The organism is Sphingobacterium sp. ML3W (assembly GCF_029542085.1).
Lineage (GTDB): Bacteria > Bacteroidota > Bacteroidia > Sphingobacteriales > Sphingobacteriaceae > Sphingobacterium.
Map to the genome: position 1 here is coordinate 1,325,713 of NZ_CP107036.1, position 115,343 is coordinate 1,441,055.

Annotated in this window: 75 protein-coding genes (3 of these 75 cut by a window edge); 24 read left to right on the forward strand and 51 right to left on the reverse strand. The window is 43.9% G+C overall.

Going from position 1 to position 115,343, the window contains the following annotated elements:
• Window positions 1–335 carry the final stretch of an acyl-CoA desaturase gene (locus OGI71_RS05670; protein WP_282254405.1) on the forward strand. 727 nt of this gene lie to the left of the window's left edge, so only the last 335 of its 1,062 coding nucleotides appear in the window; its start codon lies beyond the left edge, outside the window; it ends in the stop codon at window positions 333–335.
• Between the two features lie 112 nt (window positions 336–447).
• Here OGI71_RS05670 and OGI71_RS05675 read toward each other — a convergent pair whose 3' ends face one another.
• Window positions 448–894, reverse strand: coding sequence for a hypothetical protein (locus tag OGI71_RS05675; RefSeq protein ID WP_282254406.1), 447 nt, complete (start codon window positions 892–894; stop codon window positions 448–450).
• Window positions 895–999: 105 nt separating this feature from the next.
• Window positions 1,000–1,746 carry a YoaK family protein gene (locus OGI71_RS05680; RefSeq protein ID WP_282254407.1) on the reverse strand — a complete coding sequence of 249 codons (747 nt, stop codon included), beginning with the start codon at window positions 1,744–1,746 and terminating at the stop codon, window positions 1,000–1,002.
• Between the two features lie 207 nt (window positions 1,747–1,953).
• On the opposite strand from OGI71_RS05680, the gene OGI71_RS05685 reads away from it, so the two are divergent.
• Window positions 1,954–4,293 (forward strand): GAF domain-containing protein, encoded by a 2,340-nt coding sequence (locus OGI71_RS05685; protein WP_282254408.1) that lies wholly within the window; start codon window positions 1,954–1,956, stop codon window positions 4,291–4,293.
• Between the two features lie 14 nt (window positions 4,294–4,307).
• Here OGI71_RS05685 and OGI71_RS05690 read toward each other — a convergent pair whose 3' ends face one another.
• The gene (locus tag OGI71_RS05690) at window positions 4,308–4,625 is read right to left on the reverse strand and encodes a helix-turn-helix domain-containing protein (protein ID WP_282254409.1); all 318 of its coding nucleotides are present in this window, start codon (window positions 4,623–4,625) and stop codon (window positions 4,308–4,310) included.
• 127 nt (window positions 4,626–4,752) lie between these two features.
• Between OGI71_RS05690 and OGI71_RS05695 the strand changes: the two genes are divergently transcribed.
• On the forward strand, window positions 4,753–5,157 hold the full coding sequence (locus tag OGI71_RS05695; RefSeq protein WP_282254410.1) for a nuclear transport factor 2 family protein: 405 nt from the start codon (window positions 4,753–4,755) through the stop codon (window positions 5,155–5,157).
• A gap of 53 nt (window positions 5,158–5,210) precedes the next feature.
• Here the strand turns inward: OGI71_RS05695 and OGI71_RS05700 are convergent, their stop codons facing one another.
• Window positions 5,211–5,573: a response regulator gene (locus tag OGI71_RS05700; protein ID WP_282254411.1), complete on the reverse strand. Its 363-nt coding sequence runs from the start codon at window positions 5,571–5,573 to the stop codon at window positions 5,211–5,213.
• Window positions 5,574–5,916: 343 nt separating this feature from the next.
• Here OGI71_RS05700 and OGI71_RS05705 point away from each other — a divergent pair, with 343 nt between their 5' ends.
• The 4 genes from OGI71_RS05705 to OGI71_RS05720 all read left to right on the forward strand — a co-directional run bounded on the left by OGI71_RS05705 (window position 5,917) and on the right by OGI71_RS05720 (window position 12,817).
• Entirely contained in the window at window positions 5,917–6,312 is a 396-nt protein-coding gene (locus tag OGI71_RS05705) for a hypothetical protein (RefSeq protein WP_282254412.1), read from the forward strand.
• A gap of 159 nt (window positions 6,313–6,471) precedes the next feature.
• Window positions 6,472–10,815, forward strand: a complete 4,344-nt coding sequence (locus OGI71_RS05710) for a CusA/CzcA family heavy metal efflux RND transporter (RefSeq protein ID WP_282254413.1) — start codon at window positions 6,472–6,474, stop codon at window positions 10,813–10,815.
• Between the two features lie 2 nt (window positions 10,816–10,817).
• Window positions 10,818–11,987 (forward strand): efflux RND transporter periplasmic adaptor subunit, encoded by a 1,170-nt coding sequence (locus OGI71_RS05715; RefSeq protein ID WP_282254414.1) that lies wholly within the window; start codon window positions 10,818–10,820, stop codon window positions 11,985–11,987.
• 47 nt (window positions 11,988–12,034) lie between these two features.
• Entirely contained in the window at window positions 12,035–12,817 is a 783-nt protein-coding gene (locus tag OGI71_RS05720) for a phosphatase PAP2 family protein (RefSeq protein ID WP_282254415.1), read from the forward strand.
• A 147-nt stretch (window positions 12,818–12,964) separates the two neighbouring features.
• Here the strand turns inward: OGI71_RS05720 and OGI71_RS05725 are convergent, their stop codons facing one another.
• From OGI71_RS05725 to OGI71_RS05835, 23 genes are all read right to left on the reverse strand, one after another.
• Window positions 12,965–14,077, reverse strand: a complete 1,113-nt coding sequence (locus tag OGI71_RS05725) for a glycoside hydrolase 100 family protein (protein WP_282254416.1) — start codon at window positions 14,075–14,077, stop codon at window positions 12,965–12,967.
• Window positions 14,078–14,098: 21 nt separating this feature from the next.
• Window positions 14,099–15,232 carry a glycosyltransferase family 4 protein gene (locus tag OGI71_RS05730; RefSeq protein WP_282254417.1) on the reverse strand — a complete coding sequence of 378 codons (1,134 nt, stop codon included), beginning with the start codon at window positions 15,230–15,232 and terminating at the stop codon, window positions 14,099–14,101.
• Window positions 15,229–15,903, reverse strand: coding sequence for a PIG-L family deacetylase (locus tag OGI71_RS05735; RefSeq protein WP_282254418.1), 675 nt, complete (start codon window positions 15,901–15,903; stop codon window positions 15,229–15,231). Before OGI71_RS05735 ends, OGI71_RS05730 begins: the two co-directional genes overlap by 4 nt.
• An 11-nt stretch (window positions 15,904–15,914) precedes the next feature.
• Window positions 15,915–16,127 (reverse strand): SHOCT domain-containing protein, encoded by a 213-nt coding sequence (locus tag OGI71_RS05740; protein WP_282254419.1) that lies wholly within the window; start codon window positions 16,125–16,127, stop codon window positions 15,915–15,917.
• Window positions 16,128–16,476: 349 nt separating this feature from the next.
• Window positions 16,477–17,142, reverse strand: a complete 666-nt coding sequence (locus OGI71_RS05745; protein ID WP_282254420.1) for a BON domain-containing protein — start codon at window positions 17,140–17,142, stop codon at window positions 16,477–16,479.
• A gap of 121 nt (window positions 17,143–17,263) precedes the next feature.
• Complete coding sequence (locus tag OGI71_RS05750; RefSeq protein WP_282254421.1) at window positions 17,264–17,824, reverse strand: AraC family transcriptional regulator; 561 nt, start codon at window positions 17,822–17,824, stop codon at window positions 17,264–17,266.
• Between the two features lie 189 nt (window positions 17,825–18,013).
• Complete coding sequence (locus OGI71_RS05755) at window positions 18,014–20,509, reverse strand: cation-translocating P-type ATPase (protein ID WP_282254422.1); 2,496 nt, start codon at window positions 20,507–20,509, stop codon at window positions 18,014–18,016.
• A 129-nt stretch (window positions 20,510–20,638) separates the two neighbouring features.
• Window positions 20,639–22,009 carry an MBL fold metallo-hydrolase gene (locus tag OGI71_RS05760; protein WP_282254424.1) on the reverse strand — a complete coding sequence of 457 codons (1,371 nt, stop codon included), beginning with the start codon at window positions 22,007–22,009 and terminating at the stop codon, window positions 20,639–20,641.
• 102 nt (window positions 22,010–22,111) lie between these two features.
• Window positions 22,112–22,540, reverse strand: coding sequence for an Hsp20/alpha crystallin family protein (locus OGI71_RS05765; RefSeq protein WP_282254425.1), 429 nt, complete (start codon window positions 22,538–22,540; stop codon window positions 22,112–22,114).
• A gap of 168 nt (window positions 22,541–22,708) precedes the next feature.
• A complete protein-coding gene (locus OGI71_RS05770) occupies window positions 22,709–24,088 on the reverse strand; it encodes a L,D-transpeptidase family protein (protein WP_282254426.1) in 1,380 nt (459 codons plus the stop codon).
• Window positions 24,089–24,817: 729 nt separating this feature from the next.
• A complete protein-coding gene (locus OGI71_RS05775) occupies window positions 24,818–26,731 on the reverse strand; it encodes an alpha-glucuronidase (RefSeq protein ID WP_282254427.1) in 1,914 nt (637 codons plus the stop codon).
• A gap of 161 nt (window positions 26,732–26,892) precedes the next feature.
• A complete protein-coding gene (locus OGI71_RS05780; RefSeq protein WP_282254428.1) occupies window positions 26,893–27,864 on the reverse strand; it encodes a glycoside hydrolase family 43 protein in 972 nt (323 codons plus the stop codon).
• 8 nt (window positions 27,865–27,872) lie between these two features.
• Entirely contained in the window at window positions 27,873–29,015 is a 1,143-nt protein-coding gene (locus tag OGI71_RS05785; RefSeq protein WP_282254429.1) for an endo-1,4-beta-xylanase, read from the reverse strand.
• Between the two features lie 19 nt (window positions 29,016–29,034).
• Window positions 29,035–30,447, reverse strand: a complete 1,413-nt coding sequence (locus tag OGI71_RS05790; RefSeq protein ID WP_282254430.1) for an MFS transporter — start codon at window positions 30,445–30,447, stop codon at window positions 29,035–29,037.
• 239 nt (window positions 30,448–30,686) lie between these two features.
• A complete protein-coding gene (locus OGI71_RS05795; protein WP_282254431.1) occupies window positions 30,687–32,753 on the reverse strand; it encodes a hypothetical protein in 2,067 nt (688 codons plus the stop codon).
• A gap of 127 nt (window positions 32,754–32,880) precedes the next feature.
• Complete coding sequence (locus OGI71_RS05800) at window positions 32,881–34,785, reverse strand: sialate O-acetylesterase (RefSeq protein ID WP_282254432.1); 1,905 nt, start codon at window positions 34,783–34,785, stop codon at window positions 32,881–32,883.
• Between the two features lie 6 nt (window positions 34,786–34,791).
• Window positions 34,792–36,174 carry a glycoside hydrolase family 43 protein gene (locus OGI71_RS05805; protein ID WP_282254433.1) on the reverse strand — a complete coding sequence of 461 codons (1,383 nt, stop codon included), beginning with the start codon at window positions 36,172–36,174 and terminating at the stop codon, window positions 34,792–34,794.
• 6 nt (window positions 36,175–36,180) lie between these two features.
• Window positions 36,181–37,731, reverse strand: coding sequence for a glycoside hydrolase 43 family protein (locus OGI71_RS05810; RefSeq protein ID WP_282254435.1), 1,551 nt, complete (start codon window positions 37,729–37,731; stop codon window positions 36,181–36,183).
• A gap of 210 nt (window positions 37,732–37,941) precedes the next feature.
• The gene (locus OGI71_RS05815) at window positions 37,942–38,775 is read right to left on the reverse strand and encodes an alpha/beta hydrolase-fold protein (RefSeq protein ID WP_282254436.1); all 834 of its coding nucleotides are present in this window, start codon (window positions 38,773–38,775) and stop codon (window positions 37,942–37,944) included.
• A gap of 48 nt (window positions 38,776–38,823) precedes the next feature.
• A complete protein-coding gene (locus OGI71_RS05820; RefSeq protein ID WP_282254437.1) occupies window positions 38,824–39,789 on the reverse strand; it encodes a transketolase C-terminal domain-containing protein in 966 nt (321 codons plus the stop codon).
• A gap of 29 nt (window positions 39,790–39,818) precedes the next feature.
• Window positions 39,819–40,673 carry a transketolase gene (locus OGI71_RS05825; RefSeq protein WP_282256130.1) on the reverse strand — a complete coding sequence of 285 codons (855 nt, stop codon included), beginning with the start codon at window positions 40,671–40,673 and terminating at the stop codon, window positions 39,819–39,821.
• A 10-nt stretch (window positions 40,674–40,683) separates the two neighbouring features.
• On the reverse strand, window positions 40,684–41,352 hold the full coding sequence (fsa, locus tag OGI71_RS05830) for a fructose-6-phosphate aldolase (RefSeq protein WP_282254438.1): 669 nt from the start codon (window positions 41,350–41,352) through the stop codon (window positions 40,684–40,686).
• 183 nt (window positions 41,353–41,535) lie between these two features.
• Window positions 41,536–45,612: a hybrid sensor histidine kinase/response regulator transcription factor gene (locus OGI71_RS05835; RefSeq protein ID WP_282254439.1), complete on the reverse strand. Its 4,077-nt coding sequence runs from the start codon at window positions 45,610–45,612 to the stop codon at window positions 41,536–41,538.
• A 428-nt stretch (window positions 45,613–46,040) separates the two neighbouring features.
• Between OGI71_RS05835 and OGI71_RS05840 the strand changes: the two genes are divergently transcribed.
• The 8 genes from OGI71_RS05840 to OGI71_RS05875 all read left to right on the forward strand — a co-directional run bounded on the left by OGI71_RS05840 (window position 46,041) and on the right by OGI71_RS05875 (window position 61,287).
• Window positions 46,041–49,223 (forward strand): SusC/RagA family TonB-linked outer membrane protein, encoded by a 3,183-nt coding sequence (locus OGI71_RS05840; RefSeq protein WP_282254440.1) that lies wholly within the window; start codon window positions 46,041–46,043, stop codon window positions 49,221–49,223.
• Window positions 49,224–49,236: 13 nt separating this feature from the next.
• A complete protein-coding gene (locus OGI71_RS05845) occupies window positions 49,237–51,135 on the forward strand; it encodes a RagB/SusD family nutrient uptake outer membrane protein (RefSeq protein WP_282254441.1) in 1,899 nt (632 codons plus the stop codon).
• A 27-nt stretch (window positions 51,136–51,162) separates the two neighbouring features.
• Window positions 51,163–54,063 carry a SusC/RagA family TonB-linked outer membrane protein gene (locus OGI71_RS05850; RefSeq protein ID WP_282254442.1) on the forward strand — a complete coding sequence of 967 codons (2,901 nt, stop codon included), beginning with the start codon at window positions 51,163–51,165 and terminating at the stop codon, window positions 54,061–54,063.
• Between the two features lie 21 nt (window positions 54,064–54,084).
• Window positions 54,085–55,848: a RagB/SusD family nutrient uptake outer membrane protein gene (locus OGI71_RS05855; RefSeq protein WP_282254443.1), complete on the forward strand. Its 1,764-nt coding sequence runs from the start codon at window positions 54,085–54,087 to the stop codon at window positions 55,846–55,848.
• Window positions 55,849–55,864: 16 nt separating this feature from the next.
• Window positions 55,865–56,890, forward strand: coding sequence for a DUF5627 domain-containing protein (locus tag OGI71_RS05860; RefSeq protein ID WP_282254444.1), 1,026 nt, complete (start codon window positions 55,865–55,867; stop codon window positions 56,888–56,890).
• A 23-nt stretch (window positions 56,891–56,913) separates the two neighbouring features.
• Window positions 56,914–58,599 (forward strand): endo-1,4-beta-xylanase, encoded by a 1,686-nt coding sequence (locus OGI71_RS05865; protein ID WP_282254445.1) that lies wholly within the window; start codon window positions 56,914–56,916, stop codon window positions 58,597–58,599.
• Between the two features lie 30 nt (window positions 58,600–58,629).
• Window positions 58,630–60,360: an RICIN domain-containing protein gene (locus OGI71_RS05870; RefSeq protein ID WP_282254446.1), complete on the forward strand. Its 1,731-nt coding sequence runs from the start codon at window positions 58,630–58,632 to the stop codon at window positions 60,358–60,360.
• Window positions 60,361–60,426: 66 nt separating this feature from the next.
• Entirely contained in the window at window positions 60,427–61,287 is an 861-nt protein-coding gene (locus OGI71_RS05875) for a sialate O-acetylesterase (RefSeq protein WP_282254447.1), read from the forward strand.
• A gap of 76 nt (window positions 61,288–61,363) precedes the next feature.
• On the opposite strand, the gene OGI71_RS05880 is transcribed toward OGI71_RS05875, so the two are convergent.
• The 3 genes from OGI71_RS05880 to OGI71_RS05890 all read right to left on the reverse strand — a co-directional run bounded on the left by OGI71_RS05880 (window position 61,364) and on the right by OGI71_RS05890 (window position 67,880).
• On the reverse strand, window positions 61,364–62,998 hold the full coding sequence (locus tag OGI71_RS05880; protein WP_282254448.1) for an alpha-L-fucosidase: 1,635 nt from the start codon (window positions 62,996–62,998) through the stop codon (window positions 61,364–61,366).
• Between the two features lie 153 nt (window positions 62,999–63,151).
• On the reverse strand, window positions 63,152–64,756 hold the full coding sequence (locus OGI71_RS05885; protein WP_282254449.1) for a RagB/SusD family nutrient uptake outer membrane protein: 1,605 nt from the start codon (window positions 64,754–64,756) through the stop codon (window positions 63,152–63,154).
• Window positions 64,757–64,772: 16 nt separating this feature from the next.
• Window positions 64,773–67,880 (reverse strand): TonB-dependent receptor, encoded by a 3,108-nt coding sequence (locus OGI71_RS05890; protein WP_282254450.1) that lies wholly within the window; start codon window positions 67,878–67,880, stop codon window positions 64,773–64,775.
• Window positions 67,881–68,447: 567 nt separating this feature from the next.
• On the opposite strand from OGI71_RS05890, the gene OGI71_RS05895 reads away from it, so the two are divergent.
• Entirely contained in the window at window positions 68,448–70,811 is a 2,364-nt protein-coding gene (locus OGI71_RS05895) for a glycoside hydrolase family 127 protein (RefSeq protein ID WP_282254451.1), read from the forward strand.
• Window positions 70,812–70,816: 5 nt separating this feature from the next.
• On the opposite strand, the gene OGI71_RS05900 is transcribed toward OGI71_RS05895, so the two are convergent.
• From OGI71_RS05900 to OGI71_RS05965, 14 genes are all read right to left on the reverse strand, one after another.
• Window positions 70,817–73,318 (reverse strand): sugar-binding domain-containing protein, encoded by a 2,502-nt coding sequence (locus tag OGI71_RS05900; protein WP_282254452.1) that lies wholly within the window; start codon window positions 73,316–73,318, stop codon window positions 70,817–70,819.
• Window positions 73,319–73,351: 33 nt separating this feature from the next.
• On the reverse strand, window positions 73,352–75,253 hold the full coding sequence (locus OGI71_RS05905) for a family 43 glycosylhydrolase (RefSeq protein ID WP_282254453.1): 1,902 nt from the start codon (window positions 75,251–75,253) through the stop codon (window positions 73,352–73,354).
• A gap of 101 nt (window positions 75,254–75,354) precedes the next feature.
• Window positions 75,355–77,070: a RagB/SusD family nutrient uptake outer membrane protein gene (locus OGI71_RS05910; protein ID WP_282254454.1), complete on the reverse strand. Its 1,716-nt coding sequence runs from the start codon at window positions 77,068–77,070 to the stop codon at window positions 75,355–75,357.
• A 15-nt stretch (window positions 77,071–77,085) separates the two neighbouring features.
• Window positions 77,086–80,175, reverse strand: coding sequence for a TonB-dependent receptor (locus OGI71_RS05915; protein WP_282254455.1), 3,090 nt, complete (start codon window positions 80,173–80,175; stop codon window positions 77,086–77,088).
• 348 nt (window positions 80,176–80,523) lie between these two features.
• Complete coding sequence (locus OGI71_RS05920) at window positions 80,524–84,540, reverse strand: hybrid sensor histidine kinase/response regulator transcription factor (protein ID WP_282254456.1); 4,017 nt, start codon at window positions 84,538–84,540, stop codon at window positions 80,524–80,526.
• A gap of 39 nt (window positions 84,541–84,579) precedes the next feature.
• Window positions 84,580–86,553, reverse strand: a complete 1,974-nt coding sequence (locus OGI71_RS05925; protein WP_282254457.1) for a glycoside hydrolase family 97 protein — start codon at window positions 86,551–86,553, stop codon at window positions 84,580–84,582.
• Window positions 86,554–86,561: 8 nt separating this feature from the next.
• Entirely contained in the window at window positions 86,562–87,575 is a 1,014-nt protein-coding gene (locus OGI71_RS05930) for a glycoside hydrolase family 43 protein (protein WP_282254458.1), read from the reverse strand.
• An 18-nt stretch (window positions 87,576–87,593) separates the two neighbouring features.
• Window positions 87,594–89,558: an alpha-L-arabinofuranosidase C-terminal domain-containing protein gene (locus OGI71_RS05935; protein ID WP_282254459.1), complete on the reverse strand. Its 1,965-nt coding sequence runs from the start codon at window positions 89,556–89,558 to the stop codon at window positions 87,594–87,596.
• Between the two features lie 25 nt (window positions 89,559–89,583).
• Window positions 89,584–91,128: an alpha-L-arabinofuranosidase C-terminal domain-containing protein gene (locus OGI71_RS05940; RefSeq protein WP_282254460.1), complete on the reverse strand. Its 1,545-nt coding sequence runs from the start codon at window positions 91,126–91,128 to the stop codon at window positions 89,584–89,586.
• 10 nt (window positions 91,129–91,138) lie between these two features.
• On the reverse strand, window positions 91,139–92,287 hold the full coding sequence (locus OGI71_RS05945; protein WP_282254461.1) for an aldose epimerase family protein: 1,149 nt from the start codon (window positions 92,285–92,287) through the stop codon (window positions 91,139–91,141).
• A gap of 101 nt (window positions 92,288–92,388) precedes the next feature.
• Window positions 92,389–94,074, reverse strand: a complete 1,686-nt coding sequence (locus tag OGI71_RS05950; protein WP_282254462.1) for a sodium/solute symporter — start codon at window positions 94,072–94,074, stop codon at window positions 92,389–92,391.
• Between the two features lie 88 nt (window positions 94,075–94,162).
• Window positions 94,163–95,665, reverse strand: coding sequence for an L-arabinose isomerase (gene araA, locus OGI71_RS05955; RefSeq protein ID WP_282254463.1), 1,503 nt, complete (start codon window positions 95,663–95,665; stop codon window positions 94,163–94,165).
• A 42-nt stretch (window positions 95,666–95,707) separates the two neighbouring features.
• Complete coding sequence (locus OGI71_RS05960) at window positions 95,708–96,409, reverse strand: L-ribulose-5-phosphate 4-epimerase (protein ID WP_282254464.1); 702 nt, start codon at window positions 96,407–96,409, stop codon at window positions 95,708–95,710.
• 7 nt (window positions 96,410–96,416) lie between these two features.
• A complete protein-coding gene (locus OGI71_RS05965) occupies window positions 96,417–98,105 on the reverse strand; it encodes a ribulokinase (protein ID WP_282254465.1) in 1,689 nt (562 codons plus the stop codon).
• Window positions 98,106–98,418: 313 nt separating this feature from the next.
• Between OGI71_RS05965 and OGI71_RS05970 the strand changes: the two genes are divergently transcribed.
• Window positions 98,419–99,123 carry an NUDIX domain-containing protein gene (locus OGI71_RS05970; protein ID WP_282254466.1) on the forward strand — a complete coding sequence of 235 codons (705 nt, stop codon included), beginning with the start codon at window positions 98,419–98,421 and terminating at the stop codon, window positions 99,121–99,123.
• Here the strand turns inward: OGI71_RS05970 and OGI71_RS05975 are convergent.
• Window positions 99,120–99,509, reverse strand: coding sequence for a hypothetical protein (locus OGI71_RS05975; protein ID WP_282254467.1), 390 nt, complete (start codon window positions 99,507–99,509; stop codon window positions 99,120–99,122). The genes OGI71_RS05970 and OGI71_RS05975 overlap by 4 nt on opposite strands.
• Before the next feature lie 256 nt (window positions 99,510–99,765).
• Here OGI71_RS05975 and OGI71_RS05980 point away from each other — a divergent pair, with 256 nt between their 5' ends.
• On the forward strand, window positions 99,766–100,569 hold the full coding sequence (locus OGI71_RS05980; protein WP_282254468.1) for an SDR family oxidoreductase: 804 nt from the start codon (window positions 99,766–99,768) through the stop codon (window positions 100,567–100,569).
• A gap of 64 nt (window positions 100,570–100,633) precedes the next feature.
• Window positions 100,634–101,545 carry a response regulator transcription factor gene (locus OGI71_RS05985; protein ID WP_282254469.1) on the forward strand — a complete coding sequence of 304 codons (912 nt, stop codon included), beginning with the start codon at window positions 100,634–100,636 and terminating at the stop codon, window positions 101,543–101,545.
• An 85-nt stretch (window positions 101,546–101,630) separates the two neighbouring features.
• Here OGI71_RS05985 and OGI71_RS05990 read toward each other — a convergent pair whose 3' ends face one another.
• Window positions 101,631–104,150, reverse strand: a complete 2,520-nt coding sequence (locus OGI71_RS05990) for a phospholipase C, phosphocholine-specific (protein WP_282254470.1) — start codon at window positions 104,148–104,150, stop codon at window positions 101,631–101,633.
• 415 nt (window positions 104,151–104,565) lie between these two features.
• On the opposite strand from OGI71_RS05990, the gene OGI71_RS05995 reads away from it, so the two are divergent.
• Genes OGI71_RS05995 through OGI71_RS06005 form a run of 3 tightly spaced genes read left to right on the forward strand, consistent with a single transcriptional unit; the run spans window position 104,566 to window position 105,960 of the window.
• Entirely contained in the window at window positions 104,566–105,111 is a 546-nt protein-coding gene (locus OGI71_RS05995) for a Crp/Fnr family transcriptional regulator (protein ID WP_282254471.1), read from the forward strand.
• Between the two features lie 43 nt (window positions 105,112–105,154).
• Window positions 105,155–105,544 (forward strand): tautomerase family protein, encoded by a 390-nt coding sequence (locus OGI71_RS06000; RefSeq protein WP_282254472.1) that lies wholly within the window; start codon window positions 105,155–105,157, stop codon window positions 105,542–105,544.
• A gap of 2 nt (window positions 105,545–105,546) precedes the next feature.
• Window positions 105,547–105,960: a cupin domain-containing protein gene (locus OGI71_RS06005; protein WP_282254473.1), complete on the forward strand. Its 414-nt coding sequence runs from the start codon at window positions 105,547–105,549 to the stop codon at window positions 105,958–105,960.
• 146 nt (window positions 105,961–106,106) lie between these two features.
• On the opposite strand, the gene OGI71_RS06010 is transcribed toward OGI71_RS06005, so the two are convergent.
• Window positions 106,107–109,046: a M16 family metallopeptidase gene (locus tag OGI71_RS06010; RefSeq protein ID WP_282254474.1), complete on the reverse strand. Its 2,940-nt coding sequence runs from the start codon at window positions 109,044–109,046 to the stop codon at window positions 106,107–106,109.
• Window positions 109,047–109,754: 708 nt separating this feature from the next.
• Here OGI71_RS06010 and OGI71_RS06015 point away from each other — a divergent pair.
• Window positions 109,755–110,657 carry a cyclase family protein gene (locus OGI71_RS06015; protein WP_282254475.1) on the forward strand — a complete coding sequence of 301 codons (903 nt, stop codon included), beginning with the start codon at window positions 109,755–109,757 and terminating at the stop codon, window positions 110,655–110,657.
• 55 nt (window positions 110,658–110,712) lie between these two features.
• The gene (locus OGI71_RS06020) at window positions 110,713–111,279 is read left to right on the forward strand and encodes a hypothetical protein (protein ID WP_282254476.1); all 567 of its coding nucleotides are present in this window, start codon (window positions 110,713–110,715) and stop codon (window positions 111,277–111,279) included.
• 123 nt (window positions 111,280–111,402) lie between these two features.
• On the opposite strand, the gene OGI71_RS06025 is transcribed toward OGI71_RS06020, so the two are convergent.
• Window positions 111,403–112,815 (reverse strand): sialate O-acetylesterase, encoded by a 1,413-nt coding sequence (locus OGI71_RS06025; protein WP_282254477.1) that lies wholly within the window; start codon window positions 112,813–112,815, stop codon window positions 111,403–111,405.
• A 105-nt stretch (window positions 112,816–112,920) separates the two neighbouring features.
• A complete protein-coding gene (locus OGI71_RS06030) occupies window positions 112,921–114,153 on the reverse strand; it encodes an MFS transporter (RefSeq protein ID WP_282254478.1) in 1,233 nt (410 codons plus the stop codon).
• 96 nt (window positions 114,154–114,249) lie between these two features.
• Window positions 114,250–115,343, reverse strand: the 3' portion of a protein-coding gene (locus OGI71_RS06035) for a galactose oxidase (RefSeq protein WP_282254480.1). The gene runs 4 nt beyond the window's last position; the window shows 1,094 of its 1,098 coding nt (coding positions 5–1,098); its start codon lies beyond the right edge, outside the window; its stop codon occupies window positions 114,250–114,252.
• Window positions 115,328–115,343, reverse strand: the 3' portion of a protein-coding gene (locus OGI71_RS06040; protein WP_282254481.1) for a dihydrodipicolinate synthase family protein. It continues 908 nt past the right edge of the window; 16 of the gene's 924 nt are visible here — the last part of the coding sequence; its start codon lies off the right edge, out of view; its stop codon occupies window positions 115,328–115,330. Before OGI71_RS06040 ends, OGI71_RS06035 begins: the two co-directional genes overlap by 20 nt.

Here is a 115,343-nt window from a genome sequence, read left to right on the forward strand (position 1 = left end):
GCTTAGCAACTGTATTCCAATTGGCCCATGTCGTTTCGGGAACGGAATTCAAGACCATAGAAGCCTCACGGGTGGATGAAGAATGGATGATTCATCAGATCCAGTCAACTGCTAACTTTGCTACCAAGAGCAAAGTATTGACCTGGTTGCTTGGAGGCCTTAATTTTCAGGTTGAGCATCACTTATTTCCAAAAATTAGCCATGTACACTATCCGGCGCTTAATCGCATTGTGAAACAAACATGCGAGGAGTATAAATTACAATATAACGAATTTAAAACATTCTGGGCTGCTTTCAGGTCGCATATAGGTGTTATTCATGCGATGTCCAGGTAAGCTGAACGGCATTTTATGATAAAGCTCCATTAGGAATAGGCAATAATTAAAGCTCCTTTTTCTGCACAGATACATTGTGCCAGAAAAGGAGCTTTGATACTATATCGAGATATTAATGATGTCTTCGCATCGCTTTTATGGCCAGCCCGGCGGCCATTCCACCGATGACATACCAGGATACGGTCATTATTTTTGTCCGTTCGGTCTTTTTTATCGGCTGGGTATCTAGTCCAGCCTGCTCCGGGATTGTCAATGTTGCCAGGCCCACCACTGTACCGAGCAAGGCTCCTCTGAGAATGATATGTTTGTCGCCGCCATATCCGATCATGGTATACAACATTGCGTTTGAGGCGATATCAGCACCAAAGGTAGCAGCCACCAGGGCATTTCCCTTTGGCGGTTCAAATCCTGCAGCACTTACCGTCTTTTTCATCGCTTCCTCGCCGACTTCATCAATTGCCGGCGCTTCTGTGTCAAATCTTTTTGCAACGCTATGGATTACATTGAGGATTACCGCTCCGATCAAGCCACCCAGCATATTTTTATTAAATACATTCATTGTTTTATGTGTTAATTTCTCTATGCCCTGCAAATTTGCTTACAGATTACATGGAGAACATCGGGCATCACAAAATAGTTCAGCTTGTTGCGATCTTTTTAACTGCTAAAAGTTTCTCGTTGATCTATCCGAATGATCTTGCTGCCTCCGCCTGAGCCTGTAAAATCCGAGTAGTAAGCGGTCATAAAAAAGTGCAACCAGTAATATGATCACAGGCAATAAAAGTGTCTTCCTCTCAAACCAGCCATATATAAATGCCCCCATTATACCGCCTAGGAAAAAACCAGCAATGATGATGATCTTGAGCAGGATACCTCTTTTTAAACGCTTTCGTTCATTTACTTTCTTATAGAAAATCGTTTGGGACAACTCAATTCCTAAGTCTGTAAACAATCCCGTTAAATGCGTCGTGCGAACAACCGACCCTGATATTTTGGTTACCAGCGCATTTTGCAATCCCATAGCAAGCAAAAGCGTACAGGATAGCCAAACAGAGGTGTTGGAACTGGGGATATTAAAAAGTGATACGAATGCAAGTAAAATAATTTCAATGCCGATGGGTATACTATACGAAAAATGCGCCGTTCCCCTGGATGTAAGTTCCATCGTCGTATTGGCTAAAAATGCACCTAATAGAAAGGAAATGACGTAAAGTATGCTCAGCAGGGCAAACAGGTAATTATTTCGATAAAGCTCCTCCGAAAAAAAAGCAAAGTGGCCAGTTACATTTGTTGTCAATGTTTTAAAGGAAAGTACTCCCACGATATTCACTATTCCGGCTACTATGGACAATAATGCAGCTAATTGCACATTATGGATATAATTTCGCCCCTTATCTCGATGCCTAAACATTATGCTGCTTTCACCTACTATTTTATTGTACTACCTTATTATATAAGGAATAAGTCCAATTTACCTTTTTTAATAACGAAATGCAATAAATAAGCAATCATATATTGAGAACGATACGTTTACTTAAGATTTTGCTATTCAATCCCTGATTATTTTATACTTTTGTGTGTATCCAATAATTAGCTAATTTTTTCAGAAACAAGCGCTATGCAGTTTAACTTCACCTTTGATTCCAGTCCTTTTAAGACCCTGATTGCTTTTCATAAGATTATCAAATCTTTTGAGGAAACGGCATTGTCCGAAGTTGAATTCCAGGCTACTTATGCTAAATCTTTGCTCAAAGAAATCGAAAAATATCCGGCACTTGTCGACGGTATCGAAAATAAAGCGGATTTACATCCCTATGAGCCTATTATCAAAGTACTTTTGGCGGATCTATTTCCAAGATCACTGACGAAAAATGAAATCAAGGCCATTACAATTCCGTTCTATTTATATACCTTCAATCATAGCGAACGTTTAGACAAGATCCTTCATGATGCCGGCGATCATTATGATTTTAGCTACCGCGATATCTCGCCGGATACCTATTATATTCTAAATTGCTGTATGATCATCAGCCAGTACTATGGTGTTAAAGTTGATGCGATGGATACGCCGATATTCCTGGATATTCCAGATAAAAATAACATTATGCATCATTACAGGGTGCTGTTCAATGCAGATTTTATGGATATTATTCCTACAGATCGCGCAGTGAAACTTTCCGAAGAAGACATCATTCAGCTGATTGACAATTTTTCGGATATCGCCCTCTGGAAATCTAAATTTCCTGAGCAGAGCTGGATACTGAAAGGATTTTCCATTATGACCCTTTTTGATGCGACGACGGAGAATGCTGTGTCAAGCTTCAAAAGTAACTTATTGCTCGAAGACAAGACGGTCCAGATGGAAGAAATTCAGGGTATTTTCAGATCTATTTACAAAATAGACGATCTGCGGATCGGATTGACCTCCTTTGAAAAAGTCAGGGAGGAGTTTAATTTGAGAATTGTCGAAAAACAGCTGTACAGCCATCTCCTCTACGATTCCACTATAGCCGAATGTGAGGAAATGCTCTGTAATGAAACATTGGAAAGCCTGCTAAGCAAAGAAGAACTTCTGGTTGTTCCAGACATTGATAAATTACCTACGACGGATCCAAAAAAAGCGTTTTTTATCAACAAACTGAAACAGCAGCATGTGAAGAGCTTTATCTTTGCCCCCCTGATACAGGACAACAAAGTGCTTGGCATATTGGAAATGTCCTCATCCAGGGTGCGCGCACTGAATTCGGTCAATGCGAATAAGCTCGATGTTGTCTTACCTTTTATCAAAGACAAAGTATCCAAGGCATTTTCTGAAACGGAAAATCAGATTGAGGCGATTATCCAAAAAGAATATACCTCAATTCATCCCAGTGTCAAATGGCGCTTTCAGGAAGAGGCGATCCATTACCTAAACGATAAAGCTTTTGGAAAGGATTATACGCTACAGGAAATCGTTTTTGAACATGTTTATCCACTCTATGGCCAGATTGATGTACAGGGCTCTTCAGAATCCAGAAATCAGGCGATTAAGCAGGATCTGATTCATCAGGCGACTGAATTGATCACGCTGTTTACCGCTATCAATCAGGAATACAAATTACCGCTGTTTGAGCAGAAAATCTTTGATCTGGAGCGAAACCTCGAGACACTTGACAAATCCTTATCAAACGATACCGAACAGGTTATTCTGGATCATTTTAATCTCGACGTACATCCCATTCTGGACAACTTTCGGAAAAACAATAAAAATAGTTCCATTGTCAAGGCAATCGATACCTATTTCGACCGGATAAATCAGGCTATTGGCGGACTTTATGAGGCACGGCAGGATTACGACAACTCGATCACGCTGATCAATAAGAAGTTGGTGACTATCCTTGACGAAAAGCAACTAGAGGCCCAGGAATACTTCCCGCATTATTACGAGCGTTATAAGACCGACGGTATTGAGCACAACATGTTTATTGGCGCTTCCATCGCACCGGACAAAATTTTTGAGCTCTATTACCTCAAAAATTTACGTTTATGGCAATTGCAGGTCATGTGTGAAATGGAAAGCCAGTTTAGGGTACTCCAACCCGAACTACCCCACCAGTTGGAGGTGACCTCCCTGATTCTGGTCTTTGCAACGCCGATTTCCATCCGTTTCAAGATGGATGAAAAGCAGTTTGATATCGATGGCTCCTACAATGTACGTTATGAAATCGCTAAAAAACGTATTGACAAGGCGAAGATCAAAGGCTCTACAGAGCGTATCACCCAAAAAGGCAAACTGGTCATTGTCTATTCCTATGGACATGAAGAGACCGAATACTTAGGCTATATCAATTTACTGCAGCACAAAGGCTTATTAAATGACGATATCGAAAAATTTGAGGTCGAGGATCTACAAGGACTGATCGGTCTTAAAGCCATTCGCGTTGGATTTCGTGTGCAAGACAATCTTCTAACGGACTAAGGTAACAATTAGTATTAAAACTTATGATTGATACCAAATTGTATGATTTGATTGATCACTGGAAGCAGTTCTTTTCCGATATCTGTCAGCATATATTCCACTTTTGGAGGTATTTCAGCATAGGATTTTTTATGAACGAATCCCTTATCGCATAAAAACTTAAGTTGACTGATCAGCATTTTTTCACTGATCCCTACGATGCAGCGTTTCAGTTCGCCATAGCGGACAGTGCGTTCATTGATCTGGAAAATTATCAGCATGGTCCATTTTCCACCTATGATTTCAAGCGTTTTTCGTAGTGGACAGTTCTCGTCAGAAATATTTATATTCATTTTATCTAATTGACAGTCAGCTATTCTTAATCTGAGGTAAGTACCCTACTTATAGGTAGGTACTTGTGTATAAGAATGCTAAATTAGACATTTGTACAATATTAATACAGTTTAAAATTAAGATGATATGTCAAAAAATGTAATGATTGTTCAATCCTATTTTGATGCCGTAGCCAATGGAGACTTTGCTACAGTAGGAAGCTTATTTGCAGATGATATCCTCTGGCATCAGCCTGGCGATGGGATCCAATCCGGAACCTATAGCGGAAAAGAGGCAGTATTTGCCCATTTAGGCAATTTTATGAAATGGAGCAACGGTAAATTTGCCATTGATGCAATTGATTACCTGAGTAGCAATGCCAACCTTGTCACAGCTTCAATCCATTTCAAAGCAACCGGGAAAGATCAACAACTTGCCATGAAAGGTGTAGACCTATTGCGTATCGAAGAAGGCAAGATCAAAGAAGTCTGGTTGTTTTCGGAGAAAATTGAAGACGAAGATGCATTCTGGAACAATGCTGCAAAAAAATAGTCAATTTAAAGCGGGAACGCAGTTGACCATTCCCGCTTTAAATTGACTATTTTTCACGCCCGCAACAGTTTGTCTACCAAAAAATATAGATCATCCAGATCAAAAGGCTTTGCCAAGAACCCATCTGCTCCACAGTCCCTGGCTGCCTGTTCACCCAATGAGCTTGCCGACATTATGATCACGGGCAACTGGCTGAATTTTTCCGAATTGCGAATTTCCCGTACGATCGTATCACCAGAAACCTTTGGCATCTGGAGATCCGTAAGCAACAGATCAGGCCTAACGGCATCTATAAGGGGCATTATTTCCATATTTTTTGTTGTTGCGATAACATCGGTTTTATCATTTGTCAAGGCTAGAGCTAATACATCTAAGATTAGGGCCTCATCATCGCAAATAATTATTTTTTTGCTCATCTTTGATTTTTTAGTGCCACTGCAATGATTGATAAAATATAGTTTATATCATCTCACTTTGAGATTTCATAAGATAGACAATAGGTTAATCTAAATAGTTCTAATAAAATAGCTATATTTTTTTGCCACCAGCAGAAACGAAACGCTGTCGACTATAGAGCAGACTACAGATCTGTTCGTTTGGAAGAGGAAAAAACTACTGACCAAACCTAACAGCAACATGATGAAAGAGTCGACATACAAATATGACTTTCATGATGTAGCTTTCTCTTGCGAAGGAAAAACAAAAAACTTCAGACAGTACCGATACAATGAATTATTATTTTTAATAACTTTGTTTAGGATGAAAAGATTGCTTGCTATATGCTTTTTGACGATTTATATCGCGTCCGCAACTGAAATTTCGCAACTGCTGAGATTTCCGCTGCTGATAGAGCATTATTTTGAGCATAAGGAGAAGAACCCAGCGCTGTCTGTAGTTGATTTTTTAAAAGTGCACTACAATGGTGATCATCTGCAGAACCATCCACATGATGATGATTATGACGAAGACCAACGACTTCCCTTTATGATGCACACAACATCTTATAGTGTTGTTTTTGTGTGCCCGCCAATTGTCAAGATCGAAATTGAAAACAGGTCCCTACCTGAAGAAATTGATAATACACCAGTCCGGAATGATCAGTTTGTAGATGATACATTCCTCAATTCAATATGGCAGCCGCCAAAATTCTGTTAATCAGACCCTCTTCTTATTATTTCGGATGAAGAATCCGCTATACGACGTTTTGTTATCGGTAAGAGCGCAATTCCCTTTATTGGTTGATCGCCCCTGCTCCATCGTTGTATAGGCATTTATCTTCATCAAGGATTTACGATTTAACAGAATCTATTTATTATGCTTACGAAAATCATTGAGTTTTCTGTCAAGAACAAACTCATCGTTGCATTATTGATTTTGGCCTTAATCGGTGTCGGTGCTTACCAGGTGACTAAATTGCCTATTGATGCCGTTCCCGATATTACCAACAATCAAGTGCAGGTCATTACCATTGCGCCCTCTTTTGGAGCGACAGATATCGAACGGCTGGTTACCTTCCCGATTGAACAGGCCAACAGCAATATTGCTGGATTACAGGAAATCCGGAGTTTTTCCAGATTTGGGCTATCCCTTGTAACCATTGTATTCGAAGATAATATTGATATCTATTGGGCCCGGCAGCAGGTCGCCGAACGGCTCCAACAGGTACAGCAGGAAATTCCACAGGGCATAGGCCAACCTCAGCTAGGGCCTATTTCTACGGGTCTCGGCGAAATCTACCAATACGTCGTTCGCCCCCAACAGGGGTACGAACGGAAATATAATGTGACAGCGCTGCGTACCATCCAGGACTGGATTGTCAGACGGCAACTACTCGGTGTCAAGGGAGTTGCTGAGGTCAGTAGTTTCGGAGGAAAACTCAAACAATATGAGATTGCGGTAAATCCTGACCGGCTAAATGCCTATGGGGTTACAATTAACGATGTCTTTGATGCACTTAATACCAATAATCAGAATACTGGTGGTGCGTACATTGAAAAGGGACCGACAGTCCTCTACATTCGGAGCGAAGGACTTGTCGGCACCATAGCGGATATCCAAAATATTGCCATCACAAGTAAACAAAACGACCTCCCTATTTTTATCCGCGACATTGCTGAGGTAAAGACTGGCTATGCAACGCGATACGGCGCAATGACCTATAACGACAATGGTGAAGTTGCCGGTGCGATCGTGATGATGCTCAAAGGGGCCAATAGCAGCCAGGTCATTGCTGATGTAAAAGCCAAAGTGGAAGAAATTCGAAAAACACTGCCCAAAGGAGTCATCATAGAGCCATTTCTTGACCGCACCAAGATGGTCAACAATGCCATCAATACCGTGCAGACAAATCTTTTGGAAGGCGCGCTAATTGTCGTTTTTGTGCTCGTGCTATTTCTGGGCAATATACGGGCTGGACTGCTCGTCGCTTCCGTCATTCCTTTGGCCATGCTCTTTGCCATCTGCATGATGAACCTGTTTGGTGTCAGTGGCAACCTGATGAGTCTGGGAGCACTGGATTTTGGGTTGATCATTGACGGAGCGGTAATCATAGTCGAATCAGTGATGCATCAGCTCCTGCAACAGCAGCGATTTAAAAGCCTACTCAGAGTGTCGGCTGCAGAAATGGATAATATGGTCACAGTATCTGCCGGCCGGATGATGAACAGTGCAGTATTTGGACAGATCATCATTCTGGTCGTGTACCTTCCGATCCTGACGCTGGAGGGAATCGAAGGTAAGATGTTCAAACCCATGGCCGAAACGGTCGCGTTTGCTTTATTGGGCGCGTTCCTCCTATCTCTCACCTATATTCCGATGATGAGCGCAATATTACTACGGGCCAGAAGTAGCAAGCCTTCCCTTTCGGACAGGCTGATGAAAAGGCTGGAAAAGATCTATGTTCATGTACTGCTCAAAGTACTTCGGTTTCCAAGAGTTATTTTTGCAGTTGTCATTTCATTTTTCATTCTGGCTATCATCATTCTTAGCCGTTTGGGAGGCGAATTTATTCCGTCACTGGAGGAAGGAGATTTTGCGGTAGATACACGTGTCCTTCCCGGGAGTAATCTAACGACAACGATTGAAAGTACCCAGAAGGCCGCCCATATTTTAAAAAGCCGTTTTCCAGAGGTAGAAAAAGTAGTGACTAAAATAGGTAGCGGTGAGGTTCCGACTGACCCCATGCCCATGGAAGCCTCAGATATGATGGTTATCCTAAAGGACAAGAAAGAATGGACCTCGGCCCATACATTTCCTGAACTCGCCAAAAAAATGGGCAAAGCATTGACGGATGTTCCCGGTATTACGGCCGGTTTTCAGTACCCCGTACAAATGCGGTTCAATGAACTGATGACAGGTGCCCGCCAAGATGTCGTCCTCAAAATATTTGGTGACAATCTGGATTCACTGGCGCTACATGCCCAGAAGATAGGCAAAATTATAGAAACGGTTCAAGGTACTCAAAATCTCTATATTGAGCCTATTGCCGGACTTCCACAAGTCGTGATACAATACAATCGTCCCATGATCGCACAACATCATCTTTCCATCGCTGAAGTCAACAAGACGATCAATACAGCCTTCGCAGGACAGCCTACAGGTTTGGTTTTTGAAGATGAAAAACGCTTTGATATGGTGGTGCGTATGGACACCAGTGACAGGAAGAATATGACCGATGTCCGCAATCTCCTGATCCCTACGCCTGCTGGCAATCAGATTCCACTCTCGCAGTTGGCTAGTGTAGCGATCGTTCAGGGACCTAATCAGATCCAACGCGAAAACGCGCAACGTAGGATTGTAGTGGGGTTTAACATCAAAGATCGAGATGTGCAGAGTATTGTACACGACCTGCAAGCTAAGATCGATCAAGAGATCAAACTGCCGGCAGGCTATTCCATCAAATATGGGGGCTCTTTTGAAAACCTCAACAATGCCAAACAGCGCTTACTTATTGCTGTTCCTATCGCATTGGCACTGATCTTTATCCTATTATTCCTTGCTTTTAAATCAGTTAAGGAAAGTTTGCTTATTTACAGTGCTATTCCACTTTCCATTATTGGTGGAGTCTTTCTGTTGGCACTACGCGGAATGCCTTTTAGTATCAGTGCCGGAGTTGGATTTATTGCGCTATTTGGAGTTGCTGTCCTGAATGGCATTGTACTGATATCGGAATTCAATAGACTTCAAAAAAGTGGCATACATAATATTGTACGCATAGTGGTGGACGGAGGCGAAAATCGTTTACGCCCCGTTTTGATGACTGCATCAGTGGCTTCTTTGGGATTTATACCGATGGCATTGAGCGATGGTGCAGGAGCAGAAGTACAACGTCCATTGGCGACAGTGGTCATCGGCGGTCTGCTCATCGCTACGTTATTAACGCTGTTCGTACTTCCGCTGCTCTATGTAGTGATAGAAAAGGGATTTAGAGGTACTAAGCTAAAACCGAAGGTTATTGCTCCAATATTATTTGTCATTGCCTTGTTAAGCATTGAAAACTCAAATGCACAGACTGTTGTCACGTTGGATCAATCCATTGTCCTCGCCCTGCAAAACAACCGTAGTTTAAAAAGTGAAAAATTGCGAGCTGCCTACGCCAAAGCACTAATCGGTACATCCACAGCAGATATTCCACAGACAGAGATCGGCTTGGATTACGGTCAGATCAATAGTGCCTACCAGGACGCTAAGCTCAGCGTGGTACAACGTTTTGCTTTTCCGGCTGTCTACCGTAAGCTACGCGCCCGGTATACCGAAGAGTGGAAAAAGAGCCAGCTGAATGTAGCGCTCAAAGAGTTTGAACTGAAAAAAGCCGTCAGTCTTACCTATTACAATATACTGTATTGGCAACAAAAAAAGGAGCTATTGAACGAAGCACTGTCACTATATAGCAGCTTTCTTGATAAAACTATTCTTCGACAGAAAGCGGGCGAAAGTGATGCACTGGAAAGCGCTACAGCCACAAATCAAAATACCGCCATTGTAATCCAATTGAGACAGGTAGATGCTGAGATAAAGGTGCTTCAATCCCAGTTTCAATGGCTTCTGAATACCGACCTCATGTATACTCCAGCCTCAACTGGGAAAGTAGCTTTCAACCCACCCTCGATAGAAAATCATCCTTTGCTCAAGGTATTGAAACATGGGAAAATAGTCGCCGACCAGGCTACAGCAGTTGAAAAATCCAAGCTCCTCCCCCAACTGCAATTAGGCTATAATCTGAACAGTTTTAAGGGTGTAGGTCCGGATAACAGAACATACGATGCAAACCCAAGATTCCATTCAGTGCAGGTAGGCCTTGCTATACCCGTATTTTCCAAAGGACAAAAGGCCCGGGTAGAGGCATCGCGCCTGGCCGAAGCAATAGCAGAAGATGAATATCAAAATGCAGAGTTTGCACTCGAGAGACGAAAACAAGAGTTTTCGCAGCGCTACAAGAGCAGCTTCGATATTATCGACCAATATGAGACATCCGAACTCAAAAATGCAGATACGATCTTTGAAATGGCGCAGAAACAATTTTCCAACGGTGCCATCAACTACCTCGAACTTGTCACCTTAGTCAATCAGGCAATCTCGCTAAAAAGCAACTATGCAGATGCGTTGTGGCAGCTCAACGAAAGTGCCATTCAGCTTCATTACATCATGCTAAATCAATAAAAATGAAAACGAAAAATCTTTTATCTCAATATATGGTTTATCTACTGGCAATTGGAGTCATGCTCTGTGTCAGTATTTCCTGTCGTGGAAATAAGGAAAACAAACCAATGACGGCCAATAATCCAAAGGACGAAAATCTCGTTTCCTTAACGGATGCCCAGCGCCGGAATGTTCAAATCGAAACAGTGGCACTTTCGGACCAAGCTGTTGTAAGCTTCCTAAAACTGAATGGCAAAATAGATGTCCCACCGCAGAATATGGTGTCTGTAAGTATCCCCCTAGGCGGATATCTCAAGCGTACACAATTACTTCCAGGAATGAAGGTGTCCAAAGGCGAAGTAATTGCAATCGTAGAAAATCCACAGTTTGTACAGCTCCAACAGGATTATCTTGCTGCACAATCAAGACTACACTTTGCCGAGCTCGACTACATACGCCAAAAAGAGCTTAACCATAACCAAGCGAGTAGTGATAAGGTAATGCAACAGGCCCGAGCTGAGATGAACAGCCAGCAAATCATTATGAATGCACTTGCCAGACAGCTTGAGCTCGTTAATATCCCACCTGGTACAATTGCTGCTGGCAATATTCGTAAAAGTGCACCTGTATACAGCAGTATAGATGGCTATGTGAGCAAAGTCAATGTCAATATCGGAAAATATGTAAACCCGTCGGATATACTCTTCGAACTGATCAATCCGAATGACATTCATCTTAACCTCAAGGTCTACGAAAAAGACCTTGAGCGGATGCTTCCCGGGCAGCCGCTATTGGCCTACTCCAATACCAACCCCAATAAAAAATACAATGGAAAGATCCATCTGATCAGTAAGGATATTGATCCAAATGGTATGGCCGATGTTCACTGTCATCTGGATAGATATGATCCGGATCTAATTCCCGGGCTGTATATGAATGCCGAGGTTCAAACGACTGCGACATTTGGGCATTCCCTCCCTGAAGAAAGTATCGTGGACTTTGAAGGCAAAAGTTTTGTATTTGTCTCAGAAGGAAATAGGAATTACCGGATGACAGGTATATCCATAGAGGAACCTCAAAAAGGCCTGGTTAGGGTATTGAACTTTCAGGATTTCCGGGGCAAGCAAATCGTGAGCAAAAATGCCTACACCCTTTTGATGCAGCTCAAAAATACAGCAGAAGATGAAGAGTAATTGGAATGACCTCCGATATTGTATCATTGAATATTAAATTTAAGTAGATGAAAATAGCAACCGTAATTGTACCAATATTTTCACTTTTCGTGAATTTAGCTTTTGGAAGTTCCGATAATCCGAATCGAGATACGCTATTTAGGAACAACTTTATCCAGGAAGATTCTGTGGATGAAATTTATCAGGTTAGTTACAAAAAGCTGATTATTCCAGCGATAGGTATTGGATATGGTGTTCTTAGCCTCACCAATGACCGATTAAAAGAACTGAATAATTCCACACGTTTTGAAATTGGCGAACATAGTCCTTCACGTATTAAAGCTGATAATTATACGCAGTTTATTCCCGGAGCATTAGTCTATGGATTAAATGCCTTCGGTGTAGAGGGTAAACATGGCTTTAAAGATCGAAGCATAATTTTGGCAACCTCACTGCTGATTTCAACAGCCATTGTGACACCTACCAAACACCTGGTCAAAGAGCAGCGACCCGATGGTTCCAATAACCTGTCGTTTCCGTCCGGTCATACCGCCACCGCCTTCGCTACAGCGCATTTCATGTTTCGCGAATATCGTGGCAATAATCTCTGGTTAAGTTTGCTTGGCTATCCTTTTGCAATATTCACGGGTACCTATCGTACGTTCAATGATAAACATTGGGTCGGCGACGTGGTCGCTGGCGCAGGAATAGGGATATTGTCAACTGAAGTTGCCTACTGGTCTTTTCCCGCAATGTCAAAATTGTTAGGAAATAACATGGGCAAGAAGATACTCATCATGCCTTATTGTCAATCAAATAAGGTAGGCTTTAACGGCATTTTTACATTTTAAAAAATAAGAAAACTTCGCCAAAAATCACAAACTATGCGGGAAGGTGTCGAAATGGGCACCTTCTTTTTCGATACTAAATAGTGTCGCAAATGACAATCGTCCAAGGCATAAGATCTTTGATATCAGTCTAATTGACACCTCTCAATGCTACAGGAATGGCACGGTCCGGGTCTGAACGCATTGTGCAGCATATAAATATAAGGCCGCGCTCCAGGTCTGCCAGTCCTGCCCATAAGGTGTTCCTTCCTGGCTTTTGAGCCATTCATTAAACCCATATTCCAAACGATGATTTACCGCCTTCGTGACAAGTGCGGTGAGGACCACAAGCTTTGCCTCAGCGAGGTCAAATCGCTGAGCTTTCACGAGGGCTGCGATATAAAACCCACAAATAAATGGCCATATACCGCCGTTATGATAATCACCGGGCTGATTAAACTGCCTGTACCGTTCATGCCATTCGCGATCTTCGGGATAAATAAATGGAAAAAAATTGGGCGGAAGGTCCACCGCCAAAATCCCGTCCTTCCGCATGAGTTCACAGGAGGATTCGATCCAGTCTATGATTGTATCTGCTTTTTTCGCAGATGCTATTCCACCAATTATGGCAAGGCTATTACCTAACAGATCAAACCTGTCGCTATGGTATAGTTTAAATGTCCATAAGGCATAATACGGATATTGTCCTACAAACAGGATATTCACTCCTTTGGCGAGCTTATCTGCCCGCTCCTGATTGCCTAATAGCTGGAGCGCACTGTGATATATGGCGTTAACATAGAGTCCATATCCCAGTACCCATTGCTCATCACGCCAGTCGCTGGTAGGCTGTTGGGCGACCATTCCGTCATCCGTGGGGCTCTGATACCTCATCCAATTTAGCGATTTGTTAACAGCCTGCTCAAGAAAATTAGCATTTCCGGTCATTTTACGATATATCCCCACCGCCATCAGAAACAGTGGTGTTGTATCGCTGGCACCCAAATTATTAGGGTCGCACACGATGGATGGGATATGGCCATGTACGGTCTGGGTGACGGCTAAGACTTCCAAAACACTCTTGATGCTGTCATAAAGCTGTATGTTATGCGTACTAGCAATACCGAGGATAGAGAATAAAAGATCGCGGCTGTAGGGCTCCGGATATCCCCAGGCGGCAGTACGCGGGAGATGATGAAATGGCCCATTGCTATTATTTAACAATACGCCTTCAGCCGCTATCTTTGCGGCATCTATCGCCTCAAGTTGGTTTTCTGTAAGCATCTGCTCTTTAATTTAGTTGAACTAGAAATATTGTTCTATTATTTTAACAAAGCGCCGGGCTACCTCCCTGTAGTCAAACCGCTCTTCGACCCTTTTCCGTCCTGCTGCGCCCATTGCCGTACGGAGCGAAGTATCTCGCATCAAGGCCAGCAAGCAATCTGCTATATCATTGACATCTGCTCTATAGTCCACTGTACGAGGCACATCAAATTGGATCACGTGATTATCTTCATAACCGGATTCAGCACCCAAAGTGACTTTGTCGACGACAATCTCCTTGGCCACTCCCGCCAATAAGGCAGTCTCACCATGCACGAGTGTATCGAGCATGCCCATAGCCCGGATACCAATCACCGGCTTACCACATGCACCAGCCTCTACCTGAGGCATCCCAAAGCCTTCCAGTCTGGAAGGTGCAGCATAGATATCGCAAGCGCCGAGCAGATAAGGCATAAAATCCCGTGATATGGTATTGGTGGCATAGATTACTTTTTTACTGATGTCCAGCCTTTCGGCGAGATCGTGATCATATTGATTTTGAAAAGAAGTGCGGGGTTGTGGCCATACTTTGCATACATACTTCCATGGAGGCACATCTTTGTCGATTAAGGCTAGTGCCTCCATGACTTCATTTGATCCTTTTGAAGCCGCATCCCCACCAACGGTCAGAATCATAATCTCATCTGGAGACACCCCAAGTTGTTGCCGTACCGCAAGGATCTTGGGGTCGTTGCTTGGATGAGGAACGAAGGAATCCGTATGACAACCTACGGGGAGCACCTCGATCTTATCCTCTGCGATACCATCTCTCACATACATTTGCTTTACCCAATTGGAGGTGACCAAGATAAGTGGCAACTGGTTGAGAGTATCTCTGTAATTGGCGATGTATCCGTCGGCGACAAGCCAAGGTACAGCTCGTTGTCCAAAAAGTTGTGGATGCACAACTATGGCCGGTACATGTCCCCAATAACCGATACCGACAACGACATCGGGTCTGAACCAGTCATAATACCATTCTTTCTCCTGATCAGACTGCCAATGTGCCGCATGGACATCAACACCGATGTCGAGCAAGCCCCTATAGAGTAGATCCCCCTGCGTGGACAAGCCACCCGGTGAGGGTGGATAATCATATAATAATAAGACTCTCATGCCAGCACTCCTCCCTTGGATAGCCAAGCCATGGCCTTGCCCGTATCTGTAAACGACCAAAACGCCTCTGTGCTCGGCGTTGTAATCACCTCCCAGCCCTCTTTTGGATAACCGTAGACCCTATTCATGATCTCATACTTGATATCATAAGTTGCGAGGTCGAGCTGATTTTTTATTGGGGCGGTTTTATTTGGTCGTGGATAAAACTGACGATTTCCATCATGATAGGCAAATGTCCACAGTTCCTTACATTTTATTTTGCGCTTTTTCCAGAGTTTTATGACAGCTTCGCTGACTTCTACATGCCTTCGATGATAAGTATATTCGCCCGAAGGATTATGGGTGATCACCAGATCATATACTATAGGTGGCAACAGTGCGAGAATGGTATGTTGAATTTCGGATGCGCTCAATGGTATCTGTCGGACCCCATCGTCCAGACAGCCCATTGCTCCTTCTGCGCGTAGCACCCTAAGTGCCGCATTGAATTTTGAGGCCCGATCAGGATCATCGCCTCGACACACGCTGATCACATATACCTGCCAATCCAAGTGACCAAGGATGGTTCCCCCGGCCCAGAGGGTTTCATCGTCCGGGTGTGCTACGATTACAGCTATTTTTTTCTTTGCCGAAGCTGTATCGGCAACGATGGGTGGAACAACATTTTTCATCTCCTTTATCATTAGCCCTCAAGCATTTTCTTTGCCTCCCGATATTCGTTAATGCTGATCTGCCCGGAAGCCAATCGCTTTTTTAAAAGGTTCAACGGAGAATCTTTCTTTTTTCTCTCCCCCGGGATATCATAAGGGATAAAGAAGATCCAAAAGATGAAACATAACCAGACCACCCACCAAATAAGGTGCATCCCAAAAAACATATAATTATCGTTTGACATAATCATGCTCTTTTAACTGTAAGACTTACTATTACAAAGGATTCTATAAATTCAAAAACTTTCGTCCTCCGTCCAGTAAGCAGTTCTAATGACAAAAAGAACATGATACCATTAGAAATCTGGACTTTAACGGTTAGAAATAATCGTAGACAAGAAATAGGATGAGTCTCGCATTTTAGTAAAGCAATTGAAAACGCCAGTGGACAACATGAAAGTTAAAGTAATCACTGTTAAATAAAAATACTTAAAAGCATTTCGTTTGAGAATGCTCCTAAGTATAGTTGTTTTTATTATTATTTATATATGGTGGCTCTTGTCTGTTGGATTATTATATAAACAATCTCTCTTATTAACTAAAGGCATATTCATAATCAATGGAAAGCTCGTTATTAACTTCCCATATACCGGGCGTGTTCCATGCGATCCGTTCTGCCTCTTCTTTTTGATACCAGGAATTGACTTTTCCACTTAAGGTAACTATACTGCCCGATACCATCACAAGGAGATTGCTATCATCAATAGCGCTTCTTTTTAGGGCGTCTTCAATATCTTTTTTCTCAATTACATTACTCGTATCCGATTTAACCTTTATATTATTGGTTACACCTTTGATACCAATTAGGTAATTTACAGCATTTCTGGCTGCTTCACGTTGATAATTCCATTGCAGGTCACCGTCCAATGTAACCCATCCATTTTCAATTTTTATCCCGATTTTGTCTATCGGAACTAACCAGGCAGCACGCAAAGTATCCAAAACCTCATTTGCAATTTCAGCATCGGTCTTTGCCCAGTTACTTGGAAATTGAACTTCAATATTTTCAACCAGTGCCCGCACCCCATGCACTCTCTTTGCGGCATTTTCAGCTTCCAGCTTTTTTGCATAACTGTCCACATAACCAGCGAGAGAAACAACTCCCCCATCAACCGTAACAGCGATTTCCGCCAAATGCAACTGGGGCTCCCATTGGATTGCCCGCTCGACATCACTCTGCAATTCTGCATCTGTTTTCATCAGCTTAAAATTTACGAAGCAACCGGATTGTCCCTTCCTAATAAAGATCTGATTTATAAAACGGATTACGTTATACAATTCGCATGGATTGTTGTATAATTGGTAGGTAGTCTTATGGGTATTAGAGGTCTTCGAGATTTGTTCGCTTTCTTAATGGCAGCTTTTTAAAAAATGTGGGTGTCAGTCCAGTGACCTGTTTAAACTGCTTGGAGAGATGTGATACACTTGAATAATGCAGTAAATACGAAATTTCTGTGAGGTTCAATTCGCCGTAAAGGATCAATTCCTTGATTTTCTCTACTTTATGCTGTATGATAAAATGTTCGATTGTGACCCCTTTTGTTTTGGAAAATATCTCGGCCAGGTAATGATAGTTTTTTTTTAGTCTGTCACTTAATAAAGTCGAAAAATTAACCTCAGGAATTTCTTTTGAATAATGGATCATTTCGACAATAATACTGATTATCTTTTCGATCAATTCGGCTCTCTTATCGTAGAGCAGTTCCAGTCCCGATTGATGCAAGGCTTCCTGGAGTTTTAGTTTAATATGCTCAGAAATAGGCTGTGCTAATCTGACTTCGCCTAATTCGATAGATGTATAGGCTATCCCCAGTTTATCGAGTTCAGATTTTACCATCATTTTGCAACGGCGGCTCACCATATTTTGGATGATTAATTTCATGTCAGATGGTCCAATAGGACAAATAATAAATGGGCTAAATTATCTATCACAAAAACAACGTAGCTATATATTAAACATGTTTGCCTAACAATTTGTTTTTAAATAATTATTGGACAATCGACCACCAACATTTTGCACCCTCTTCCCTTACTTTTTTCGATAGGCTAAATAATGTCAGTCTGATATGGTCTACGCCCTCCTCATGAGCTTGTAAATTTCAAACCACAGTACAGATACACTTGCGACAGCCAGCGCTATAGCCAATTCAGATCCACTCAGGGCTGTTACCTCAAAGAAAGCAGCAACCGGCCTACAGTACACTATGACAAATAGCAGGATAAGCACTACACAAGAGATACCTACCAGTAAAAAATTACGGTTCTTAAAGCTTTCGACTATGCTATAATAGAAAGAACGGTTGGCATAGCTCAACAATATATTCGCAAAGATCAAGGTACAGAAAACCATCGCCCTTGTTTTTTCTTCGCTCCCGCCATGCTGGGCAGTAAACTGATAGCTAAATAAGACTCCAAGTGTGATCACTATCCCTTGGATAATGCTTATCCCCAATTCACTGATACTCAAAAAGGTCTTCCCCATTGCTCTCGGAGGTTGTTTCATCGTATTTCTTTCGATAGGTTCATTCTCGTAAACAATAGAACAGGTAGGCCCCATGACAAGTTCCAGAAAGATCACATGGACGGGTGTAAATATCTGTGGATAGATCCATCCCAAAAACAAGGGTAAGGATACCGTCAGAATAATGGGAATATGAATGGAAATAATATACTGCACAGCCTTTTTGATATTGGTATAGATCCGGCGACCGGCAGCGATGCCAACAATAAGTTTCTGCAAATCATCATTTGTAATGACCAATGCCGCCGCTGATTTGGCGATTTCGGTTCCCTTATTTCCCATAGCGACACCGATATGTGCTGCTTTCAATGCTGGACCGTCATTTACACCGTCTCCGAGCATGGCCACAACTTCACCACTCTTTTTCAGCGCATTGACGACCGCAAGTTTGGCGTCGGGAAACATTCTGGTAAATAGTGTTGTCCGCTCAGCTAGCTTTATGATATCATCTTCGGTATTCCCAACGATTTCGCTACCATTTGCAGCCGGCGTGTCATTGACAATTCCTGCTTGCAATGCAATTGCCTTTGTTGTTTCGGCGTTATCGCCCGTAATGACCTTTACCTTGATCCCCGCAGCATAGATTTGCTGAAAAACCTCCCTTATCCCCTCTTTGGGCGGATCATAGAATACCGTGAGTCCTAAAAACTCAAACTTAAAATCCTGCTGTTTTGCAGGGAAGTCATTTCCTTCAAAATTTGCTTTGGCAACACCCAGAATTCGATAACCTTGCTGAGCAAAAGTGTTAATCACCTCTCTTATCCTGCCTCGATCGGCTTCGGAGAGCTGGGAAACACTGAGTATCGCCTCGGGTGCCCCCTTGGCCGCAATGATCCGCTCATGCTCACTATTTTCAAAAAGGTGGGTCATCATGGGCGGCCTGCCTTCCAGCGGATATTCATGAAACAGTTGATAATTCCTTCTTAAATCATTTTTTTGCGTTTTTTCGTATATTTTATGCAAGGTGATCTCCATGGGATCAAAAGGCACGGGCTCGCTGCTCCACATTGCATAGTCAATAAGCTCATGAAGTGCTTCATGCTCAAATTCACCTTCAGCATACACCGTATCTGAATGATAATCATACAGGTTTTTTAATTGCATGATGTTGGCCGTAATGGTACCTGTTTTGTCGGTACAGATTACTGTGGTACTCCCCAAGGTCTCTACAATACTGCTCCTTTTGATGATAATACCCTCGCGCATGAGTTTCCATGCCCCCAGTGCCATAAATGTTGTAAATGCGACAGGAATCTCCTCGGGTAGTACAGACATCGCCAATGTCAGCCCATTGAGCAGGCTCTCTACGATATTGTGCGTATCCAGATAACTAAAGAGGCAGACCAGCAGGAAAATAGCGAGTCCAACGATTGCCATTGCCTTGACAAATTTTTGGATGTGGACCTGCAAAGGCGAGATCTCTTCTTTTATCGTTCGTATGGATTCGCCAATTTTGCCGACGCGCGTCTCTTTGCCTATCTTTTGTACTTGAAAAACAGCAAGTCCCGACACTGTTATTGTGCCGCTATAAACGAAATTATCGGTTGTCGTACTATCCTTGAACACGGAGAAACTCTCTCCTGTGAGGGACGATTCATTCACCGAAAAATCGTTGCTGTGCACTATAATTCCATCTGCATTTATCATGCGCCCTTCTTCTGTGATACAAAGGTCGCCTACAACAATTTCCCGTGTAGGAATCTTGACCACCTGTGCATCTCGGATGACCACACTCAGGGGTTCATTGAGTTTTTCAAGCTCTTCCAACGCTTTCTTGCTACGGTTGTCCTGATAGAATGAGATCGCAGTGACCGCCACAATCGCTACCAACATAAAAGCTGCTTCAGCATAGTCGCCCACAATCACATAGATCAGTGAAATAACGATCAGTAAGATCAGCATGGGCTCCTTTAAAACTCCCAAAAGCAATTCCAGCCCGGTACTTTTATGGCCTGCCGCCAACTGGTTAAACCCATATTTTGCCCTGGCACGATTTACTTCTTCCTGACTCAGACCTTTAAGATGACTGGGGATATTATATGTCATAAAGAAATTGCTTAATAGAGAAACGGTTATTTACTGACTGTATAAGAAACACTATTTTACAGAATATGTTCTCCAAAATTTTACTTTTATAAATTGGATGTTAGCTAGTCATAACGTGAATCTGGTAAATTATGTGAGTGCAAATTGCTCATCTTTGACTAAAATTTTAACGGGTATTTCTAGTTCTGTTTGGATCTTTACGCGTAATGCTTCCAATGCACATGATTCGCCATGTACCAGCATGATCTGTTGGGGAGGAGTTTTATATTTTCTGATCCATTCCACTAATTCATACTGGTCAGCGTGCGCTGATAATCCTGTCAATTCTACGATATTTGCTTTTACGGGGTAGTAGCTGCCATGAATCTTCAACTCGTGAGCTCCATTTAACAAAGCCCTGCCGCGCGTACCTTCTGCCTGAAACCCTACAATCAATACTGTGTTCCGACTGTCTCCTATATCATGTTTCAAGTATTCAAGCACCCGTCCCCCTGTGATCATACCACTACCTGCAATAATGATTTTACTCGTTTTATCCTGAATGATCTCCACTGTATTAATATAATCTCTGTTAATTTCAATACTTTCAACAATTTTCAGCCATTCTCTTTTATCAACATTGGTATATTCGGCATAATCAACCATGATAGCTGTGGCAGTAGCAGCCATAGGACTATCCAGGATTATCGGTAGATTGTGCGGGATTTTGTTCTGTTCCTTTAAGCGAAAGAGCATATAGATAAGTTCTTGTGCCCTACCAACTGCAAAACTTGGAATAATAATGTTTCCGTGATTTTTAACCGTAAGGTTGATCCAATGTTCCAGACTATCATACACGTCTGTCTTGTCGTGCAATCTGTCACCATAAGTAGACTCCATGACCAAGAAATCCGCTTCGGTAAAAAAATCACGGATAGGTAGAATTTCGCTATGGTTTCGTCCAATATCACCTGAGAAGACGATCGTTTTGTCAAAGCATGTAATTGCCACCGAGCAGGCGCCAATGATATGGCCGCAAGGCTTAAACTGACATTGAATGTGATCGCTTAGTTTAATATCGGTATTTTCCTGAACAGTATAAAAATGCTCGAAAGCGCGTTCGGTATCCACTTTAGTGTATAAAGGCTTTGCAGGATGATGTTTGGTATAATGATGCTGATTAGCCTTTTTCGCATCCTCTTCCTGTAACTTCGCGCTATCAAGCAAGATCAATTTTGTCAGTTCCGCGGTAGGCTCAGTCATATAGATCTTACCTCTAAATCCATTTTTCACGAGTAGAGGGAGATAACCGCAATGATCCAGATGGGCATGGGTAAGAATGACCAGGTCAATTTCTCCTATCGGAATATTTAAGGATTCCCAATTTTGTTCACGTAAGGATTTAATTCCTTGAAATAAGCCACAATCGACTAATATGTTGAGTTCGGGAGTTTTTAATAAATGCTTTGATCCGGTCACTGTTCCGGCCCCTCCGAGAGATTTTATAAAAATAGTTTCCATTTTCATCTTTTTAATGAAACTCATGCTTATCCGGCAATGTATTTTTTTAAAAGAAAACTCTTAAATGCTCGCCAGAGCGTTATGAATGCCACGAAGTTATATTTATCGTACTTTGATGTCTTTTACCTCTTGTTCCTCTGGATTAGTTTTATTAATGGTGATGTTTAGCAGCCCATCTTTGTAAGTGGCTTTTATGTTGTCCAGGGTAACATTATCTGGTAAGTGGAAGCTACGGGAGAATGAATTGGCGGAGAATTCTTTCCTTACATAATTTTCATTTTCTTCTTTCTTTTCAACACTGTGCTCTGCACTAATGATCAGTGACCGATCTTCGACGGCCACCCTAAAATCTCTCTTTTTAAATCCTGGAGCTAAAACTCTGAGTTTATAAACCCCATTTTTTTCAATGATATTTATGGTTGGTTCCTTTTTTTTCAGAGCACCGGTAAGTTCGTCTTTACTCCAAAAATCTTCTATCTGCGATACAAGTGAAGATTGAACTAGTTGATCAGGGGTTTCTGTGGTTTTCATAATGAATTTATTTAATGGTTTGATACCCTAAAGTTAGATCTATAATAATTTTTACATCATGATCACCGCTATTCTTTACAATGATCCTTATCACTTTTCGCTAAGCAGTAAACATTTTATTTTAAACACATCTAACATGAGCGGCGATACTATGCTGTCCTGATGTCATTATTTATTTTGATTAAATTTGTTTTCCAGTGATTTGTCAAATTGGTAAATATCAGTGTACAAAGTAGGCTTTCCGTTTTTTATAAGGCAGGTCAAGTAAGTTATTATAATCGGCACGGGCTGGCTCAGCACAAAATCTTTCTTTTCGTAAGACAGTACTGCGTTTTCCAGCGCTGAAATTTTGTATTCTGAACCATCATATGATAATAGCATAGCGGCAAGGCGATCCGCATTTTCCACACGTACACAGCCATGACTGAGCGCCCTTTTCTCGCGATCAAAAAACTGTTTCTGAGCAGTATCATGAAGGTATACGCCATAGGGATTTTGAAATCTAAATACGACGGCACCCAATGCGTTGTCCTGACCTGAGGATTGCCTTACACTATAGTTATAAGGATTGTTATTGATCTGTCTCAATTTTGATGCATTCACGATGACTTTATTGCCCGATCCGTCATAGATCGAGTAATTATGATCAGCTAGGTAGCTCCTATCTTTCAAAATTTCGGGCAGCATTTCTTTACGGAAAATACTTTGCGGAACACGCCAGTCGGGTGCTGTTGAAAAATAATTGATTTCACTTTCCAAAACAGGTGTTTTTGATGTTGGCTTTCCTACCACAACCTTAAAGTCGGACATCTCGTCCCCTTGATGAAATTCCAGCGTATATGAAGGGATATTTACCATAATATAGTTTTCACTTTGCATGCTGATCCATCTCAGGCGTTCCATATTAATGATGATCTTACCCATTTCAGCTTGAGAAGTCATCATATTATTATCTGTGTAGGAACTATCCAGATAAGCCTGAAGATCAGTATAAGCTTTGATCTTTGGCTGGGCATTGCGTATTGCTCCCCGAAAATCCGTCTGCAGTCTTGCTGTAGACAATATCTCATCCGCACAAAATCCATTGATCCTACTGGTATCAATATGCGACTTATGGTATAATGGATTATATTTCCCAAAGTGAAGGTCATTAATAAAGGTAATAAGGCCATCTGTCAGCAGTATATCAAACATGCTTCTTTCCTTTTGATTCTTTTCGGAAGGAAAATCCCGCCATTGTTTTAATTTTTCAAATGAGAGGTTTTCTAAATGATAATCGGAGAGCGACAGTCCATAATGATTGGCCTGTGCCAGCATAGCGAGCGCTATTTCCGATTGATCATGCCTTTGTCGACTATCTGTCCAATGGTATCCTGAATAATTGTCCGTATAGAACCTGATGACTGATTTTGGATAATTCAGCCTGGAAAGATATATATTATCCTTTAACGCTGTTGAGATTTCTGTACCTATTTTTCCATCCTGCGCGTAGATCGCAGTGGAGAGAATAGCGAGAGAGATAAATAGGAAAATATACAACGCTTTCATGATATCTAATTTTTTTGTTTAAAATTTCGATATCCACCCATCCGTATCTCTGCATTAATCTTCGGACGGACAAACATTCGAAGTGATATAGTTAATACCCTGCAAAGTTCTGATTTATAAATCAATATAAGTTGTATAATATCAACTAATTTTTATATAATTGGTAGTAATCGCACATATAATTGGCTGTGAGATCCGTTTGATCGGACCGCAGATCAATTTGATTGGAAAAGCCATCGGAACGGATCGGGCGATCGTTGTGTGATGCCCGGGTACGATGCCAGATCTTGTGTTGCTATGCATTGCAGCAGCTTTGGCTTGATAGCATCGGTACGATTTAAAAAATCACCTTTTTTTAATCGGATTGGTTTAAAATCATCTCCCACCCATTTTCAAAACTTTCCCAAAATTTTTCCAAGTTATTCAAACAGAAAACCCATTTGAATCTACGAGAGTTTATGTATCTAAATGGATTAACTATCGCAACTATGAAAAGGTAGGCAACTTCCTGGTTGCTATTCCCCTCCAAATAGGTCAACTGAATAATTTCTCGTGCCTTTGGTGGAAGCTTTTGAATCGCTTCGTATAATTAGCCATTGCCTCGGCATAAACGATTTCTTGCAAATAGGAACATGATTCGTTCACTGCAGGGAGCAAATTTTGGCTTAAAGAAAATTAATCTGCCGTATTTGGCAACGAAACTGAAAACTAGCGCAATTTATGGGTCACCTAATTATGATGCCCCATAGGCAGCTTGATTCTTTTTAATTCTTCTAAATCATGAACTGGCCGCTCTAATTCATAAGGAATAGGCTGACCCGAAAACAGTTGGAAGTATTGTAAGCAGGCATCTTTCCACCAAATTGCATCCCGGGCCTGTATTCTAAGTTTGGATTGTACCGCATGAAAACGAGATTGATCTATATATTTTTCCATACAATCCCAAACTTTCTGAAATTCACGCACTTTTTGGACACCATGATCATAACGGTAACATAGTTCTCTCCAAAGTGTATTACCGTTCTTCATTTTGTAATTCCAAGAAACATGATGAAACCACAGAAGAAGATTTTCGGGACAGGTCGATTTATTGTTATATATATTGCGCAATGGTAAATTATATTGGGATATGGCATTACTTCCCTCAATAGTCCGATCAAAGCCCAGTCCCAGCCTGTCTGCGTTATGGTAATACCAAGGCATCCAATCTGGACGGCCGCCGGGAATATTTCCCCAAGGTTCGGGTCCATAATGATGATCAAAGGCAAACAGGTGATGTAATCCCATGGGCATCATATAGTCTACAGCAGCCTCGCGTGATTCCAACATCATCTTTTTAACAGGATTAATAAATTCCCTGTCTCGCGTAAAAGTCATTTGTATCCATTCATCGGCGATCTGTTCGGCCGAAAGACTGTTGCCCCAGGCCAATCGTCCAAAGGCATACCAATTGGCCTGCGCAAAATGGTGCCCTGTCCAGTTAGTATCCTGACCGATATTCGCCACAGCTGCAATAGCTGTTTTGGAACCCGAAGGTCGGTTTTTACCCGTCATTTCAGCCACCGTAGAGCCCACGCCATGGGCAAAGGTTTCGTCATCCAATACCTCTTTAAATAAGGGAGCCAAATACACCAAATGATTGGAAAAGCCTAAATATTCCTGTGTCAACTGAAATTCAAGCATCTTCGCTGTCTTGTGCATGGCACCGAATAACGGATTGAATGGTTCTCGTGGCTGAAAATCTATCGGTCCATTTTTTACCTGGAGAATAACATTTTTTTTAAACGTTCCATCTAAGGGTACAAACTCCTGAAAAGCCTGCTTTGCCCGGTCATCTTTGGTTGGCTGATAAACAAAGGCTCGCCAAAATACGATACCGCCATGTGGGCTAAGTGCGTCGGCGAGCATATTGGCTCCATCAGCATGTGTGCGTCCGTAATCTTGCGGTCCCGGCTGACCTTCAGAATTTGCCTTGACCAAAAAACCGCCGAAATCTGGAATTAATCTATAAATTTGTTTTGCTTTTGATCTCCACCAGTGCTGAACATCTTCATTTAAGGGATCTGAACTCGGTAGACCACCTAAAATTTGGGGAGAAGAAAAATTAACCGATAAATACACCTTGATGCCATATTTGCGAAAAAGATCAGCTAGAGCCTTCACTTTAATGAGATAGTTCGCTTCCAATAATTGAGGAGCGGCATTTACGTTATTCAAGACAGTGGAATTTATACCAATAGATGCATTCGCACGCGCATATTCTTCGTATCTGGGAGAAAGCTTTTGCGGTAGCTCCTGCCATTTCCACAACGAATGACCGGCATACCCACGTTCTATGGTACCATCCAAATTGTCCCAATGGTTTAGCATACGAATATCATAAGAAGGTATTTCTATGATTGGCAAATAAGGTAGTTGCCTCCCTGTCTCCTGAAGCCGCAACAAATGATAAACACCATATAACAAGCCTATTGACTGGCCGGCAACCACATAGATTCCTTTATGGTCTTGACTAATCTGGTAGCCATCTTTTAGCCGTTTGTGTTTGCGATCAAGTTGAAGTGTCACATCGACCCCGTTCCAATAATTCAAAAGCTCCTCTTTGGCCAACGCTATTGTTGCATCAGTTGACTCTATGCCCATGATATTTATAGTGTGACCGGCTCTCTCCTGTCTGGAAAATCGCAGCCATAGTTGACTACCATCTTCCGATCTTACCCCTTGTGGAAAGCAATATAAGACTATGAACAGGAAAAAGTTTAAACGCATGATATAAGTCATTAGCGAACTATCAGAATTATTATTTAAGAAGATAAACCGTTTATAGGCTTGATGTGTCCGTTTTCGTCATATTCAATTTCGATGACTTTCATACTCCTTAGCCAAGTTTTCCCTCCCGATGGGACGGAATCATGATAAAAAAGGTACCATTTGCCCTGAAATTCTAAGATACTGTGATGAGTCGTCCAGCCAACAACCGGTGATAAAATAACACCTTGATAGGTGAATGGTCCATATGGGTTGTCCCCTATTGCATAACAAATCAAATGGCTATCACCGGTCGAATATGAAAAATAATACTTACCCTGGTATTTATGCATCCATGATGCTTCAAAAAATCGTTTATCGGTATCCCCCTGTCTTAAGGCTACGCCATTTTTATCTAAGATAACCAGATCACGGGGTTGCTCAGAAAATTCAAGCATATCTGCAGACATCTTAACAACCTTTGGAGTTAATGCCGGTTCATCCGCCTTCGGTAATTCGTTGGGTGCAACAATTTTATTATTTCGATAAAACTGCAATTGTCCGCCCCATATACCACCAAAATAGAGGTAATAGCATCCATCCTTATCTTTAAACGCACAGGGGTCGATACTGTAACTCCCTTTTATCGGATTATTCTGGGGTACAAATGGACCATAAGGTTTGTCCGCTAAAGCGACACCTAGTCTAAAAATGTCATTTTTGTCTTTCATGGAAAAATACATATAGTACCTGCCATCTTTCTCGGTAACATCCGAATCCCAAAGCTGTCGACCGGCCCAGGGAATATCTTTTACATCCAATACTTTCCCATGGTCTAATACTTCGCCCTGCACATCACTCAGTGAAAATACATGGTAATCTTGCATATCGAAATGATCCCCGTTATCATTTTCGGGAATACCACTCTCGCGGTCATGAGACGGATAGATATAGATCTTGTTTTCAAAAACATGCGCTGATGGATCAGCCATGTAATCACTTGGATACAAATACTTACTTTTATTCATTTTCTTTATCACTTTTTTTTTTGAGTCAATGCTATAATATCTTTTACAAATGGTTTGGGATGATAATGACGGTCAAATAAAAGAGGATAATCCGTGCGTCCGGGAATAGGCCAGCCGTTTTTCCATGAATCTCCATCACCAACTCCCCACAGGGTCACGCGCGATATCTTATCCTGATGCTTGAGATAAAGATTAAAAAAGTCAATATATCGTCTACTAAGCTCAGCCATTTTACCTGCCGGCAGGCCTTTTTCATAAGGATTAGTCTCCTTACTATAAGCATAGCGCTCGCCAATTTCCGCTCCCATATTGGGACGCACATGTGGAAGTACCGAAATATCCATTTCGGTAACCATCACCTTCGCACCCAGGCTTGCAAATCCGAGAATGGTTTTTTCAACTTCTCCCAATGATGGATTGTCCAATGCGTTATGCTCTTGCATACCGATCCCACTTACCTTTCCACCGACAGCCTTCACCTGTTGTACCATCGTCATAATTCCTTTTCGCTTTTCGGGAATGGCCGTTGAGTAATCATTATAATACAGTTCGGCATTAGGGTCGGCCTCATGGGCAAATTGAAAAGCCAATTGTATAAATTCAGGTCCAATAATTTTATAGAATTTGCTTTCACGCCATTCACCATTATCCAGTATGGCTTCGTTCACAACATCCCAGCCGAACACGCGCCCTTTATACCGGGACACAACTGTTTGTATATGTTTACGCATGCGTTCAATCAATACCGCCCGGGAGACATCTTTTCCTTTTTTATCTACAAAAAACCAAGCTGGTGTCTGCGAATGCCAGATTAATGTATGACCTATAATCTGCATCTTATTTTGTTCGCCGAATGCTACAAAACGATCCGCGTCGTTAAAGTAAAATTGTCCCTCCTCAGGCTGCAGAAACATGCTTTTCATGCAGTTTTCGGCGACAATGGAGTTGAATTGCTTTTTGACAACTGCTACAGCCTGAGTGTCCCTTTCCCATATCTGATCAAGATTGAGGGCAGTACCTATAAAAAATCTATTTTCAAATGCCTCTTTCAAGGTCAGTGAATCAGGCACTTGATTCATGTGTTGTGTAATTGCGGGAACAGCATGAGATCCCAATAGGGCTGTTACGGCCAAAACAATAGTCTTTAGCATATTCGTGGTTTATTTTTGATTAATAATTAGCTTTGAATTCGATATCGCGATTGATTTTATCTATGGTGGCATCATCCAATTCATATTTGGAAATGACGTACATGGCTAACAATAAAAGTATCGCGGGAATAACAGCCACTAGCCATAGGATCCCCTTTTCGGCCATAGCCGATTGTGTCGTTACATTATCTTTATCAAATGCAACATATGCCAGCACCAGGCCCGGAACAATTCCGCCCAGGGCCATACCGGCTTTGTAAAAAATACCTGTTAATGCATTGACAATTCCGGATATACGTTTACCGGTTTTATATTCACCATAGGATATCACCTCGGGGACAAGAGCCCACATATATCCTGTCGCGACGATCACACCTGTGGATTTGATAAATTGCGCACTCAATACCAGCCAAGTATTTCCTTTAAGTGTCTCGTTTGTTGAAATAATATATAACATAATCATGCCCAGGATAGCTATCCCTAAGAAAACATAGAACATTTGCTTTTTTCCGATCGCGCGTTTAATAGCAGGTACAAGCGGCATGAATATAAATGCAGGTAACGATCCCAAAGCCATGAAATATGGAAGCATATCAGGGGCATTGACATTGTAGATCATATAATAGGATCCCGCCGAATTTCCGATGGCCATCATGGCAAATGCAGTAATAAAGAAAAATGCAAGAATGCGCAATGGTCGATTATATTTAAATTCATTCCAGAGATCAGACACTTGGACATTTTCCGTTTCTTTTTCATCCATAATAACACGCTCTTTTGTTTGTGAAAAGCAAAAAAATAAAAGGACTAAACCAACCAAAGCATAAATAAGCATTGTCGTAAACCAGGCACCGGCTGAATCCTTCGAGTTAATCTTTCCATCAGGAGAGAAATATTTGACGACAATAGGTACACCATAACCAACGGCGAGCCCCCCAATATTGGCCATAAACATGCGCGTGGAAGTCAACTTTGTCACTTCGTCGGTATCTCTGGTTAGGGAAGCATTCAAAGCACCATACGGAACATTAATCAATGTGTATAAAATAGATAGCCCAACATAGGTGATATAAGCGTAGGTCAATGAGCCGGAGTATCCATTCCAGAAACACAGCACCGCAAAACCTGTAAGCGGAATTCCGCCCAAAACCAGATATGACCTATACTTACCCAGACGGGGATTGCTTTTATCAACAAATGCACCAACAATGGGATCCCAAATCACATCAACGATCCGGACAATCAGAAACATGACCCCCGCTGAAGCAGCTGAAATTCCGTACACATTGGTGTAGAAAATCAATAGATACATTGAAACAGTCTGATAGATAAGATTCTGTGCCAGATCGCCAGCGCCAAATCCTACCCGTTGCTTCATTGAGAGCTTATAAAAGCCTTTGACAGGCTTTGCCTCTGTTATAATTTGGTCCATATAAAATTGGTTATTCTAATATTGAATTACTGTGGTAAAACTACAAGAACTATGCTGTCGGCACCCGATACAAATGTTTTATATTCCAATAAAAATGTTTAAAAAGGCGTATTATACCAGAAATAACCGAAGAAAGATGAGGACTACGTAGGTGCCTACTAGTGGTAAAAAAAGAGGGAATCTGTAATAGATTCCCTCTTTTTACACAGTATTTCAAGCCGCACCTACCTTTGATCTATTCAGTTCGTAACATATTTGACCAGATAGCTTTTCGTCTGTCCCTTGTAAACACAATCAACTTGGGCATGACCTGTCAACGAACTCGCCTGCCTGACCGTAATCTTCACCTCAGGATTAGTCGCGAATGCTTTTACAACAGGGATTTTTTTACCTTTTATTTCAAAGGGAGAAATGACCTCATAGGTATTGTAACCAATGATACCATTCTCATCTGTGGATCTGATCGGAATAGAGGGTAATGCAAGTTTTTTACCATTTACGGTAATATCGACCTTCGGCGATATTGGACGTACAATTTTTTGGTTTTTTGAACTAAACCCCAATCCGATAAAATCGAAGAGAGGTTTACCCTCTTCCCCTTCGGCCACCAGATATAGCGCATGCTTGCCCCCCAAATGGTCAACATATTTCGAAACATCAACTGTAAAGTGTGTCACCTCAGATTTAGCATTAGCCGGAATTACGATCTGGGCAATCTTTTTCCCTTTCCAGACATCATTTTCCCAAGGCCCATCCAGCCACACATTGACCTTAAACGCAGCCTGTGTTTGTGGGGAAATAAATAGATCAAAAGCAGTCTGATTTCCCGCTTTCGTACCATTAAAAGCTTTCAATCCAAATTTGTCCTGACCAAGCCCGCCGAATCCAAAATATTTAAAGCCGACAATATTTCCATTTTTCACATTGGTCACTGGCATATGATTGTCCCAGACATCCCAGGAATCCTGCTGTAAGCTGATATCTGAAAGATAACAGGCATATCCTGCAGAATAGTACCTGTAGGGATCTAGTCCATAAAAATGGAATCCTTCAGATGTAACCTCCGCACCTTTATATTCCTTCCCTTTTTTATCTTTGATGGTCGGACTCTCTTGGAAGGGGTTAAATGCACGAATAGAAACCATCCCACCCTCTTTCACACTTTTTTCGTCCCATTGCACTTTGATGGGCTCCACCACCGCCTGTCTTGCAAATCCAAAACCCCGTGGTGGTCTATGATAAAATACATACCATTGTCCATTGATCAACTCAATACTACCATGGGTATTGTGACCTGCATTGCTGGTTTCAATGCCTGAACCATCCCTGTTCACTACCGGAGCTCGGGAGTCGACCAAAACGCCACCACTTTTCCATGGTCCCAGTGGTGAATCGGCGACTGCATAACGTAAGGTTGAGTTGGAGCTGTTGACGCCATATTCGGGTCCAGAATAGCCACTGTATACCGTGACAAATTTATTTCCCACCTTACGAATTGATGAAGCTTCGAAGAAATTAAAGGTCCCCAGATCTTCGTCAGCAAAAATACTGGGGTAAGTGGTCCCTTTGGGATCACGCAACTCTCCATATCGCGCACTCGCAGGTAGCAGGTAGTTGATAACCTCCGTTCCCGGTCTAAGCGAATACATTGTTTTTTGGTCTAACTGGGCGGCCATGGATCGTTGAAATCCCCAAAAGCCATAAGCTCTGAATCCAATGTCGAAATCGGGATCTTTCGGATCGGTAACGTATTCAATGTAGACTGCCGGATCAAATCCCAAGATACTTCCAGGCAAGGTACGTTGGCCATCCGCGGTCAGATTCACCGGTTTAAATGGGCCGTTGGGTCTATCTCCCTTAACGACCATGGCTTCACGATGTTCTCCCCTGCTGTGTGGAAACAAATAATATTCTTTCTTTCCATCTTTTCGTTTGACCTCCACAAGATCCGGTGCATACATGACATCCCATTTTCCATCCATTGGATAGGTAAAAATAGCTCCCTCATCACGCCAGCTCGTCAAATCCTCAATAGGCGCTGACCACATTCTGATGTCAGGTCCACAATAACTTGTAAAACGCAAGTCGTGTGAACCAATGATATAGGCGCGGTATTTCCCGGGCTGATCCGGATCTTCAAAAACCCGGGGCTCGCCATCTGGAAGATGTTCCCAAAGTGGCAGATAAGGATTACCAATAGATTGATGTACAAAACCTTTACTTAAATCTTTCAGCACATTTTGTTGCTTTTGCCCTATGACTGTTGTCGTCGACAAGATTCCTGTGATGGACAATACCAATGCCATTGTCCTTTTTTTTAAGACAATATTTAGTCCCTTCATAAAATTGAATAAATTAGTTACTTAAATTGATGAATTATATACTGATCCTTACTTGTTCGAATTGATTTATAGTGATTAAATATGCGTTATTCTACCAATTGTCGGTACGAAATGGTGTCGCCAAAAAACCTTCTTTATTTATCAGATTTGCATCTGCAGGATTATCGCCCCAAGCATAGCGCACCGCTTTGGGATGTTTAATTTTAGGATGGCTCACAATGATTTCTCTCCCCTTTATGACAGCATCCGCCCAAAAGAATTTTCGGTCCTCTCCAGCTATCGCGAAATGTTGCAGTGATGTCCCATGAGCAATGGCCAGTCCTTTTCCGATCTGATCAAAGGAAACCGTAATCTCATCGCCATTTATATGCATCGCTTTATATTGAGGTCCAGCTGCGACGATATGCTCGCCATAAATTAGCTTGCGTGCGGCCAAGAATAGTCGTTTCGCTAGGTCTTTCTTATTTAGAGGGTGGATATCGTTCCACTCGCCAATATCATAAGTCACTGCTAGTGCCGTCATAGGTATTTCTTTACTGATCTGAAACTGAGCTTCCCTAACCAACGCCCAACTTGATTCTTTCGGGACAGCATCTTTCGCCATAAAATTAGGAAGTTGCACAAGCAAAAAGGGAAGTTTAGGTTGCTGGAAAAGCTCACGCCAACTATCGATCAGTAGGGCTAGATACCTTTGATAAGGCTTTGGATCTGCTGTATTTGCTTCACCTTGATACCAGATGACACCTTTAACACGATAGCCTTTCAATGGGTTAATCATACCATTGTAAAGACCTGAACCAACCTGGCCAACATCCCTCAGCCGATCTTTATACCTGTCTATCGCATCTTGGTCAAGTCCCACTTTCCAACGCCAATCCCCGGCGAGATCAATAATCGTATCATCAACCTGCAACTTATACGGTTTATCTGGCGTAAAGCCGCCATCTACACCAGTTGTCCGCAATCTGATCGTTATCATATTGTTTCCCTCATGGAGAATCCCTGCTGGTACATCGTAAATCCGTGGTGGATAGCGATAAGCGGTAGTCCCTACGAAATGGCCGTTAACATAGACTGAATCACTATCAATTAAAGTACCCAAGTACAACTTTGCATACCTGCCATTCTTGGCTGCTGGCAGCATAAAATGCTTACGGTAATAAACAACACCCCTGTTGGATATACTAGGTTTAGCCCAGTATTCGGGAACCTGCACGATAGACCAGTTTGTATCATCAAAGTTTTCTCTTGTCCATAAGTCGGCTCCTCGGTCTTTTTCAACCATTTTGAGGCTATCCACCGCCGTCCGGTCAATCAATAAGTCAGGAAAATCTATTAAATGCTGCTGGTCAATCCAACTTTCTATTGTCGACCCACCTAGACTGGAAACGAGCATCCCGACTGGGACACCTGTATGCTGATAAGCTTCCTGTGCATAGAAATACGCCAATGCCGTCCAATTCATTACATCTGAGGCTATGGCCGAGTGCCATCTTGCATCTGAAGGAATAGCATCCTTGACGTCAAATGCACTGTTTTGCATCGGAACCTTAAAATAACGTATCATATGATTATTGGAAACGTTGATTTCTGGGAATCGCTCAACGAGCCGTTGGATCGGTGTTTCCATATTAGACTGACCTGAGCAGAGCCATACATCGCCGATCAAAACATCGCGGATGACCAGTTCGTTGATCTCCATGACATATGGACCGCCATAGTGCTGCGGCGGAATAGTCAGTTTCCATCTACCATCACTTCCGGCCTCCGTATAATAATATACATCACGAAAACGAATGGTCACCTTTTCACCTCTTGCAGCCCATCCCCAAATGTTGAGTTCAATATCTCGCTGCAGTATCATTTTATCGCCCACAAATGCAGGAAGGCGTATTTTACCAAAACTTGGCTGCAGTGCCAGCGACAACACAACAGTCAGCAGCACATAGCGCAAATAGTTTGAGGCAAAAAATAAAGCTCCAGTTTGATCAGTCATTTAATTTTACTTTATTTCCCCGAACTTCCAGCAATCAAAAAATAGGATATTAGTCGGAGCTTTACCTTTAAAAACAAAATAGATGTCGTGTATTCCCGTTACCCTACTAGAAAGCTGAGTATCAACCGTAGTCCATCGGTCATCGCCTCCCGTCATTGGAACCTCTATCGTAGCTAAAAGAGGACCATCGACAGCTGTTGACCTCACCTCCATACTGACACCGCCGTTGTGTGTTGTCCCTACCCGAGCAAAGAAATTCATTGCTCCATTTTTGCCAAAATCAACATTCTTTATGCTGGTATATGCTCCATTTTTGAGCGCTTTGATAAAAACCCCCACTTTACTATTTTGAAACGATTTAACATGTGCGGACCAGGATATTGTTTCGGCCTGCATTAGACTATAGGGATTCACAGTTTTAAGTGCCTCCGTAATCCCTGTAGCCATTTTCATTGGCCGAATACTACCATCGGGATTAAACTTTAATTCCTGTACAGCGACCGAGCGCGTGAAACCACTTCCTCCAGGCAAAGCTCCATTGTGGTAAAAGAAATAACTTTTTCCCCTAAAGTCGATCACACCGGGATGGTTGGTAAAAGCTCGCCCTTCGGCTGGCATCACCACTCCTCCATATTTCCATGGACCTGCTGCATTTTTACTGGTCGAATAACCAATAAATTCAGGTAGAGGACCTCCGGGCCAAAAAAGATAATAGAGACTATTCCTTCTGTACAACCAGGGGCCCTCCTCATAGTTGGACGGTCGTTTGGCATCTCCTTCGCGTTTGCCAAAGGATGCCGCTGTCATCGGAACATCTACAATATCACCCTGATACGAGATCATGTCCGCGTTAAGTTTTACATATTTCAATTGTGGATTCCCCCAGTACATATGGGCCTGCCCGTCGTCATCAACAAATATGGTCGGATCAATATCTCCCCACTCACTTTGCACAAGTGGTTTTCCCAAAGGATCATAGAACGGTCCCAATGGGCTGTCTGCTACGGCCACGCCAATTGCTCCCCGATTATTCAATTTGGAAATAACAGGCACATATAAATAAAATTTGCCATTTCTCTCCACACATTGCGCAGCCCAGGCATCGCCTTTGGCCCATTCAAAATCAGTATAGGACAAAATTGCACCATGATCCGTCCAGTTGACCATATCATCCGTTGAATATACACGCCAATTGTTCATATTAAACCAGGTCGATTCTTCTTCGTCCTGTGTCGTGTAGAGGTACAGGCGATTATTATAAACTAGAGGTGCGGGATCTGCAGTATAGGCAGTTTGTATGATCGGATTCTGGGCCCTTAGTACATTAATCGTCACTAACAACATCACCAAAAATCCAAAAATTAACACCGTAAAAAATTGTCTTCTCATATCGTCTTACTCTGTAGTAATGTGGAAATAATCAATATCAACAAATCCTCCAGCCGCTTTACTGGCGTAGTTAAAAAGCCCAAATCGATACCCCATAAAATGCGGTATGGTGTAGCTCATTTTCAACGGGTTACCTATTGCAGTCCAATGTCGTCCATCAGTACTGTAAAAAAAATCTGCGATGTCTCTTTTATTGGCAAAATCGCAACTCGCTTTTAGAAATATATTTCGATCTTGCAGGTTGATCCTGGCGACTTCTTCCGGAACTCCCGTCATCGCATTGACCATAATCAGTGATTTTTTGTTTCCTTCCATTCGAACGCCCAGGAGACCATAATTCTTTTGCAACAGAGACAAGCCTGCGAAATCACCATCTTTCATCTGCGACACATCTATAGCAACAGAAGCGCTACAGGTAGGCCCAATCGTTCGTTGTGTCAGTGTATTTTTGGCTTGTAAGAAGTCGTTTGTAATCGCTCCGGTTTTTAAGCGCAAAAAGCCTTTTCGTTCAGTTACTGACCACAGATCGGGGTCAGGATTATGATTCCATTGCCAGACCAAAGGCAAAGCTGGTTGATTTTTGTTTCTATTAAAATCATCCGAATTGACAATACCCGGCATGAGCGCTTTATTAGCCGGTAGAGCTAATAAAGCTGGTACTTTCCCTTGAACACCCAAGACGGGCCACCCATCTTCCCAGCTGACAGGTACCAAATATGGGATTCTGCCAACTGCGCCGTGGTCCTGAAAAAGGTAGGCATACCATTGCCCGTTCGGCATATCGATCAAGCCGCCTTGTGCTACCCCCTGATCCTGGAGGACCACCTTACCTTCATAAGGTCCTTCAAGTCGAGCAGCACGATGCACGATCACGGTACGCATCCCATTCACCGGCCAGGAAATATTAAAAAGATAATACATACCATTTATCCTGAACAGTTGTGAACCTTCTGCAGGCAGCCCCATCCTTCCTTCTTTAGGTAAACTTGGCAAAGAAGCATCTTCGATCAAAATCCGTTCCGTTCCTGGTTTCATACCCGAAAGGTCTGGCAGTAGTTCGGCCAAATGTATACGCCCTCCACCCCATAGCATGTATGCTTTCCCATTTTCAAAAAATAAGCTATGATCGTGTAGCATTGGCTTAAATTCCGTTGCTTCCCAGGGACCATTTTCCAGATCTCTCGTTGTGTAGATATGCGTTTTTCCTGTGTTAGCAGAAAATGTGCTGACGTAATATTTACCATCATGGAAACGTAAACTGCTCGCCCATGAACCGTGTCCATAGGCGTTTTTTTGCTGCCACAGGTTCAGTTCTTCGGTATTTCCCAAGCTGTTGTACGCATAGTTGATCAATGCCCAATTGACTAGATCTTTGGATTTCATAATCGGAAGTCCGGGGTTCATATGCATAGTCGTACTACTCATGTAATAGGTATCGCCGACACGTATCATTGATAGATCAGGCACATCAGCAAAAATGATCGGGTTTTTCGCCTGTTGCGCCGAAGCACTAGTAAACACGGCAAAAAAAGAGAAAACGAGTACGAATATTCTCATTGTTAGTTTATTGATTATCAATACAAAAAGAGGTTTCATTGGCGGTGTATCCAGTTAAGGAAACGCCAATACGTGTATATATTTTACAATAGCATTTTTCATTTGCCGTTCTGATCCAGTTCTCAAATTACTTATTAAATGAAGTTCGCTATTTAAATCTCGGCTATCCCAACACTTGGTTAATTCATTATAGTTGAGTGTTTTATAAGTCTATTTAACCACCTTAAATAGCAATTGAGCAATTTGATAAAGATCATTCTTCCAAACGTTGAAATCATGTCCTCCAGGTTCCAAATAGTACATGTGGGGCACCTCATGAGCCAAAAGATACTCGTGTGTCCTTTTGCTAATATGCAGTAAGCCGTCTTGATCCCCGCAGGATATCCACAACAATTTTAGCTTGCCTTTCGCTTCCTTGGGAACGGGTAATAGCTCTTGTGGCATCTTGGTGTTGGGGGCAGAAGAAAATCCACCTACCCAAGCAAATGTATCAATATGTCCCAGACCAAAATTCAGCGCCTGACCACCGCCCATAGATAGACCAAAAATTGCGCGGTGCTCACGGTCACGGACAACTGAAAATTGTTGTTCAATAAATGGAATCAGGTCGTCAATCAAATCCTTTTCAAAAGTTGAGAATGCAACCACCCGTTCCTGTGCCATGACGTTTCCGCCAGATCGGTCATCTTTCATGGCTCGACCATTAGGCATAACTACCACCATTGGTTCTATTTTTCCTTCGCCATACAGGTTATCCAAAATAACTTGCGGATTTCCGTGTCGCAACCATTCCCTTTCATCGCCTCCGATTCCATGCAGGAGGTACAATACAGGATATCTCTTTTGGATATCATATCCAGGCGGAGTATATATCAATGCTTTTCGAGATACGCCAACTGTTTTGGACGGATAAATAATAGAATCTATTTTTCCGGTCGACATAAGTTTCTGTTCGACATCAAATCCCTTGGGTGCAGCCTGTTGTGCCTGCGATAAAAGGCTAAACGAAAAAACCCATAATGCTGTGCAAATAATCTTTCTCATTTATAATTAGTTAAATAGTAATCAAAATTAGTGTTAAACCACTTTATTTTACGACTTGATTAGTTTTCTTTTGAGTACCCGAAGTACCGCGGCTACGATGGCATCGGCATTTAGCCTGTATTTGTCCATAAGCTCTTGTGGTGTTCCCGATTCGCCGAAACTATCATCTACAGCAATATATTCCTGAGGTGCAGGCATCTGCACGGACAAGAGTTGCGCGACACTGTCACCTAGGCCACCAATACGGTTATGTTCTTCGGCTGTCACCACGCAACCTGTTTTTGCGATCGAGACTAGTATAGCCTGGTTGTCCAGGGGTTTGATCGTATGTATATTGATGATTTCGGCGTCGATTCCCAGTTTCTCCAATTCCTCACCCGCCAGGATTGCCTCCCATACTAAGTGTCCTGTTGCAATGATGGTAACCGCAGTCCCGGGGTTGATCATAATCGCTTTTCCGATCTCAAACTCTTGATTTTCATCTGTAAAAACAGGGACAATCGGACGCCCAAAGCGCAAGTAAACAGGCCCTTTATGTCTGGCTGCTGCAACTGTTGCTGCCTTAGTCTGGTTATAGTCGCAGGGATTGATCACTGTCATGCCAGGAAGCATCTTCATCAATCCAATATCTTCGAGGATCTGGTGGGTCGCGCCATCTTCACCCAAAGTAAGTCCGGCGTGAGAGGCTGCGATCTTCACATTTTTATCCGAATAGGCAATTGATTGCCGAATCTGATCGTAAACCCTTCCCGTCGAAAAGTTAGCAAATGTACCCGTAAAAGGGATTTTGCCACCGATGGTTAGCCCAGCTGCGATCCCCATCATATTAGCTTCGGCAATACCGATCTGAAAAAACCGTTCTGGATAGGCATTGATAAAATCATTCATCTTGAGGGAACCAATTAGATCTGCGCAAAGCGCAACCACATTTTCGTCTTGTTTTGCAGCTTCTACCAGCCCTGCACCAAAACCGGAACGTGTATCTTTTGATTCTGTATAGGTATATTTTTTCATTTTAATCAATTTGGAAAATTTATGATTTCTTAAGCGATATAGTCTCCCAATGTCTCGGTATTCTGATTCAACGCCGATGCCAATTGTGCATCATTTGGCGCTATCCCATGCCATTTGTGCGAGCCCATCATAAAGTCGACACCATTACCCATTTCGGTGTGCAACAATACCATGACCGGAAATCGTCTTTTGGTAGCATCCTGAGCTTTTCTCAAACCGGCGATGACCGAGCTGATGTCGTTGCCGCGCCTAACTTCAATAACCTTCCAACCAAATGCTATCCATTTGCCCGGTAAGTCGCCCAGTGAGAGCACATCGTTAGTAGCCCCATCAATCTGAGCGCCGTTATAATCCACTATCGCAATCAAGTTGTCTATTCTATTGTGAGCTGCATACATGGCTGCTTCCCAGATCTGGCCCTCTTGTAATTCGCCGTCCCCCATAAGCACATATACCAATCGGTTATCGTTGTTCAATTTTTTGGCTTGAGCAGCTCCGATCGATACGGAAAGCCCCTGTCCCAATGATCCCGAAGCAATACGGATACCCGGTAAACCTTCGTGGGTCGTTGGGTGGCCCTGCAAACGCGAATTGAGTTTTCTGAATGTTGCAAGTTCATCAATGGGAAAATATCCTGCGCGCGCCAGTACACTGTAAAACACGGGCGATATATGCCCGTTGGAAAGGAAAAACAGATCTTCTCCGGACCCATTTAAATCAAATTGTTCATTTCGCTGCATCAATTCGAAATACAGGCAGACCAATAATTCGGTACAACCCAGCGATCCACCGGGATGCCCAGATTGACAACCATGAACCATACGGACGATATCCCGCCGCACTTGCGCAACGATCGCCTCTAAATTGTGTACACTATTTTTAATCATCACCATCTCATTTATTAATTTGTGTAGCCACACGTTTATGATCCGCTAAAAATTGCGCCAGTCCACTATCGGTCAAGGGATGTTTCAATAATGCATATATAGCCTGTAAAGGCCCGGTCATTACATCTGCGCCAATTTTAGCACAGCCTAAGATATGGGCACTATGACGAACCGAAGCTGCTAAAATCTGCGTCGGAAAATCATAATTATCATAGATCGTACGTATTTCACGAATCAAGGCCAAACCATCGACAGATATATCATCAAGCCTTCCAACAAATGGCGATACATATGTGGCGCCAGCCTTGGCAGCCAAAAGTGCCTGCCCGGCAGAAAAGATCAAAGTACAGTTCGTTTTAATCTGATGGGTATTAAAATATTTGATCGCTTTAATACCATCCTCAGTCATCGGGACCTTAACAACGATTTTTTGATCTAAGGCCGCCAATAGCAAACCTTCTTCAATCATGGAGTTATAATCGGTCGAAATCACTTCTGCACTGACATCGCCTTCGACGATGCTACAGATTGCGCGGTAATGAGCGTGGATATTTTCTGTCCCTGTGATTCCCTCTTTAGCCATCAGTGAAGGGTTGGTGGTCACACCATCCAATATCCCTAAATTTTGAGCTATACGAATCTCACTGAGACTTGCTGTATCGATAAAAAATTTCATTTTTTAAATTGATTAGTTGAATAGTCACCAGTTCTCTGGTGATTGGTTATAAGACAAAACTATCGTTTTCCATAAGTGAGGATTGCAACAAATAAAAAAAAGAAGGGTAAAAATGTATAAAACAAATTACCCTTCCGAAAAATAGCACCTAAAACAGCTATTTATACAGCAATTATATGGCTGTTATATCGAAGTACATTTTTGCGAATGAATATATTCACTTGGCGTCATCTGATATTTTGCTTTGAAGACCTTGGTAAAATAGTTCGGATTTGCGAATCCCGTTTCGTAGGCAATTTCAGAAATGGACTTATCACTTTTCTCCAGCAAGCTCGCGGCCTTCTCCAGTTTTACTGAGCGGATAAAATCTACAGGTGACATTCCTGTAAGTTCCAGTAGTTTATTGTACAAAGACGCTCTACTCATTGAGGTGTGGCTACTCAGTGCCTCAACCGACAATTGTGGGTTATCGATATTATCGTGGACGTAGTTCAATACTTTTTGCAAAAACTTATCCTTTTCGGAGACGACGGTCAATTCGGGAGCTACAATTGACACCTGCTTACTATAAACTTCTTTAAATGCTTGATTTAACTGGAGCAAACTATTGACCTTTGCAACAAGAACTTGCATATCAAAAGGTTTTGTAAGGTAACCTACCGCACCGGATTCCAATCCGCAGACAAGTCCATTATCTACCTGTGAAGCGGTCAATAATACGACAGGGATATGTTTTGTGCGCTTGTCCTGCGCCAATTTCTGTGAAAATTCCATTCCGTTGAGATAAGGCATTTGTACATCGCTTACGACAAGGTCAGGGTGATGAAAAAGGGCCTTTTGCCAACCGTCTTTCCCATTAGTAGCCTCAATGATCTGATAGTATTCACTTAAGGATTCTTTGAGATAATACCTGAAATCTTCATCATCTTCGATAATCAGCACAAGTGGATTCTGTCTCACTTCAATGGGCTCGGCTGAAGTAATGATCTCCTGTTCGAATGGGATTTCATGATCCTGCTCTGCAGGATCTAACCATAGATCAAATGTGAACACACTGCCTTTTGCTGGCTGGCTGTCCACCGCGATCTTTCCATTGTACATTTGTACAAATGACTGCGCGATCGATAGACCAATGCCCGAACCCTGGCTAGCAACCTTGCCATCATTGTCATATTGAAAAAAACTCTCAAATATAGATTCGTGCAACTGCTGAGGAATTCCGATTCCTGTGTCCCGTACCTCCAGATAGACATGTATTTTTTGGTCCGCCATGTTTACTGATGATATACTTACTGCGATATCACCGCCCTTCTTTGTGAATTTAAAGGCGTTATAGATTAGATTAAATAGAATGCGTTCGACTTTATTGCGGTCGAAACGGCAATATACCTTCTCTTGGCAAGGCAAAAAAGAGTAATCTATCCCCTTTTGCAGTGCCATATCCTGAAATGATCGATACGTTTCCTGCACAAAAGATACCAATTCGCCATCTTCATCCTGCAGTTTCAGCTCGTGGTACTCCATTTTTCTGAAATCAAGCAGCTGATTTACGAGATTTAACAATCTTCGCGCATTTCTTCTGATGAGCGCAAGCTGATCCCCCAGTTTACTATCCTTATTTTTGGAAACCAAGGCATCAATAGGCCCCATGATCAATGAAATTGGCGTACGGAATTCATGGCTTAAATTTGTTAAAAACTTTATTTTCATCGCATCAAGCTGATGTTTGGTTTCGGCATCTCTTCTCTGCTGTTCAATAAGTTGTTTTGCCTCTATACGCTCCTGTTCGATGGCAAATTTTTGTTTTAATTTTTGTATTCCGCGATGCCGCATCCACCACAGTGTTCCCGCTATTGCAAGCACATAAAAAATATAGGCATAAACTGTACGCCAGAATGGTGGGGCAACGTGTATGGCAATGGATTTGATTTCCTTGTTCCAAATTCCGTCATTATTGCTGGCACGCACCTGGAAGATATAATCTCCGGGATCCAGATTGGTATAATAAGCATTATTTTCTTTCCCATTCCGAATCCAGTTTTTATCAAAGCCAACCAGCCGATACTCATATTGATTATCCTCGGGCACGGTAAGATTTAATGCCGCAAAAGAAATTGAAAAATTTTGTTTATACTTTAACTGAATACGATCTGCGGTCAACAACGACTGTTGTATTGGTCCTTTATCTGCGGGTTGAATGCTGACATTGTCAATTTTTAGGTCAGTCAGAGCCACTTTAGCAGGATTGCTATTTGTCTTTAGGTGCGCCGGATAAAAATGATTAAAACCCTTTTGTCCACCAAAGTATATTTCCCCGTCGGCGGTCTTTAGGGATGCACCGAGCATAAAAGCGCCCTCCTGTAATCCCACCGCATTTGAGTAGTTTTTAAATTTGTTTTCCGATGGAGCATAACAGCTTAACCCTTTATTCGTTGAAAACCACATCCGTCCTTTATCGTCTTCGACGATACTCTGTATCGCACCATTCGCTAGGCCATCTTTTTCAGAAAGGGTTTCAAATTGTGTTTTTCCTTTTCGGAGTATCCCTACGCCATTGCCATTGGTCCCCACCCACAGGTTTCCATTTTTGTCGCTATGCACTGCCAGTATGTAATTGCTAGGCAGTTTATTATGTGCTTTATCAAAAGTTGTTGTTCGCTTGGTCAGGGGATTATACATGACAAGCCCTGCCCCATAAGTACCTATCCACATATGGTGACTTTGGTCCTCTTCCAGGGCACGTATAAAATTGCCGGGCAGCTGGACTCCATCTACTCCGCCATCATCCCTTCTATATTTCTTTACAATGCCGGTGCCTTTTTGAATGACATTGATGCCACCACCGTTGGTCCCTACCCAAACATTTCCTTCAAAATCACTTTTTAGGCAAAAAACATCATTATTATTTAAATTAATCTCCTTTGTGCCAGCCGTATATCGCTTTAAACTTCCAGTCATAAGATCATAACAAAGTACCCCCTGTTGATAGGTACCGATCCAAAGTTGATCGAGTTTTCTTTCCAAAGCCAATACAGTAAGATCCGAAGGCAGGCTAGCGGATAGTTTCACCGATGAGATTCCATCTGTTTTCCTATCGTATTGCCAAACACCTCCACCATCAACACCCAGAAAAATCTTGTTTTGATAAGCAGCAAATGAGGTTATCATAGCAGGATCACCGGTCATTCCCTCCAAGAAGTCTAAACTCTTTAACCTAAATTGGCTTAAGTTGGTATCGTACTTATTCAAGCCCCCTTGAAATGTACCTATCCAATAAATGCCACTGTTATCAGCGAATATAGATCGGATAGATTTATGTGATAAGCTATGCACATTGCTTGGATCAGGCCTAAAGGTACGGATTGTAAGATCTTTTGTATTAAGCACATCGAGCCCGTTATCTGTCCCGATCCATAATCCCTGCTTTTCACTATAACACATGGTATATATACGTGGGCTGCTCAGATTTCCTTTGCCCTGCTGTGCAATAAACTTATTGAAGTGGAGCTCGCCCGGATTGAGGTATTTAAGTCCGAGCATCGAACCTATCCAGATGCGGCCTTTATCATCTTCTATGATGGAGGTCATTTCAATTCCATTTCCGTAACCTTCTTGTTCAGAAAGAACCTCAAAACGCTTTACCGTTTTTAGATCCTTTGAAATTCGAAAAACAGCATTTTCCGATGAAACCCACATATTATTTTGTCTATCCCGAAAGACGCAACTGGTCACTTTTCCTGCAAAGGTCTGGATAACATATTTATATTTTGGATCAGATTTTTTTTGGAGGTCGTTAACATCTAAAATAGATAATGCCCCATAGGAGGCGATCCAAATATTTCCATCTGCATCTTTATCAATTGCATTTATAGCTGTACTAAGCCATTTACCGTCTGGAGTGAGATTATACGAACGAATGCGGTCAGCCTCACGATCGTAATAACTCAAGCCACCACCATTTGTGCCAATCCAAATCCGACCTTTTTTATCTTCACAGAGCGCCGAAATATGATTAGCCATCAAACTGTTTTCTTTGTCTGCGTCATAACGATAGACATTGTAATGGCGGCCGTCAAAGCGATTAAGTCCATCTTCTGTTCCCAACCAGAGAAAACCATCACCATCGCGATAAATGCTATAGATGGTATTGGAGGAAAGTCCATCTTTCGACGAATACCGTTGAAATGTAGCAGGCTGATTCTGCCCATAGGAAAAAAATGTTAGCAATGCTAAGCATAATAGCAGTAAAGTTCGTGTCATATATTTAGGTGTCATCTTCGCTATAAAAAATAACGTCGTGTACTGTCACTAATTTATTAAATTAATCCTGATCCAACGAGTCTCAAGAACGATTTGTACCCATAATCGAACATATTTGACATTCTTATCCTTCATTTAAACATTCTTGCTATCCCCCCAATTTTTCATTAGCTAGTTTTGATGTACAATTATAAACCGCTTTGAAATGGTATTCCAAGCAGGATAGTCAACAGCCGAAAATGCAACCGGTTGCTAAATTTTCAAAGTAAAACATTAACCAATTATTATTTAAAGCATATGACAACATTGGATGATCCATAATCTATGATCCATTATGATCAAAAATAACCTGTGGTGCTACCATACCAACCAATTACAAACAAATTAACCAACGAATTTTTAAACCTATTTATCAATCCACAAATGCTATGATGACTACATTTAGTATCACTCTTGTAAGGCATTGGAAGAAGCTATGGGGTATAGCTAGACCATTCTATTTACTGTTGCTCTTTATTTTTGTTGGACAGTCAACATTACTTGCCCAGGCTAAAAGACAAATAAAGGGTGTTATTGTTGACGGCAACCATAAGCGCGTAAGCGGTGCCTCAATAAAATTAAAAGGCACGTCTTTGGCAACTTCCAGTGATGATGAGGGTACCTTTACACTTCAGGTCCCTGCCGATAAAAATCTACTGACCATTTCCAAACTAGGCTATAATCAGGCCGAGGTTGATATTGCTCAGAAAACTACGATAGAAGTCCAATTGACTGATAGAACTCTTGAAATAGAAGAAACCATCGTTGTAGGATACGGTCGGCAAAAGAAAGAAACAGTTGTGGGTGCTATTGCCCAAACTTCGGGAAAAATCCTGGAGCGCGCCGGAGGCGTATCCAGTGTAGGTGCAGCCTTAACGGGCAATGTACCGGGCGTGATCACTACCGCAAGTACGGGAATGCCCGGCGAGGAAGACCCGCGTATTGTCATTCGGGGCCGCAGTACCTGGAACAACACAGATCCGCTGGTGATGGTCGATGGTGTCGAGCGACCTTTATCAGCAGTTGACATCAGTTCTATCGAAACGATTTCAGTACTCAAAGACGCATCGGCTACCGCTGTTTATGGTGTCAGAGGAGCAAATGGGGTTATCTTGATCACTACCAAACGCGGTAAAGAAGGGCAAATGCTCATACGTGGTACCGTCAACAATATCGTTAAAACTGTTTCACAACTACCGGGTAAAATGGATTCGTACGATGCATTGATGCTACGTAATAAAGTGATTGAGTATGAATTGGGTATCAACCCTGCAAGTTGGGCCGATTATTCACCGCAGGATATTATCAATAAATACCGTTTCCCGGCCGATCAAACCGAACGTGAGCGTTATGTAAATACCGACTGGGCAAAAGAACTCTTTAGAAGCCAAGCATTTTCGCAAAATAGCAGTGTTAATATTGCTGGGGGGACCCCATTTGTCAAATACTTTGCCAACGCGGATTATCTGTATGAAGGTGATCTATTTCGCCAGTTTGAAAACGCACGGGGTTATAAAGCCGGCTACGGATTTAATCGTCTTAATGTGCGTTCGAATCTAGATTTCCAACTTACGCCAACAACCAAGTTTTCAACAAATCTTGCAGGTTCACGTGGTGTCCGAAAAAGCCCATTTGGTGGTGGAAACGATTATTCCTATTGGATTGCAGCTTACACCGTCGCACCGGATGTTATCTATCCACGTTATTCAGATGGTACCTGGGGGTTCAATGCGCCAAACCCAAATGCCGGCATAAACTCTGCCCGTGTATTGGCTATAAGCGGAACCGAGTATATTACGACAAGTCGTATCACAACAGATTTTACGCTCGAACAGGACCTCAAATTTCTAACAAAAGGTCTTAATCTCCGCGGAACAATCTCTTTGGATAATACATTTGTAGAGGGCAGGCGTGGTATCAATGATGCCAATAATAGCACCCAAAGCAAGTGGATAGATCCCAAAACCGGACTTCCAACCTATCAAATACCTTTTGATGGAACCAATAGATTTGATTTTGCCGAAGGTATTGACTGGACGATAGAAGGAGGAACCGTAAACAACGCACTCACGTACAGGAGATTATTTTATCAGTTGCAATTAAATTATGCAACTACCTTGGCTAAAAACCACAATATTTCAGCTATGGGTTTAGTTAACCGCAATCAATACGGAAGAGGGAGCACCGTTCCATCCTATCGGGAAGACTGGGTGTTCCGTACCACCTACAATTATAAAAACAAATATATGCTCGAGTATAATGGCGCATATACAGGATCGGAGAAATTCGCTCCTGAAAACAGATTTGCCTTTTTTAATTCAGGTGGTATCGGCTGGTTAGTTTCGGAAGAAGAGTTTATGAAACCTTTATCCTTTTTGAACACATTAAAGCTGCGTGGCTCTTATGGGGATATTGGCGACGATAGTGGTGGTGGACAATTTCTTTATTTAACGCAATGGGCTTACGGTGGTACTTCAGGAATGGGTGTCGACGGTCGGTTTTCTTACTCCGATGGAAATACCAGTCCATACATCTGGTATAAAGAAAATGTGCTTGGAAACCCAAATATCCGCTGGGAAAAAGTTAAGAAGTTAAACTTCGGGGTGGACTTTGGACTGTTCAACGGACAGATTTCTGGAAAGGTAGACTTCTTCAAAGATCATAGGACGAATGTACTTATCACGGGTGGCGGAAGGTCTATTCCCTCCTATTTCGGCGTTGAGGCCCCAACGGCCAACCTCGGAGAGGTAGAAAATAAAGGTTATGAAGTCGAACTGAAATTCAATAAGCAACTTAACCCCAATTGGCGAATATGGGCAGATATTAATTTTACCCATGCCAAGGACAAAGTCATCAATGCTGATGCTCCAGAATTGCTTCCGGAATATCAGAAACCGGACAATAAGCAGGTGAGTCAAACCTATTCCTATGTTAGCTCCGGGTATTACAATACCTGGGATGAACTTTATGGCAGCACCATACACGAAAGCAATGACCTTGCTAAGCTCCCTGGCAATTATCACATCCTGGATTATAACGGTGATGGTATTATTGATGCCAAGGACAATATTCCATATGCCTTTCCCTCTGTTCCACAAAACACATACAATTGTACGATTGGGTTTGACTGGAATAATTTCAGTGTAATGACACAATGGTATGCCGTCAATAATGTCACTCGTCAGGTTGTCTTCAATAGTTTCTCGGGACAGCTTAATCTGGCCTACGATGAAGGTTCTTATTGGTCAAAGGACAATATTAATGCCGATGTGCCACTCCCACGATGGCTATCTCAATCGAGCAGTTACACCCCTGGCAACAGGTATATGTTTGATGGCTCATACATCCGATTGAAGACAGCTGAAATTGCCTACAATTTTAACCGGGAATCCAGTATGATCAAGCGCTTGGGGCTTCAAAACCTTCGCCTATTCGTAAATGGTAACAACCTGGTCTTCTGGTCGAAAATGCCCGATGACCGAGAATCCAATTACGCCGGTACAGGTTGGGCATCTCAAGGAGCTTATCCTACTGTAAAACGGTTTAATCTAGGTGCAAACATTACTTTTTAAAGCAATTAGACAGATGAAAAAATATTTCAAGGTAATCTTTATAACTGGTGTGCTCTGGTCGTCTACATCATTACTCTCCTGCAATAAATATCTCGATAAAGAGGAACAGTCCAATGTATCGTCCAAAGAAGCATTTAAAAACTTTATAAACTTCCAGGGTTATACTGAGGAACTTTACAATTGCGTAGTCAATTTCAGCAACAACTACTGGACCAACTCCTGGAATTGGGGGGAAGATGAAATAACCTCCACAGCAAACAATTTTCATTTCGTAAACAAAATAGACCAAGGCAATTTTTGGGGTTGGCAAAGGGAATCTGATGGCTGGGGTGCTGGTTGGATGGATCAGGGAGATTTTACCACCAGAAACGACGATGTATTCGCCAACCGTGCCTTCCGCGATCTATGGAGCGCCGCCTGGTTTGGCCTTCGGAAAATAAGCCTTGGCTTAGAAAATATCGACAAACTGAACGAAGCTACGCAAGAAGAAAAGAACCTGATCAAGGGTCAATTGTTATTTTTCCGAGGTTGGTTTCACCACCGACTGATGGAATATTTTGGCGGTATGCCGTATATAAACTATGTACTTCCAAGCGACGAAAAGCTTCGGTTACCACGACTTAGCTATCAGGCTTGTGCGGATCTTGCCGCGGCCGATTTTAGAGAAGCGGCCGACCTCTTACCGATCGACTGGGACAATACAACCGCTGGAAAGCGTACACTGGGCAAAAACCAGTTGCGCATCAATAAGATCATGGCGCTGGCCTATCTCGGCAAAAACTACCTTTGGGCTGGAAGTCCACTGATGAATTTTCAGTCTACCGGGAGTAAAACCTATCAGGCTGATTATTGTAAAAAAGCTGCCCAAGCCTTTGGCGAATTGCTATCCCTTGTTGAGAGCGGCCAGACAAATTATGCGCTGGTACCCATGGCCAACATCCATTTAAACTTTTATACAACGGGGCAAAACTGGGCTATGCCAGGCAGCACAGAAGCTATTTTTAGAGGCCCTTATATTGATGCATGGGTATCTAACTGGGGAACGAGCAAGCAATATATCCCACTGGAGGTTGGAGATGGTGACCTTAAGTTTAATCCAACCGCAAATTATGTCGACTACTATGGCATGAAAAGTGGCCTACCGATCAAGGACATTACCCAGTCCGATGCGGAGTCTGGATACAATGCCGAATATCCCTGGAAAGATCGGGATCCACGCTTTTACAAGGACATTATTTTTGACGGTGCAAAAGTCGTTCAGGGAAATATGTCGGCATCAGAAGAAAAAAACCGCAACGCCAATCTGTACACAGGCGGAAGCTATCGGGATACCCGCACGGGCAGTCAGACCGGCTATGTCTTACGCAAATTTATCCCTTTAACATCCAATAAATATGATCAAGCCTATAGCTATGGTACCAATCTTCATATTTACGTCCCTTATATGCGCCTTGCAGATGTCTATCTGATGTATGCCGAATCTGTCCTAATGGCTTCCAATTCGGCCACGGGTAAAGCAGACAATTACGGTAAAACGGCTGTTGAGGCAATCAATGTCGTGCGCGATCGCGCTGGCGTGGGCCATGTAGATAGCAAGTTTCTCGGCTCCGCGGCCTCCCTGCTCCCCGAGCTACGTCGCGAACGCGCTGTGGAACTTTCCTTCGAAGGGCACCGCTTTAATGATCTGCGTCGCTGGTTGTTGTTGACCGAATCGCCTTACACTTTAAAGAAAGCGGTTTCGTTTGATCGAGCAGGAACATTTAACAATCAAGATCCATCTCAAAATCGCGTTGTCAATATCCAGGAGAATATCATTTTGGAACGCAAATTTACGAGTAAACATTACTGGTTGCCACTAAAGGTCAGAGATGTCAATATGTATCCCGAGTTCTATCAGAACCCAGGCTGGTAACAAGTTTTTCATTTAATCATTCAAAAAATGAAGTACAAAAAATTAAGAATAGCGTTATGTCTTGGATTAAGCTGGATAGCCGCCTTTGATGGGATGGCCAAAGAATCTCTTGATCCAACCATTGGACAATATAAAAATACACTTTCAACATTTTCGAAAACTGGTCTTCAGGACAGTATCGGCATAGACAGTACGGCGCTTGTACAAGTCGCTTTCCGTAAAGTTCAGAAAAATGACCTCATGGGAAATGTCCAGGCTATCAATATCCCCCAATTGCTCGACAAGAGCTACAGCACCTACAGTCTAGAAAATCTCGATGCCTTTATTCCAGGCTACAACAGCAATATCGGGGGCACGAACGGTAATATCTGGGGGATGAGCGGTTATTTGGTCCTAGTGGATGGATTTCCACGCGACGCTAATAATGTTATGCCGACAGAGATCGAGCAGATCAGTGTATTGAAAGGAGTCAATGCCATCGCACTTTATGGTAGCAGAGCTGCCAAAGGTGTCATCAGTATCACGACTAAACGCGGAAAAGCCGGTGCTCAGAAAATAAAAATCAGGGCTAATGCCGGTCTCAATGCGGCGATCAGTTATCCAAAATACCTGGGCTCAGCAGAATATATGACATTGTATAATGAAGCCCGCCAAAATGATGGACTAACACCACTCTACAGTGCCGAAACCATCTATCAGCATGCAGCCGGGACAAATCCCTTTCGCTACCCCAATGTCGATTATTATTCATCGGACTATATCAAAGATCACTATAACCGCTACGATGCGACTGCCGAAATTTCGGGCGGCAATCAGCGCGCGCAGTACTATACCAACTTTGGATTTTGGTCAGAAGGATCCATGCTCAACTTTGGGCAGGCGAAAAAAAATGGTGGTGCAAATAGATTTAACATGCGTGGTAATATAGATGTCAAAGTCAGCGACATCATCTCATTAAATGTAGATGCTGCTGCCAGTTTCTATGTTTCAAAGGGGGTGAATGCGAACTATTGGGAGGCAGCGGCCAACATACGGCCACACCGCTTTTCTCCCCTCATCCCGATCGATATGATCGAGGAAGGCGACCTCAACTCGATGGTGTATGTCAATAATAGTAATTTTCTCATCGATGGCAAATACCTCCTGGGGGGAAGTCAGCTCGACCAGACTAATGCCTTTGCAAATGTCTATGCAGGCGGCACCAACCGCTATCTCAACCGGCAGTTTCAGTTTAATACAGGTTTGAATTTCGACTTAAAAAATATCCTGGAAGGCCTGGTGTTCAAAACCAACCTCGCCGTGGACTATCAGTCAAATTACAATCAGTCTTACAACAACAATTATGCGGTGTATCAAGCTTCATGGAACAACTATGACGGAAAAGATCAGATCAGTGGCCTCACAAAATATGGCGATGACCGCATATCGGGCATCCAAAATATTAGCGGCAGCACCTATCGGCAGACCATCGGGCTTAATGGATCCCTAAACTTTAACCGTACCTATGGTAGCAACCACCATGTTTCGGCAATCCTATTGGCCAATGCGTTTCAGGTAGCTGCCTCCGGCAGCTACCATAAAGTCAGCAACGCCAACCTAGGTCTACAGCTAGGTTACAACTATTCAGGTAAATATTATGTTGACTTTAGTAGCGCTTATAGCCATTCGGCGAAGTTACCGCAGGGAAACAGGCGAGCCCTCTCCCCTACACTGGCCCTTGCCTGGCGCCTGTCAGAAGAAAATTTTCTCGCCAATAGCAGCGTTGTCAATGAGTTAAGGTTATCCGCTTCGGCAGGTATCTTAAACACCGACCTGGACATCAGCGATTATTTCCTTTATCAGGGCTATTATACCTACAACAACGGGGCTTGGTATAGCTGGGCGGATGGTGCATTAGTACACTCTTTTGACCGACGGAGGGGTGACAACCCAAACATGAAATTTCCAAAACGCAAGGAATTTAACATCAACCTTGAAGGTGGACTTTACAATAACCTGATCACCTTCAATACCTCTTACTTTTTTAATCGTATGAGTGGCGGTTTGGTACAAGCGGAAACGCAATATCCAATGTATTTTATGACAGGTTGGCCTGTTTACTCGGATCTCCCCTACATCAATTACAACAGTGACGAACGCCGGGGTATCGACTTTGGCATCAATCTGAACAAACAGATAAACCAAACTTTTGTATCACTGGGCTTCAACGGGATGTATTATACGACAAAGGCAGTAAAAAGGGATGAACTCTATCAGTTTAGTTATCAAAATAGAGCAGAAAAACCGCTAGATGCACTATGGGGTTTACAGCACGATGGTTTTTATATGAACCAGTCCGATATTGACAATTCGGCCTTCTCTTCATTTGGTGAAGTAAACCCCGGTGATATGAAGTATAAAGATCAAAATGGGGACGGCACGATTGATACGCGCGATGAAGTTTATCTGGGCAAAGGTGGATGGTCCGGATCGCCACTTACACTTGGACTCAACCTTACGGTCAAATGGAACAACTTCACCTTATTTGCTGCCGCTACAGGCCAGTTCGGTGCCAAGGCCATGAAAAATAGTTCTTACTTTTGGGTAGATGCGGAAGATAAATATTCGGTGGTCGTCCGTGACCGCTGGACAGAGTCCACCAAGGAAACCGCAACGTATCCGCGCCTTACCACCTTCAATAGTGATAACAACTTTCGAAGCTCAGACTTTTGGCTATATAAGACCGATCGCATCAACCTGTCCAAAGTGCAGCTTTCCTACGATTTTCCCAAACGTATACTCAATTCCAAATTTATCCATGAACTGGGAATCTATGCCAATGGATCCAATCTGTTGATGATTGCAAAAGAAAAAGAAACAATGCAACTGAATATTGGACAAGCGCCGCAAACCCGATTCTTCAACGTCGGGCTAAAGGCTCTATTTTAATCATGAATAGTTAAAATGAGAATGATGAAAAAAATATTAACCATAGCTATCCTGAGCAGCCTGCTATTTTCTTCCTGCGAAGATATGTTCGAGCCGGCTCTAGAGAATAACCTTGAAATTGAAACGGCCAATAGCCGTCCTTTATACGCCCAGGGACTGCTTTTAAATGGGTACAACCGTATTCCCAGCAATAGCTACAGCTTTGATGACGTCGCGACCGACAATGCGGTGAGCAACGATAAAAATAATAGTTTTCTAAAAACGGCAACTGGCCAGTGGACAAGTATAAACAACCCTTTTGACCAATGGCGCAACAGTTATGCAGCCATACAATATCTGAACAACTTTCTGTCCTTAACGGATCAGGTCGAATGGGCTATGGAGCCAAAAGTCAGCGTCCTGTTCAACGACCGGATGAAGGGTGAAGCCTATGGCCTTCGTGCGCTGTTTATGTTCCATCTCCTACAGGCGCATGCCGGCAAGTCAAGCACAGGAGAAATACTGGGCGTACCGATTCATTTGACTCCCGAGACCGTCAATTCGGATTTCAATCAACCTCGAGCTCCATTTGAAGCTTGTATGCAACAGTTGTACGATGATGTCAAAAAAGCAGAGGATTTATTGCCGATGGATTATGAAAATATCAGTAACGATAGCCAGGTTCCGGTCAAATATACAGGATCCATAAACGCTAATGATTACAATCGTGTATTTGGCTCCACATTCAAATTACGGATGACCAAACGCATCGCCCAGGCTATTCGTGCCAGAGCAGCGTTATTAGCAGCAAGTCCGGCCTATAGTGAAGGCAGTAAAACGACCTGGGAGCAAGCCGCTACCTATGCAGGAGAGGTCATCCAGGCCAAAGGTGGTGCCAGTGGCATCGATCCCAAAGGATTTACCTGGTACAATAAAGAAGTGGTCGACGGTTTAACCTCCGGATCCAATCCGGCCGAAATTCTTTGGCGTACAGACAAAGGAAATAGCAATAGCATGGAGCAAGACCATTTTCCGCCCACCTTATTCGGCAGAGGGCGGCTCAACCCAACGCAGAATCTGGTCGATGCCTTCCCCATGGAGAATGGTTATCCCATTGCCGATGCCAATTCGGCCTACAATAAAGCCAATCCCTACGATAAACGGGATCCCCGATTGAAGACCTATATCATTGTCAATGGTGCAACAGCAGGTGTCAGCAATATAGCGATCAATACGACAGCCAATAGTCCGACAAATGACGGCTTGAATAAAGTCGAAACATCCACACGGACGGGTTATTACCTGAAAAAGCTCCTGCGTCAGGACGTCAATCTCAACCCTTCATCTTCTACCCAGCAAATGCATTTCAATGCACGTATACGCATGACGGAAATGTATCTGGCCTATGCCGAAGCGGCTAATGAAGCTTGGGGGCCTACGGGTATGGGCATCTTTACGTTCTCGGCCTACGATATCATCAAAGCTATTCGCAGACGTGCAGGTGTAGGCGCCAACAATGGCGATCCTTACCTAGAGCAGGTAAAAAACAATAAAGATCAAATGCGGCAGCTGATCCGAAACGAACGCCGACTGGAGCTTTGTTTTGAAGGGTTCCGGTTTTGGGATCTCCGCCGTTGGAAAATGGATATCAATGTCGCCGCAAAGGGAATTAGTATCACCAATAACAATTATACCGAAATACCTGTAGAGAATAGACTTTATGAAACCTATATGAATTACGGTCCTATCCCCTACAGCGAAGTACTCAAATACAGCAATCTTGCACAAAATATAGGCTGGAATTAAACTTAACATGCACACGATGAAAAAGATCAATATCCTGTACGCGATGGCTTTAGTAAGCCTGGCGTCCTGCAAAAATAATGACTGGGAGTTCCCGGACTTCGAATTTCAATCGGTATACTTCGCTTATCAGACACCCGTCAGAACAGTGACTCTGGGCGAAGACATCTTTGACAACAGCCTTGACAATCAACATAAGGTCAAAGTCATGGCAACCACGGGTGGCGTGTATAACAATAAGAAAGACATTCGTATCGACTTCGTTGTGGACAACAGTCTCACGCGTGGACTCAGCTACCCAAATGGCCAGGCAGTTACCGCATTGCCTGACAATTATTATCAGCTTGCCAGCAACCAGATTAGCATTCCGAGTGGTAGTCTCACGGGCGGCGTAGAGGTGCAACTGACCGACGCATTTTTTGCCGATCCCAAGTCGTTGGAAACCTATTACGTTTTACCGCTCCGGATGACAAAGGTTGTCAATGCCGATTCTATCCTCTCTGGTAAAACTTCCTTACAGACCGCCAATAGGGCAATTGCATCCGACTGGGATGCCGCACCGAAAGATTTTACCTTCTATGCCCTTAAATATATCAATCCCTGGCATGGCAATTACCTTCGCCGCGGCACCGATCAGATCGTTGGCAAAGGAGCCAATAGCAGCTTGACAAAAAATGTTGTCAGACATCAGGCTTATGTCGAAAAAGATGAAGTCAAAAACATCAGTACGGCCGCACTTAAGAAATCGATCTTGCCGCTATCTTTTAAGGGAGCTGGAGATGTCAATATCAATGTCAATCTGAACCTATCTTTTGATGACGACAACAATTGCAGCATTAGCTCGGCAAGTGCGGGCATATCCGCTACAGGAACTGGAAAGTTTGTCAAACGGGGCGAAAAAAACAGCTGGGGCAATACAGACAGAGATGCACTTTATCTATCCTATACGATCGATATGGCACAAATGAGCGTCACAAGCAAGGATACCCTCGTAATGCGGGACAGATCCGTCAAAATGGAAACTTTTACGCCCATCAAAAAGTAGTCTCAATTCAATAAAGAACAACGATGAAAAAAATCAATAAAACTATCGTCATCCTACTTTCTCTCGGCACCGTCTGGAGTTCCTGTTCCAAATATCAATCCCTGGAATATGCCGTCGAAAAACCGGAGAAAGTGCTGGCGCAGGAAGATATAGACGCCTACAATCCCCTGAAAAGTTATTTGGACAAACAGGCAAACCCAGGTTTTAAGCTTGGTGTGGCGCTCAATATGAACGACTATTTTAACAAAGGGGTGTTGTACCGTCTGGTCAACCGTAATTTTGAAGAGATGGTCATGGGCTATGAAATGAAGCATAGCTCCATTGTACAGGCCGACGGAAGCCTTAATCTGGCGCGCGTAGAGCAACTTATCACAGCCGCACAGGAAAATAATATGGCACTGTATGGCCACACGCTGTGCTGGCATTCGGGGCAGAATGCCACTTACCTGAATAAGTTAATCGCCCCTGTGGTGATACCCGGTTCGGGGGGGGCAGCCCTCGCCGGTCACGCGTTAAAAATGAGCAACCCTTCAGTTGTCAATGCCTGGGAAGCACAGACAGCCATAGATATTAGCCCGACGGAAGTAGGGAAAGAATATATATTGAAGATTGTGGCCCGGGGCAGTAAAGCGGGCAACATGGGTATCGATCTGCAGAGCACCTCCAATTATACTGGTGACAATATGGGGTCATTAGCATTAACAACAAGCTACAAAGAATACGAACTCAAAGTTACCGTAACTGCTGCGCGGAATCGTTTTATCATCAATTTTGGCCAATATGATGGTACCATTTTCATCGACAAGGTCGTGCTGACAAAAACAGGTAGTTCGGCAAGCCTTATTGCCAACAGTGATTTTGAAAGCAATATTGACGGCTGGTTTGGCTGGGGAAACAATTCCTCAAGAGCACAGTCCGCCAATGGTGAAGGTTATGGCAGCCCTGGGGGCAGTACGATCGAGAAAACACCTGCCGAGAAAGAAGCCATACTCTCGAAAGCGATGGAGACATTTATTGCTGGCATGCTTGAGAAAACCAAAGGCTACATCAAAGCCTGGGATGTGGTCAACGAACCGATGGCCGACTGGCCGGACCAATATGCATTAAAGACCGGCATCGGAAAAACCGACCTGGCCGATGACGAATTCTACTGGCAGGATTACTTAGGTAAAGATTATGCCGTGAAAGCCCTCCAGTTTGCCCGCAAATATGGCAATGCCAATGATCTCCTATTCATCAATGACTACGGCTTAGAAGGCAGTGGCAACAAATGTAAAGGGCTGATTGCCTATGTTAACTACATCGAAAGCAAAGGGGCCAAAGTTGATGGTATCGGCACCCAGATGCACATCGATATCAATACCAGCAAAGACAATATCGTCACTATGTTCAATCTATTGGCCGCCACTGGCAAGCTGATCAAAGTGTCTGAGCTCGATATTGGTCTTGGAAACGGCATAAAGACCAGCAATGCCACAGCTGAAATGTATCAGAAACAAGCTGACTTGTACAAATTTGTCGTTGCGAAATACCTTGAAATTATTCCCAAGGATAAACAGTACGGTATTACTATCTGGAGCCCATTGGACAGTCCAGACCAGGAAAGTTCATTCTGGAGACGCGGGGAGCCCATCGGTTTATGGACCGAAGGATTTGTTCGAAAGCCAGCCTATCAGGCTGTTGCTGAGGCATTGTTGACTAAAAATTAAGATCATTAATCACCCTTTAATATTTAAATTATGAGAACAAACAACATGTGGTTATTGCTGGTCTTTTTATTAGCTATTTTTTCCAGCTGTTCGCGGCTGGAAGAAAAAACGCTAACCAGCGAATCCGAAAGAAGTCTTAAATCCAATGTTTCCGCCCAAGCTGTTACAAGCTGGCCACGGCCAACCCCGACCCTACATGTAGGCGGAAAGTATCTCAAAGATCCCTGCGACAATAACGTTGTCTTGCATGGGGTAGCTATTACGCCAAGCCCTTGGTTCAATGGCTGTCAGTATGGCGCCAACTCGGGCTACTGCACCTGGGACAACTACAATGTGCAGGGAGCACTCAATTACAACAAAGCAGTCATGGACAAGCTGAGCAGTGCGGCTGATGGCTGGTACCTGAATTATATTCGGCTGCACATTGATCCTTATTGGACCAATGATCCGGGAGCTCCCATTCCCGAAGACGATATTTCAAGGTTCAACTACAATCGCCTGGTTACCTACACCGACCAGGTCATTATTCCCTTGATCAATCATGCCCGCAGCCGGGGTATGTATGTTATCTTGCGTCCTCCGGGTGTATGTCCGCACCGTATTGCTGTCAATGATGCCTATCATACTTATCTCAAAACCGTATGGACCTTCCTTTCACAGCACCCCGCATTGAAAAATGCAGACAACGTGATGTTTGAATTGGCTAACGAACCGGTTGAAATCCTCGGAACAAATGGTAGCTGGGGGATGACGGGCAATGAGCATTTTGCTGCGCTAAAAAATTTCTTTCAGCCATTGGTCAATATCATCCGTAACAACGGTGCCAATAATGTCTGCTGGATACCAGGTACCGGTTGGCAGTCCCATTATCAGGGCTATGTCACTAATCAGATTACCGGCGGCAACATCGGCTACGCCGTACATATCTATCCGGGATATTGGGGTGGTGTCAATACCTATCAAGCCTTTCAAAATGCCTGGAATACCAATGTTAAGCCTATTGCTGACATTGCGCCGATAGCCATTACCGAGACCGATTGGGCCCCGCAGGGATACGGTACCTTCGGTACCGGAACCACTGGTACAGCGGGCGGAAACGGTTTTGGTGCCAATCTAAAATATATCGTCGATCAATCCGGCAATGTGAGCTGGAACCTTCTCGCTCCGGACAATCTGCTTCACAAAGGAGATCCCAATGCTGGCACAGCCTATAACAACGATTGGGAGGCTTGCGCTGCTCCTGCTAAACAGTGGTTTCAGCAATATGCCGCCTCCAATTATCCTATGTCTAACTGCACTGTCACTAGTCTGGTCAATAATGGCATTTACGAGATTGAATTTCAGACCGATGCCAACAAAGTCCTTGATTTAAAATCAGGGGAAGATTCCAACGGCGCAGTACTCAGACCCTGGACTAGAAATGGCGCAAATGCACAGCGCTGGGTAGCCATCGATGCGGGCAACGGGTACTGGCGCTTTGTTTCCAAAGCAAGTGTGAGCAATCGATGCATTGATCTGGCGAGTAACAGCAATGCGCTCGGAACTGCTATCCGGCTCTGGCAGAATTATGGCAATGATGCTCAGGCCTGGAAGGTAACGGCTGTAGCCAATGGCTATTACAAAATTACCTCAAAGGTAGATGCCACACGTGGTTGGGATGTGCCCAACTGTACCATGGACGGCAATTCGAACTTACAGCTTTGGGATTATTATGGCACATCCTGTCAGTTGTTTAAGTTCAAATTTATCGCTATGAACTAATTATCATCCCTTACACCTTTTTCGCGGTAAGTATTACTTATCGCGAAATACTTTAATTTTAATAAAATGAAAAGCTTCACGATGCTGCAAACACAATTTAAAGTTCTGCTATTGATCTTCATGGCATGCATTTTTTCGGGTACAGCCACCTTTGCCCAAGACAAGAACTTCCATATTTATCTTTGTTTTGGTCAATCCAATATGGAGGGACATGGCCAATTCGAACCACAGGATACCATTGCCCTCAAGCGATTCCGTGTACTGTCGGCAGTAGATTGCCCCGAGTTAGGGCGGCAGTATGGCAAGTGGTCTCCCGCCCGTGCGCCACTCACGCGTTGCCACACCGGACTTACACCTGCAGATTATTTTGGCAGAACGCTTTTGGAAAACCTTCCTCAGAATATCGAGATCGGTGTCATCAACGTTTCGGTAGGCGGTTGCCATATTCAGTTATTTGATCAGGATAGTACGGCAAACTATGTCACCAGGGCACCGGAGTGGATGAAATCCATGCTTGCTGCTTATGACAACAATCCCTATGAGAGACTGGTCGCGCTAGCCAGGATGGCACAGCAGCAAGGTGTTATCAAAGGTATTTTACTTCACCAGGGCGAGTCCAACACCGGTGATCGGCAATGGCCTAATAAAGTAAAAAAAGTCTATGAAAATCTCTTGCACGATTTGCACCTGAAAGCCAAAGATGTTCCGCTACTTGCCGGCGAACTCCTATCGGCCGAAGCCGGAGGTAAATGTGCGAGCATGAATACAATCATCCAGACACTGCCCGCTACGATCCCGACTGCCCATATCATCTCCTCCACAGGCTGTGAAGGTATTGGCGACGGACTGCATTTCAGCCCTGCGGGGTACCGACAGCTAGGCAAAAATTATGCTGCAAGCATGCTTAGATTGCTACAGAAAAAATAAAGCATGAACGCTGTAGGCTGTCAGGCGCAGTTAAAATTATGTTCAATCAAGCAACAACATAGCAACTTACAGGTCGCTAGGCGATTTCTAAAACAGTAGCTATGTTGTTTTGAATAAAATGATCCGGCAAAGTGACTTCCAGCATGTTATCAAGCTGTCTGAATCCTATTTTATCAGCGCTTCCAAGTAGGCTAATAGAGTTAATTGTCCGGGAATTGGGTGCCGAACGGCCCAATGACCTAATTTTAATTTGCTTTTCGGTCGGCATCCCCATAATAAAGGCATACAAGACATTTCCCTTTGTCGTAAAACGGACATCATCGCTGGTAAAAGCCTTTCCCTTTCCTTCGTTGAAGCCCTGTACACTCAATGAAGGAGCCTCCTCCTGCGCGGGTCCTTCGCCAAAGATAAGCCATGGCCTCGTTCCAATGATGGCTTCTTTATGTACATCCATCCAGTTTCCTATTCCCTGTACCACTTCCTTTGCTTTATCGTCGATAGAACCATCGCCGCGCAAGGGTACGCTTAATAATAAATTACCATTTTTACTGACCACATCAATCAACATATGAATGACGGTTTTGGCGGATTTATATTGATTATTATCATAAATCCGGCGGTCATAATGCCAGGAACCAATGCAAGTACAGGTCTGCCAAGGCTGTGGTTCAATTGTATTGCTTTGACCCCGTTCGATATCCCATACCAGGCATTTTCGTTGTTGTTCGTTCAAAATTTTGCCATTGATCACCACATTGACCTTACCCTTATTGGCATGCATGCTCTTATTATAAAAATCGGCAGCGATCTCCAGTCCAACATTACTTATTGGATAAAGTGGCAGCACAGTATCGTCAAAGTAAACCATGTCAGGTTTGTAGTTGTCCATCAGTTCCAGGGTACGTGCTTTAAAATTTTCACAGTACGCTTTGTTAGGTACGTTCACACCAGAGGCGACATCCCAATGCCACTGCCGATGAACCGTGCTGTCGTCTTTGCTATCCAAACTAGGCTCATGATCCTGCGCGTAGAGTTCCTGTGGATCGTAATCCGCCCACCATTTTCCTGCCCCATCCTTGCGTTTCAGTTTGCCATCATAAGGGATTCCAGCAAACTTCCCTTGTTGGTCACTTCGTTGCGCTGTCTCATACCAGGTCCAGGCATGTGCTGCGTGAACACTCACACCAAATTTAAGGCCTCTTTTTTTAGCGGCACGCTCCCAGCCGCCAACAATATCTTTTTTTGGACCAACATTGACACTGTTCCATGTATGGTGGCTGCTGCGATAAAGGTCCAGATTATCGTGATGGTTGGCCAGGGCCATAAAATACTGGGCGCCCGCGCTTTTATAGAGCTCCATCAGCTCCTCGGGGTTCCAATTTTCAGCTTTCCATTGATGGATCACATCTTTGAAACCAAAAACGGAAGGATGGCCATATTTTTCGAGATGATAGCGGTATTGATCAGATCCTTCCTGATACATGCCGCGTGCGTACCAGTCGCCCCTTTCGGGTTGGCACTGCGGCCCCCAATGTGCCCATATACCAAATTTGGCATCCCTGAACCAATCAGGTACCTGATAGTTTTCAAGTGAGCGCCAGTCGGGATGAAAAGGAGCTTTCCCCAGATAAGCATGTGCAGCGCTAAATTTACCAAGGAAAAAGGTCGGAATAGTTGCACCGAGAAACTTAATAGCTGTTCTTCTGTCCATTTTACGATGATTTTTTGATCAAAATGCCTCACACCAGACGTGTCCGACAAAGAGATTCGGTTTATAATTTGTTATCTTTTTGAATACCAAAAGTAATTGTATTGAACCAGGAAAGAAAGTACATACGAATAAATAAAACATATATTCTCCAGATCAATTGTTCATGTCATTACCTTTCAAATTTTTATTATTGTCCAATTCGGACTGCGGAAAAGGATAGTACATCGCTTTGGCAGACCAGCCTCCTTTTTTTAAGGGTTCCAGCCAGGTTGGATTGGCCATCCCCCATCGCAACAGGTCAAAATACCGTTGATATTCACCCAAAAATTCAACAAATCGCTCATGCACGATAATATTTTTGATCGTATTTAAAGGAATACCATTTTTTACTAAACCCTGCGCGATCAATCCGTCTACGTCGGGGATCGTCCCATTGGATTTTTGGTACCACAGGTGTGGCTGCTCATCGGGAACGATATTATTGGCGCGTTTACGTACCAGGTTGATGTATTGCTTTGCTCCTGCTATGTCGCCACGTTCGTTGAGACACTCTGCATACAGCAGCAACACATCACTATAGCGAAAAATACGATCATTGTTGCCATTATCAAAGTCCGCTATCTGAACATCCGGACAATATTTCCGGGTACCAAAGTAATCTTTATTGGTCGCCAGGTTTTTCATCCAGTCTGTATAGTTGGTGACCTTACCATCCAGTTGTGTAAACTTTGCGCCATTCTCGCACCATAACGTCATATATTTACGGGGGTCTCCATCTTCAAATTCATCATGAGCCATTTTATTGGGAGCCAGATTCCACCAGGCACCACCTGTTCCGTCAAACATTCCGATTTCCTGCCAGCGCCATGAACTCGATATATCGTCCCCTAGCCAACCTGGCCCATTATAAAGTTGTATCTCAAAAACAGACTCCTGATTATTCTCTTTCGTTTCCAAAAAATTATCTCTGTAAGAAGACATCAATTGATACTCTTTGCTCTCAACAACGCTTTTCAATTGGATCTCGGCATTTGCAAAATCCGCGGTTTGTCCTTTTGCTAGGATGGGTTTATAAAGGTAAGTTTTCGCCAGATAAGCCTGAGCAGCACCTTTGGTTGCCCTACCGATCATTTTACTGTCGGCATAAAGTGCTGTGCGCGTTGGCAACAATTCTGATGCTTTCTTAAAATCATCCACGATCAGCGCATATACTGCACCCGTCGGTGCGTTACCTGGATAATAATCATCATTTGTTTCAACAGGTTTATTCATTAGCGGAATGGTTTCTCCAAACAGCATTCCCAGGTGCAAATAGTTCAGCGCTCTCAGAAAATGCGCTTCCCCCAACAGTCTATTCTTTCTATTCTGGTCTATTTCGCCCTCAAACTTCTGAATACGGTCGATGGCTAAATTAGCCGCAAACACCCCGTTCCAAAAATCTCTCCAGGTCTGGGCTGTCATCCCATCGCTTGCAGGGGTATTGTAGCTATCCTGATACATGGGTTCCCATTTGAAGGTATGATTGTAATCATCACCAGGAGCTAAAAGCTCAAAATACAAACTACGTGCATATCCCCCCTGCGTACGGCCGATCAGGGCCTGATAGGCAGGTATGACCGAGTTTTCCAATTGATCTGCTGTCTTATAATAGGTGTCTGTCGACAATTCCTGCGGGTTGGAGAGATCCAGATTCGGTTTGCAGCTCGAAAACTGTATCAACAAAGCAGCAGCTGCGAGTTTTATATAGTGTCTATTCATGATGTAGATAAAGTGGTTAGAATGTAAATTGAATACCCATAAAATACTCTCTTGAATTCGGGAAGCTCAGTCCCCATGGTGTCTGCCCATCGATTCCGCGGCTCAGATTGGAGCGGGTATCTCCCGACCCCACTTCTGGATCATAACCCGAGTACTTGGTAAAGGTCAGCAGATTTTTTGCACCGACATAAAACCGCAATCGGTCGATCTTCCAGCGTTCAAGCCTCGGGCTAGAAAAGCTGTAGCCAATGTTGACGACTTTGAGTCGCAGATAAGAACCATCCTCCACAAACCTATTGGACGCCCTTAAATTCTGATTGGGATCGCCGAGTACAGCACGTGGAATATTGGTATCTGTATTTTTTGGATAGACGGTCGTTTCACCGGATACCGGATTTTTGAAGACAAGTTCTTCTGCGCGGTAGCGATCCAGCGTTGAGGCAAAATTATTGTAGTAATGGTACATTCCCTCGCCCCAATAGCGGCTATTGTTGTAGATGTCGTTTCCTTTGCTTCCCTGCCACATCATCGACAGATCAAAGATCCCAATAGCACTGTTGTAGTTGACATCAGCATTGAAACCGTAGCTAAAATCAGGTATTGGGCTTCCCAAAAAGTCCTTATCCTGATCATTTAAGACCTTGTCTCCATTTCGGTCGTTGAATCGCACATCGCCCAGTGCTGCATGGGGTGCAAAAGCTTTATCGGCATCCAATTGCGTCTGACTGGTGTATAGACCGTTGGTTGTATAGCCCCAAAATTCCCCTATCGAACGGCCAACGGCTGTCCTTGTGACATTTTCTCCCCCAGGCGAAATACTTCCCCATAGAATTTCATTATTGTTACCCAGGCTCAGGACGCGGTTTTTCACAAAAGAAATATTGGCACCGATATGATAGCTAAAATTGCCTAGTCTATCTTTATACGATGCCAAGATATCCCAGCCCCGATTGCGTATGCTTCCGGCATTCAGCACGGGAAAGTTGTTGACATACCCGGCGGTGAACGAAATGGGTACATTGATCAGCATGTCCTCAGTCTTTTTATTATAGTAATCGACAGTCAGAGCCAATTTATGATCAAAGAGTTCCAGATCGATACCAAGATCAGTTGAGTATTGACTTTCCCATTTTACATTCGGATTGGAGGGTGTCTGCGGCAGGGCACCTGTGACCATCACATTGTTTAGATAATACCAGACATGGTCGAAACTAACCGTCCGTTGATATTGATATTGTGCGATATCCGAATTACCTAGAAGTCCATAACTACCACGGAGCTTCAATTCGCTGATTGCAGGAAATGCTTTCATAAATGATTCCTGACTGATCCGCCATCCTGCCGATACCGAAGGAAAATTTCCATAGCGGTATTGATTACTGAAGTTGGCCGATCCATCTCGCCGCATGTTAAATGTCAAGAGATAACGATTGTCATAATTATAGTTGACACGGCCCAGCATGGAATACATAGCCGACTGTCCCACGCCTGATCCCACAAGACGGGAACTCGCTAAGGAAGCCGAATTGAGTATCAAAACATCTGGACTTGGCAAACCACGGGCACCGGCATTGACAGCATTGTACCTGGATTCTTCGGAAGTGATCCCTGCCAAAGCCGAAATCGCATGTTTACCAAAATTATTTTCATAAGTCAGCGTATTTTCAAATAGCCAGCGGTTATTCTGACTGCTAGAAATATTGAGTTCATCAGGACTATGGTTCTGATATTGACCAACAGAGTAGTTACCTATATAGCCTTCATTCCGTACGCGGCTAAGATCTACCCCCATATTAAATTTATAAACCAGCCCTTTTATGATCTCATAGGTAGCCCAGGCATTGCCGTTTACCGAAAAATTGTCATTGACATTTTTGTTGAGGTACGCATTTGCCAAAGCACTCTGCACATCAGTTCCGTTGCCGGCACCAGCAAAGCCAGTGCTGCTGTTGGCATCATATAACGGTAATGTGGAGGACCACTTTTGCGCATCGATGATATTTTTGTCGCTCCAGTTGCGGCGGGTATAGCCTAAGGAAAGTGTTTCGCCTATCTTAAGTTTTCCTTTGGTAAAATCAGAGATAAATTGGGCTCCATAATGCTTGTTCTTATCCTGAATAATAATGGATTTATCTGTTGCATAAATACCGCTCAGCCGAAAATTGGCATTTTGAGAACCACCGGAGACCGAGAGATTATGCCTTTGATAATTGCCCGTTTGTAACAGTTCATCCATCATATTATACCCTTGCCCAATGGCTGACGGTTTAGACAGCGCGGCCAGATAGTCTTTGCGCGAAGGATCTTTATTGTACATTTCCTCATTAATCAATTCGGCCAGTTGCTGTCCGTTCAGCAGGGGTACATTATGGGAAATATTTTTGATGCCGGCGAAAGCATTGTAATCGAGCTTCACATCCCCGGCTTTACCGCGTTTTGTGGTGACCAAAATAACACCATTGGCACCCCGGGCACCATAAATAGCACTTGATGCAGCATCTTTCAACACCTGAATGCTAGCGATATTATTTTCGTCGGGCATTGCCCCACCGATCATACCATCCACCACATAGAGCGGATCAGTTCCATTAATGGATCCAACGCCACGGATGCGGATAGCACCATTGGTTACCTGCACCCCGGGCACAGCACTCTGAAGGGTGGCAATTGTTCCTCCGGGTACTTTTACAAGATCTTTGGTATCAACAACAGCAATAGAAGACGTCAGATCGACCTTCTTCTGCTTACCGTATCCCACCACCACAACCTCATCTACCGCGATTTCTGAGGCCACAAGCGGGATATTGATTTCCGAAGAATTACCGATTACATATTCAACATGATTATACCCTACATTGGATACAATAATGATTTCGCCTGGATTGAGCTTGAGTACAAATTCGCCTTTCTCATTTGTTGATGTACTGAGAGTTTTGTCCTTCACTTTGATCGATGCCCCGATTATGGGTTTCCCTTGATCACTTACGATCTTTCCATGGATCACCTTTTCTTGAGCGGACAGTTGTCCAATGGACATTAACATGGAAGCCATTAACAACCACTTCACTTTCCTATTCCTTTCTTTAGGAAAACAAAAGAAAGAAGACACATAATTTCTGTTCATAATCTTATTTAAGATAAATGTCTTTTTGCCCCTAGAGGCGAGTACTTGGTTATTTATTTACACGAATTGGTTATTACTAGCATGCTGACTGTAGGCGCTAAAATATACAAGATGCATCGCTAAAAATTCATTATTCCCTTTATCCGATCATTCATAAGAATGAGCTAGCTATTCGCCAATTGGTTATTAAGCAAAGCTATAGGTTTCAAAAAAAATGACCTTGCAACAAATAATTAAAAGAAGGGTAAAAATGTCTAAAACCAGTAAATAACAGATTAATCCCGGGTTTCTTCAATGCAAGTTAGTCCCTCCGCCTAATTTGATCCACAGGAGACATAATCAATAACGCATCAATAGATGCAGGGTCATATTCACCAATAATTTTTGCCACAAATTAAAAGGCTGTATTTGACCTGAAAAATAGGAAAATAATAAATGTAAAAAAAACACTTAAAAATAATTTCGTAATTTATATCTTTGGAATACCAGTACATTAGCACATCATAACCAATAACCAAATCGCTGAATAACATTATTAGGCAGCTGATTAGATACCCTGATTTTAAAATGAAATTAAACAGCCGTTTTTCCCACACGATCCTTGCATTGTTCTTTTGTTCCTCTTTATTTGCACAGACATCCAAAGAGCTCAATTATTTCGATCTACAGGATGTCCGATTGTTACCAAGTCCCTTTTATCATGCCCAACAGCTTGATTTGCAGTATTTATTGGATATGGATCCCGATCGTCTCCTCGCTCCATTCTTAAGGGAAGCGGGATTAGCAGTCGTTAAAGAGTCATATACCAACTGGGAAAATACGGGTTTGGACGGTCATATTGGTGGTCATTATCTTTCCGCGCTTGCCAATATGTATTCCTCCACTGGAGATTTACGTATCAAAGAACGGCTTGATTATATGATTGTAAACCTGCAGCGCTGTCAGCAGGCAAATGGAAATGGCTATATCGGCGGTGTCCCCGGTGGTAAACGCATTTGGGAAGAAATTCATGCCGGAAATATCCAATCGAGTACGTTTAGCCTGAACGGAAAGTGGGTCCCGCTTTACAATATTCATAAAACCTATGCCGGATTACGGGACGTCTACTTGCTAACTGCTGATAAAAGCGCTAAAAATATGCTTATTGAGATGACTGATTGGGCTTGCAAATTGGTTTCTCAATTGTCTGATGCACAGGTGCAGGACATGTTGCGCAGTGAACACGGTGGACTCAATGAAAGTTTTGCCGATGTTGCCGCAATTACCCAAAACCCCAAATACCTGGAGCTTGCGCGTAAATTCTCCCATCAGTCTATCCTAGTTCCCTTAACAAAACATCAAGATAAATTAACGGGGCTACACGCCAATACGCAGATCCCAAAAGTCCTGGGTTTCGCCCGGATTGGGGAACTCTCCAAGGATGTGGAATGGACTGGCGCCGTACGCTACTTCTGGGATAATGTGGTATTACATAGATCCATTGCCATCGGCGGAAATAGCGTCAGTGAACATTTTAATCCAACAAACGATTTCTCAAAGATGGTTCAGAGCATCGAAGGGCCCGAAACCTGTAATACCTACAATATGCTGCGGCTCACAAAAATGCTGTACCGTACAGAACCACAGGCCAAGTACATTGATTTTTACGAAAGGGCATTATACAATCATATTTTGTCGAGCCAGCATCCCGAACATGGGGGGCTTGTATACTTTACGCAGATCCGTCCTGGACATTATCGCGTCTATTCGCAACCGCAGACGAGTATGTGGTGCTGTGTTGGGTCGGGCATGGAAAACCATGCCAAGTATGGCGAAATGATTTATGCGCATAAACAGGATGACTTGTACGTCAATCTCTTTGTTCCCTCCCAATTGCATTGGAAAGAAAAGGACATCGAGATTATTCAGGACAACAACTTTCCAAAGGAAGCGTATACCTCGCTGATCATTAATTCCAAAAGAAAACATGAATTTACACTTTATCTGCGCAGACCTAAATGGTTGAAAGATAATCCCAAAATTTCAATAAATGGAAAGCCTTATCCCGTTACGGAGTCCACGGAAACACATGTCATCATAAAACGAGTCTGGAAGCCCGGCGATCGCCTGCGTATGGAATTACCGATGGAAATCCAGACTGAACAGTTGCCTGACCAAAGCAACTATTACAGCATATCCTATGGGCCTGTTGTGCTCGCTGCACGTTCGGGAACAAGTGATCTCAAAGGACTAAAGGCCGACGATAGCCGGATGGGTCATATCGCATCCGGAAAACAGATCCCTTTGCGCGATATCCCTATCCTTGTCACTGATTCTAAAGCGATCCCGACACTTATTCACCCTATCTCCGACAGACCATTGCATTTTACACTCACAGGACTTCGTCAGGGCAAAGACACGGTAAACATGGAACTTGAACCTTTCTATGGTCTTCATGATAGTAGGTATATCCTGTATTGGCCACAAACAACTGCCAGCCAACTTCAACAGCTGCAGGATAAAATTGAAAGGGATGAACGCGAAAGCCTTGCCCTCACTGCAATCACGGTGGACAAGGTGATTGCGGGTGAACAACAGCCGGAATCGGATCATTTCTTTCGGGAAGAAAGTAGCAAGGCCGGGAGCACTGACGATACGCGTTGGCGTGAAACCAGCGGCTGGTTCAGTTACCAGCTAAAAAATACAGATGCTAGTGCACTATACCTGAAGTATATGACAGATACTGCGCTGCGGACCAGCGAAATCTGGATCAATGGAATCCTTGTTGAAACCCTAAAGAGCACTGATAGCAGTGCTGTTGTTAAAACCTCGCGCATAAAGCTTCCCAAAGGAAGTACTGCTATGTCGACAATAGAGGTAAAAATCAAGGGGACATCAACGTCCCCCAGTCATAAAATTTTAGAAATACGGACACTCCGCTCGGATGAATAGGCCCATCAGTTAACGCTATAGGATACCGTGGCGGCTTTCAGCCAGGGTGAGGTCAGCCGAATGGTAATCTGGTCCCCCGATTTGCCCGTTGATTGTACATAAACGATCATTTTGCCTTGATGGACCCGCTGTTTATTATCCGTATAATCACCCATATCGGCATTATTTCCGGCCTCCATACCCAATAAACGTGCATTTCCAGTAATATCGCAGGTAATTTCATCTTCCGAAAGAACCACGGGAATGCCCTTTTCATCGACAAGCTGCACCATTAGCTGCAGCAGACCGTCCGCTTTAATCGACGGATCCCCAACAAGTACCGCCTGAATGGATGCCGGCCGCTGGCTGGATTGAATCGCATGGCGGACAACTTCTTTTCCATTGCTGTCCAGCCCGATCACTTCCAGCCTACCAGTGGCATAAGGGATATCCCAAAAGATAATTCCTGTTTTTGCATCGTATTTTTTCTCTTCACCCACGGTCTGCCCATTCAGTGTTAGCCGGGCTGCAGCACTATTGGTATAGCAGACCACCCGGATCAGCTGATCGTCCTGATAATTCCAGATTGGCCAGGCATCCATCGAGGGTTTTTCGTTTTTTCGTTGTTGCTGCTCAGTTTCCGAAGCTGACCACACATCCGTCCTCGTGGTCGCTCCTGCCAATGGATAGGTTCCCAGATAAGCCATGGGTTTTTCTGCCCACAGAGATTGGCGAAAATATCCCCTGGGTTTGATAAAGCCAGCAAAATCAAGTAAGCCCGAATAAAAACCACGCGAAGGCCAACGGCCCGATTCGCCCAGATAGTCGATCCCCGTCCACAGGAACTGTCCAAATATATGCGCATTGTCGCGTACAGCCAGCCACGCTGGAAGATCATGCCGATTTTCACTACCAAATATGACACGCGTCGGGTAACGCTGGTGGTCTTCCTGATATCGGCTCTCCGTATAATTGTACCCCGCAATATCAAGCGCTCCGGGGTAGGCCGTTTCATTGGACATGGCTACACCTGCTAGCCCTGCCGTTACCGCCCTGCTGCGATCGTATTTTTTTACCACAGTCACGAGGCGTTTGGCAATATCGCCCAAACGCATGGCGTCCGGTGCATCTTTTTTATAACCCCCATAAGAGGCCTGGGTAAAACCACCTTCTTTTTTCTCGCCATTTAAAATCGGATGGGAATAGGGATCATTGGGATAATCTACTTCATTGCCTATGCTCCAGGCAAATATCGACAGGTGATTCCGGTCCCTTTGGACCATATCGGCCAAATCCCGCTCCCCCCACTCTTCAAAAAAATCGTACGCTCCTTCAAAACCAGGTACGCCGACGTTCCAGCCCTGTAGCCACTTTCGTTTCGGAAATTCCCATTCATCAAATGCTTCATCCATGACCAACAGACCAAGCTCATCACATAAATTATAAAGTGAGGTCGCCTGTGGGTTGTGGCTCGTACGCACGGCGTTAACACCCAGTGACTTTAGCGTGAGTAAGCGACGCTTCCACACTTCGGTATAGACCTCGGCACCGAGGACACCGGCATCGTGATGCAAGCAGACACCTTTCACTTTCATCCATTGGTTGTTTAAGGCAAAGCCTTTATCCGGATCAAAGGTAAAGGTCCTAAAACCGGTCTTTACTTCAGACTGATCTATCTGTTTACCTTTTTGCCAAAGCGTCGTCCGCAATGTATATTGTATAGGCTGCGTTAAGCTCCACAGCTTTGGATTTGATGCTGTCAATTTCAGGTCTAAGCGTGCTTTATCTGCAGCAGCGATAGTAAGCTGCCCGGATTTTTTCTCAATGAGCCTGCCTTCGGCATCGATGAGCTCCTGCTGCACGGTAACTGGGCTACGCAATGACGAACTGTTGACCACCGTAATTTCAGTATGGAGTACTCCTTTCCCACCCTTAAGTTCCGGATAGGCATATACCCCCCATTGATCCAGATGCACCTGATCGGCCTTGACGACCCAAACATCCCGATAGATGCCAGATCCAGTGTACCAGCGCGAATCCGCACTTTTGTTATGGTCGACCTTGACCGCAATGGTATTTTCCTTTCCGAATTCAATATACGGGCTGATGTCATAAGAAAATGATACGTAGCCATTGGGGCGCTTACCGACAGATTTTCCGTTGACAAAAACTTCACTGCGGTTGTAAACACCTTCAAAATAAAGAAAGATCTTCTTTCCTTGGTCTTCAGCAGGTATGGACAGTTGTTTTCGGTACCAGCCTATACCGCCGGGTAAATATCCGGTGGCGCTGGCCAGGCTTGGACTCAAGGGCTGCTTCACGCCCCAGTCATGGGGTAGCCTAACCGATTTCCAGGACTGCTCGTTTATTGCTGTTGCGCTTTGTGCTGCTCCTGCGGTTTCTAACTGGAACTGCCAGTCTGCGTTGATCCGCTGAGCGACACCAAAACCCGGCTGGGCGTAAACGGAGCTCAGCCCGATTAAAACTGATGCAGCAAGGATCGCTATATTTTTTATTATTATGCTCATGTTATGTAGTCGTTTAGGTTGATCTGATTGATATTAATGGGTTGGAATGACAGGTACGATCTGGCCATTTGCATCGAAATAAAGCCGATCCATGCATACTTCCCGATGGAAACCTGCTGCATCCCCCATCCTGATCCCATTTGGATAATTAAACCGATGATAGACAATATACCATTCGTCAGTTCCGGGCACCTGCAAGACCGAGTTATGACCAGTACCATAGATTCCTTTCGCCGGATCTTTTTGCAAGATCAGATTGTTCTCGGGCACCCGGATCGGACCATAGGGAGAGGTTGATGTCCCATAGCGAACCCGGTAATTCTCGCTGCGGGTATCATCTTCTGACCAGAGAAAATAGTATATTCCATTGCGAAAGATCACATATACCCCTTCACGAAATGTTTTGTCAGGCGTCAATACCTTCATTGTATTCTTTTTGATGGAGACCATATCCTTATTTAGTTCGGCAACGGCAAGGTAACCGTTCCCCCAATACAAATAACTTTTACCTGACTTGGGGTCATTGAACACCGCCGGATCGATCTCCTGCCCGCCAGTTACGCCGGGAGGTTTGAAATCGATCAACGGTGTGCCCGAGTCCTTGAATGGTCCCGTTGGCTGGTCCGCTACGGCGACACCGATTTTCTGCGCCGCCGTAAAATAGTAGTAATATTTATAGTCGCCTTTGACTTTTTTCTCGGTGATCGTTGGTGCCCATGCATGTCGTGGTCCCCAGGCAACCTCTTTTTTAAGATCTAGGATGACACCCTCATCCTTCCAATGGATAAGATCGGCCGAAGAAAAGGTCTTAAAATAGTGGCCGCCCCAGCCATCAAATCCATCACTTGTTGGATAGATATAATATCTTTTGGTTTTGTTGGCGTAAAGAATATCGGGATCTGCATAAAAGCCGTCCAGAATTGGGTTCTTTTTCAGCGCAAGCGGTATATCCTTGGGTTTGCCCCAATGAGACGTCAACTGGGTCAGCTCATCTCTGGAAAGGGGTATGATGGTTCCATGACGGGGATGAAAATCCATATCAATCTCTTGGTCGATCACTTTAAAACGATCGAGATCATCGGAAACACAGAATTGGTATTTTCCTTTACCATACACATCATACATCAGGATATATTGGTCCGACTGATTTCGCTTGAAAACACTTGATCCTTCCACGGCATCCTTTGTTTGCTGCTTATACCCAGGCTGTTCGATCCATTTTCCCGACGTCAGGGAATCGGTCATGGCAAGTTTGATTCCATTGCCGTGACCTTCCGTTTTGTAGAAGAGGTAAAACAGGCCATTCTTTTCGATAATATCGCCATCAATACAGGATTTACCGTTTTTAGGTACGAAGAGCACTTTTGGTTCCGTTTCAAAATCGGTAAAATCTTTATTCGCATAGGCATAATAGATGATGTCGGGACCGTTTCCATGCTGCATGGACCAATAGACCATATATTTTCCTGCCGCCGAATCAAAAATGGTCTGTGGCGCCCATACACGCTTCAGATCGTCCTGCCCAGTGAATCGCTGCTGGAAATCGATGGCCTGATGCGACCAGTGCAGCAGATCCTGCGATTTTAGCAGGACCATACCGCGATTGGAATCCCAGCCCTTGGAGGAGGTCATATCGGTCAGTACCATATAGAATGTCTTTCCATCCTCAGCACGGAGAATATGCGGATCCCTGACACCTCCGGTTTTACTGATGGTCTTCGAATCCAGTACAGGACGATTACCGTTCAACGCACGGTAGGTATAACCATCGGTGCTAATGGCAAAACAGACAGCTTCATCTGCCACAGCATTGCCCTTAAAATAAGCAAATAAATAACCGGCAAAATCCTTTTCGGTCGGCCCCTGCCTATATTCCTGCGCGTATGCCGATGCCACAATATTCATCAATAAAAATGCTATAACCGTAAATCGCATGTATAAAATAATTTAGTAAAGGTTGCTTGATCTGACAAAGATGCGCTGGTTCCGAAAAGGGTCCCAGCGCATCGAGTAAGTCTTTTTTTGATTAACTAACATTAATAACCGGGATTTTGTTCCAGTTGTCCGTTCGAGGACAAAATCTCTGCGCGCGGTATCGGGAGCCAATAATGTTTCTCTTCAAACCGGCGGCCCGATAATGCTTCTTTTCGCGTATAGGTAAGCCCATTATTTCCTTTTGTCACCGTTATTCCGGAGGCTGGCATATTCTCTGTTATGTTGGCGATTTTCCATCTTCTTACGTCATAAAAACGGTGTTCTTCGAAGGCCAGCTCTATCCGGCGTTCGTAGCGCAACAGTTTTCTAAATTCATCTTTCGATTGCCCAACAGGGATTTCAGGCATCTCTACAGAAGGTCTTGTCCGAACTAAATTTAATGCCTGTCTAGCTGTAAGACTACTACCTGCGGGTAGCATATCCGGACCATAGGCTTCATTAGCCGCCTCCGCAAAATTTAACAGGATCTCCGCATAACGAAAATAATTCCACGGTTGAAATCCCGCATTTCCCCAAGGATTTTCCAACGGATAGGCATCATTCATAAACTTGCGCAGATAATAACCGGTTTTCGATGTGTTCCAGTTATCCCTGCCCTCCCTGCTATCCTGTCCACCCGGTATAAATGTTTCAACCGCGCGTCCTCTGTACATCGAACCATTATGTAGGATTGTTGCATCAAAGCGTGGATCACGATTGACATAGGGATTATTGGGATCGTATCCTGAAGCAGTGTTTACAGTTCCATCCTCATTCAAGGGAGCTAGACCATTTTTCATCTGATAAGCGTCCACCAGATTCTGGTAAGGCGTATTTCCACCCCAACCCCCATAGCCGTTCGGTCCGTTTGCAATCTCTAAATGCACATGATTAGCATTTTTGGTATAATAACGGGCAAAGATAGTTTCCGGATTCCGGTCAGTCAAAAATAGGGACTGGTATCCGCCCGTATACAGGCTGTATTTATTTAGCGAAATCACCTCTTGTGCTGCCTGAGCCGCGGCAGCCCAGGTACCCACGTTATAGAGAGGGCTCGCTGCATACAGCAGTAGTCTTGATTTTAATGCCATTGCGGCAGCCTTGGTAGCCCGGCCGGTAACCCAGCTGTTGTCATTGTTATCCAGCGGCAGTTTTTCAATTGCTTCGTCCAATTCTCTTATCACATAATCCATTCCTTCCTGAATAGACTTCCGCTCAAAAAGGCTTGCAGTACTTAAGTCATCTTTCAAACCATACACGGTATCGCCCATCAAGACAACCCGGCCAAAGTTCCGAATGAGATCGTGATACCGAAATGCCCTGATAAACTGTAGCTCACCTTCAAGATGCCGTTTATGTGAAGAACTCATCTGAATAGCAGTCAGTACTTTTTTTGCATAATTACATTCACGGATACTGCGGTAGCTACGGGCCCAAAGTGATCCGGCGGCGCCTAAATTTTCAGGCGATAACTGCCCCCGGATAATGAGCCAAGTATTATCATCATTGGTATACATGGATTCATCAGACAGTGAAGACCAAAGGGCGTATTCAAATCCACGTCCAAACCCCGGATTAGTCCCGTCGGCCTCACTTGATATAATTTTTTCACCGATGTATCTGTTGATAATAAAAGCTTCCAATACAGCTGTATCTGTCTCAATTGCTTCTGTCGATATTCTGTCTGTCGCCGTAACATCCAATAGATTTTTGTTGCAGGCGGAGAAGACTGTCAGTCCCAAGCCCAAAGGCACAATATACTTAGTTATAAATTTCATTGCTTAAGTTCCTTTTTAGAATTTTAAATTTGCACCTACATTAATAATACGTTGCTGCGGATAGAATTGACCGCTACCGCTATTCCCTTCCGGATCATAATCCTTCACTTTTGTGATGGTTAATAGGTTAAATCCGTTCACATAAAACCGAAGTCCTCCCAGTTTCAATCTCGATAAGACCTCATTTGGCAATGTATACCCTATCTCGACATTTTTTAAACGTAAAAAGGAAGCATTATTCAACCAAAAGGTGCTATTATACAAGCCACCGCTCACAGCCGAAGAGGCGCGTTCAGGTACTTTCGGATAGTTTCCGTTCGGATTATTGACTTCATTAAATCGATTGTCGGCCCAGGTACTATAGAAGTTTCCTACTGTTCCGGATTCCGGAAGCACGTGCTGACTTACTTTAGCCTGCCCAGCAAAAAGAATGGAAATATCTACATTTTTATAAGCGGCATTCAGATTAAAGCCATACGTAATCTGGGGAATATTACCATATTTTGTCCGTATCATATCATCTGCCGTTATCTTACCATCTTGGTTATAGTCCTGATAAATCAAATCCCCGACCTGTGCTCCGGGTGCCTGTGGAACCCCAGCGAGATCCGCTTCGGTCCGGTTTAATCCAATGGCGTTATAGAGCAGATAGGTTCCCAGCGGTCTCGATGTCTGGCGCTGATAATCCAACGTACCGCTGGCCTCATCAATGAAGATAATTTTACTTTTGGCAAAGGTAAAATTACCGGATACTCCCCAGCTGAAATCGCCCGGTTTTTGATACGACAAAGTTCCTTCAAATCCTTCGCTATTCACCTTACCAATATTCTCCGAAGGGACCAGCGGTTTGGAGCTGTTTTCTTTGTATGGATTGACAATACCTGAAGTTGCCGGAATCGACGCATTCCTTTCCGTCAGAATATCCGATCTCTTTTGTTTGAAATAAATGGCCTCTATCGTAAAATTCTTGAGAAATTGTGCATTTAATCCTACATCTAGCTTCTTGGACACCTCCCAAGTAATCGCCGGATTTGCTAATTTTGCCAATTTAACATTGGGTTCTATCTGGCTTTTATCATTTAGAAGCGCGACCAGACCATTTCCTACCAACGTATAATTATCGTAGAATTGGAATCCGTCGACATTATCGTTACCAAGGGTACCATAAGAGGCGCGAAGTTTTAGATCATCTAAAAATCCGATCTTGTCTGCAAACCAGTCTTCTTTGCTGATACGCCACCCGGCGGATATGGAAGGGAAATATCCCCATCGCTTGCCTGAGGGGAAAATGGAAGAACCATCTGCCCTGAGCTGTCCTTCAAACAGGTATTTTTCATTATAATTATAAGCTATCCGGCTAATGATACTCTGTCTCGTATAATTAGAACTATAACCTGAATTAAGATAATCTGTAGCAGCGGATCCACCTTGTGATAATTCAGGCAGCTGGTTGGAGAGATAATTAAAACGCTGCGCGTCAAAATATTCCAAATGCCTTTTACTTTGCTCATATCCCACAAAAGCATTGATTGCGTGAGCACCAAAGGTACGTTCAAAATTCAGTTTTATATTGCTTGTGATCAAGGATTCATTGGTATGCGATTCGGTCAATGTAGCCTTATTGTTATTTCCGCCGACAATAGATTCTTCGTACGTATTTTTTGCCTGGTCATAAGCATTTAACACGTAGGGCACACTGAAGTTTTTGCTAAAATTTGCGGATTTGTCCACCGAAAGAAAACCATCTACGGATAGCCCTTCTACCCAAGGAAGCTGATAGCTTGCTTTGAGTATGCCATTGAAAACCTGTTTGGGATTATTCACGGTCCCACCGATATCCGTGACCATTAAGGCGGGATTGGATCCTTCAATGCCCCGCGTCGGTAAGCCATTTGGATAATATGCGCTTACCGTAGGATACGCTCTATACATGGAGCGAAAAATATCTCCGGCAGATGCGATGGGGAATTTACGGTCTTCCTGTCTTCCCGAGAGAGAGAGTCCGACCTTAAAGCGATCAGTTACATTGGCTTCAAGATTTGTTCTGAAATTATACTGCTTATATTTTGTTACCCCCTTTTGGTATAAGCCATCCTGATAGACCGAACCCAGAGACATAAAATATCGCACATCCTCGGTCCCACCAGCGACAGACAGATTATGCTGACTTTGTATTGCCGCTTTTTTCAAGGTGACATCTGCCCAATCGGTATTAGGGTATAGCAGTGGATCAGATCCGTCTCTAAATTTTTGAATCTGTTCTGCTGAATAAATCTGGTTCATTCCTCCGGAAGAACTATTTCCATAAGCAATTTCGTTCCTTAAAATGGCATAAGTAGCGGCATCAGCCATTTTAGGCAACCGTGTCGGTGAACTGACACCGAGATTTCCGCTATACGTGATCGAAGGTTTACCGCTTTTTCCACGTTTGGTCGTGACTAAAATAACCCCATTTGCTGCCCTGTTACCATAAATTGCCGCTGAAGCATCTTTCAGAACCGAAATACTTTCAATATCGTTTGGATCCAGACGCTCCAGGCCGCCTATTTGTCCGGGTACACCATCTACGACAATCAATACATCATTACTTCCTGTAGTTGCCTGTCCACGCACCGTAATGGATGAACCGTCATAACCGGGCTCACCGCTCCGGTTGTTGATTACCACGCCAGAAAAACGTCCGGCGAGCGAATTGGATAAATTAGGCTGCGGACTTTTCACGATATCTTTCCCTTTCACTTCAGAAATAGAGCCCGTTAACGTCGCTTTTCTTTGTGTACCATACCCCACCACCACAACATCTTCTAGCACACGGTCATCTTTTTCAAGCCGAATTGTCAGATTTGTAGTTTCGTTCAAGGGGACTCTGTAGGTCTTGTAACCAATGTAGGAGACAACAAGCACGCCTTTAGCGGCATTCAGTTCAAATTTCCCCGATTTGTCTGTTGAAGTCCCCTTAGCCCCGCCTTCCATAATCACAGTCGCACCTGCGATAGGCTCGTTGGCCTTATTCAGGACCTGTCCCGAAATTTTCCCCTGGGCGTATAACAATGTTGGCGCAACGCTCAACACCGTATACAAAGAAACAATTTTTAGGTTGTTCATAAATTTCTATACGAATTAAACAGTAAATAATACAATCTGGCGAGAATAGACAGTGAAGATGATAAGCGATGGTTTACATAGGTTACATCAGATGCATTGCTACTTCCTGCGAGATTTATAATTGATTATACTGTCAAACTTAGGGGATTTTAAAGCTTCAGACCGTATACAAATCCGTCAAATACCATATAGTTTTCGGTCAAAAAGCGGCTTTTTAACAAGAATCAGTGTGTTTTTCGTTTCATGACCTCATCTGGTAGCCCTGGTCACGATCGCTTATATCGCGAAGGTCCCACAAGATATTTGTCCAGTAATTAACATCAGAAAGAAGGTAAGATGATGCGCCCCTTAGCTCTTCGCTCCGGACTTTTGATATTCCGAAGGTAGCTGTCCGAACTCTTCTTTAAAGCATTGCCGAAAGTAAATAGCGCTATTGATTCCGACCATAAAAGAAACTTCGGTCACATTGTATGCTCCCGAACGTAACAGCTCAGCGGCTTTATGTATCCGTATTTTACGCACCAGTTGATTGATATTCTTCCCAGTAATACCTTTTAGTTTACGATATAAGGTTGATTGGCTCATATTCATCTTTTCTGCCAGGGTAGTGGCATCTAATACCTCATCTTGCATATGCTGTTCTACGATTGCCACAAAATCCTGAACAAATGCATTTTCACGCCATAACTCATCTTTTTCGGTCTGCCGGTCTTCTACAAAATCCGTTGGCTGATCCAATTTGATTTTCTGTAAAATAGCATTGTTCATGACCTTCTGTTTGCGCAACAGGTTATCAATACGTTTGAGCAATAAGGCTGTACCGATCGGTTTTGTGAGATACGAATCTACTCCGAGGTCATACCCCCGCTGCCTGTCCAGATCCGTATCTTTCGCCGTCAACAGGATTAATGGTATATGGCTTGTCGAACGCTCAGCCTTCAATTTTTCAGCCAGCATAAAACCATCCATATCGGGCATCATAATGTCGCTTATTAGAAGATCGGGTATCCTATTTTGTGCAATTTCCAATCCAACTGCTCCATTTTCAGCAAGCAAAACTTCGTAATTTGAGCATAAGGTATCTCCCAGATAGGCGCGTAAATCAGGATCATCTTCAACCAAAAGGATCAATGGGCGACTTAGGTCCATAGCTATATGATCAGATTCCGCGATCAATTCCACTATTTTTGGGTTATCAACGCCGACTTTGTTTGCTAAAAACCGGACTGATACCGTCGTTCCCGCTCCTTCCATGCTTTTAATCTCGATCTTACCGTGATGGATAGCCGTCAATTCTTTGACCAGGGCCAGACCTATGCCCGTTCCGTGGATTCCCCTGCCGGGAATCTGATAGAACTTATCGAAAATTCGATCCATTTGGTCCGCCGGAATCCCGCGCCCCGTGTCTTCAATGGATAATACTGCCCAATGGGTTAAATTTGATTGTTCGTACTTAAGACCCAGCCTAATATGGCCCGAATCGGTATATTTATAGGCGTTAGAAAGCAAATTATCTACAATCAACTGTATGATCTCTGCATCAAATAAAGTACGGTAATCTGTTTCGGGCAAATTTGCACATATCTCAACGTTTGGTTTGTTATTTAAGGTTCGATACTTATCCACGATATCGGTAAGCATATCACTCAAGGTCCCCGCTTCAAGTACAAGCGGTTTAAACTGCGATTCGACCTTCCTGAACTCCAGAAGCTGGTTAACCAATGTAAAAAGCCTATTGGCACTTTTTTGAATCGTATGGACTAATCCCTTGTTTCTGGGAGATAATTGCTCATCGTGAGACAAATCGTCGAGAGGCCCTAATATGAGTGTTAACGGCGTGCGCAGTTCATGCGTGATATGGGTATAGAAATTCATGCGCTCGCTATGCAACTGTTCATCCTGAAGGTGCTGTCGCTCTTTGAGTCTCAGTTCGGACTCGGCCTTTATTCTTTTGACGTAAAAGAAAATAAGGGTATAAATGACCAGCAAAAAGATCAGAAAATAAGTAACCTTTGCGGGCAGACTCAGATAAAAAGGTGGTTTGATCTTAATCAGTAAACGTTTAAAGGACTGAGACCATTGCCCATTTTTCATGCGTGTGCGAATCAACAGTTCATGATCTCCATAGGGGACATTCCGAAAATCAAGATTAGTTTCGTTGCCCAGAAAAATCCAGTCGTTATTAAGCCCCTGAAGCCGATATCCAAACTCGACCAATCCATCTAGCGCATAGTCCATGACCGCAAGCTCAATACGAAAGCTATTCTCGTTATGATCAAGCCTGATCTCATCGGATGATGTAAGATATTTGTCTTCCTGTGCATTCGATTCGCCGGAGCGGAAAACAATAAATCGGCTCAGCCGAATCGGAGATTTTGGTAGTTTAGAGGGGATTTCATTCGGATCAAAATAACATATGCCGTCTTGCATCCCGAAATACAGGCGTCCTGCCAGATCCCGCCCTACACTTCCATTTATAAAACCTCCCAGTGGCAGGCCGAATGACTGATCGTATTGCAAAAAGCGTTTTTCCTTGGGTAAAAAGCGTAGCATTCCCGACTTGGTCGAACACCAGATATGCCCATTTTGATCTTCCGAAAGGCCATTGACAAACAGCCAGGCATCGTCTCCCGGAGGCATTAAAATTGTTAATTCACCAATTCCTCGTTGCGCTTCCTGCAAAGCTATTCCCTGATTTGTCGCAATCCAGATATTATTATTTTTATCACATAGCAAATGATTGACGGTATTATTGCGCAATCCATTGCCGCTATCCATTTTCCGAATCAGCTGTCGATTACCATTATACACATAGAGCCCCTGTCCATAGGTTCCTACCCACATATTATCCTGCCCGTCCTCGACAAGCGCTCGAGGAGCATAGTCTCCCAGCATCGGATCGTTGATCAGTAATTTTTGTACACTATGATTTTGCGGGTCATAGATAAACAGGCCTTGGTATGCAGCAATCCAGATGGCACCACGGCGATCTTCATAAATCGCGCGAACCTCCGACACTGGCTCTCCAAGATCTATCGTATGCCATGTTGTGGATCCGGCATAGCAAACTGCAACACCGCCTTTTCGTAAACCTAACCAGACATGCTGGTTATGATCCTTAAATGCAGCCAATATAAAATCATCAGGACTGCCGTTCTTTTGTGTCATCCATTTGAGTAATCTGCCATTTTTGCCCATCTCTACGATTCCGGAGCCTTCGGTCGTCAACCAGACTGCGTCTGCACTTCGGACAATAATATTGCTCACTGTTGCTAGCTGATCCGCCAATAAAGCTTTTGTCGGGAAAACATTAAAAAAAGGTTTGATATGGCTGATCACCCCCACACCACCGCCATATAGCGCGAGCCAGACATTCCCAAATTTGTCCGGTGTAATATGCTGGACCATTGAATTATTTCCCTTTCCCAGGTCAAAAAGCTGTATTTGCCTGACTCCTTCGACCCTTTTGTCATATCCATAGTCCGGTTGTATTACAAAAAGCTGAGACGATTCTGCTCCTATCCAAAGCTTGCCCCCAAATTCTTTAATTGCATAAATAAAGGGTTCATTTCCATTTTTTGACGACGCAGACAAAGATATATGCTTTAGCTGACCACTCGAGGTATGGTAGACGGCAAGCCCTTTCCGGGTGCCGATCCAAATATTCTCATATTGATCACAAAACAAAACTTTAACCTCGTTATCAGGCAATTCAGCTCCGGAATTTTGGTAAGTCAAATGTTTTAAAGATCGGCGTACCGGATCCAAGATCGTCATTCCTTCTTTGACATGGCCCACATAGAGCATTCCTTTCCGGTCTTCGGCCAAGGACCATATACTGTTTTCCGGTAAACCCGGTAAGTTGCTTCTATTGAAGTGTTGAAATTCTTTTCTGACCGGATCGAAATGCTGAATCCCCTGATGATAAGTCGCTAGCCATAGACCGCCATCCCCGGCACGGATCATATCCGTAATATCATTTGTAGCAATGGATTTTGGATCAGCCGGATCGTGCACATAATAGCTGAATTTATTTGTCGTTAAATCAAGGACATTCAGACCATCAGCGCGTGTGCCGATATACAGCTTCTTATTGTCATGGAGCAGCGTATTGATCTCGTTGCTATTGACGGTGTGCCCATCTTTCTTTTTAGAAGCATAGTAAGGCTTGAATGACTTGCCAGCAAATCGGTTTAATCCAAGTTCTGTCGCAACCCACATGAAGCCCTCGTCGTCATGTACAATATCCAGCACCTGCTGGTTTGTCAGACCTTCGGGCAGCGAAAAAAAATGAGTCCGATTCACTTGTCCAGATACTGTTAGGCATTGCCATATTAAGATGAGAACTATCAACAATTTCTTCATGGGACAACAAAAAAAGGCAAAAAAAAGAGAAATAAAAAACTATTTTCCGTACAATAAGGCCCCACCGCCCGATTGTAAGGTCAATCTGACTGTTTTCTCGCGACTTAGGCGTATCGTTTTCTGCTCCGACCCGCGCGACTTATTATCCCCGATGTATTGCACAACTTTTTCAGAAAGCATCGGCAGAGCCACCTCAATAGTCTTTTCCTTCCCTTCGGCATTCACTGCAGCGATATACCACTGCTCTTTTTTGCGTCTCGCCAGCACCACATATTTTCCGGGATAACCATCCACAAACCGCGTCTCATCCCAAACAGTGGGAACCTGCTTCATAAAGTCTATGACATGCGTGGGCATATCCAGTAGATTGTTGGGTGTCAACCCAAAATTTTGTACCGGAGTCTGGAACAACACCGCCGTTGCCAGCTGAAATGTTTCCGTAGTCTTACGGATTGTCCCGCCATTGTTTTCACGATTATGCCGTTTGTTGAGCAGCACAGGGCCAAAATCCATTGCCCCTACAGCATTGCGTATAAAGGGGTGCAAAGTCGCATTGAAAGCTTCGTTATCGTTGGCATCCTGTGTAAAGATGAGGTTCTCAGAGGCCAATACCGCTTCACTTCCCACGAAGTTAGGATACATGCGTTCCCAACCACGGGGCAAGGTACATCCATGGAAGATCACGGTCAGCCCATACTCATTTGCATCAGCAAGAATATCTTCATACAGCTGCAATGTTTGCTGTTTGTCACCACCAAAAAAATCGACTTTTATTCCCTTGATTCCAATGGACTGCATCCAGGCCATTTCCTTTTTACGCGCGATGGCCGTATTCATCCGATTTTTAGGCGTCTGTGGTGCGTCGTTCCAATACCCGTTGGAGTTGTACCAAAGGCAGAGCCCCACCGCTTTCTTTTGGCCATAGGCCACAAGCTCTTCGATTTTATGGTGCCCGATCTGCTTGTCCCACCAATTGTCCACCAGGACAAATTCGTAACCCAAAGCAGCGGAAAGGTCGATAAATTTCTTCTGATCTTCGAAATTGATACTTCCGTCCTGCCACTCCAGCCAGCTCCAGGTGGCGCGTCCAAAGGTATAAGGCTTACTTGCGGCGTACTGTGGTTCGACCACATCAAAAGGAACCGTGGTTTCCACAATAGGTTTTAACGTATTGCCCACAGTGATTGTGCGCCATGGTGTAAAGCCCGGTAGCACCAGCGTTGGCCCCCGGTCGCCAATGCCATTATTTTCACCTTGCTCGGGAAAGGCAATTTTATAAAAACCCGATTTTGTGCCTTCGCTGAGCTTGGTGCCACAGTAACTGCCATTCGATCCAGTTTCCGAAAGTAGTACCCAACCCCGGGAACCGACATGAAACAGCGCCGGAAAAGTGTAACCAACGCCATATTGCGAAGGTACGCCCATCGCCTGATCCGGTACATAAGCTTCTTCATAGCTCGGTTTTGTTTTCTTCCAGCCGATCATCGGTGTAGCCTGCGCGGTCAGAAAGGTGGTGGTTGAAGCGGGAAATTTAAAGCCGCTCATTTCTTCCTCGACCCGAAAATTTGCAGGCTCACCCTCCTGCGGAATACCATAGCGGAATGCAATATCATTATTGCTGACCCTAAAAATCACTACAAGCCGCTGTTTTAAGTTATTCTCCAATGTACACAGCAGTTCATTTGCCTGATAATGTACTAGCCTACGTTTGATTTTAGGTTCCTCATAGGTTTGGTCAATTGCCCGGCTGTCCGAGGCCAGCAAATGCAGATTACTGGCAAGATCCACCTTGTCGCCCCGCAAGCCCAAAGGCGATCGTTCTAACATCTCCTGCCCTGCCAGGTTCACGCGATAATAAAGCTTGCCCTCCACTAACGATAAGTTGACCTCCAATTTTCCGTCCGGTCCGGCTACCCGTAGTTCTTGTGCACGCAAGCCTGAAAACAGTAGCATTAACAATGCGCCAAGAGCGATTCGTTTTTTTACGGTCAATAAATACATCTTATATTTCATACACATCATCAATCCATTTCATTAAAAGGTCCTTCGCTTGTCATATTGATCCGTTTTATGGTACCATCGGCACGATATTCCAGGGTGTCAATACAGATCGATCGGCTATAGCTCCCTCCATCCGTATTGATGCCCCCATTATGGTAGATAAAATACCATTGATCCTTAAAGTTGACAATGGCCTGGTGGTTCGTATTGCTATTTCCGGCAATCTCGTTTAACAGGCCTTTGTAGGTATATGGTCCTGCGATATGGTCAGCCATGGCATAAGCAATTTTCTCGGGGAATCCCGTTGCATAACTCAGGTAGTATTTACCTTGATATTGATGCAGCCAAGGCGCTTCGGTAAATTCTAAGCCATCGAACTTAAGCTGTTTGACCTCTCCGTCAATTTCCAGCATATTATCTTTCAGTTTGGCATAATAACATTCGCGATTGCCCCAGAATATCCAGGCCTGCCCGTCATTGTCTATATGTACTGCGGGATCAATGCAGGCCCAGGCATGGGTGGAGGCAAAACAATCCTTGTTGGTCAGGAGCGGTTTCCCCAGTGCATCCCGGTAAGGTCCTTCAGGCCGGTCGGCCATAGCAACGCCGATGCCCGACCAATTGGTACTGATGTACCAGTAATATTTACCGTTACGCTCCACGGCATGCCCAGCAAAAGCATCGCCACTTTTGGCCCAGGCGAAATCCGAAATTTTCATGGGTACAGGGTATTCAACCCAATTTTTCATATCCGTAGTTGAGTATACCAACCAATCTTTCATCTTATAGCCTTTCTGCCCACCCGCCAAGTCATGCCCTGCAAAAAGCCACAGTGTATCACCTTTGACCAGCGCCGCGGGATCAGCGGTATAATGATGCTTGATGATGGGGTTTCCCTGCGCCACAAAGTGATACCTCTCCCCCGGTTCCAGTTTTTTCCCGACAGGCAAGGATTCAGTCGTAGCAGTTTGCGCGGTGGCTGTTATTGTCGCAGCCACCAGCAAGGGAATAAGCAGAGTAACAATATCTTTCATGGGTTTATAAACTAGCTACTATTTGGTTTGAAGTTTAATCAGGGTAAATGAATATGGAGCGAGACTATCTGTAAGTGTCTTGCCCTTAAACCTAATATCTGTTTGCTTTGGCTGTATATTCAGTGGCTCCTCTATGCTGTTGCTGACATTCAGATCCTTGCTGGCGAGGCTGATTTTCTGGGCAACCTGTGCAAATTTTCTGTCGGTCGCAATGGCAAAACGCAAAGGCATCGGCTTGCTATTGTAATTGATTATTTTGATCAGCAGTTCCTTTGTATTTTGGTCGTATACCGCAGAAGCGTACAAACTATCCCTTCCGGCAACCGGCTGGCCATCCCTATTGACCGAAATAATATCCGAACCTTTATGCGTAGAATATAATTTCTGCACCTGATAGCTAGGTGTTCCGTAAACCTGAAGATTATCCACCCAGATCAAATCCGGTGACCATTGCCAGCCATCCACATGTCCGAATAAGGGCGCATAAGATGCCATCTCAACAACATCGCCGTTGCGTTCAAGGCCAGTCATAAATGCCGCTTCGGAAAGCGCAGCCTCCCAGGTGCTTTTTCCGGGACCATTGGGTCTTGTGGTATGTGAGGCATATTCACCTGCGAAAATCTTAGCACCCTTGCGATCATAATTGTCATAACGGCTGGCACTGGACAGGAACCAGGATGGTGGTCGGTAGTAATGTTCATCGATGATGTCAATATTCATCGCCCGCAGCTTGTCGTCAAGAAATTCAAAACGCTCACCTTCAGGATCCGTCCCTGAACTTGCTATAATCGCGATTTCGGGATGCTTTGCATTTAACGCTTTCTTGAAGACTGCTAGCCGTTCAATATATTGAGGACCCCAGTTTTCGTTGCCTACACCGATCATCTTGAGCTTAAACGGTTGGGGATGGCCCATATCCGCACGTAGTTTACCCCATTTGGTCGCTGTTGATCCATTTGCAAATTCAATCAGATCCAGCGCATCCTGTACATATTCGTCGAGTTGGTCCATCGGCACCAGTTCGCCACTGTTGAACTGACAGGCCATGCCGCAATTGAGAATCGGAACCGGGGCCGCACCAATATCTTCAGCCAATAAGAAATACTCATAAAATCCAAGTCCAAATGTCTGAAAATAGTCCGGCGTCAAACGGTGGCTAAATTCCGTGTTCCAGCGATTGATGATCAATTCGCGTTCATCAATTGGACCCACGGTTTTTTTCCACTGGAACCTGTTGGCCAGATCCCTTCCCTCGACAATACAGCCGCCGGGGAAGCGGATAAACCCAGGCTTCATATCCGCTAGCATCTGTACCATATCTTTACGCAGTCCCTTCGGCCGCCCCTTCCAGGTATCGAGTGGAAATAGCGATAGCATATCGACATCTACCGTCCCCTCACCCGTAAACCATATCTTCAGTTTTGCTTTACCCGTCGTGGCCGTAGCCTGCAGTCTCAGTGCAGTCTCGGTCCATGCTGCTGTCGCATGCAAGGGCCTTTGCGCTTCAGCGATCAGCTGGTCGCCTTCGTCCAGCAATGCCACATGGATATTCATGGTGGAGCTATTGCTTCTATGCTGCAGACTGAATTCATACGTAGCACCCGCCTTGATGCCCATGCCCCGAAAGCCTTCATTTTGTAAACCCAGCTTGCTGGCAGCACTATTCGTTAATCTTATATACCGCTTATTGCCTTTGCGTTGCTGATCATTAAGCAAGAGGTAAGCCCCCTCAGTAGAAGCATGTTCCAGTTTTATCCAGCCCATCCAGGGGTTGTCAAATTCAAAGGATCTATTTTTGACCAGCTCGGCATAGATCCCACCATCCGCCCCCAGGTTGATATCTTCAAAAAACACACCCCACATATGCGGTGATATCTTGCCGTTGGGTTTATCCAGTTGTATATTCAATTCAACCGGCAACTGTGCGCTTGCCGAAGCCGCCAGGCCCGTTACCAAGAGCAACATTGAAATCTTTTTTTTCATCCGTTTCATTTGATTCATTGCAATTTTAATTAAGCTCCAATACAATCACGGAAAATGCCGGGATCTCTATATCTACAAGCCCATTTTGAACCTTCGCCTTGTTATAGGCCGTGGGTACAATTTTTGTTGGCACCTTGAATGAGTTGTAATCCTGCAGCTTGTCTGCGTGCAAGATTCTTCCGGTGACTTTCGAAGCTTTTAGTTCGCCCAGGTCCACACGAATCCGGTTTGCTTTTTTAGGATCAATATTCACGAGGGAAATATGTACGCGCCCTTGTGCATCCTGTGATGCCGACGCAGATACCGCCGGAATTTTCTCGTCGTTAAATTCAAAATCTGTCGATTGCAATGTAATCGGGATCAATTTCGCATCCTGATGCACCTTATACATCTCCATGACATGATAAGTCGGTGTCAGCACCATGCTTTTACCTTCTGTCAAGATCACAGCCTGCAATACATTGACCGCTTGAGCGAGGTTTGCCATTTTCACACGTCGGGCGTGATTATTGAAAATATTGAGGGTCATTCCTGCAATCATGGCATCGCGCATGGTATTTTGTTGATACAGAAAGCCCGGATTTGTCCCCGGTTCGACTTCATACCAGCCACCCCATTCATCCACGATCAGATCAATATTTCCTTTGGGATCATATTTGTCCATGATGGCCATATTCTTCTCGACCAGTTCATTCATAAACCAGGCGGACTTCATGGTTTTAAAATATTCCGCTTCCGAAAAATCTGTTGCTGAACCTTTTTTGTCCCAATTGATCACCGCATAATGATGCAGCCCCATCCCTTTCATCAAGCTACCGGGAATATTTTTAAGGAGCGTTTCCGTCCAGTTATAATCCGCACTGTTTGCACCCGAGGCAATTCGGTACAAACCGCCGCCATTGGTCCAGTCCGACATAAAGGTGGCATACTTGCGGTAGATATCCGTATAGTAATCCACGGTCATATTACCACCGCAGCCCCATGATTCATTTCCTACCCCCCAGAATTTCACCTTCCAGGGTTCTTGGCGCCCATTCTTGCGCCGCCAGTCCGACATGGGACTTTTGCCAGCAAAATTTACATATTGCACCCAGTCGGCAAGCTCCTGCACCTCGCCGCTGCCCACATTTCCGGCCAGATACGGTTCAGCCCCGAGCAGCTCGCACATGTTCAGAAAATCATGGGTGCCAAATGAATTGTCCTCGGTCACGCCACCCCACCAATTATTCACCATGGTAGGACGCTGCGCCTTAGGACCGATTCCATCTTTCCAATGGTACGTATCCGCAAAACAGCCACCGGGCCAACGCAAGTTGGGGATATTCAGGTTCTTGAGGGCCTGGATGACATCCGTCCGTACGCCATTGGCATGCGGAATCGAATCATTCTTTTCCCCCACATAAAATCCATCGTAAATACAGCGTCCCAGGTGTTCGGCAAAATGGCCGTAAATATGTCTGCTGATCGTGAATTCCTGCGCCGAACGTTCCAGCTTCATGCTACTCTGCCCATGGATCACTCCACTGATCAGCATAAAAGCAATTCCTAGTTTTAAATTTAGTTTCATCATAAAGAGAATATTATTTCACCGTAAAACGATATGCTGTTTTCGAACTATACTTTTCGCCGGGTTTTAATACCGTTGATGCGAAATTGGGGTGGTTTGGCGCATCCGGAAAATGCTGCGTTTCGAGGCAGAAAGCCGAGCGGAAAGGATAGCTTTTTCCAGCTTTTCCCTTCGGATCATCCGCCGCCATAAAATTGCCGCTGTAGAACTGAAGCCCCGGTTCGGTCGTGAAAATCTCCATTTGAATACCCGTTTTAGGAGCGTACACACTGGCAACTTTCTCAAAGCCCGTTTTCTTATCGAGCTCAAAATTATGGTCATAGCCCTTTCCGATCTTCAGCTGCGCGTTCTCATCTTCAATATGGGCACCCACGAGCCGTGGTTTTGTAAAATCAAATGCCGTACCTGACACAGGCAAGCTTTTTCCTGTTGGAATCAGCGTGTTGTCCACTTCAGTGATCGCTTTAGCATCAATCTGCAGCTCATGATCCAATATAGAAGGATCACCGGCACCATTGAGGTTAAAATAAGCGTGATTGGTCAGATTTAAAACAGTTTCTTTATCCGTCGTTGCCTGATAGGCGATGTCCAGACCACCGTTTTCTTCCAGTGTATAAGTGACTTGCATCTTGACCGTCCCTGGATATCCAGCCTCCTGATCTGGAGATGTATACGCTAAGGTAATTGAAGTATCGGTATTGCTGACCACATCCCACACTTTGTTGTATACCCCATTGGTGCCACCGTGAAGAGATTGCTCACCATCATTTTTTTCCAGCGAATAAGACGTACCGTTCAGTGTAAAAGTAGCTTTACCGATACGGTTACCATAACGCCCGACTATCGCGCCGTAAAAATTATCCGCGTTGTCCTTATATTCTTTCGCCGAATCGTAACCCAAAATCACGTCAGTCATTTCTCCATTCTTTTCGGGAACGCTAAGACTAACCAAACGTGCGCCATAATTTGTTAGCGTCAGGGCTAGTTTATTGTTTTTCAAGAGGAATAAACGGACATCCTTTCCATCTATCCGGCTATCAAAAGCAGGGCTTGCGGCGGTATCTAGCCCAGCATGCTGCGGATTATTTTTTGTTGTATTGGATTGGCACCCGTAGGTTAATAAAGCGCAGGCTAGCAAGCCAATAATCATTTTATCTTTCATCAATTATTCAGGTCTTTATTCCATCTTTCCGATGGATTTTCTCCTCGTCAACCCAGGAGAAGATGTATAAATGGGTTAATTATTCAACAGTATACCTTATCCTACCAAAAACGAACATAAATTGCGGTTACCATCAGTAGCGTTACCACGATCAGCGCAAGTACCGATGGCTCCACTTTAAACATTGACCGATCCAAGGCAAATGCTTTTGGATTGATTTTCGGGCCGAATAAACTGACGCCGATCATGGCCAACATGGTAAAGGCAAATGCCAGTCCCATACAGATCTGGAAAGGGATCTCATAAATGCCCGCTTTATTTGGGTAAGCCGTATAGATCCATGTTTCGGGACCAAATACCTTCGTTGCGAACTCATTAAAAAATACCGACAGGGCGAAACCCAAGATCAGGCCGGTGATCGCCGCTGCACCAGTCGTTCTTTTCCAGAACATCCCCAGTAAAAACATCGCGAAAACGCCGGGACTGATAAATCCCGTGTACTTTTGGATAAATGTAAATCCACCGGCGCCCCCTATTCCCAGGCTGTCATTCCAGGTAAATAATACCGAAAGTAAAATCGAAACAACGATCGTGATTTTGCCCACCCACACCATCTTTGTTTCGCTGGCATCCTTGCGGATGTATTTCTTATAGATGTCGAGGGTAAAGATCGTTGCGATGCTGTTTGCCTTTCCCGCCAATCCAGCTACAATGGCTGCTGTAAGGGCGGCCAGGGCAAGCCCCTTCATTCCATTGGGCAGGTAGCCCAATATCGCTGAATACGCATTATCTGCATGGAATACACCGCCGGGAGCCATCTCCTGCTGCAAGGCCCCATTTTTATAGAGGACATAAGCGGCAATCCCTGGGAGCATCACAATGATGGGCATGAACAGCTTGAGAAAACCCGCGAAAAGGATTCCCGTGCGCGCGGTCTTTAGATCGGCACCCAAGGCCCGTTGCGTGATATACTGATTGCAGCCCCAGTAATTGAGGTTGACGATCCATATCCCTGCCAAGTACATTCCTACTCCCGGCAGCATCAGATACTTATTGATTTCCTCCTGACTGGCCCCGGCTCCCGGTTTGTCCACAAACAGGTTAAAATGATCCGGAGCGTCTTCCATCAGCTTATTAAATCCAGCAAGCACATCCTTACCCAATCCAAAATGCTCGCTCACCAGGGTCAGCGCGACATAAGTCGTCGCGATACCACCGACAATCAATACCACCACCTGGATGACATCGGTAAAGCCAATAACACGCATTCCGCCAAGCGTAATGATGACAGCAAATACGGCGAGGGCAACGGTGATGGTATGGAAACTGTCCCCACCACCGGCCATGCTCGAAATTGCTATGGCACCCAGATATAAAATCGATGTGAGATTGACAAATACATATAAAAACAGCCAGAAAATAGCCATGATCAAGCTGGTCGTCTCGTTGTAGCGATTATTTAAAAATTGAGGCATCGTGAATATCTTGTTTTTCAGATACACTGGTATAAACCACACCGCCACAATGATGAGTGCGACTGCAGCGATCAATTCATAGGCCGCCACAGCAATGCCCACTTCAAATCCATTACCACTCATACCAATAAACTGTTCCGCTGAAATATTCGATGCAATCAAGGAGGAACCGATTGCCCACCAGGTCAATGAACCTTCGGCCAAAAAATAATCCTTGCTACTGCTTAAGCTATTGTTTTTTTGACGATAGATATAATACCCATATCCCGCCACAATGAAGAAGTAAACCACGAAGATAACGTAGTCTACCATTGCAAATTTTTCCATATTTTCCCTAATTGGTTGTATTGCTAAGCGACCTTCGGATAGCATTCAGCTACCCGAAGGTCACTAGTCTGTATTATTTACCAAGTAAATAATACAGGTCATTCCATTTCAATTGATTTTCGAGTTTGGCCACCGTGGTATCCTCGTCGATCAGTACATACTCTATTCCGGCCATCCGGGCAAAATCTTGCAGGTATTCCGGTGTTAAGCATAAGCTATAAGCCGTATGATGCGCTCCACCGGCAAGGATCCAGGCACTGCAGCCCGTCTTCATATCCGGAAGAGGCTTCCACAGCACACGTGCAACGGGAAGATTTGGCAGTTCGGCCTGCACCTCAACACCCAATACCTTATTGACGATCAAACGGAAATGTGTTCCCATATCCACAAGCGAGGCATTCAATGCATCGCCAGATTGGCCATTGAAAACCAGCCGTGCAGGATCTGCTTTGCCACCGATCCCCAATGGGTGAACCTCAATACGTGGTTTTCCGACAGCCAGTGCAGGGTCTACCTCCAGCATGTGCGATCCCAACACCATGGCATCCTGCGGGTCAAAATGATAGGTGTAATCCTCCATAAAGGCGGTGGTTCCAGCCAAACCCGCTCCCATCACCTTACATGCCCTGACCAATGCCGGCGTCTTCCAGTCCCCTTCACCTGCAAAACCGTAACCTTCAGCCATCAGGCGCTGTACCGCCAGTCCCGGCAGCTGAACCATCCCGTGCAGATCCTCAAACGTATCCGTAAAGCCCTTAAAGTTTCCCTGTTTCAAAAACTTCCGCAGCCCCACCTCAATCTTAGCCGCTTCGACCAGATTATCATGGAATTCAGCACCCGCCTTCACATTATCCGCCAGTTCATAATTGGCCTCATACTCCGCCAGCAAAGCATTGATTTCATCGGCCGTGCTGGCGTTGATAACCTCGACCAGATCGCCGACGGCATAGGTATTGACCGAAAAACCAAATTGTGTTTCGGCTTCAACCTTGTCGCCATCCGTCACCGCGACGTAGCGCATATTATCTCCGAAGCGTGCAAATTTGGCTCCCTGCCAATCATGCCAACCCGCTGCCGCCCGGCACCAGACATTGATCCGCTGGAGCACTTCGGTATCCTGCCAATGCCCTGTGACGACTTTCCGTCCTATTTTGAGGCGGCTGACGATATGTCCAAATTCACGGTCACCATGTGCACTCTGATTTAAATTCATAAAATCCATATCAATGCCACTCCATGGAATGTCGCGGTTGTACTGTGTATGGAGATGTAGCAACGGCTTTTGCAATGCCTTTAAACCCCGTATCCACATTTTCGCCGGGGAAAATGTATGCATCCAGGTGATGATACCGATACAATTTGCGGTGCTATTTGCAGCCGTTAGCGTCGCATAGATTTCATCCGTATTTTTTACGATCGGTTTATACTTCACCGTTACTGGAATCAGGGTCTGGGCATTCAGATAATGTGCAATTTCTTCCGCATGTGCTGCGACCTGTTTCAATGTTTCTTCACCGTATAGATCCTGGCTGCCAACGACAAACCAGACCTCGAGTTCTTTTAAATTGATATTCATTTTTCAATATTAGTTTCGTTATAGATTTTGTCAAGCAGCAGGCTACTGGCCATAGTAGGCATTTGTACCGTGCTTGCGCTCGTAATGTTTTTTGATCAAAGCCGGCTTCAACCGTCCAGCATTGGGGTTAATCTGCTCGGTCAGCCAGGCCATTTTGGCCACCTGTTCCAATACGGCGCTGTTGTAGACCGACTTCATTCCATCCTTACCCCAGGCAAATGGTGCATGATTTCCGACAAGGATCATTTCCACCTCCCTATAATCCAGTTGCTGCTGATTGAAGTGATTGATGATCTGAAAGCCCGTCTCATGCTCATAGTTGCCAGCGATCATCTCATCATCCATCGGCGGCGCGCAGGGAATATCCGATGTTAGGTGGTCGGCATGCGTCGTTCCGAAAATGGGTATATCCCTTTGGCTTTGCGCCCAAGCAGTGGCATATGTAGAATGGGTATGGGTGATGCCGCCGATATCCGGCCAATGTTTATACAGTACCGCATGTGTCTTTGTATCCGAGGAAGGCCTAAGCTCGCCTTCGATTACCCTACCGTCAAAGTCCACCACCACCATCAGATCGGGAGACAATTCTTCGTAGGGCACACCACTGGGTTTAATCGCAAAAACACCCTGCTGACGGTCGACAACACTCACATTGCCGAATGTAAAAAGCACGAGTCCCAACTGCGGCAGCTGCATATTGCAGCGATAAGCCTCTTCTTTAATTGAATTATACATACTACTCATTTTGTGGTTAAACAGTAACAGGCAGTGATACACTACTTTCTACAAAAGCACCGAGGGCTTTGTATTTTTCATAACGTTCGGCATAGCGGGGCACCCAATTTTCCTGCGGTTCGTATGTGCATTCAAAGCCCTGCCCCATAGCTTTCATGGCATCCTCTACCCGATCATATAATCCAGCAGCGGTGGCCGCAAACATGGCCGCACCAAGTGCACAGGTCTGCTCGCTTTTATGGATACGAATCGGCATATTCATTACATTGGCCATCATCTGCATGATAAAAGGCGATTTTTTGGCGACGCCACCAAGCCCGATCAGACCCTTTATGGGGATCCCCTGATCCACAAAGCGCTCCACGATCGCTTTGGCGCCAAAGCAGGTCGCCTCGGCAATCGCCCTGAAGATCGCCGGAGCATCGGTACCGAGCTGCAATCCCATGATTGCCGCTTTGAGCGACTGATCCGCATCCGGAGTCCTACGGCCATTGAGCCAGTCCACCGCCACTTCCGAATCCGCAGTTAGCGGCAATTTGTTCGCCTTTTCACTTAATCGCAACAACAATTTTTCCTCCAGTGTCGCCAGCATGTTTTCACGCATCGTATCGCTAAGCCCCTCCAGTTCAGGTATCAGATTGTATGTTGGCCATAAGAGCAACTGCTTTAACCAGGCATAGGCATCTCCAAAAGCAGACTGGCCAGCCTCCATGCCTATCATTCCGGGGATAATGGAACCGTCCACCTGACCACAGATACCCTTTACCAATACACCCTCTACATCTTCTTTTGGAGCAACCAGCATATCGCAGGTGGATGTTCCCATGACTTTGCTCAGATAATAAGGTTCAATCTGCCCACCTACGGCACCCATGTGGCAATCGAATGCACCCACACCAACGACAACGGAGGTAGAAAGACCTAAACGCTCTGCCCATTCTGGGGAAAGGTGACCCGCCGGCCTATCCGAAGTATAGGTTTCGGAAAACAAGCGATCAACAAAGCCGCCCAACAAGGGGTCAATACCGGCGAAGAATTCATTGGGGGGCAGGCCACCAAACTCAGCAGCCCATAGCGACTTGTGCCCAGCAGCGCAAACGCTTCGCTTGATCGCGCTAGCCTGTTTGCCACCAGTAAGCAAAAAAGGAATATAATCACAGTGTTCCACCCAGCTAAATGTTGCTTGGCGCACCTGCATATCTACTCTAACGATATGGAGCAATTTGGCCCAGAACCACTCCGAAGAATAAACGCCCCCTACGTATTTCAGGTAATCAACAGCGTAGCCTTGGTTGTACCGATTGATCTCTTTGGCCTCCTTGACCGCGGTATGATCTTTCCAGAGGATGAACATAGCATTGGGATTGTCCTTGAACTCCGGCAGTAATGCCAGCGGCACACCCGCTTCATTCACAGCAACCGGTGTGGAACCCGTAGTGTCCACCGAAATTGCTTTCACCAGCTCCCCCATATTTTGTATCCCGGATTTTTGTAAACAATCTTTTACAGTAGCTTCCAGGCCCTCGATGTAATCCAGGGGGTGCTGTCTAAACTGGCTGAGCGCAGCATCGCAAAACTCACCCCTTTTCCAACGCGGATAATAAAATACGGAAGACGAAATCTCCGCCCCACAACTTGCATCAACCAAGACTGAACGAACAGAATCGCTCCCGTAATCCACCCCGATGACATATGATTTACTCATTTTAACTGAATTTGGTTTATAATCTATAATTCGATTTAAAGCTTACTTTTTGGTGTTTGTCCAGCTGGATAATTGGCCTAAAAATAATTAGTGTCAAATTAACATTTATTTTTTTAAATATGAAAGAAAATTTTCATATTTAAAAAATTGAACTATCTTCATCTCATCGAAATAAGATAAATCCAAGGGTGATAGGTATAGGGTAATTACAGATGTCTAAAACGGCAGAGCGCATTGTACCGTACATTTGTTCAGCTATTTAGGTTTATCAAAAAAAATAGATCAAGTCAAAAGAGAGACAAAACAATAGATAATGGAATATTATAGAGAAGACTCAGCAATCCTTTTAGCGGTAGACTGTATTATATTTGGATTTAATGGCGAATCCCTGCAGGTATTATTGATAAAACGCGATTTTGAGCCGGAGCGGAACAAATGGAGTTTGATGGGAGGTTTTGTTCAACCGGACGAAAGTCCTGAACTAGCTGCCAGCAGGGTATTAAATAAACTGACGGGACTTGAAAATGTATACATGGAGCAATGCAGTGTCTTTGGTGATCCAAAACGTGAGCCCAATAGCCGGGTTGTCAGTATCTGTTATTTTGCGCTGATAGATACGCAAAAATACACACATATTTTAAGCGAGGAATATGAGGCACAATGGTTTCCATTGCAAAACTATCCGACTTTAATATTTGATCACGACCAGATGATTGCTTCGGCACAGCAGCGACTGCGGATGAAAGCAGCGCTCTATCCTATTCTGTTTGAATTATTGCCAGAGAAATTTACCATTCCCCAGATTGCAGCCTTATACGAGGGAGTATATAATATCGAATTTGATAAACGCAATTTTAGCCGCAAGCTGCTTTCCTCCGATCTCATTATCAAATTGGAAGAAAAGGACAAAGAAAATTCCAAGAAAGGCGCTTTTTATTTTAAATTGAATACAGCCATTTACAAGGAAAAAATTATGTCATTTTTGCGCTATTTACCAAGCTGGTTTCCCGAAAACTAATCCGGGAAAAACCGGAGATCGCTAATAGGTTTTATTTTACCATTTTTAAAAAAAATCCGTTTGCGGATGGCCCCATCCTCGGTATAGTAAATCCATTCGCCTTCTTTTAGGTTGTTTTTATATAAACCTTTTTCTGCCAACTTCCTATTTCTAAAAACTTTGGCCTCGCCATTTTTAAGACCATCTATAAATGACTCGTAGTTGGTTTGGTAACGGTTAAATTTTATCGCATATCTACCGTTTAACGGCTCGCCAGTTTTCTTTATACAGGTTTTGTCAGTAGCATCAACATATTCCGTTTCTTCCAGGTCAATATCAATCCATGTTTGTGCGGAACAGATATTGACCAGAGCTAAAAAGAATAATAAATGGACAATTCTACTCATGATTCAACGTTTAGTTACAGATCAAATTTAGCTGCAAAACCAATAGAAAATTAAACAAATTACAATTCGCAGGAACTAAATTATCATTCGTGGACATCTGCGGTTTTTCTGATAAAGCGCACATCAGGCAATTACCACTTAACGACTATTGAATAAAAATAGTGTCCGTCATTTTGGCTACAATCAAGCTCAATTTGGCAACAGATAACCTCTGCCTTCTTTAGACTTTTGTGTTATTGAATCAGATAATAACACTATGAGAAAGACAATTTTCATTACAGGAGCTTCTTCCGGGTTGGGAAAAGCAACTGCCAAACTATTTCAACAAGCGGGTTGGGATGTTATCGCAACAATGCGAAATCCCGAAAATGAAACCGAGCTTAGTGAAATCGAAAACGTTACGCTATTAAAATTAGATGTAACCGATCCTGCACAGATCAAAGAAACTGTTGAAAAAGCAATCTCTTTGGCCAAAATTGATGTCGTTTTCAATAATGCAGGTTATGGATTGATGGGCGCGTTTGAAACCTTGAGCGACGAAAAAATACTTCGTCAAATCAACACCAATCTGTTGGGCGTATTGCGCGTTACACAAGCATTCATTCCACATTTTAGAGCACAGCAAAGTGGCTTATTTATCTCGACCACATCAATTGGTGGTTTTATGGGATTCCCGCTACATTCGATGTATCATGCGACAAAATTCGCTTTGGAGGGCTGGAGCGAAAGTATGTCCTTTGAATTGAAAAAATTTGGGATAGCGATCAAAACCGTTGCTCCGGGAGGAATTGCGACAGATTTTGCAGGTCGTTCATTGGATATGAATCGATCTTCCGACTATGAAGACATCGAAAACAAACTGTTTGAACAAATGGATCTGATGATGCAAAATGCTTCCACGGCAGAGCAAATTGCGCAGGTGGTGCACGAAGCCGCAACGGACAATAAAGATCAAATACGCTATTTGGCAGGCGAAGATGCAAATGCGCTATATGATAGACGTTTGACAATCGGAAAAGAAGCGTTCAGGCAAGAAATCGCAAAACAATTTGAGGCCTAATTTTTAAATCGGCAACTGTCTTTGCGGGCAGTTGTTTTTTGTAAATTTGTAAAACAAAAACAGGATGCATAGTATCAACTCCATATCCGAATTTCATAAGCAATTGTCGTTGCCCGCCCCATTACATCCGCTCATCAGTGTAATTGATGTCGCTGGAATAAAACCTGATGAAAGCAGCATTTGGGAACAGTTCTGCGTCAATTTCTATAGCATTTCCCTCAAAAAAGATGTTACCGCAAAAATAAAGTACGGACAACAATATTACGATTTCGACAAAGGAACCATGAACTTTATTGCGCCCAAACAGATTCAATCGTTAACGATTGCTGAAATCAGAAAAATGAATATCGAATGCGGAAAAGGTTACATGCTTATGTTTCATCCTGATTTTTTGTATACGCACCCCCTTGCAACCGCAATAAAAAATTATAACTTCTTTTCGTATGCGCTTAATGAAGCATTACATCTGTCCGAACGGGAAGAAAAAGACATTGTAGAAATTTTCCTTAAAATCGAAAAAGAATACCAACATATCGACAAACATACCCAAGGAATTATTTTGTCACAAATTGATATGCTATTGCAATACAGCAACCGGTTTTACGAGCGTCAGTTCATCACACGAAAAGCTGTTAACAATGCGCTGCTGACACAATTGGAAAAATTGCTGGATGCGTATTTCGATAGCGAAGAAACTTTAAAACAAGGGCTTCCGACGGTAGAGTATTTAGCAGAAAACCTCCACGTTTCAGCACGTTATCTAAGCGATTTACTACGGTCAGTGACCGGTAAAAACACACAACAGCACATCCACGACAAGTTGATTGAAGAAGCCAAGGAAAAACTCACGGCCACAAGTCTCTCAGTGGCAGAAATTGCCTACAAGCTCGGTTTTGAACATCCACAATCATTCAACAAACTGTTTAAGAAAAAGACCAATGTTTCGCCGTTAGCGTTCAGACAATTGTTTAATTGACCTCTCTTTCGCAACTTAAACATATCCTTCAACATTATAAAATAATCATCTCCACATCAATCATTTGTGGAGATGATTATACAGCCTATACGGTATAAAGGCCACCCATTAAAGGGTCCGTCTTAGAGATCTTTCCGGTCTCCACATGGCCAGCAAAACGCTCTGACCAAGTCGGATATCCCTCCGCCTCAAGCTGCAGGTCATACCAGCCAAAACTTGATTGAAGATCGATCACAATCGACTTTTCTTCGCCCGGAGCTAAAGTCACTGGCCCTAACTGTTGCTGATACCCCAGGTCTTTGAGCAGCATTTTTTTAGCGGCAGCACTCCGGTTATTCAATTTAGCAACTAGATTTCCTGTCAATTGATCCTTATTTTTCGCCTGTTCATATACACACTTGACCGAGACCTCCGGATGCCTGTCGCTACCACGAAATTCTCGATAGAACCCATTTGGCGCATATCCTTTTAGATGATAATGGCCATCCTTAAACGAGCTTAAATGCCAGTTATCACGTAGGGAATCTCCGGCAGAAACTGCATATTCCCAAGTGCGTAATGTCTCCTGATCATAAGGCGCGGCGGCATAGACCAAAAATGGTGAACCATTGGATTTGGCATTGTGGACCTTATTTCCTGCTGTAAAGGTAAGTTGGTATTCTTTACTGTTTACATCGTAATGTCCATCTAAATACAATTCATACGGTATCGGACATGAAGGTTTAATCCCTTTTTCCTGCTCAGGAAAGAGTGAAAATTGTTGTGGTGCGGTATTCACCTGAGCGATTTCCGATTCACGCAGGGGACGATAATTTTTAGGAATATCTTTAAATTGGGATTTATGGACATCTACCATAAAAGCATCCTTTTCGAGCGCCTTCACTGTCTCTGTCTGATCCGCCTGAAAAGGTCTAAAGATGGATGTAAGGTCACCACAGATGCTGCGGCGCCATTGAGTAATATTTTCTTCGCGAATGCTTTTTCCAAATTTCTTCGCCAAAAAGTTCTCCAAAAAGCGAAGCGATGAAGTGTGGTCAAACAATTCTGAATTCACAAATCCGCCCCTAGTCCACGGCGATGCTATAACCAATGGGACACGATAACCCAGCCCAATGGAACTCTCCCGGATACGGTCTTCCATGGCAGATGGATTGGTCTGTTGATCTTTAGTCACCCATTCCATCTTTCCGTCGATATTGGAAGAGACTTTACCAGCCCCTTCGCTATAAGGATTGGGTGTCGCATAGGGCGGTACATGGTCAAAAAATCCATCGTTCTCATCATAAGTAAGAATGAAGATGGTCTTTTTCCATACCTCCGGATTTTTGAGCAAGATCTCCATAACTTCATTGACATACCAGGAGCCAAACCAAGGTCTTCCGGGATGATCCGAAAAATTTGCCGGCGTCATTAACCAGGAGACCGTCGGCAGTTTGTTATTTTCCACATCCTGACGGAACTGATGGAGCACATCCCCTTTTGGCACCTGCAACTGCCGGTCTATGTCTCCATCCTGATACGATATCGTCGTTAAAGCATGATAATCTGCGTCGTTATGATTAGTCGTAAAGGCTCTGTCATTGAGTGACTTTTCATGACGCGGTAATTTATCATAGGCTTCTTTGGTGTAAATACCGATACTTTCGTCAATCATGCGCATCACCTTTTGTGCTGCCACCAATCTCTGCTTGTCGGATTGACTTACAGGATCTGGTCCGATACGATCAATCTCCTGTTGTACAGCTTTTTTTCGCTGCTGGAGATTAGCCACATTGCCGGGATGCAACCGCACATTGTATGCTTTGAAGTATTCCATCACATTGGTACCAAAATTCCCAAGCCAATTGCTTTCCTCACCACTGATGCCCGATCCTATCGTGAGCTCATTTTGATAAATCCGCCAGCCGATACCGTGTTCTTCCAATCGTTCCGGAAATGTCTTCCAGTCGAGCGTAGGCTTGTTGTAATCGCTGATATTCCAGAGATGTGCTTTCGCCCTGGGATTATTTTGCTCGCGCACCGTGCCTGTCATCCAATACCATCTATTGGGATGTGTTCCCGTAATGCTCGAACAAAAATGCTGATCACAGACGGTAAATGCATCGGCCAAAGAATAGTAAAACGGGAAATCAGAGCGGTCACAATAACCCAGCGTCAGGGGTACATCGGTATATGCTTTGTTGTAGGGCTTTTTGACATTCAGCCAGCGGTCATATTTCCCACCATTTCGAGCATCGGTCTGATCAGCCCAGCCATGTGGGGTGGAACCCATCCACGGGGCCTTTGAGTCCTTTACATTGAGCCGAAACGGTATAAAGGTCTTCCCTTCGGCGTTAGACTGAGCCCATACACTATTTCCATTGGGCTGTATGATCGTACGGGGATCGTTAAAACCACGTACGCCTTTCAAACAACCGTATAGATGATCAAATGAACGATTTTCCTGCATCAGGAAAACGATATGTTCGGCATCATAGAATGTACTGCCCGATGCGGGATTGATTGCCAATGCTCTTTGGATTGTCGATGGTAGCAAACCTACCAAAGCGGCACTTCCCGAAAGGAGCGCCGACTTTTTAATAAAATCTCTTCTTGAACTGTTCATGTTCTGTTATTGCTTAAAAACTATATCTTACCCCTAATTGAATTTGGTATGGATTGCCGGAGTTGGCCATTTTACTTAAATCACGGGAATTGTCAGCGACTTACCCTGATCTGTCTGTCTGTCTGTCTGTCCGTCTTTCAATTTTGACTTGTCTGTGCTTTTCAACCGTGCACAAGTATATAACAAGTGTTTAAACAGATTATTAATTTAGGTAAACCTTTCCGTTAAAAAAAACAAAGTAAAACAGATTAGCGTATTCAAATTTAACAGGGTTATAAACTTCGTCAGCGACAGTTGTCGATCTTTGCTATTACTATTTCGTACCTTAGAACGGTGAATTATAGATTTCACCTTAATTAAACGGGTTTTTCTATAAAAAGCTAAAAATGTAAATCTTTAAATATTGTTTGATAGGATGCTCACAGATATAAATATTGATTTGATTAAGCGTGTTGGGAAGAAATTATCCTTTAAAAAAGGTGATTTCTTTGTGAAAGAAAACGAAGTATGCAATTATATTGGCATCGTTGAAAGTGGTACGTTCTATTCCTATTTTGAAGACGCAGACCTCAATTTCATCGTTAATGAGTTATATACGCAAAACAGCATTATTACTTCTTATCGGAGTTTCCTTGGGGATATTCTATCGCCAGCATATATAAAAGCCTATTCAGATGCGATCGTCTACGCCTTGGATAAAGAAATGTATAATACATTGATGAAAGAACAAGAGTGGGCTGTCCTATTTAAGCGTATTTCAGATCAATTGTTTATTAATAAATGCTTTAAAGAAACCTCCCTGGTCAAACTCAAAGCGAAAGAACGCTATTTAGAACTCATTGCTTATCGGAAAAATATCGAACAAGATTTCCCCCAGCATTTAATAGCGTCCTATCTTAAAATTCGTCCAGAAACCTTGTCAAGGCTAAAAAGTCTTGACATACATCAAGATAGAAAGTAAATTATCCTACGGAATTTTGCATTGTAACATTAAATAATCTACAATGCCATTAGTAAGAATAACTTTATCGGAAAGCTACGAGCTCGAAACAACGAACCATATTTCGCAGGCTATCCATCACGCACTGATACAGGAATTTAATATTCCTAAAGACGACTATTTTCATATTATTGAGAAACTACCAGATACACAGCTCCAGTTTCCAAAAGAGTACCTGGCTATAAAGCATACAACAGCCATAATTTTCATACAAATTATTGCTGCTGTGGGACGAACAGTTGCGCAGAAACAACGCTTATACAAAAGAATTTCCGAAAATATTGAAGCTTCGACAGGAATAAATCCACAAGAGATTATCATTTCGATGATTGAAAATGAGAAAGAAAATTGGTCTTTCGGAAATGGAGAATTACAGGCCTTTAACCATATATAGAAATGATCGAAATTGTAAACGGATTTGAAATCCTCGGAAAGGTCGCAAAAGATGCCTTAATGATGCAAAAGGTAGCGCACTTAATAGGCGAAGATACCATGTCCCTATTTATCATTGAATTAAGCAAAAATCAAAAATTGCCAGCGCATTATCATAAGGCAGGGATTGAAATGTACTTTATCCTTTCGGGAGAAGGGTCCATCGAAACTGCTTTATTTAAAGAAGAGACCAATGTTTTTGAAAATGTAACAACTCAAACACTAAAGCCTGGCGACGCATTTACAATTCACCCATTGGTTATACATCAATTAGTTAATGAAGAGACAGGGATGCTTAAACTTTTAGCAGTAGCTCCCAAAAGTCACAATAATGAAGACCGCTATTTTGTTGACTTAGGCAAAAAGGGAGTTGCATAAAAGGGACTCGGCTCTTTGACCTGAGTACGATAAATACAAAGCGAAGCACCACAGCGGTGCTTTACTTATAAAAAAAAGGGACCGACGTATGCCAACGCGGTCCCTTTTAAAACTATAAACTATTAAAACTATCTCCTCCGTTTGGATTAGTATCCAAAGATTTCATTTAAGCTAAGCTTAGTGATTTTACCAAGTGCTGTAATATTGTCCTGATTCAGGTCCTTCTCCTCGCCTACAATGCAATAGCTGTAGGGCTTGCGGCTGATATTATCGCTGTGAAATTGTTTAAGATCACTGTATGTCAATTGAGGAATCTTTTCAAAGATCATTTTTCTTGAATCTTCGGTAAGTCCACGGCGTTGTGCCGCCATATAGCTCGAAAGGATACCGGTCCCCGTAATACGTTCACTAGCCAATGATTTTAATAAATTTGTACGCACCGATTCCAAGCCTACAGCTGATTCTGGTAATTCATTCAAAAGCTCATTCATACCGCCTACAGCATCTTTAAACTTATCCGATTGCGTGCCGATATAAGCACCGACCATGCCATGGTTTTCTTTCTTTTGTGGTTGTGCATAGTAGGCATAAGTCGTGTAGGCCAATGCTTTAGATTCCCGAAGCGTCTGGAATACAATACTGCCCATCCCGCCTCCAAAGTATCCATTGAAAAATGTAACCGTCGGCAGTTGGTTTTTATCAAATAATCCTGAATTTCTGATCCAGAATACTTCAACCTGCTTCATACCATACTGTGCAAAAAAGACTTTGCTCTCATCGGTCGGCTTTTCTACAAATTTTACACCCTTTTCTATTGTTGCATAGGCCGTGTTATTATTTTTTAGCGGTGTCAGATTTTTTACCAATTCATTCACATGCTCCGGCCCATAATAGAGAATACGGTGTTTCGCATTTGCTAACTTATGCAATACCGCGACCAGGTCTGAAGCTTTCAATCCATCCAACTCTTGATCGGTATAGGTGTAATTAAACGGGTTTTTGGCACCATAACGTGCATATGCTTTTAGCCCCTCCATGATAGAAGCTTTATTTTCCTTGGCATTGGCCCGGGATTTTTTAACACGGTCAATGAATGCGGTAAATGCACGCTCATCTGCTACACAGTTATGCATCAGATCTTGCAGCAGACCGACCGACTCCTTAAAATTACTACCCAAACCGGAAATAGAAACACTGCTTTCCTCATTGCCAGAAGAAACTGAAAAGTCTGACGCCAGCTTATAGAATGCTTTGCTAAACTCTTCACTGCTCCTATTCTTGGTACCCAAAAATTCCAGGTATCCGACAGCCAAGCCCAGTAACTTGTTGTCCCAGCTACCAAAGTCATAATGATAAGTCAGGGCAAATAGTTCGTTATCTTTGTTTTGAACAGCCAATACATCCAGATCCTTCAGCTTTGATTTGGAAATCTCCTGATCAAAATCTATCCATTTAGGACTGATATTCTGCTCCGGCATTGCATTAATCTGTTTTAAAAATGCAGACTCTACATTTCGATTGACCGTAATAGGCGTAATGGCTGGCTTGACTACTTTATCTACATTGGTATCCTGCCCTTTTTCCTTGAAGACAGTCACATAATTGACGTCAGAAATATATTTATTAGCAAAGCGAACAATATCTTCTTTCGTAATTTTAGACAAGCGGTCTGTATAAGCCAACTCTTTTGCCCAATCCAACTCCGAATTAAAGCCAGACATAAGCTGTTCGGCGGTACTGGTGTAGTTTTCGAAGAGTTTGATCTGTGATTTTTTTTCATTATTGATGATAGATGTCAACAAGTCCGCAGAGAAATCTCCTTTTTTCAATTTCTCCAATTCAGCCAACAACAGTTTTTTGACATCTTCAAGGCTCTGACCTGTGCCTGGATTACCTTGAAGAATAAGCATCGAATAATCTTTTAGAATATAAGGAAATGCACCTGCTCCCAATAATTTCTGAGACTTAACAAGGTCCAGATCGATCAAACCGGCAGATCCATTGGTAAGCACATTGGCCATTAAATTGAGGATCTGCGCATCTGGATGTGCTGCCCCCGGGAAACGAAAACCCATTAAGACATATTCTGAAGCAGGGCCTTTGACAGTCCTTGAAATTGGAGTTGTGATGGGCTGCTCTTGCTCAAAGGTATATGCTGGCACGGGTTTGGATTTCATGCCTGAAAATGCCTTGTCTATACGCTTAATCACGTCGGTAGGATTAAAATCACCCGACATAATCACGCCCATATTATTCGGAACATAATAGGTGTTGTAATATTCACGGATTGCTTTGAGCGATGGATTTTTAAGGTGCTCCACAGAGCCCAAAACGGTTTGCTTGCCGTAGTTATTATTGGGAAACATGGCCGCAAAAATAGCTTCGGTAGATTTTCTATTATCGTTATCTAAACTTATGTTTTTTTCTTCGTAGACTGATTCAAGCTCTGTATGGAATAAACGGAGGATGGGATTTCGGAATCGCTCCGCTTGTACTGTCAGGTATTTATCGATCACATTGCTGGGGATATCTTCTACGTAGACCGTTTGCTCAAATGAGGTAAAGGCATTCGTACCCTTGGAGCCCATACTGCTCATCAGTTTATCATATTCATTCGGAATAGCATATTTTGATGCCTCCCCCGATACACGGTCGATTTCTTTATAGATCGCAGTGCGTTCATTAGCATCTGTACTATGGTTGTATTTTTCATAAAGATTGTCAACCTCGTCCAGCAGCGGTTTTTCTTTGGACCAGTCCAAACTACCAAACTTGTCGGTACCCTTAAAAAGCATATGCTCCAGGTAATGTGCGAGTCCAGTATGATCTTTTGGATCCGTCTTGCTACCAGCTTTGGTTGCAATATAAGCCTGTATGCGAGGCTGCTTGTTATTTGGGCTTAAAATAACGGTCAATCCGTTTTTCAATTTGTAAAATCGGGTTTGAACCGGGTCGTTGGTCACGTATTTATAGGTATAGCCCCCCTCAGAGGTCTCTTTCCACTGATATTTTCCGACTTGCGCCTGAATACCGGTCGTTATAAACAGTAGCGATAGGAAAGCTACTGTTTTCATTTTTCTATTCATAAATAAATAATTTAGGGAATATAAACTTCATAATACTTGGCAATAATATTTTCAACAATATTAAACTTTAACAAAACAATTATCAATGTAACAGGTGAAAAACAATAAAATTTATAGAAATATTAATACTAGCCGATATAATATTCAGTAAATTCATCATCCTATTATAAAAAAAAAGATTTTTTTCAGCTAACAGGTACGAAATGAATTCTTTACCATTGGGATCGATAACGAATTTTGGTGATATTCCTTCAAAACCAAATGCCTCGATAGCCATACGTATTCGATGGCTGAAACTTGCCAAAGAAAATCATTGGAAAATGCTTCTATAGCATGATCAAAATCAGCAGTACCTCGAATTTTGAAGAGAACTGATAGCCGATACATAGTAATGTTTCGTCTTTATTTTAATGAAGCGACTTTAATTGGCATACTACTCGTTAGATATTTTACGGGATCTCGTCAATTATTCCTCAAGATCTGTTCAATAATGAAGTTTTAATTGGTGTAGTGCAGCAGATCAAACACGAGATTTCTCAGCAGGATCATATTTATGTTCATAATCCGAATCCAATCCATCCTGCATCTTGAGGTACAAATGGAGACCAAAATATTTTGGTACACTCCTGTTAAAAATAAACCGTAATTTCATTAACTTCGTTATCTTAACATTTCCGTTTATTTTTATCAACTTGCATACAGACCAACATGGATAAACGCGTAAAATTTGATTTTGAAGTATACTTTACCAATGGTGGCAGCCTCAAGGGCGAAGATTTCCGCTTGGATATCAACGGCGATACGATTAGCGACACGGAGCTCGCCGACTATATTATTCAGGATCTCCGGCTGCTGATGGCCGGAAAAGTAAATATCCTCAATAAGGAAATATTTGAAGAAGCCCATAAGCGTAAAGTTGCGCCGGCAGAAACCGCAACGGAACAGCTTATTGACCTCAGCCATACGATCGAAAATGGCCTTGTCACCTACAAAGGGCTGCCCGCCCCGATTATCTGCGATTACCTATCCAGAGCCGACTCCAGGAGCTATTACGATGAAGGTACCGAATTTCAGATCGGCAAAATAGAGATGGTCAGTAATACCGGTACCTATATTGACTGCCCTTTTCACCGCTATGAACATGGCAAGGATACCGCCGAAATGGACTTAAAGGCTTTTGTGGATCTGGACGCCGTTGTCATCAGGGTTCCCTACCGCAATGGACTGGCCATTACCGATGAGCAGCTCAAAAACAGGGAGATCAGAAACCGTGCGCTACTGATCCATACCGGATGGGATAGCCATTGGAATACCGAAGCCTATTATCAAAACCATCCTTACCTGACCGCAGCGGCAGCGACATACCTTGTGGAATGTGGTGTTAAACTGGTGGGCATTGATTCACACAATATCGATGATACCAGTGGACGATCACGTCCGGTGCATTCCGCTCTTCTGGGATCAGAAATTCTGATTGTCGAGCATTTGTGCCATCTGGACCTACTGCCTGATGACAACTTTACGTTTACGGCCGCTCCACCGAAGTTTAAAGGTGTGGGGACATTTCCTGTACGCGCATTTGCCAAGCTGAAAAAGGATGTGGCTGGATAGAAGCTTTACGATAAGAACGCCAAGCCATATACGTAAATTAAATACAAGAAAGAAAATGGGCCAATACTTTTGGATTGCAATACCTGCACAACTGTTTTTTCGGTATTGCGGCGAAACGATGGAAAAACATCATGCACACGCCTATATTGAAACGATAAACCGCGATTCAGGCAAGCGTAATTATGTGAAATATAGCAAGGAAAATCAGTCGGCATTTCTGGAAAGCTTTTCATCATCGGATTATTATGGATTTTTCCTATCGACTTATCCCTTTTCAGATCAGGAGGATATAACAAGCTCTGGTCTCTTCTACGATTCGCCTGTGGCCGAATATACAATCGCAGGAAGCGGCGGCTATGAAACTGATCAGACAAGAGAAATCATCCACCTGCGGCAGATCATGAAGCAAGCTGACAAATCCGCAAAAGCATTTTTTGCGGCCTTGCAGCGCAACCTCAAAAAGATCCCCGACCTACGCGATACCCTGGCAAGTGGAAATAAAAACCATCTTTACCTGCCGACACCAAAGCGTATCATTCCACAAAACGCGCATAGCCGGCTGATAGAAATACCTTGGGAAGAACACTGTCTCAGCAAAGACCTCGTCTACCGGCAAGAATGATTTATATCAGGTGGGGGCGTATTGATCGTATCGTTTAGCAAAATAGCCTGTCTTCGATCAGCTTCTAGCGATTTTCGGGGGGGAGTAAATTTTGGTCTAATAAGTAGGAAAAATGAATTTTCCTTATTCAAAATCAGGCCAGTCATCGGTACGGAACGGTGATACCGGTAAACCTTTGCTATTGAAAAGATTGGGTGTAGCGGTGTTGGTAAAACCAAAACGTACCGCCGTCGGTGCCTTTACCTGATCGGCAAAGACCAACAACCGCGATCCCTTTACTGTATGCTTGGCGGGATAAAATTTACGGTCCTCGCCGGCAATGTACAGATCAGTGATTTCTTTTCCACGGACAAGCAGCTTGCCGTCCAGGCCGGCAAAGGAAAGGATAATCTTGTCACCTTCGATTGTATAGTCCTGCAAGGTCGGTGATTTATAATCCACCAGGGGCCGTGCATAGACCTCGGCCAGTGCCAGATCCGCGAGCCGCGAGGCTACTGCTTTTTTTCTTGTCGGATGGATATTCTTTAGGTCATCGACAAGATCAGTGGTGACCACCATCCCCGACCGCGGCAGTTTTCGGGCGGTCCTTGCCTGCTGTTCACGGAGCAATGCCGCATTAGGCTTTTTATATTGCGTGTAAACAAAGGGGGCAATCTGCACGAAATAAAATGGAAACTGGTAGCCCCAGGCCTCCCGCCAGGCACCCACCATGGTCTGAATCAGTTGATCATATCCCCCATAGGCTATCGTGTTATCCTCGCCCTGATACCAGAGGGAACCGGCTATCGTATAGCCCGCAAATGGCGCCAGCATACCGTTCCAGAGTACCCCCGGCTGATGGGGTTTGCGGGGCGCCAGCTTCTGTAGTGCCGCATAATGCGTGAGTTGCTCGTTAGCTAAGATCTTCTCCTTTGGTGTCCAGAATTCTGCGGCTGTGCCACCCCAGCTGGCATTGATGATCCCCACCGGGACATCGAGTTCGCGCGATAGTTTTTCCGCAAAGAAATAGCCGATTGCCGAAAAGTCCCTGACGGTCTCCGGTCGTGATGTTTGCCAGCTGTCAAAGATATTGTACTGCGGGGTTTGGGCAGCGATATTACTGACCTGTAACAAGCGGATATTCGGATTGCTGCTGCCTGGGAGGATATCCAGGATCTCCTGCAGCTTATTGGCGCCGGACCATTGCATGTTGGACTGGCCCGAACAAAGCCAGACTTCGCCGATCATGATATCCTTAAGTTCCAGCTCCTGCTGCGGAGTGACCAGTTTAATGCTGTGCGGCCCACCCGCTTTCGGGGTTTCCAGCTGCGTGCGCCATGTCGCGTCACCGCTGACCACCACTGATAGGGTATCTTTGGACCAGGATGAAATCAGTTTGACCTGCTGTCCGGCTTTGGCCCAACCCCAGATATTCACCATAGACTGCCGTTGTAGCACCATATGATCCGAGAAGAATGCCGGCAGCCGTAAATTTTGCGCATATGCCTGGCATAGTATTAGGCAACAGGCGATTATAAATCCTACTTTCTTTTTCATCTTCTTTTTTGTTTATGCGCCAGCCTGGCGCAATTAGTCCGTCGCTATTGCTGGCCAAGACCTGTTTATTTTTGTTTTCCTTGGGATAGGTCTTTTTGCTGGATCTTATTGTATCGTATCATTTTTAACTTTCACCAACAGCAGTGCCAGCGCAGCCAGCAGCAGCCCGATTGCTACGACCTGATAGGTTATTGCCAGGCTTACATTGGCATCTTTCAGGGCACCCCCGACATACACCATCAGTCCGCCGACAATGGTGCTCAAAAAATTCAGGAAGCCATAGGCCGTGGCGCTGTAGCGGCTGTCGGCCACCTGCCGCAAGAGCGGCATCAGGTTGGCATCATTGAAACCACGCGCCAGTCCAAAAATAAGCATGGCGAGGATTGCCCAGGCAAAAACATTAGTCCAGGCCATAAAAAACAGAAATGGCGCGCCAATCACAAAACCGAGGACAATGACATAAAGCCGGGCCCGTTTATTTCGGCGTTGCCAGCGATCCGCCAGTAGTCCACCTATAATTACCCCGGCAAAAGATCCAATCTGCATATAACCTGTGGCCGAAATACCCGCTTCGCCGAGATCCAGACTGAACTGCTCCTTCAGGAATGTAGGCAGCCAGCCGTTGATCAACCAGTTTGCCATGCCCAGCACCGCAAAATAGACCATAATGACATAAAAGGAAGGCAGGCGAAATAAGCTATGCAGGATGGCTTTGAGCTGCACCTTCCCGACCTGCTCCGGTAGCGGTTCGTTCGGAGCGGTGGGAACAGTCCGGTCGCGCAAAGTATAAACCAGTAGCAGTGCGTACACAACACCAAAAAGGCCGAAGACGTGAAATCCCTGGCGCCAGCCCCAATATTCGGCGATATATCCGCCCAGACCGCCCATGGCCATTCCAGTATACAATCCGCACATATGCAGCCCCGTAGCCAGGGAACGTGTACGGCCGCTATGGTAATCGCTGATCAGTGCCAGGGCGGCAGGAATATAGCAAGCCTCACTGACACCCATCAACACCCTTGTCAGTAACAACTCGGGAAAGGAACGCGCATAACCTGTCCAAAGCGTAACCGCAGACCAGACGAATACCGAGAAAAGAATCACTTTCTTGCGGGAGTAGCGATCAGCCATATAGCCGCCAAAGGGACTCACAATGCCATAACACCATAAAAAGACGGCGGTGAGCAAGCCAAACTGCGCATCGTTCAACTTAAATTCACTGAGAATCGGATCCCGCATCGAAGTCATCAGCAGGCGGTCAAAATAGTTTAAAAAGGCGACCACCCACAGCAAGATGACGATCAGCCAAGCATAACGTTTTGATGTCGTGTTTATCATTATTTTGGGTTTATTCAAGTTTTGTTAACCGCGATACGCTAGTACATTCTTAAGCGTGATACGCTACTAACGTATTAAACGAGCTACTTTAGTACATTAAGGTTTAAAACGGGCCGTTAATATCCGGTTGGTCCGCACACCGGGTCGCACCTCACCCATCGGAATAACGATTTTATTGTCCAGTTGCACCAGACCGGTCGTCACCGGGGGCAATACCGCTGCTTCCAGACTCTCCGCTCGACCGCTGTTGTTGCAGAAAGGAAGCTGACCGGCATCCGCCCATGTGCGCTGCCGGATATGGTATGCCAGGATCCGGTCCGAGAAGCCGGGATGCCCCACAGGGCTTGCCGCAGCCAATGTGCCGTCATCACCGCCGAAAATTAGGAGCTGTCCCAATTTGACGTCAAAGGCGGCGGGACTGGGTGCCGCGGCGACAGCATGACTAAGGGCCGGTAGCTGCTGCCAAGTTCCATCTGCCGTCAGCAAATAGGTGTCTTTCAGATACTTCCGTTTGCCATTGATCAGTGTTACACCCGACAGCACAATCAGCTCCTCATCGGCATTTCCGGCCACGGCAAGCATGCGGCCTGGACCGGGGATGGCAGTCATTACCGTCCAGCCTTTTTCGGGATGATCCAGGTCCAGCCGCCAGCAGTTATTGTTTGCCGTCAAGGCATCGGGGCTATTGATGCCACCCAGGATATACCAATAATTTTGGATCCGGACCGAGGCACAGTTGGCGATCTTCGCCGGAAGATCCGGCAGCCGTACAAATGTGCCCATATTGGCTGAGACCTCCAGGTAATAAACCTCGTGGAGGTGTCCCGACTGATCGCTGCCACCAGCAATATATAAGTGGTCCTGATACGACGCATAGGCGCCGTAGCCCATCGCCCGGGGTAAGCGAAACGAAGCTGCATGTGAGGATCCGTCTTCCTCGATCACAAAAATCCGGTCCGACCAGACCTTCTGGCCACCCTTCCAGGGTGGAATGCCCGAAGGAAAATTAGCTCCGCCCATCACATAGACTTTGCCCTCTGCAGCGCCGACGTAGGCACCGGCATAGCCCATTGGATCAGGCACATGTCCTGCCGTATCCCAGTCGAGCTCCCGGTTTATGGATTGTGCGTTTCCGTTCAGATATCCCATAAATAACACAAAAAATAGCCAGTGTTTACTGATACAAAGCC

Excerpts from the sequence above, each read along its gene's own strand:
- OGI71_RS05675 (WP_282254406.1), bottom strand. The coding sequence starts at position 894 with ATGAATGTATTTAATAAAAATATGCTGGGTGGCTTGATCGGAGCGGTA.
- OGI71_RS05680 (WP_282254407.1), bottom strand. The coding sequence starts at position 1,746 with ATGTTTAGGCATCGAGATAAGGGGCGAAATTATATCCATAATGTGCAA.
- OGI71_RS05685 (WP_282254408.1), top strand. The coding sequence starts at position 1,954 with ATGCAGTTTAACTTCACCTTTGATTCCAGTCCTTTTAAGACCCTGATT.
- OGI71_RS05690 (WP_282254409.1), bottom strand. The coding sequence starts at position 4,625 with ATGAATATAAATATTTCTGACGAGAACTGTCCACTACGAAAAACGCTT.
- OGI71_RS05695 (WP_282254410.1), top strand. The coding sequence starts at position 4,753 with ATGTCAAAAAATGTAATGATTGTTCAATCCTATTTTGATGCCGTAGCC.
- OGI71_RS05700 (WP_282254411.1), bottom strand. The coding sequence starts at position 5,573 with ATGAGCAAAAAAATAATTATTTGCGATGATGAGGCCCTAATCTTAGAT.
- OGI71_RS05705 (WP_282254412.1), top strand. The coding sequence starts at position 5,917 with ATGAAAAGATTGCTTGCTATATGCTTTTTGACGATTTATATCGCGTCC.
- OGI71_RS05710 (WP_282254413.1), top strand. The coding sequence starts at position 6,472 with ATGCTTACGAAAATCATTGAGTTTTCTGTCAAGAACAAACTCATCGTT.
- OGI71_RS05715 (WP_282254414.1), top strand. The coding sequence starts at position 10,818 with ATGAAAACGAAAAATCTTTTATCTCAATATATGGTTTATCTACTGGCA.
- OGI71_RS05720 (WP_282254415.1), top strand. The coding sequence starts at position 12,035 with ATGAAAATAGCAACCGTAATTGTACCAATATTTTCACTTTTCGTGAAT.
- OGI71_RS05725 (WP_282254416.1), bottom strand. The coding sequence starts at position 14,077 with ATGCTTACAGAAAACCAACTTGAGGCGATAGATGCCGCAAAGATAGCG.
- OGI71_RS05730 (WP_282254417.1), bottom strand. The coding sequence starts at position 15,232 with ATGAGAGTCTTATTATTATATGATTATCCACCCTCACCGGGTGGCTTG.
- OGI71_RS05735 (WP_282254418.1), bottom strand. The coding sequence starts at position 15,903 with ATGAAAAATGTTGTTCCACCCATCGTTGCCGATACAGCTTCGGCAAAG.
- OGI71_RS05740 (WP_282254419.1), bottom strand. The coding sequence starts at position 16,127 with ATGTCAAACGATAATTATATGTTTTTTGGGATGCACCTTATTTGGTGG.
- OGI71_RS05745 (WP_282254420.1), bottom strand. The coding sequence starts at position 17,142 with ATGAAAACAGATGCAGAATTGCAGAGTGATGTCGAGCGGGCAATCCAA.
- OGI71_RS05750 (WP_282254421.1), bottom strand. The coding sequence starts at position 17,824 with ATGAAATTAATCATCCAAAATATGGTGAGCCGCCGTTGCAAAATGATG.
- OGI71_RS05755 (WP_282254422.1), bottom strand. The coding sequence starts at position 20,509 with ATGACATATAATATCCCCAGTCATCTTAAAGGTCTGAGTCAGGAAGAA.
- OGI71_RS05760 (WP_282254424.1), bottom strand. The coding sequence starts at position 22,009 with ATGGAAACTATTTTTATAAAATCTCTCGGAGGGGCCGGAACAGTGACC.
- OGI71_RS05765 (WP_282254425.1), bottom strand. The coding sequence starts at position 22,540 with ATGAAAACCACAGAAACCCCTGATCAACTAGTTCAATCTTCACTTGTA.
- OGI71_RS05770 (WP_282254426.1), bottom strand. The coding sequence starts at position 24,088 with ATGAAAGCGTTGTATATTTTCCTATTTATCTCTCTCGCTATTCTCTCC.
- OGI71_RS05775 (WP_282254427.1), bottom strand. The coding sequence starts at position 26,731 with ATGGGCATAGAGTCAACTGATGCAACAATAGCGTTGGCCAAAGAGGAG.
- OGI71_RS05780 (WP_282254428.1), bottom strand. The coding sequence starts at position 27,864 with ATGAATAAAAGTAAGTATTTGTATCCAAGTGATTACATGGCTGATCCA.
- OGI71_RS05785 (WP_282254429.1), bottom strand. The coding sequence starts at position 29,015 with ATGCTAAAGACTATTGTTTTGGCCGTAACAGCCCTATTGGGATCTCAT.
- OGI71_RS05790 (WP_282254430.1), bottom strand. The coding sequence starts at position 30,447 with ATGGACCAAATTATAACAGAGGCAAAGCCTGTCAAAGGCTTTTATAAG.
- OGI71_RS05795 (WP_282254431.1), bottom strand. The coding sequence starts at position 32,753 with ATGGCATTGGTATTGTCCATCACAGGAATCTTGTCGACGACAACAGTC.
- OGI71_RS05800 (WP_282254432.1), bottom strand. The coding sequence starts at position 34,785 with ATGACTGATCAAACTGGAGCTTTATTTTTTGCCTCAAACTATTTGCGC.
- OGI71_RS05805 (WP_282254433.1), bottom strand. The coding sequence starts at position 36,174 with ATGAGAAGACAATTTTTTACGGTGTTAATTTTTGGATTTTTGGTGATG.
- OGI71_RS05810 (WP_282254435.1), bottom strand. The coding sequence starts at position 37,731 with ATGAGAATATTCGTACTCGTTTTCTCTTTTTTTGCCGTGTTTACTAGT.
- OGI71_RS05815 (WP_282254436.1), bottom strand. The coding sequence starts at position 38,775 with ATGAGAAAGATTATTTGCACAGCATTATGGGTTTTTTCGTTTAGCCTT.
- OGI71_RS05820 (WP_282254437.1), bottom strand. The coding sequence starts at position 39,789 with ATGAAAAAATATACCTATACAGAATCAAAAGATACACGTTCCGGTTTT.
- fsa (WP_282254438.1), bottom strand. The coding sequence starts at position 41,352 with ATGAAATTTTTTATCGATACAGCAAGTCTCAGTGAGATTCGTATAGCT.
- OGI71_RS05835 (WP_282254439.1), bottom strand. The coding sequence starts at position 45,612 with ATGACACGAACTTTACTGCTATTATGCTTAGCATTGCTAACATTTTTT.
- OGI71_RS05840 (WP_282254440.1), top strand. The coding sequence starts at position 46,041 with ATGATGACTACATTTAGTATCACTCTTGTAAGGCATTGGAAGAAGCTA.
- OGI71_RS05845 (WP_282254441.1), top strand. The coding sequence starts at position 49,237 with ATGAAAAAATATTTCAAGGTAATCTTTATAACTGGTGTGCTCTGGTCG.
- OGI71_RS05850 (WP_282254442.1), top strand. The coding sequence starts at position 51,163 with ATGAAGTACAAAAAATTAAGAATAGCGTTATGTCTTGGATTAAGCTGG.
- OGI71_RS05855 (WP_282254443.1), top strand. The coding sequence starts at position 54,085 with ATGATGAAAAAAATATTAACCATAGCTATCCTGAGCAGCCTGCTATTT.
- OGI71_RS05860 (WP_282254444.1), top strand. The coding sequence starts at position 55,865 with ATGAAAAAGATCAATATCCTGTACGCGATGGCTTTAGTAAGCCTGGCG.
- OGI71_RS05865 (WP_282254445.1), top strand. The coding sequence starts at position 56,914 with ATGAAAAAAATCAATAAAACTATCGTCATCCTACTTTCTCTCGGCACC.
- OGI71_RS05870 (WP_282254446.1), top strand. The coding sequence starts at position 58,630 with ATGAGAACAAACAACATGTGGTTATTGCTGGTCTTTTTATTAGCTATT.
- OGI71_RS05875 (WP_282254447.1), top strand. The coding sequence starts at position 60,427 with ATGAAAAGCTTCACGATGCTGCAAACACAATTTAAAGTTCTGCTATTG.
- OGI71_RS05880 (WP_282254448.1), bottom strand. The coding sequence starts at position 62,998 with ATGGACAGAAGAACAGCTATTAAGTTTCTCGGTGCAACTATTCCGACC.
- OGI71_RS05885 (WP_282254449.1), bottom strand. The coding sequence starts at position 64,756 with ATGAATAGACACTATATAAAACTCGCAGCTGCTGCTTTGTTGATACAG.
- OGI71_RS05890 (WP_282254450.1), bottom strand. The coding sequence starts at position 67,880 with ATGAACAGAAATTATGTGTCTTCTTTCTTTTGTTTTCCTAAAGAAAGG.
- OGI71_RS05895 (WP_282254451.1), top strand. The coding sequence starts at position 68,448 with ATGAAATTAAACAGCCGTTTTTCCCACACGATCCTTGCATTGTTCTTT.
- OGI71_RS05900 (WP_282254452.1), bottom strand. The coding sequence starts at position 73,318 with ATGAGCATAATAATAAAAAATATAGCGATCCTTGCTGCATCAGTTTTA.
- OGI71_RS05905 (WP_282254453.1), bottom strand. The coding sequence starts at position 75,253 with ATGCGATTTACGGTTATAGCATTTTTATTGATGAATATTGTGGCATCG.
- OGI71_RS05910 (WP_282254454.1), bottom strand. The coding sequence starts at position 77,070 with ATGAAATTTATAACTAAGTATATTGTGCCTTTGGGCTTGGGACTGACA.
- OGI71_RS05915 (WP_282254455.1), bottom strand. The coding sequence starts at position 80,175 with ATGAACAACCTAAAAATTGTTTCTTTGTATACGGTGTTGAGCGTTGCG.
- OGI71_RS05920 (WP_282254456.1), bottom strand. The coding sequence starts at position 84,540 with ATGAAGAAATTGTTGATAGTTCTCATCTTAATATGGCAATGCCTAACA.
- OGI71_RS05925 (WP_282254457.1), bottom strand. The coding sequence starts at position 86,553 with ATGAAATATAAGATGTATTTATTGACCGTAAAAAAACGAATCGCTCTT.
- OGI71_RS05930 (WP_282254458.1), bottom strand. The coding sequence starts at position 87,575 with ATGAAAGATATTGTTACTCTGCTTATTCCCTTGCTGGTGGCTGCGACA.
- OGI71_RS05935 (WP_282254459.1), bottom strand. The coding sequence starts at position 89,558 with ATGAAAAAAAAGATTTCAATGTTGCTCTTGGTAACGGGCCTGGCGGCT.
- OGI71_RS05940 (WP_282254460.1), bottom strand. The coding sequence starts at position 91,128 with ATGATGAAACTAAATTTAAAACTAGGAATTGCTTTTATGCTGATCAGT.
- OGI71_RS05945 (WP_282254461.1), bottom strand. The coding sequence starts at position 92,287 with ATGAAAGATAAAATGATTATTGGCTTGCTAGCCTGCGCTTTATTAACC.
- OGI71_RS05950 (WP_282254462.1), bottom strand. The coding sequence starts at position 94,074 with ATGGTAGACTACGTTATCTTCGTGGTTTACTTCTTCATTGTGGCGGGA.
- araA (WP_282254463.1), bottom strand. The coding sequence starts at position 95,665 with ATGAATATCAATTTAAAAGAACTCGAGGTCTGGTTTGTCGTTGGCAGC.
- OGI71_RS05960 (WP_282254464.1), bottom strand. The coding sequence starts at position 96,409 with ATGAGTAGTATGTATAATTCAATTAAAGAAGAGGCTTATCGCTGCAAT.
- OGI71_RS05965 (WP_282254465.1), bottom strand. The coding sequence starts at position 98,105 with ATGAGTAAATCATATGTCATCGGGGTGGATTACGGGAGCGATTCTGTT.
- OGI71_RS05970 (WP_282254466.1), top strand. The coding sequence starts at position 98,419 with ATGGAATATTATAGAGAAGACTCAGCAATCCTTTTAGCGGTAGACTGT.
- OGI71_RS05975 (WP_282254467.1), bottom strand. The coding sequence starts at position 99,509 with ATGAGTAGAATTGTCCATTTATTATTCTTTTTAGCTCTGGTCAATATC.
- OGI71_RS05980 (WP_282254468.1), top strand. The coding sequence starts at position 99,766 with ATGAGAAAGACAATTTTCATTACAGGAGCTTCTTCCGGGTTGGGAAAA.
- OGI71_RS05985 (WP_282254469.1), top strand. The coding sequence starts at position 100,634 with ATGCATAGTATCAACTCCATATCCGAATTTCATAAGCAATTGTCGTTG.
- OGI71_RS05990 (WP_282254470.1), bottom strand. The coding sequence starts at position 104,150 with ATGAACAGTTCAAGAAGAGATTTTATTAAAAAGTCGGCGCTCCTTTCG.
- OGI71_RS05995 (WP_282254471.1), top strand. The coding sequence starts at position 104,566 with ATGCTCACAGATATAAATATTGATTTGATTAAGCGTGTTGGGAAGAAA.
- OGI71_RS06000 (WP_282254472.1), top strand. The coding sequence starts at position 105,155 with ATGCCATTAGTAAGAATAACTTTATCGGAAAGCTACGAGCTCGAAACA.
- OGI71_RS06005 (WP_282254473.1), top strand. The coding sequence starts at position 105,547 with ATGATCGAAATTGTAAACGGATTTGAAATCCTCGGAAAGGTCGCAAAA.
- OGI71_RS06010 (WP_282254474.1), bottom strand. The coding sequence starts at position 109,046 with ATGAATAGAAAAATGAAAACAGTAGCTTTCCTATCGCTACTGTTTATA.
- OGI71_RS06015 (WP_282254475.1), top strand. The coding sequence starts at position 109,755 with ATGGATAAACGCGTAAAATTTGATTTTGAAGTATACTTTACCAATGGT.
- OGI71_RS06020 (WP_282254476.1), top strand. The coding sequence starts at position 110,713 with ATGGGCCAATACTTTTGGATTGCAATACCTGCACAACTGTTTTTTCGG.
- OGI71_RS06025 (WP_282254477.1), bottom strand. The coding sequence starts at position 112,815 with ATGAAAAAGAAAGTAGGATTTATAATCGCCTGTTGCCTAATACTATGC.
- OGI71_RS06030 (WP_282254478.1), bottom strand. The coding sequence starts at position 114,153 with ATGATAAACACGACATCAAAACGTTATGCTTGGCTGATCGTCATCTTG.